General features: G+C 69.0%; 101 protein-coding genes and 1 other RNA gene (2 of these 102 cut by a window edge). 52 read left to right on the top strand and 50 right to left on the bottom strand.

Going from position 1 to position 113,356, the window contains the following annotated elements:
- Both ACFWZ4_RS14100 and ACFWZ4_RS14095 read right to left on the bottom strand, forming a co-directional pair.
- Positions 1–281 carry the beginning of a TonB-dependent receptor gene (locus tag ACFWZ4_RS14100; RefSeq protein WP_439705303.1) on the bottom strand. The gene continues 1,840 nt to the left of window position 1, outside the view, so only the first 281 of its 2,121 coding nucleotides appear in the window; its start codon is at positions 279–281; its stop codon lies off the left edge, out of view.
- Between the two features lie 89 nt (positions 282–370).
- A complete protein-coding gene (locus tag ACFWZ4_RS14095; RefSeq protein WP_439705302.1) occupies positions 371–1,627 on the bottom strand; it encodes a nucleoside permease in 1,257 nt (418 codons plus the stop codon).
- 302 nt (positions 1,628–1,929) lie between these two features.
- On the opposite strand from ACFWZ4_RS14095, the gene rhtC reads away from it, so the two are divergent.
- Positions 1,930–2,553, top strand: a complete 624-nt coding sequence (gene rhtC / locus ACFWZ4_RS14090; protein ID WP_439705301.1) for a threonine export protein RhtC — start codon at positions 1,930–1,932, stop codon at positions 2,551–2,553.
- 67 nt (positions 2,554–2,620) lie between these two features.
- Here the strand turns inward: rhtC and ACFWZ4_RS14085 are convergent, their stop codons facing one another.
- The 4 genes from ACFWZ4_RS14085 to ACFWZ4_RS14070 form a co-directional block, all read right to left on the bottom strand.
- Complete coding sequence (locus tag ACFWZ4_RS14085) at positions 2,621–3,211, bottom strand: uracil-DNA glycosylase family protein (RefSeq protein ID WP_439705300.1); 591 nt, start codon at positions 3,209–3,211, stop codon at positions 2,621–2,623.
- 91 nt (positions 3,212–3,302) lie between these two features.
- A complete protein-coding gene (locus ACFWZ4_RS14080) occupies positions 3,303–4,682 on the bottom strand; it encodes an FAD-binding oxidoreductase (RefSeq protein WP_439705299.1) in 1,380 nt (459 codons plus the stop codon).
- 104 nt (positions 4,683–4,786) lie between these two features.
- Positions 4,787–5,143, bottom strand: coding sequence for a YraN family protein (locus ACFWZ4_RS14075; protein ID WP_439705298.1), 357 nt, complete (start codon positions 5,141–5,143; stop codon positions 4,787–4,789).
- Positions 5,143–7,101, bottom strand: a complete 1,959-nt coding sequence (locus tag ACFWZ4_RS14070; RefSeq protein ID WP_439705297.1) for a penicillin-binding protein activator — start codon at positions 7,099–7,101, stop codon at positions 5,143–5,145. The genes ACFWZ4_RS14075 and ACFWZ4_RS14070 overlap by 1 nt, the downstream gene beginning before the upstream one ends.
- A gap of 86 nt (positions 7,102–7,187) precedes the next feature.
- Between ACFWZ4_RS14070 and rsmI the strand changes: the two genes are divergently transcribed.
- The 17 genes from rsmI to lpxC all read left to right on the top strand — a co-directional run bounded on the left by rsmI (position 7,188) and on the right by lpxC (position 25,577).
- Positions 7,188–8,015 carry a 16S rRNA (cytidine(1402)-2'-O)-methyltransferase gene (gene rsmI, locus ACFWZ4_RS14065; RefSeq protein ID WP_439705296.1) on the top strand — a complete coding sequence of 276 codons (828 nt, stop codon included), beginning with the start codon at positions 7,188–7,190 and terminating at the stop codon, positions 8,013–8,015.
- A gap of 110 nt (positions 8,016–8,125) precedes the next feature.
- Positions 8,126–8,489, top strand: an RNA gene (rnpB, locus tag ACFWZ4_RS14060) — RNase P RNA component class A.
- 382 nt (positions 8,490–8,871) lie between these two features.
- The gene (gene mraZ, locus ACFWZ4_RS14055) at positions 8,872–9,318 is read left to right on the top strand and encodes a division/cell wall cluster transcriptional repressor MraZ (protein WP_439705358.1); all 447 of its coding nucleotides are present in this window, start codon (positions 8,872–8,874) and stop codon (positions 9,316–9,318) included.
- A gap of 49 nt (positions 9,319–9,367) precedes the next feature.
- On the top strand, positions 9,368–10,288 hold the full coding sequence (gene rsmH, locus ACFWZ4_RS14050) for a 16S rRNA (cytosine(1402)-N(4))-methyltransferase RsmH (protein WP_439705295.1): 921 nt from the start codon (positions 9,368–9,370) through the stop codon (positions 10,286–10,288).
- Positions 10,285–10,557 (top strand): cell division protein FtsL, encoded by a 273-nt coding sequence (gene ftsL / locus ACFWZ4_RS14045; RefSeq protein ID WP_439705294.1) that lies wholly within the window; start codon positions 10,285–10,287, stop codon positions 10,555–10,557. Before rsmH ends, ftsL begins: the two co-directional genes overlap by 4 nt.
- Positions 10,554–12,365, top strand: coding sequence for a peptidoglycan D,D-transpeptidase FtsI family protein (locus ACFWZ4_RS14040; protein WP_439705293.1), 1,812 nt, complete (start codon positions 10,554–10,556; stop codon positions 12,363–12,365). The genes ftsL and ACFWZ4_RS14040 overlap by 4 nt, the downstream gene beginning before the upstream one ends.
- The gene (locus ACFWZ4_RS14035) at positions 12,362–13,840 is read left to right on the top strand and encodes a UDP-N-acetylmuramoyl-L-alanyl-D-glutamate--2,6-diaminopimelate ligase (RefSeq protein ID WP_439705292.1); all 1,479 of its coding nucleotides are present in this window, start codon (positions 12,362–12,364) and stop codon (positions 13,838–13,840) included. The genes ACFWZ4_RS14040 and ACFWZ4_RS14035 overlap by 4 nt, the downstream gene beginning before the upstream one ends.
- Positions 13,837–15,207, top strand: coding sequence for a UDP-N-acetylmuramoyl-tripeptide--D-alanyl-D-alanine ligase (locus tag ACFWZ4_RS14030; RefSeq protein WP_439705291.1), 1,371 nt, complete (start codon positions 13,837–13,839; stop codon positions 15,205–15,207). The genes ACFWZ4_RS14035 and ACFWZ4_RS14030 overlap by 4 nt, the downstream gene beginning before the upstream one ends.
- Entirely contained in the window at positions 15,197–16,279 is a 1,083-nt protein-coding gene (gene mraY / locus ACFWZ4_RS14025) for a phospho-N-acetylmuramoyl-pentapeptide-transferase (RefSeq protein WP_439705290.1), read from the top strand. The genes ACFWZ4_RS14030 and mraY overlap by 11 nt, the downstream gene beginning before the upstream one ends.
- Positions 16,280–16,281: 2 nt before the next feature.
- Positions 16,282–17,526, top strand: coding sequence for a putative lipid II flippase FtsW (gene ftsW / locus ACFWZ4_RS14020; RefSeq protein WP_439705289.1), 1,245 nt, complete (start codon positions 16,282–16,284; stop codon positions 17,524–17,526).
- On the top strand, positions 17,523–18,596 hold the full coding sequence (gene murG / locus ACFWZ4_RS14015) for an undecaprenyldiphospho-muramoylpentapeptide beta-N-acetylglucosaminyltransferase (RefSeq protein WP_439705288.1): 1,074 nt from the start codon (positions 17,523–17,525) through the stop codon (positions 18,594–18,596). Before ftsW ends, murG begins: the two co-directional genes overlap by 4 nt.
- Complete coding sequence (murC, locus tag ACFWZ4_RS14010) at positions 18,593–20,032, top strand: UDP-N-acetylmuramate--L-alanine ligase (protein ID WP_439705287.1); 1,440 nt, start codon at positions 18,593–18,595, stop codon at positions 20,030–20,032. Before murG ends, murC begins: the two co-directional genes overlap by 4 nt.
- Entirely contained in the window at positions 20,029–20,988 is a 960-nt protein-coding gene (locus tag ACFWZ4_RS14005) for a D-alanine--D-alanine ligase (RefSeq protein WP_439705286.1), read from the top strand. Before murC ends, ACFWZ4_RS14005 begins: the two co-directional genes overlap by 4 nt.
- Positions 20,985–21,716, top strand: a complete 732-nt coding sequence (locus ACFWZ4_RS14000) for a cell division protein FtsQ/DivIB (protein WP_439705285.1) — start codon at positions 20,985–20,987, stop codon at positions 21,714–21,716. Before ACFWZ4_RS14005 ends, ACFWZ4_RS14000 begins: the two co-directional genes overlap by 4 nt.
- A gap of 10 nt (positions 21,717–21,726) precedes the next feature.
- Positions 21,727–22,959 carry a cell division protein FtsA gene (ftsA, locus tag ACFWZ4_RS13995; protein WP_231323555.1) on the top strand — a complete coding sequence of 411 codons (1,233 nt, stop codon included), beginning with the start codon at positions 21,727–21,729 and terminating at the stop codon, positions 22,957–22,959.
- Positions 22,960–23,071: 112 nt separating this feature from the next.
- On the top strand, positions 23,072–24,253 hold the full coding sequence (ftsZ, locus tag ACFWZ4_RS13990) for a cell division protein FtsZ (RefSeq protein WP_231323557.1): 1,182 nt from the start codon (positions 23,072–23,074) through the stop codon (positions 24,251–24,253).
- Positions 24,254–24,662: 409 nt separating this feature from the next.
- Entirely contained in the window at positions 24,663–25,577 is a 915-nt protein-coding gene (lpxC, locus tag ACFWZ4_RS13985) for a UDP-3-O-acyl-N-acetylglucosamine deacetylase (protein ID WP_439705284.1), read from the top strand.
- 218 nt (positions 25,578–25,795) lie between these two features.
- Here the strand turns inward: lpxC and ACFWZ4_RS13980 are convergent, their stop codons facing one another.
- Positions 25,796–26,275: a DciA family protein gene (locus ACFWZ4_RS13980; RefSeq protein WP_439705283.1), complete on the bottom strand. Its 480-nt coding sequence runs from the start codon at positions 26,273–26,275 to the stop codon at positions 25,796–25,798.
- A 27-nt stretch (positions 26,276–26,302) separates the two neighbouring features.
- Here ACFWZ4_RS13980 and ACFWZ4_RS13975 point away from each other — a divergent pair, with 27 nt between their 5' ends.
- Both ACFWZ4_RS13975 and secA read left to right on the top strand, forming a co-directional pair.
- A complete protein-coding gene (locus ACFWZ4_RS13975) occupies positions 26,303–27,232 on the top strand; it encodes a peptidoglycan DD-metalloendopeptidase family protein (RefSeq protein ID WP_439705282.1) in 930 nt (309 codons plus the stop codon).
- Between the two features lie 224 nt (positions 27,233–27,456).
- On the top strand, positions 27,457–30,174 hold the full coding sequence (gene secA / locus ACFWZ4_RS13970) for a preprotein translocase subunit SecA (protein WP_439705281.1): 2,718 nt from the start codon (positions 27,457–27,459) through the stop codon (positions 30,172–30,174).
- 151 nt (positions 30,175–30,325) lie between these two features.
- Here the strand turns inward: secA and ACFWZ4_RS13965 are convergent, their stop codons facing one another.
- From ACFWZ4_RS13965 to ACFWZ4_RS13925, 9 genes are all read right to left on the bottom strand, one after another.
- Positions 30,326–31,177 (bottom strand): symmetrical bis(5'-nucleosyl)-tetraphosphatase, encoded by an 852-nt coding sequence (locus ACFWZ4_RS13965; protein ID WP_439705280.1) that lies wholly within the window; start codon positions 31,175–31,177, stop codon positions 30,326–30,328.
- Between the two features lie 58 nt (positions 31,178–31,235).
- On the bottom strand, positions 31,236–31,619 hold the full coding sequence (gene apaG, locus ACFWZ4_RS13960) for a Co2+/Mg2+ efflux protein ApaG (RefSeq protein ID WP_439705279.1): 384 nt from the start codon (positions 31,617–31,619) through the stop codon (positions 31,236–31,238).
- Between the two features lie 48 nt (positions 31,620–31,667).
- On the bottom strand, positions 31,668–32,450 hold the full coding sequence (gene rsmA, locus ACFWZ4_RS13955) for a 16S rRNA (adenine(1518)-N(6)/adenine(1519)-N(6))-dimethyltransferase RsmA (protein WP_439705278.1): 783 nt from the start codon (positions 32,448–32,450) through the stop codon (positions 31,668–31,670).
- The gene (pdxA, locus tag ACFWZ4_RS13950) at positions 32,447–33,457 is read right to left on the bottom strand and encodes a 4-hydroxythreonine-4-phosphate dehydrogenase PdxA (RefSeq protein WP_439705277.1); all 1,011 of its coding nucleotides are present in this window, start codon (positions 33,455–33,457) and stop codon (positions 32,447–32,449) included. The genes rsmA and pdxA overlap by 4 nt, the downstream gene beginning before the upstream one ends.
- Before the next feature lie 8 nt (positions 33,458–33,465).
- Positions 33,466–34,824, bottom strand: a complete 1,359-nt coding sequence (locus ACFWZ4_RS13945; protein ID WP_439705276.1) for a peptidylprolyl isomerase — start codon at positions 34,822–34,824, stop codon at positions 33,466–33,468.
- Positions 34,825–34,941: 117 nt separating this feature from the next.
- Complete coding sequence (locus tag ACFWZ4_RS13940; RefSeq protein ID WP_439705275.1) at positions 34,942–37,365, bottom strand: LPS-assembly protein LptD; 2,424 nt, start codon at positions 37,363–37,365, stop codon at positions 34,942–34,944.
- A gap of 154 nt (positions 37,366–37,519) precedes the next feature.
- On the bottom strand, positions 37,520–38,437 hold the full coding sequence (locus ACFWZ4_RS13935; RefSeq protein WP_439705357.1) for a histone deacetylase family protein: 918 nt from the start codon (positions 38,435–38,437) through the stop codon (positions 37,520–37,522).
- A gap of 12 nt (positions 38,438–38,449) precedes the next feature.
- Complete coding sequence (locus tag ACFWZ4_RS13930; protein WP_439705274.1) at positions 38,450–39,010, bottom strand: cob(I)yrinic acid a,c-diamide adenosyltransferase; 561 nt, start codon at positions 39,008–39,010, stop codon at positions 38,450–38,452.
- Entirely contained in the window at positions 39,010–39,609 is a 600-nt protein-coding gene (locus ACFWZ4_RS13925; RefSeq protein WP_439705273.1) for a hypothetical protein, read from the bottom strand. The genes ACFWZ4_RS13930 and ACFWZ4_RS13925 overlap by 1 nt, the downstream gene beginning before the upstream one ends.
- A 108-nt stretch (positions 39,610–39,717) precedes the next feature.
- On the opposite strand from ACFWZ4_RS13925, the gene ubiH reads away from it, so the two are divergent.
- The 3 genes from ubiH to ACFWZ4_RS13910 all read left to right on the top strand — a co-directional run bounded on the left by ubiH (position 39,718) and on the right by ACFWZ4_RS13910 (position 43,032).
- Complete coding sequence (ubiH, locus tag ACFWZ4_RS13920; RefSeq protein WP_439705272.1) at positions 39,718–40,938, top strand: 2-octaprenyl-6-methoxyphenyl hydroxylase; 1,221 nt, start codon at positions 39,718–39,720, stop codon at positions 40,936–40,938.
- Complete coding sequence (locus tag ACFWZ4_RS13915) at positions 40,935–42,182, top strand: FAD-dependent oxidoreductase (protein ID WP_439705271.1); 1,248 nt, start codon at positions 40,935–40,937, stop codon at positions 42,180–42,182. The genes ubiH and ACFWZ4_RS13915 overlap by 4 nt, the downstream gene beginning before the upstream one ends.
- Before the next feature lie 67 nt (positions 42,183–42,249).
- Complete coding sequence (locus tag ACFWZ4_RS13910; protein ID WP_439705270.1) at positions 42,250–43,032, top strand: dienelactone hydrolase family protein; 783 nt, start codon at positions 42,250–42,252, stop codon at positions 43,030–43,032.
- Positions 43,033–43,094: 62 nt separating this feature from the next.
- Here the strand turns inward: ACFWZ4_RS13910 and ACFWZ4_RS13905 are convergent, their stop codons facing one another.
- Positions 43,095–46,127: a diguanylate cyclase gene (locus ACFWZ4_RS13905; protein WP_439705269.1), complete on the bottom strand. Its 3,033-nt coding sequence runs from the start codon at positions 46,125–46,127 to the stop codon at positions 43,095–43,097.
- Positions 46,128–46,218: 91 nt separating this feature from the next.
- On the bottom strand, positions 46,219–47,220 hold the full coding sequence (locus ACFWZ4_RS13900; RefSeq protein WP_439705268.1) for a polyprenyl synthetase family protein: 1,002 nt from the start codon (positions 47,218–47,220) through the stop codon (positions 46,219–46,221).
- Between the two features lie 133 nt (positions 47,221–47,353).
- On the opposite strand from ACFWZ4_RS13900, the gene ACFWZ4_RS13895 reads away from it, so the two are divergent.
- From ACFWZ4_RS13895 to ssb, 3 genes are all read left to right on the top strand, one after another.
- Complete coding sequence (locus tag ACFWZ4_RS13895; protein WP_439705356.1) at positions 47,354–48,553, top strand: MFS transporter; 1,200 nt, start codon at positions 47,354–47,356, stop codon at positions 48,551–48,553.
- Positions 48,554–48,617: 64 nt separating this feature from the next.
- Complete coding sequence (locus ACFWZ4_RS13890) at positions 48,618–49,595, top strand: DedA family protein/thiosulfate sulfurtransferase GlpE (protein ID WP_439705267.1); 978 nt, start codon at positions 48,618–48,620, stop codon at positions 49,593–49,595.
- Positions 49,596–49,831: 236 nt separating this feature from the next.
- The gene (gene ssb, locus ACFWZ4_RS13885) at positions 49,832–50,365 is read left to right on the top strand and encodes a single-stranded DNA-binding protein (RefSeq protein WP_439705266.1); all 534 of its coding nucleotides are present in this window, start codon (positions 49,832–49,834) and stop codon (positions 50,363–50,365) included.
- A 63-nt stretch (positions 50,366–50,428) separates the two neighbouring features.
- On the opposite strand, the gene ptsP is transcribed toward ssb, so the two are convergent.
- From ptsP to ACFWZ4_RS13825, 12 genes are all read right to left on the bottom strand, one after another.
- Positions 50,429–52,159 (bottom strand): phosphoenolpyruvate--protein phosphotransferase, encoded by a 1,731-nt coding sequence (gene ptsP / locus ACFWZ4_RS13880; RefSeq protein WP_439705265.1) that lies wholly within the window; start codon positions 52,157–52,159, stop codon positions 50,429–50,431.
- On the bottom strand, positions 52,156–52,425 hold the full coding sequence (locus ACFWZ4_RS13875) for an HPr family phosphocarrier protein (RefSeq protein WP_231323594.1): 270 nt from the start codon (positions 52,423–52,425) through the stop codon (positions 52,156–52,158). The genes ptsP and ACFWZ4_RS13875 overlap by 4 nt, the downstream gene beginning before the upstream one ends.
- The gene (locus ACFWZ4_RS13870; protein WP_231323596.1) at positions 52,418–52,810 is read right to left on the bottom strand and encodes a PTS sugar transporter subunit IIA; all 393 of its coding nucleotides are present in this window, start codon (positions 52,808–52,810) and stop codon (positions 52,418–52,420) included. The genes ACFWZ4_RS13875 and ACFWZ4_RS13870 overlap by 8 nt, the downstream gene beginning before the upstream one ends.
- Before the next feature lie 166 nt (positions 52,811–52,976).
- Positions 52,977–53,885, bottom strand: coding sequence for an RNase adapter RapZ (gene rapZ / locus ACFWZ4_RS13865; RefSeq protein WP_439705264.1), 909 nt, complete (start codon positions 53,883–53,885; stop codon positions 52,977–52,979).
- A 5-nt stretch (positions 53,886–53,890) separates the two neighbouring features.
- Positions 53,891–54,874, bottom strand: coding sequence for an HPr(Ser) kinase/phosphatase (gene hprK, locus ACFWZ4_RS13860; protein WP_439705263.1), 984 nt, complete (start codon positions 54,872–54,874; stop codon positions 53,891–53,893).
- Positions 54,875–55,048: 174 nt separating this feature from the next.
- A complete protein-coding gene (hpf, locus tag ACFWZ4_RS13855; RefSeq protein ID WP_231323600.1) occupies positions 55,049–55,372 on the bottom strand; it encodes a ribosome hibernation-promoting factor, HPF/YfiA family in 324 nt (107 codons plus the stop codon).
- Positions 55,373–55,503: 131 nt separating this feature from the next.
- Positions 55,504–56,943, bottom strand: a complete 1,440-nt coding sequence (locus ACFWZ4_RS13850) for an RNA polymerase factor sigma-54 (RefSeq protein WP_439705262.1) — start codon at positions 56,941–56,943, stop codon at positions 55,504–55,506.
- A gap of 100 nt (positions 56,944–57,043) precedes the next feature.
- A complete protein-coding gene (lptB, locus tag ACFWZ4_RS13845; RefSeq protein ID WP_439705261.1) occupies positions 57,044–57,763 on the bottom strand; it encodes an LPS export ABC transporter ATP-binding protein in 720 nt (239 codons plus the stop codon).
- A gap of 3 nt (positions 57,764–57,766) precedes the next feature.
- The gene (gene lptA, locus ACFWZ4_RS13840) at positions 57,767–58,360 is read right to left on the bottom strand and encodes a lipopolysaccharide transport periplasmic protein LptA (protein ID WP_439705260.1); all 594 of its coding nucleotides are present in this window, start codon (positions 58,358–58,360) and stop codon (positions 57,767–57,769) included.
- Positions 58,326–58,928, bottom strand: a complete 603-nt coding sequence (lptC, locus tag ACFWZ4_RS13835; protein WP_439666862.1) for an LPS export ABC transporter periplasmic protein LptC — start codon at positions 58,926–58,928, stop codon at positions 58,326–58,328. The genes lptA and lptC overlap by 35 nt, the downstream gene beginning before the upstream one ends.
- Entirely contained in the window at positions 58,919–59,461 is a 543-nt protein-coding gene (locus tag ACFWZ4_RS13830) for a KdsC family phosphatase (protein ID WP_439705259.1), read from the bottom strand. Before ACFWZ4_RS13830 ends, lptC begins: the two co-directional genes overlap by 10 nt.
- Positions 59,462–59,564: 103 nt before the next feature.
- Positions 59,565–60,506, bottom strand: a complete 942-nt coding sequence (locus ACFWZ4_RS13825; RefSeq protein ID WP_439705355.1) for a KpsF/GutQ family sugar-phosphate isomerase — start codon at positions 60,504–60,506, stop codon at positions 59,565–59,567.
- Between the two features lie 222 nt (positions 60,507–60,728).
- On the opposite strand from ACFWZ4_RS13825, the gene ACFWZ4_RS13820 reads away from it, so the two are divergent.
- The gene (locus tag ACFWZ4_RS13820; protein WP_231323610.1) at positions 60,729–60,968 is read left to right on the top strand and encodes a BolA family protein; all 240 of its coding nucleotides are present in this window, start codon (positions 60,729–60,731) and stop codon (positions 60,966–60,968) included.
- 41 nt (positions 60,969–61,009) lie between these two features.
- On the top strand, positions 61,010–62,269 hold the full coding sequence (murA, locus tag ACFWZ4_RS13815) for a UDP-N-acetylglucosamine 1-carboxyvinyltransferase (protein ID WP_439705258.1): 1,260 nt from the start codon (positions 61,010–61,012) through the stop codon (positions 62,267–62,269).
- A 102-nt stretch (positions 62,270–62,371) separates the two neighbouring features.
- On the opposite strand, the gene ACFWZ4_RS13810 is transcribed toward murA, so the two are convergent.
- The 3 genes from ACFWZ4_RS13810 to purM form a co-directional block, all read right to left on the bottom strand.
- A complete protein-coding gene (locus tag ACFWZ4_RS13810) occupies positions 62,372–63,073 on the bottom strand; it encodes a DUF3108 domain-containing protein (protein WP_439705257.1) in 702 nt (233 codons plus the stop codon).
- Between the two features lie 37 nt (positions 63,074–63,110).
- Positions 63,111–63,776, bottom strand: coding sequence for a phosphoribosylglycinamide formyltransferase (gene purN, locus ACFWZ4_RS13805; protein WP_439705256.1), 666 nt, complete (start codon positions 63,774–63,776; stop codon positions 63,111–63,113).
- Positions 63,777–63,883: 107 nt separating this feature from the next.
- Positions 63,884–64,912, bottom strand: a complete 1,029-nt coding sequence (gene purM / locus ACFWZ4_RS13800) for a phosphoribosylformylglycinamidine cyclo-ligase (RefSeq protein WP_439705255.1) — start codon at positions 64,910–64,912, stop codon at positions 63,884–63,886.
- 194 nt (positions 64,913–65,106) lie between these two features.
- Here purM and ACFWZ4_RS13795 point away from each other — a divergent pair, with 194 nt between their 5' ends.
- From ACFWZ4_RS13795 to ACFWZ4_RS13780, 4 genes are all read left to right on the top strand, one after another.
- Positions 65,107–66,096 (top strand): DUF2066 domain-containing protein, encoded by a 990-nt coding sequence (locus ACFWZ4_RS13795; protein WP_439705254.1) that lies wholly within the window; start codon positions 65,107–65,109, stop codon positions 66,094–66,096.
- A gap of 122 nt (positions 66,097–66,218) precedes the next feature.
- The gene (locus ACFWZ4_RS13790; RefSeq protein ID WP_439705253.1) at positions 66,219–67,397 is read left to right on the top strand and encodes an AI-2E family transporter; all 1,179 of its coding nucleotides are present in this window, start codon (positions 66,219–66,221) and stop codon (positions 67,395–67,397) included.
- Positions 67,394–68,089, top strand: coding sequence for a DnaA regulatory inactivator Hda (gene hda / locus ACFWZ4_RS13785; protein ID WP_439705252.1), 696 nt, complete (start codon positions 67,394–67,396; stop codon positions 68,087–68,089). The genes ACFWZ4_RS13790 and hda overlap by 4 nt, the downstream gene beginning before the upstream one ends.
- Before the next feature lie 121 nt (positions 68,090–68,210).
- Positions 68,211–70,427, top strand: a complete 2,217-nt coding sequence (locus tag ACFWZ4_RS13780; RefSeq protein ID WP_439705251.1) for a reprolysin-like metallopeptidase — start codon at positions 68,211–68,213, stop codon at positions 70,425–70,427.
- 483 nt (positions 70,428–70,910) lie between these two features.
- Here ACFWZ4_RS13780 and ACFWZ4_RS13775 read toward each other — a convergent pair whose 3' ends face one another.
- Entirely contained in the window at positions 70,911–71,102 is a 192-nt protein-coding gene (locus ACFWZ4_RS13775) for a hypothetical protein (RefSeq protein ID WP_439705250.1), read from the bottom strand.
- A gap of 434 nt (positions 71,103–71,536) precedes the next feature.
- Entirely contained in the window at positions 71,537–72,340 is an 804-nt protein-coding gene (locus ACFWZ4_RS13770) for an inositol monophosphatase family protein (protein WP_439705249.1), read from the bottom strand.
- A gap of 109 nt (positions 72,341–72,449) precedes the next feature.
- On the opposite strand from ACFWZ4_RS13770, the gene ACFWZ4_RS13765 reads away from it, so the two are divergent.
- The gene (locus ACFWZ4_RS13765; protein WP_439705248.1) at positions 72,450–73,208 is read left to right on the top strand and encodes an RNA methyltransferase; all 759 of its coding nucleotides are present in this window, start codon (positions 72,450–72,452) and stop codon (positions 73,206–73,208) included.
- A gap of 29 nt (positions 73,209–73,237) precedes the next feature.
- Here ACFWZ4_RS13765 and ACFWZ4_RS13760 read toward each other — a convergent pair whose 3' ends face one another.
- Both ACFWZ4_RS13760 and oxyR read right to left on the bottom strand, forming a co-directional pair.
- Positions 73,238–73,837, bottom strand: a complete 600-nt coding sequence (locus tag ACFWZ4_RS13760; RefSeq protein ID WP_439705247.1) for a hypothetical protein — start codon at positions 73,835–73,837, stop codon at positions 73,238–73,240.
- A 22-nt stretch (positions 73,838–73,859) separates the two neighbouring features.
- Entirely contained in the window at positions 73,860–74,807 is a 948-nt protein-coding gene (gene oxyR, locus ACFWZ4_RS13755; RefSeq protein WP_439705246.1) for a DNA-binding transcriptional regulator OxyR, read from the bottom strand.
- A gap of 158 nt (positions 74,808–74,965) precedes the next feature.
- Here oxyR and ACFWZ4_RS13750 point away from each other — a divergent pair, with 158 nt between their 5' ends.
- The 5 genes from ACFWZ4_RS13750 (at position 74,966) to prmC (ending at position 84,145) form a co-directional block, all read left to right on the top strand.
- Positions 74,966–75,505 (top strand): peroxiredoxin, encoded by a 540-nt coding sequence (locus tag ACFWZ4_RS13750; protein WP_439705245.1) that lies wholly within the window; start codon positions 74,966–74,968, stop codon positions 75,503–75,505.
- A gap of 130 nt (positions 75,506–75,635) precedes the next feature.
- Positions 75,636–76,175, top strand: coding sequence for a carboxymuconolactone decarboxylase family protein (locus ACFWZ4_RS13745; protein WP_439705244.1), 540 nt, complete (start codon positions 75,636–75,638; stop codon positions 76,173–76,175).
- Positions 76,176–76,356: 181 nt separating this feature from the next.
- Entirely contained in the window at positions 76,357–79,038 is a 2,682-nt protein-coding gene (locus ACFWZ4_RS13740; protein WP_439705243.1) for a M1 family metallopeptidase, read from the top strand.
- A 267-nt stretch (positions 79,039–79,305) separates the two neighbouring features.
- Entirely contained in the window at positions 79,306–83,322 is a 4,017-nt protein-coding gene (locus ACFWZ4_RS13735) for a hypothetical protein (protein ID WP_439705242.1), read from the top strand.
- On the top strand, positions 83,315–84,145 hold the full coding sequence (gene prmC, locus ACFWZ4_RS13730) for a peptide chain release factor N(5)-glutamine methyltransferase (protein WP_439705241.1): 831 nt from the start codon (positions 83,315–83,317) through the stop codon (positions 84,143–84,145). Before ACFWZ4_RS13735 ends, prmC begins: the two co-directional genes overlap by 8 nt.
- 80 nt (positions 84,146–84,225) lie before the next feature.
- Here the strand turns inward: prmC and dxs are convergent, their stop codons facing one another.
- On the bottom strand, positions 84,226–86,115 hold the full coding sequence (gene dxs, locus ACFWZ4_RS13725) for a 1-deoxy-D-xylulose-5-phosphate synthase (protein WP_439705240.1): 1,890 nt from the start codon (positions 86,113–86,115) through the stop codon (positions 84,226–84,228).
- Positions 86,116–86,242: 127 nt separating this feature from the next.
- On the opposite strand from dxs, the gene ACFWZ4_RS13720 reads away from it, so the two are divergent.
- Positions 86,243–86,770 carry a low affinity iron permease family protein gene (locus ACFWZ4_RS13720; protein WP_439705239.1) on the top strand — a complete coding sequence of 176 codons (528 nt, stop codon included), beginning with the start codon at positions 86,243–86,245 and terminating at the stop codon, positions 86,768–86,770.
- Here ACFWZ4_RS13720 and ACFWZ4_RS13715 read toward each other — a convergent pair.
- A complete protein-coding gene (locus ACFWZ4_RS13715; RefSeq protein WP_231323649.1) occupies positions 86,767–87,363 on the bottom strand; it encodes an HNH endonuclease in 597 nt (198 codons plus the stop codon). The genes ACFWZ4_RS13720 and ACFWZ4_RS13715 overlap by 4 nt on opposite strands.
- A 252-nt stretch (positions 87,364–87,615) precedes the next feature.
- Here ACFWZ4_RS13715 and ACFWZ4_RS13710 point away from each other — a divergent pair, with 252 nt between their 5' ends.
- The 5 genes from ACFWZ4_RS13710 (at position 87,616) to ACFWZ4_RS13690 (ending at position 94,292) form a co-directional block, all read left to right on the top strand.
- Positions 87,616–88,359: a SapC family protein gene (locus tag ACFWZ4_RS13710; protein WP_439705238.1), complete on the top strand. Its 744-nt coding sequence runs from the start codon at positions 87,616–87,618 to the stop codon at positions 88,357–88,359.
- A gap of 75 nt (positions 88,360–88,434) precedes the next feature.
- Positions 88,435–89,847 (top strand): TolC family protein, encoded by a 1,413-nt coding sequence (locus tag ACFWZ4_RS13705; protein ID WP_439705237.1) that lies wholly within the window; start codon positions 88,435–88,437, stop codon positions 89,845–89,847.
- Positions 89,844–90,752 (top strand): hypothetical protein, encoded by a 909-nt coding sequence (locus ACFWZ4_RS13700; protein ID WP_439705236.1) that lies wholly within the window; start codon positions 89,844–89,846, stop codon positions 90,750–90,752. Before ACFWZ4_RS13705 ends, ACFWZ4_RS13700 begins: the two co-directional genes overlap by 4 nt.
- Before the next feature lie 4 nt (positions 90,753–90,756).
- On the top strand, positions 90,757–93,843 hold the full coding sequence (locus tag ACFWZ4_RS13695; RefSeq protein ID WP_439705235.1) for an efflux RND transporter permease subunit: 3,087 nt from the start codon (positions 90,757–90,759) through the stop codon (positions 93,841–93,843).
- 101 nt (positions 93,844–93,944) lie between these two features.
- The gene (locus ACFWZ4_RS13690) at positions 93,945–94,292 is read left to right on the top strand and encodes a GFA family protein (RefSeq protein ID WP_439705234.1); all 348 of its coding nucleotides are present in this window, start codon (positions 93,945–93,947) and stop codon (positions 94,290–94,292) included.
- On the opposite strand, the gene ACFWZ4_RS13685 is transcribed toward ACFWZ4_RS13690, so the two are convergent.
- Positions 94,289–94,540 carry a hypothetical protein gene (locus ACFWZ4_RS13685; RefSeq protein WP_439705233.1) on the bottom strand — a complete coding sequence of 84 codons (252 nt, stop codon included), beginning with the start codon at positions 94,538–94,540 and terminating at the stop codon, positions 94,289–94,291. The genes ACFWZ4_RS13690 and ACFWZ4_RS13685 overlap by 4 nt on opposite strands.
- Before the next feature lie 70 nt (positions 94,541–94,610).
- Entirely contained in the window at positions 94,611–95,084 is a 474-nt protein-coding gene (locus ACFWZ4_RS13680) for a GNAT family N-acetyltransferase (RefSeq protein WP_439705232.1), read from the bottom strand.
- 129 nt (positions 95,085–95,213) lie between these two features.
- On the opposite strand from ACFWZ4_RS13680, the gene ACFWZ4_RS13675 reads away from it, so the two are divergent.
- Positions 95,214–95,723: a RidA family protein gene (locus ACFWZ4_RS13675; protein ID WP_439705231.1), complete on the top strand. Its 510-nt coding sequence runs from the start codon at positions 95,214–95,216 to the stop codon at positions 95,721–95,723.
- Positions 95,724–95,787: 64 nt separating this feature from the next.
- On the top strand, positions 95,788–96,393 hold the full coding sequence (locus tag ACFWZ4_RS13670) for an HAD family hydrolase (RefSeq protein WP_439705230.1): 606 nt from the start codon (positions 95,788–95,790) through the stop codon (positions 96,391–96,393).
- 74 nt (positions 96,394–96,467) lie between these two features.
- Here the strand turns inward: ACFWZ4_RS13670 and ACFWZ4_RS13665 are convergent, their stop codons facing one another.
- From ACFWZ4_RS13665 to ACFWZ4_RS13650, 4 genes are all read right to left on the bottom strand, one after another.
- Positions 96,468–98,423, bottom strand: a complete 1,956-nt coding sequence (locus ACFWZ4_RS13665) for a CocE/NonD family hydrolase (RefSeq protein ID WP_439705229.1) — start codon at positions 98,421–98,423, stop codon at positions 96,468–96,470.
- A 252-nt stretch (positions 98,424–98,675) separates the two neighbouring features.
- Positions 98,676–100,061: an alpha,alpha-trehalose-phosphate synthase (UDP-forming) gene (gene otsA / locus ACFWZ4_RS13660; protein WP_439705228.1), complete on the bottom strand. Its 1,386-nt coding sequence runs from the start codon at positions 100,059–100,061 to the stop codon at positions 98,676–98,678.
- Positions 100,062–100,130: 69 nt separating this feature from the next.
- Entirely contained in the window at positions 100,131–100,961 is an 831-nt protein-coding gene (gene otsB / locus ACFWZ4_RS13655; RefSeq protein ID WP_439705227.1) for a trehalose-phosphatase, read from the bottom strand.
- A 92-nt stretch (positions 100,962–101,053) separates the two neighbouring features.
- The gene (locus ACFWZ4_RS13650) at positions 101,054–102,376 is read right to left on the bottom strand and encodes a hemolysin family protein (RefSeq protein WP_439705226.1); all 1,323 of its coding nucleotides are present in this window, start codon (positions 102,374–102,376) and stop codon (positions 101,054–101,056) included.
- A gap of 165 nt (positions 102,377–102,541) precedes the next feature.
- Between ACFWZ4_RS13650 and ACFWZ4_RS13645 the strand changes: the two genes are divergently transcribed.
- A complete protein-coding gene (locus ACFWZ4_RS13645) occupies positions 102,542–103,171 on the top strand; it encodes a DUF47 domain-containing protein (RefSeq protein ID WP_439705225.1) in 630 nt (209 codons plus the stop codon).
- Positions 103,172–103,181: 10 nt separating this feature from the next.
- A complete protein-coding gene (locus tag ACFWZ4_RS13640) occupies positions 103,182–104,303 on the top strand; it encodes an inorganic phosphate transporter (RefSeq protein WP_439705224.1) in 1,122 nt (373 codons plus the stop codon).
- Between the two features lie 93 nt (positions 104,304–104,396).
- Here ACFWZ4_RS13640 and ACFWZ4_RS13635 read toward each other — a convergent pair whose 3' ends face one another.
- Positions 104,397–104,801, bottom strand: a complete 405-nt coding sequence (locus tag ACFWZ4_RS13635; protein ID WP_231323679.1) for a hypothetical protein — start codon at positions 104,799–104,801, stop codon at positions 104,397–104,399.
- Between the two features lie 64 nt (positions 104,802–104,865).
- Between ACFWZ4_RS13635 and ACFWZ4_RS13630 the strand changes: the two genes are divergently transcribed.
- The 4 genes from ACFWZ4_RS13630 to ACFWZ4_RS13615 all read left to right on the top strand — a co-directional run bounded on the left by ACFWZ4_RS13630 (position 104,866) and on the right by ACFWZ4_RS13615 (position 109,787).
- Positions 104,866–105,204 carry an MGMT family protein gene (locus tag ACFWZ4_RS13630; protein ID WP_439705223.1) on the top strand — a complete coding sequence of 113 codons (339 nt, stop codon included), beginning with the start codon at positions 104,866–104,868 and terminating at the stop codon, positions 105,202–105,204.
- Positions 105,205–105,321: 117 nt separating this feature from the next.
- Positions 105,322–107,145, top strand: coding sequence for a DNA helicase RecQ (gene recQ, locus ACFWZ4_RS13625; RefSeq protein WP_439705222.1), 1,824 nt, complete (start codon positions 105,322–105,324; stop codon positions 107,143–107,145).
- A gap of 402 nt (positions 107,146–107,547) precedes the next feature.
- The gene (locus ACFWZ4_RS13620) at positions 107,548–108,072 is read left to right on the top strand and encodes an FHA domain-containing protein (RefSeq protein WP_439705221.1); all 525 of its coding nucleotides are present in this window, start codon (positions 107,548–107,550) and stop codon (positions 108,070–108,072) included.
- Complete coding sequence (locus tag ACFWZ4_RS13615) at positions 108,057–109,787, top strand: protein kinase domain-containing protein (RefSeq protein ID WP_439705220.1); 1,731 nt, start codon at positions 108,057–108,059, stop codon at positions 109,785–109,787. Before ACFWZ4_RS13620 ends, ACFWZ4_RS13615 begins: the two co-directional genes overlap by 16 nt.
- Positions 109,788–109,842: 55 nt before the next feature.
- Here ACFWZ4_RS13615 and ACFWZ4_RS13610 read toward each other — a convergent pair whose 3' ends face one another.
- From ACFWZ4_RS13610 to ACFWZ4_RS13595, 4 genes are all read right to left on the bottom strand, one after another.
- The gene (locus tag ACFWZ4_RS13610) at positions 109,843–110,775 is read right to left on the bottom strand and encodes a LysM peptidoglycan-binding domain-containing protein (RefSeq protein WP_439705219.1); all 933 of its coding nucleotides are present in this window, start codon (positions 110,773–110,775) and stop codon (positions 109,843–109,845) included.
- 8 nt (positions 110,776–110,783) lie between these two features.
- On the bottom strand, positions 110,784–111,632 hold the full coding sequence (locus tag ACFWZ4_RS13605) for a PP2C family protein-serine/threonine phosphatase (protein ID WP_439705218.1): 849 nt from the start codon (positions 111,630–111,632) through the stop codon (positions 110,784–110,786).
- A 128-nt stretch (positions 111,633–111,760) separates the two neighbouring features.
- Complete coding sequence (locus ACFWZ4_RS13600; protein WP_439705217.1) at positions 111,761–112,183, bottom strand: DNA polymerase III subunit chi; 423 nt, start codon at positions 112,181–112,183, stop codon at positions 111,761–111,763.
- A gap of 56 nt (positions 112,184–112,239) precedes the next feature.
- Positions 112,240–113,356: the 3' portion of a leucyl aminopeptidase gene (locus ACFWZ4_RS13595; RefSeq protein ID WP_439705216.1), read on the bottom strand. 377 nt of this gene lie beyond the right edge of the window; 1,117 of the gene's 1,494 nt are visible here — the last part of the coding sequence; its start codon lies off the right edge, out of view; it ends in the stop codon at positions 112,240–112,242.

The raw sequence follows: 113,356 nt of genomic DNA, 5'->3' as shown, positions 1-113,356 counted from the left end.
CCGCGCACCGAGAGCTTCTGCGTCGAAGGCGCGAAGGAGGGCACCAGCGCACCGATGGCGTCGCCCAGGTCCGGCGTGATGGCCAGCTGGTTGGCGAGGTCCTGGCGGTCGATCACAGTGATCGTCATCGGCAGCGCGCCCTGGCTGCGCGGCAGGCGCAGGGTGCTCTCGGAAACCTCGACCCGCTCCAGGTTGGTCGCCTGCTGCGCGTCCGCGGCGTGCAACGGGGCCGCGATGGCCAGGGTCAGGGCGAGCGCGAGCGGGCGTACGGACGAGGGCATGACAGCCTCCTGCAGGGAAGGCTGCGCATGCTAATGAAAATGATTCTCAACAACAAGCAGGAAACTGCGTGCCGCGGTCAGATCCCCGCCTAGTGCCCCAGGTTCGCTCGCGCCGCGTTCTCCGGGATGTGCTTGTGCCGGAACAGGATCACGAACAGCACCGCCACCACCAGCGCGTAGCCGGCGAAGCTCAGCCAGATGCCCTGCCACTGCAGCGAATGGTCCGGCCCGGTGAAGAAATGCTCGATCACCAACCCGCTGATCGAACTGCCCAGTACCGCGCCCACGCCGTTGGTCATCAGCATGAACAGGCCCTGCGCGCTGGCGCGGATCTTCGGGTCGGCCTGCCCTTCGACGAAGAGCGAGCCGGAGATGTTGAAGAAGTCGAATGCCATGCCGTAGACGATGTTCGACATGATGATCATCCACAGCAGTTCCGCCGGGTTGCCGTAGGCGAACAGGCCGAAGCGCAGCACCCAGGCGACCATGCTGATCAGCATCACCTTCTTGATGCCGAAACGCTTGAGGAAGAACGGAATAGCCAGGATGAACAGGGTTTCGGACATCTGCGAGATCGACAGCACGATGTTCGGGTAGCGCACCGTGATCAGACCCTTGTAGGCGTCGACCTTGCCGAAGTCGTGCAGGAAGGTGTCACCGTAGGCATTGGTCAGTTGCAGCGCGGCGCCCAACGCCATCGCGAACAGGAAGAACACCGCCATCTTGTAGTTCTTGAACAGCGCGAACGAACGCAGGCCCAGCACGTCGATCATCGAGGTGTGGCGGGTGTCGCGCGGCGGGCAGGCGGGCAGCGAAAACGAGTACAGACCCAACAGCACGGCAGCGATGGCCGCGATGCGAAACTGGTCGGGCGAGGTTTCGATGTGCAGCAGGCTGATCGCCCACATCGCCACGATGAAGCCGACCGTGCCCCACACGCGGATCGGTGGATACACCTTGACGATGTCCACGCCCTCGGTCTTGAGCGCGTTGTAGGCCACCGTGATCGAGAGCGCGATGGTGGGCATGTAGAAACACATGTTGACCAGCATCACCCAGAACAACGTGCTCGGGTTGTCGATCGACGGCACGATGAACAGCATCAGCGCGCCGCCAAGGTGCAACACGCCGTACAGGCGCTCGGCGTTGATCCACTTGTCGGCGATGATGCCGGTGATCGCCGGCATGAACAGCGAGGCGATGCCCATGGTGGAGAAGATCGCGCCAAACTCGGCGCCGCCCCAGTGGCGGGTCTGGAACCAGTAGGCGCCGATGGTGGTGAGCCAGGAGCCCCACACGAAGAACTGCAGGAAGTTCATCACGATCAGACGCAGCTTGATGTTCATGGCGCAAAGTCCCGCATGTGCTTTTCCCCTGCAAAAGCCGCGGGACGAAGACCCTGGCTGCAAAGTTGGGCAGGTTAGAGAAAGGGATGCGGGCGGGCAAGGCGCGGCGCAGCGCGTGCGCTCACCTGCGTGCGGACAAACCCATCCCCCACCCTTCCCTCGAATGGGGCAAAAGATTGTCCAAGGCGAAGGCGAAAGGATCGGCTCGCTTCCTCCAAGAGGACGGCTTGGTGGGTGGGTGTGCCGCAAGCAAACCGCGACCCCCACTAGACTCACCGCATCCCTGCGCCGAACGAAACGCCATGCACCTGTTCCTTACCATCGCCCTCGTTCATCTGGTCGCGCTGCTCAGTCCTGGCCCCGATTTCTTCTTCGTCTCGCAGACCGCGGTCAGCCGCTCGCGCAAACAGGCGCTGTTCGGCGTGCTAGGCATCACCCTGGGGATCACGCTGTGGTCGGCGCTGGCACTGCTGGGCCTGCAGTTGCTGTTGCACAGGCTGGCATGGCTGCAACAGGCGATCGCCATTGCTGGCGGGTTGTACCTGGCGTGGATGGGGTTGCGCATGCTGCGCGGTGCGTTTACGCATGCGTCGGTGACGCACGGTGGTGCGATCGCCACGCCCGGCAGCGAATTGGCCACGCTACGCGCAGGATTGCTGACCAATCTGGCCAATCCCAAGGTGGTGGTCTATTTCGGGAGCGTGTTTTCGGCCTTCCTGGGCGAGGGCGTGGACGCGGCAACGCGCTGGGGCTTGTGGGCGCTCATCGTGGCCGAGACGTTCGCCTGGTTCACTCTGGTGGCCGCGTTCTTCGCGCTGCCGGCCATGCGCCGCGGCTACCTCCGGCTGGCGCGCTGGATCGATGGCTTTGCCGGTGCGGTGTTTGTTGCGTTTGGCCTGCACCTCATCCTCGCCCGCCGCGGTTGATCCGTAGGGCGGCGTAGGGTGGGCTTCAGCGCGTCGCTCCGGTCCGGACTGATGGGCGGAAGCGGACCTACGGACGCAACGCGTGCGCCACGCGTTCGCGCAACACCGGCAGCAGCTCCTCCGCGAACCACGGATTGTGCCGGGTCCAGGGCTGGTTGCGCGGGCTCGGGTGCGGCAACGGCAGCACGCCGCGCGCCAGGTGCGTGCGCCAGTCGCGCACGGTCTCGGTGAGATTGGCGCCCGCCTGCGTGCCGAGCAGCCCGACCTGCGCGTAGCGGCCGATCGCCAGGGTCAGGTCGACGTTCTTGAGCAGCGGCATCAGCCGCGGATGCCAGGCCGGTGCGCATTCGCGCCGCGGCGGCAGGTCGGCGCCGCGCGCGCTGCCCGGGAAGCAGAAACCCATGGGCACGATCGCCACGCGGCGGGCGTCGTAGAAAGTTGTCTTGTCGATATCCAGCCAGTCACGCAGGCGCTCGCCGCTCACGTCGTTGAATGGCACGCCGCTCAAGTGCACCTTGCGCCCCGGGGCCTGGCTCACGATCAGTAGCCGCGCGGTGGCCGAGGCCTGCAGCACGGGACGCACGCCATGGGCGAGATCGGCGGCGCAGAGCTGGCATGCGCGGATTTCGGCGAGCACGCGATCGAGCTTGGAAGGCATCGCGAAATGGTGGCACACCGCGCGCATCTTTTAGGAGCCTGCTTGTGGGCGAGCTCGTGGCCGGCACCGGAGCGTCGCCCAATCTAGGCTCCTACGAAGTGCCGGCGGGCAGCAGTTTTCCGGGGTTGAGGATGTCGTCCGGATCGAATGCGCGCTTGACCTCGCGCATCAGATGAAGGGTTTCAGCCTCCAGCGCCAGCGGCATGAACTCGCGCTTGATCCGGCCGATGCCGTGTTCGCCCGAAAGCGTGCCTTCGAGTTCGATCACCAGCGCGAAGATCCCGGCGAGGCAGGCGTGTGCGCGTTCGCGCTCGGCGGCATTGCGCGGCAGCAGGTTCACATGCAGGTTGCCATTGCCGGCGTGGCCGAAGCTGACGACCAGCACGTCGTGCCTTGCGGCCAGACACTGGATGCCCAGCACCAGCTCCGGCAGGCGGCTGACCGGCACCACCACGTCCTCGTTGATCTTGTCCGGCGCGATCGTGCGTTGTGCGGGCGAGAGGGCTTTGCGCGCTGCCCACAGTTGCCGTGCCTCTTCGGCGGTGGCAGCCGCACGCAGGGACAGCAGACCCTCGCCGCCTGCGGCAGCGGAAATGGCAGCAACGGCGGAGTCGAGCGTATCCGGCTCGCCATCGACCTCGATCATCAGCAGCGCGCCGGCCAGCGGGATGTGGTCGCCGGCATGCGCATGGGCGAGCTTCAGCGCCGTTTCGTCGATGAATTCCAGCGCGCAAGGCGTGACCGGCTGGCCCATGATGCGCGCCACGGCCTGCGCGGCGGCGCCGACGTCGCGATAGGTGGCGCGCAGCGTGCGGATCGCCGAGGGCCGGGGCGTGAGCTTGAGCGTGGCTTCGGTGATCAGCGCCAGCGTGCCCTCCGAGCCGATCAGGAGACGCGTGAGGTCGTAGCCGGTGGAACCCTTGCTGGTGTATGTGCCGCAGCGGAATCCTTCGCCCGTGCCGGCGACCGCGCGCAGGCCCAGCGTGTTCTCGCGCGGCGTGCCGTACTTGACCGCGCGCGGTCCGGCGGCATTGCAGGCGAGGTTGCCGCCGATGCTGCACCATGGCGACGAACTCGGGTCCGGCGGCCAGAACAAGCCGTGCGGCGCCAGTGCGCGTTGCAGGTCGCCGTTGATCACGCCCGGTTCAACCACCGCCAGCCGGTTGGCCGGGTCGATGCGCAGGATGCGGTTCATGCGCTCGAAGCTGGCCACCACGCCGCCCTCGACCGGCACCGTTGCGCCCGTGGTGTTGCTGCCGCGCCCGCGCGCGGTGAGCGGGATGCGTTGGTCGCGGCAGGCGCGCACCAGCGCCTCGACCTGCGCGTGCGCGGTGGGAAATACCACGGCGTCGGGATGCGCATTGAGGCGCGAGTTGTCGTAGGCGTAGGCCAGGCGCTCGGCGGGACCGGTGTGCAAGGCGTCACCGAAGATCGAATGGAGCGTTTGAAGCATCGTGTCGGTCAGCGGCATGGAGCATGGCTCCCATGTGGCATTTCGGAAGGAGCGGGCGGTGTGGCCGGTCGACAGTAACGCAAGCGGCGCGGGCGTTCCTGGCTTCCCGCCTCGCCAACCAGTCACTCCGCTTCGAAGGCACCCTTCAGCCAATGCATTGTTGCGTCGGCCGCCGGGCCGTCGTAACTGACCACGTCGAAGCGGCACGGGCGGTTGGCGTGCTGGCCGTGCGCCGCCAGCCACAGCTGCGCGGTGCGGATCAGCTTCTCCTGCTTGGACCGCGTGACCGACGCCGCGGCATCGCCGTGGCCGGCCCGCACGCGGTAGCGCACTTCGACGAACACCACGGTGTCGCCATCGCGCATCACTAGGTCCAGCTCGCCGTGACGCGTGTTGTAGTTGCGCGCCAGCGCCTTGAGTCCGGCACGCTCCAGCTCGCGGCAGGCGCGCTGTTCGAAGGCGTCGCCTGCGGCGCGCATCAGTGATCGGCGGGCGGCAGGATGGTCGAGGCGGCGGGCGGCACACCGGTGGACGTCGCCGGTATCGGGGTGCGGGTGCCTTCGTCCACCGGCGGGGCGGCCGAGGGCACGTCGTCCATCTGCAGGCTGCCGGTCAGCGGACGGGCGATCCCGTCCTGGAAGCGCGCCCAGACCAGCACGCGGCGGATGCGTCCGAACTGGTCGGCGGCGAGCTGGCCGCTGGCGCCAGGCAGGTAGCTGCCCGGGTGGTCGCGCAGCCAGTCCAGATAGGGCACCAGGTTCCATGCGTCCATGCCGAAGGCGAACAACCGCGCCGAGGTGCCGCGCGCAGCGGGCAATAGGGAGGCGATCGCATCATGGCTGGGCATGCCCGGCTGGGCGTCGAACAGCCACGGTGCATCGGAGAACTCCACGCCATCGAGGTCGCGATTGGCGGCGGCGTCATCGACGCCGGCATAGATGTGCGACGTGGCGAATACCGGCAGGCCGACGTGCGCGACGTGCAACTGCGGCAGCAGCAGGCGCGCCTGCTCCGGTCGCATGCTGGCGAAGATGCCGGTGTCGCCCGTCGGCACCGGTGCCGGAAGGGTTTCCACACTCCCGGGGGCGGCCGGCGTCGAGGCGACCTCCGCCGGTTCGGTTCCGGCCAGCGGAGTGGCCGTGGTGGGCATGTTCAGGCCGGCGATGGCGTTGGCGTAGTTCACCTTGCCCGGCGGCAGCGTGGCCATCCCGGCGACGCGGCCGCCGCGGGCTTCCAATTCGGCCTTGAACGCGCCGGCGGCACGCTGGGCGAAGTCGTCGTCGGATACGACCACGTAGGCGTTGTGGATGCCACGCTCGACCATGTGGTCGGCGGCCAGCGCGCCTTCGCTCTCCGGCAGCAGGCCGAACTCGGTGGCGCCGGCGGCGGGCAGGCTTCTGTCGTCCGGATGGTTGAGCGCGAGCACGGGAACCGGCAGCTGCGGCTGTCCGAACACGGCGGCCACTTCGATGCGGGTCAGTGGGCCGACGATCAGTTGAGCGCCATCGCTGGCAGCCTGCTGGTAAGCCTTGATGGCGCCGTCGGCGGTGCCGCCGCTGTCGTACACGCGCACGTTCGCGCGCGGCGCCTTGGTACGCGCGGCATCGGCGTAGCCGGCGAAGAAGCCCTGGCGAATGGCGCCGCTGGCCCCGGCGAAGTTTCCGCCCAGCGGCAGCAGCAAAGCCACGTTCGCCGGCATGCGGTAGCCCTCGCGCACGTTGGCGTCCGCGCCGGGGAGCATGGTGCCGACCGGCTGGTCCAGATCGGGCTGCGGCTGCGCCACCGGCACGCCGAGCTGGGTCAACGCCTCGTTGATCCAGGGCAGCATGCGGTCGCCGGCCTGCATCGCGGCGCCACGGCGCTTGAGCGGCTCCACGCCCAGGCGGCCAAGCAGGTCAAGGATCTCCTTGCGGTTCTGCGTGTGGTCGAGGCCTTCGAGTTGCGGATCCATCTGCACGCGCGTGCGCGCCGCGCCCCACAGGTCGCCGGCGGCTTCCATCGCCCGCGCGCGCAGTTCGAGCAGGCGCAGTTCGAGCGTCGGCGGGACGGGCGTGGGCTGGGTGGTCAGCTGCAGCGCGGTGTGCGCGTCGTGGTGGGCCAGCGCCAGCTCCGCGCGGAGCAAGTCGTAGCGGGCGGCGTCCTCGCCCTCAAGGCGCGGGCGACGCACCGCGTCGAGCAGCGGGGCGGCCTGCTCGAGCGTGCCTTCCTCGCGATACACCTCGGCCGCCAGGATGTTGTAGTGGTCGGTGTCGCCGGTCTGGCGTCCCAGGTCGAGGTAGACCTGGATGGCCTGGTCGAATTGCCCCTGGCTGGCGAGCTGTTCGGCGTGCTGCGCGGCGGCAAGTTCCTGAGGCGAGCGGGTCACCTTGGTCGGTACGCAGGCGCTTGATGCCAAGGCGATCAGCAGGCCGAGGCCGGCGGCGCGGAGCAGTCGCATGGAGTGTCCCTTGGTCGTGATCGACATGGTGAGCGATCATAGCCGATCGTGCCGCAAGCCCTTTGCGCACCGCCCTTGGAGTTCCCATGCCTACTGTCCAGCCCGGCAGCCTTTCGGTGGTCGCCACGCCGATCGGCAATCGCGACGACATCTCGGCGCGCGCCATCGCCACGCTGCGCGCCACCGACGTGATTGCCGCGGAGGACACCCGCCACAGCCGTCCGTTGCTGCTTCATCACAATGTCGACGTGCCGCTGGTGGCGCTGCACGAGCACAACGAACGCGAGGTCGTCGATGGACTGGTGCGGCGGATGCTGGAAGGCCAATCGGTGGCGCTGATCTCCGACGCTGGCACGCCGCTGGTGAGCGATCCGGGCTTCCGCCTGGTACGCGCGGCGCGCGCGGCGGGCATCCGCTGCGTGCCGGTGCCGGGTGCCTGTGCGGCGGTCGCGGCACTGTCGGTGGCAGGGCTCCCGAGCGACCGCTTCGTGTTCGAAGGTTTCCTGCCGCCGAAGGCGGCGGCACGGCGCAGCCGCCTGCAGGAGCTGGCCGGCGAGCCCCGCACGCTGATCTTCTATGAGTCGTCCCATCGCGTCGCCGAAAGCCTGGCTGACATGCGCGAGGTGTTCGGTGGCGCGCGAGAGGCGGTGCTGGCACGCGAGCTTACCAAGCTGTTCGAGACGGTGATCGGCGAACCGCTCGACGAACTGGCCCCTCGCGTGGCGGATGACCCGGATCAGCAGCGCGGCGAGTGCGTCATCCTGGTGGCCGGTCGCGGGGAAGAAGTGGACGCGCGGCTGGCTGAAGGCCAGCGCGTATTCGCGCTGCTGCGCGAGGAGTTGCCTCCGGCCAAGGCGGCCAAGCTCGCCGCGGCTATCACCGGCGCCTCGCGCAAGGCGCTCTATCAGATGTAGGGCGGGCTCAAGCGACCATCGGCGCATCGGAAACGGTGGGCTGAAGCCCACCCTGCCGTGTCCGCCTTTCCAATCGCCAATCCCGTCCCCGGCCCATTACAATGGCCCGCGGAGTCGGCCGGACAGTCGCGTCGCATCACAAGTGCGTCGAGGAAAGTCCGGGCTCCACAGGGCAGGGTGCCAGGTAACGCCTGGGCAGCGCGAGCTGACGGCCAGTGCAACAGAGAGCAGACCGCCGATGGCCCGCAAGGGCACAGGTAAGGGTGAAAGGGTGCGGTAAGAGCGCACCGCGTGCGGGGACAACGTCGCACGGCACGGTAAACCCCACCCGGAGCAAGACCGAATAGGGGAACGATAACGCGGCCCGCGTTGTTCCCGGGTAGGTCGCTGGAGCCAGGCGGTGACGCCTGGCCGAGAGGAATGACTGTCGCGTCGCAAGACGTACAGAACCCGGCTTACAGGCCGGCTCCGCCTCTTGCGGCGGCGCGCTTTGGGCGCGCCGCCAGGGAAGGGCCAGGGTGGCGCGGAAGATTGCGCCACCCTGGCCCTTTTTTTTTCGTGCGACCCCATCGGGGCGCGGACGCGCACGATGTGCTCCTGCAAGGTGCTTGAGCTGAACGGGCAGTTCATCTGCGGTCTCCACCAAGGCAAAACGCCCGTGACCTGCCTCACATCCGGTTTGGAAATTTCCCCAGCTTTCAAGCACCTTGCCAACCTTTCTCTGAAACGGCTGGAAATACCTCCACACTTCCGCCTTTCTCCTTGATTCGCAAGCAAAATTCCCTTGACGTCTCAAAAGGCGAGACGTATCGTGGGACCCTGTGTGAAATCGTGGGAATCAGTGGAGTCCGCACGGGTGTTCCAGGGCGAAACCGCCATCACCGTTGACGACAAGGGCCGGCTGGCCATCCCGACCGCGTATCGGGAGCTGGTCGCGGGCGCCTGCGCCAATCGGTTGGTGGTCACCTACAGCCCGTTCGAGATGGGCTGCCTGTGGCTGTTTCCCTACGCCGAGTGGGAAAAGGTGCGCGACCAGGTCAACGCGCTGCCGATGGTCAAGGCGCCGCATCGCAACCTGCAGATGAAGCTGGTGGGTGCGGCGACCGTGGTCGAGCCGGACGGCGCCTCGCGCGTCCTGCTACCGGCCAGCCAGCGCGCCGCCGCCGGCATCGAGAAGAAGGCAGTGCTGCTGGGCATGGGCAACAAGTTCGAGCTGTGGAGCGAACAGGCCCACCTGGCCAAGATCCGCCAGACCCTCGGCGAAGGCGACATCACTGACGACATGGCGGACCTGCGCCTGTAAGGCGCGCAGGTTTTCGGTGCGGGACGAATACGGGACGGGAGGGTGCGGCGTGGCCGAGTTGCGGCACATCCCGGTGATGCTGGGCGAAGCGGTGGAGGGCCTAGCCGTGCAGGCAGGCGGGCGGTATCTGGATGGCACCTTCGGTCGCGGCGGTCACGCACGCGCGGTCCTGTCGCGCCTGGGGCCCGCCGGCCGGCTGCTGTTGATGGACCGGGATCCGACCGCCATCGCGGCCGCGCGCGAGGCGTTCGCGGGCGATCCGCGCGTGGCGATCCGCCACGGCAACTTCGCCGAGCTCGCCGAGTGGGACGAGACCGCCGCCGGCCTCGATGGCGTGTTGCTCGACCTCGGCGTCTCCTCGCCGCAGCTGGACGAGGCCGCGCGCGGCTTCAGCTTCATGGCCGATGCGCCGCTGGACATGCGCATGGACACCACCCAGGGCGAGAGCGCAGCGGAGTTCCTTGCCCGCGCCGACGAGCACGAGATCGCCGACGTCCTGTGGACCTTCGGCGAGGAGCGCTTCAGCCGCAAGATCGCCCGCGCCATCGTGGCGCGCCGGGCCGAGGCGCCGATCGCGCGCACCGGCGAGCTGGCGGCGCTGATCGAGCGCACCATCGGTCGCCGCGAGCCGGGCAAGCACCCGGCCACGCGCAGTTTCCAGGCCCTGCGCATCCGCGTGAACGGCGAGCTCGATGCCGTGCAGCGCGGCCTTGATGCGGCGCTGGAGCGGCTCAAGGTCGGTGGACGGCTTTCGGTGATCAGCTTCCACTCGCTGGAGGACCGCGCGGTCAAGCAATTCATCCGCGACCATTCCGGCCGCGTGCAGGGCAGCCGGCGCGGTCCGCCGGTAGCCGCCAAGCCCGCGCGCCTGGCCGCGGTGGGCAAGGCACGCTTCCCGTCCGACGAGGAGCTGGCGGTCAACCCGCGCGCCCGCTCGGCGGTGCTGCGCGTGGCGGAGAAACTCGCATGAGGGCGCTCGGCGGCGTCACGCTGGTGATCCTGCTGCTGGCCGTGCTGGCCAGCGCGATCGGTGTGGTGTGGACGCGCCATGAGAGCCGCGTGCTGTTCGTCGACCTTACCCGCCTGCAGAACCAGCGCGACGAACTCAACGTCGAATACGGTCGGCTCGAACTGGAGCAGGCGACCTGGGCCGAGCCGCGGCGCATCGACGACGAAGCGCGCAGCAAGCTCGGCATGGTGACGCCCAGGCCGCAGGACATCCAGCTGGTGCGCCGATGAGCCTGCGCCGCCCGCTCCCGCAACCTTCCGCCGGCCGCCGCCGTGGCGCGGGCCCAAGCGCGCGCAAGCGCATGCTGCTGGTGGTCGGCGTACTGTCGTTGGCCTCGTTGGGGCTGGTCGCACGCGCGTTCGACCTGCAGGTGATGCGCAAACAGTTCTACCAGGACCAGGGCGACGCGCGCTTCCTGCGCGAAGTGAAGATCCCGGTGTCGCGCGGCACCATCTTCGATCGCAACGGCGAGCCGCTGGCAGTGTCCACGCCGGTGATGTCCATCTGGGCCAACCCGCCGCAGGTGCTCGAGAACGCCGACCGCATCCCCGACCTGGCCGCAGCGCTCGGCGTGGACGCAGGCGAGCTCAAGGAGCGCCTGGCACAGCGCGCCGACCGCGAGTTCGTCTATCTGCGCCGGCAGATGCCGCCGGAAGCAGCCGAAGCCGTGCTCGACCTGGACATCCCGGGCATCAATGCGCAGCGCGAGTACCGCCGCTACTACCCGTCGGGCGAAGTAACCGCGCACGTGCTCGGCTTCACCAACATCGACGACCATGGCCAGGAAGGGCTTGAGCTTGCCTTCGACGACTGGCTTTCCGGCAAGCCGGGCGCCAAGCGGGTGATCCGCGACCGCATGGGGCACGTGGTCGAGGACGTCGAGCAGGTGCGCGAGCCCAAGCCGGGCAAGAGCCTCACGCTCAGCATCGACCGGCGCATCCAGTTCCTGGCCTACAACGAGCTGAAGAACGCGCTGACCGAATTCGATGCGTCCTCCGGGTCCATGGTGATTCTGGACGTGCCGACCGGCGAAGTGCTGGCGATGGTCAACCTGCCGACCTACAACCCCAACTCGCTGTCCGGCAGCAAGTTCTCCGACCGGCGCAACCGCGCCGTCACCGACCTGATCGAGCCCGGCTCGACGATCAAGCCGGTGCTCATGGCCGCGGCGCTCTCCAGCGGCAAGTACACGCCGACCAGCCCGCTGATCGACACCACCGGCGGCCACTGGTACTTCCAGGGCCATGACATCCACGACACGCACAACTACGGCTTGCTCACGCCCACCGGCGTGATCACCAAGTCGAGCAACGTCGGCGCGGCGCGCATTGCCATGACGCTCGACACCGCACTCATGTACAACACGTACCGCGCGTTCGGCTTCGGCAACAGCACCAGCAGCGGCTTTCCTGGCGAGTCCTCGGGCCTGCTTCGCATCGGTCGCGACTGGCGTCCGCTGGAACAGGCGATCATGGGCTACGGCTACGGCCTGAACGTGACGCCGCTGCAGCTGGCCAACGCGTACGCCACGCTGGGCGACCACGGCGTCATGCATTCGCCCAGCTTCATCAAGGATGCCGACAACGACGCCAAGGCGATCGTGTCGCAGCAGGTCGCCGACGAGATCGTGCGGATGATGGAGACGGTGACCGCCCCGGGCGGCACCGCCACCACCGCGCGTATTGCCAACTACATCGTGGCGGGCAAGACCGGCACGGCGCACAAGGCCGCCGCCGGCGGTTACTCGCGCAACAACTACACCGCCGCTTTCGCCGGCCTGGTGCCGGCGAGCAACCCGCGGCTGGTGGGCGTGGTGATCATCGACGACCCGCAAAAGCGCAGCTACTACGGCGGCATGGTTTCCGCCCCCGTGTTCGCGCGCGTCATGGAAGGGGCGCTGCGCCTGCTCGACGTGCCACCGGACAACATCGGGCGCTGGTATGGCGGCGGACCCCTGATGAGCCCGACCGGGCTGGCCGGCAGCAAGCCGCCGGTCGATCCACCGATCGACGACGCACCCGTCGAGGATGAGCCGTGACCACGCGCCCACTCCTCGACCTGCTCGATGGTTTCGCCGACGCCGGTGCGCTCGGCGATCTTCGTCTCTGTGGCCTGAGCCTGGACTCGCGCCAGGTGCGTCCCGGTGAAGCCTTCATCGCATTGAACGGGACCCGCACGCATGGCATCGCCTTCGCCGCCGAGGCAGTGGCGCGCGGCGCGGCGCTGGTGCTCGCCGAGGCGCCGACGGTGGCAGGCTTCACGCCGGGCGTTCCGGTGCTATGGATCGAGCACCTGCATGCGCGCCTGGGCGAGATCGCCGCGCGCTTCTACGACCACCCCTCGCGCGCGCTGCGCATCGTCGGCGTCACCGGCACCAACGGCAAGACCTCGACGGTGCAGATGATCACCCAGGCGCTGTCGCGGCTGGGTCATACGGCCGCCAGCATCGGCACGCTCGGCGCCGGGCTTTTCGGCGCGCTCGACGACGGCGAGCGCACCACGCCCGATGCGATCAGCGTGCAGCGTCTGTTGGCGCGTTTTCGCGACCAGGGCGCGACGCACGTGGCGATGGAGGTCTCCTCGCATGCCCTGGAGCAAGGCCGGGTGGGCGCGGTGGATTTCGAGGTCGCCGCTTTCACCAACCTGACCCGCGATCATCTCGACTACCACGGCACGATGGAGGCTTACGGCGCCGCCAAGGCCAGGCTGTTCGCCTGGCCAGGCCTGAAGGCGGCCGCGATCAACGTGGACGACGCGTTCGGCCACACCCTGGCCGATCGCCTGCCGGCCGGCGTGCGCGTGCTGCGCACCAGCATCGTGGGAGGCGCCGACGTCGGTGCCCGGGCCATCGCGACCTCCGCCGAGGGCCTCGCCTTCGAACTCGTTACGCCTTGGGGCGCGCATGCGATCCGCAGCCCGCTGCTCGGCCGCTTCAACGTGGCCAACCTGCTCGCCGTGGTGGCCTGCCTGGGCGCGCTGGGCGAGCCGTTCGCGCGCGTGGTCGAGGCGGTCCAGACGCTCGTGCCGGTCAACGGCCGCATGAATCGCCTCGGCGGCGATGGCCGGCGCCCGCTGGTGGTGGTCGATTACGCGCACACGCCCGACGCGCTGGAGCAGGCGCTCACCGCGCTGCGCGCGCATTGCGCCGGGCGGCTGATCTGCGTGTTCGGCTGCGGCGGCGAGCGCGATGCGGGCAAGCGTCCGCAGATGGGCGAGATCGCCGAGCGCCTGGCCGACGTGGCGATCGTCACCGACGACAACCCGCGTGGCGAGGACGGCGACGCCATCGTGGCGCAGATCCGCGCCGGCATGCAGCGTCCCGCAGCGATCGAGCGCGACCGTGCCGCCGCGATCGGCACGGCCATCGCCCGGGCCGGCGCGGACGACGTCGTGCTGATCGCCGGCAAGGGCCACGAAACCTACCAGGAAGGTGCCGCCGGCAAGCGTCCGTTCGACGACCTCGCTGTCGCCCGCGCCGCCCTTGCGCAACCGGCCAGGGAGAACCACGCATGATGCGCCTCTCCGAGATCGCGGTATGGACCCACGGGCGCCTGCTCGGCGCCGACCTGCAGGTGGATGGAGTGGCGATCGATACCCGCCGGTTGAAGGCGGGTGAGCTGTTCGTGGCGATCAAGGGCGAGCGCGTCGACGGCCACGACTTCGTGCGCGAGGCCGCCCTGCACGGTGCTGCCGCGGCGCTGGTCACGCGCCGCATGGACGTCGACCTGCCGCAGGTGCTGGTCAACGACACCCAGGCCGCGCTCGGCGACCTGGCCAGCGCGGTGCGCGCGCAGCGCGATGTGCGCGTGGTCGGCATCACCGGTTCCAACGGCAAGACGACGGTCAAGACGCTGACCGCCTCGATTCTCTCGCGCCACGGCCGCACCCACGTCAACGCGGGCAACTACAACAACGAGCTGGGCCTGCCGCTGACCTTGCTGGCGATGCCCGCCGACACCGAATACGCGGTGCTTGAGATGGGCGCCGGCAAGCCGGGCGACATTGCCTACCTTGCCGCCATCGCGCGGCCCGATATCGGCCTCGTCAACACCATCGCGCCGGCGCACCTTGAGCGGATGGGCAGTCTGGAAGGCGTGGCCGAAACCAAGGGCGCGCTGTACCAGGCGCTGCCGGCCGACGGCGTGGCGATCATCAATGCCGACGATGCTTTCGCCGGCTTCTTCGAAGGCCTGGCCGGTTCGCGCGCGACGCTGCATTTCGGCCTGGACGGTCACGTCGACGTGGGCGCCACCATCCTGGAGCAGCGCGTGGACGGCTCGCGCTTCATCCTGCGCACGCCCGAGGGCGAGGCCGAGGTGGCGCTGCCGCTGGCCGGACGGCACAACATCGCCAATGCGCTGGCCGCGGCCTCGATCGCGCTGGCGCTGGACGTGCCGCTGGCGACCATCGTCGCCGGCCTTCTGCACGTGCCTGGCGTCGCCGGGCGGCTGCGCAGCGAGACGATGCCGGGCGGCTGGACGCTGATCGACGACAGTTACAACGCCAACCCCGGTTCCGTGGGCGCTGCGATCGACACGCTGGCGCTGGCTGCCGGCGAACGCTGGCTGGTGCTCGGCGACATGGCCGAGCTCGGCGCCGACGCGCGCGCGCTGCACGAAGGCATCGGCGCGCGCGCCAAGGCGGCTGGCATCGACCGGCTGTTCGCGGTCGGGCCGCTGAGCGCCGGCGCGGCCAGGGCTTTCGGTGGCGGCAGCGAACACCACGCCGACAAGGCCGCGCTGGCCGCTTCGCTGGCGCGCCAGCTGCACGCGGGCGTGACCTGCCTGGTCAAGGGCTCGCGCTCGGCCGGCATGGAGCAGGTCGTGTCCTCACTCAAAGAACAAACCCACGCCTCCGGAGGCCCCGCCGATGCTGCTTGAGCTGGCCGACTGGATGGCACGGCATTTCACCGCCCTGCACCTTTTCCAGTACATCACCTTCCGCACGATCATGGCCGCGCTCACCGCGCTGGCGATGTCGCTGCTGCTGGGTCCGGGCCTGATCATGCGGCTGGCGGCGCTCAAGGCCGGACAGGTCGTGCGAAGCGATGGACCGCAGACGCACCTGGTCAAGGCCGGTACGCCGACGATGGGCGGGGTGATGATCCTGCTGGCGATCGCCATCGCCACGCTGCTCTGGGCCGACCTGCACAACCGCTATGTGTGGATCGTGCTGGCGGTGCTGATCGCCTTCGGCGTGATCGGGTTCTACGACGACTACAAGAAGCTGGTGCTCAGGGACAGTCGCGGGCTGGCCTCGCGCTGGAAGTACTTCTGGCAGTCGGTGTTCGGACTGGCGGCGGCGCTGTTCCTCTACAAGACCGCCCAGCTGCCGGCCGAGACCGCGCTGTACGTGCCGCTGTTCAAGCAGGTGGCATTGCCGCTGGGCGTGCTGTTCGTGGTGGTCGCCTACTTCATGGTGGTCGGCTTCTCCAACGCGGTGAACCTCACCGACGGGCTGGACGGCCTGGCGATCATGCCCTCGGTGCTGGTCTCCGGCGCGCTGGGCGTATTTGCCTACCTGGCCGGCAACAAGGTGTTCTCCGAGTACCTGGGCATCCCCTCGATTCCCGGGGCAGGCGAGCTGTCGATCTTCTGCGGTGCACTCGCCGGCGCGGGGTTGGGCTTCCTGTGGTTCAACACGTACCCGGCGCAGGTGTTCATGGGCGACGTCGGCGCGCTCGCCATCGGCGCGGCGCTGGCCTGCGTGGCCGTGATCGTGCGCCAGGAAATCGTGCTGATCGTGATGGGTGGCGTGTTCGTGCTGGAGACCGTCTCCGTGATGCTGCAGGTGGCGAGCTTCAAGTTGACCGGCAAGCGCATCTTCCGCATGGCGCCGATCCACCACCACTTCGAGCTCAAGGGCTGGCCCGAGCCGCGGGTGATCGTGCGTTTCTGGATCATCAGCGTCGTGCTCGTGCTGGTCGGCCTCGCCACGTTGAAGGTGCGTTGACGATGTTCGGCTTCGGATCCAGTCAGGCGATCAAGCGGCACGGGCCGCGCGGCAGCTTCGACCTGCCGCTGCTGGTCGCGCTCGTCGGGCTGGCCAGCATGGGCGTGGTGATGGTCACCTCCAGTTCCATCGCGGTGGCCGACAGCCAGCATATCGGTGCGTTCTATTACCTGAAGAAGCACCTGTTCTACCTGGCGATGGGATTGCTGCTTGCCGGCATCGCCATGCGCACCGAACTGAAACAGGTGGAAAAGTACGCATTTCCCTTGTTGCTGGTCGGTGGCGTCATGCTGCTGGCGGTCTTCGTGCCGCACCTGGGCATGCGCATCAACGGTGCGCGGCGCTGGCTCAACTTCATCGTGCTCAGCTTCCAGCCGGTCGAGGCGGTGAAGCTGATCCTGGTCGTCTACGTGGCGAGCTTCCTGGTGCGCCACCGAGAAAGCGTCGAGACGAAGTTCTGGGGCCTGCTGCGGCCGATCATCGTGGCGGGCGTCATCGTGCTTCTGCTGCTGGCGCAGCCGGACTTCGGCTCGGCCACGCTGGTGATCGCGGTCACCATCGGCATGGTCTGGCTGGGCGGCGCGCGGCCGCTGTACCTGTTCCTGATGGGCCTGCCGCTGATGCCGGCGCTGGTCGTCGCGGCGACCAGCGAGAGCTACCGCATGAAGCGGCTGACCTCCTTCATGGACCCATGGAAGGATCCGTTCAACGACGGCTTCCAGCTGACCCAGTCGCTCATGGCGATCGGTCGCGGCGAGTGGACCGGCGTGGGACTGGGTTCGAGCGTGCTCAAGCTGTCGTACCTGCCCGAAGCGCACACCGACTTCATTCTGGCGGTGATCGGCGAGGAACTGGGCCTGGCCGGCATCGTGCTGGTGATCGGGCTGTTTGCAACCGTGGTCGGCCGCGGCCTGTACCTCGGCCTGAAGGGCGTGGAAGTGGGCCAGCGCTTCGCCGGCTACGTGGCCTTCGGCATCTCGCTGATGCTGGGCCTTCAGGCGATGGTGTCGATCGGCGTGAACCTCGGCGCGTTGCCGACCAAGGGCCTGACCCTGCCGCTGATCAGCTCGGGCGGCTCGTCCGTGTTGATGACCTGCGCCATGGCCGGCGTACTGTTGCGTGCCACCTTCGAGATCAACCGCGCGCTGGACGCGCGCCAGACGGCCACGCGGATGCCCGCGGCGGCCGTAGCTGACGCGAACGCGGCAGTGGCGCCGCCGCGCGAGCGCGAGGCGGTGGCCGCATGAGCGCGAACCGTCCCGTGCTGATCATGGCCGGAGGTACCGGCGGCCACATTTTCCCGGGCCTGGCCGTGGCCGACGTGCTGCGCGCGCAGGGCATCCCGGTGGCCTGGCTGGGCGCGGCCGGCGGGATGGAGACGCGCGTGGTGCCGGCGCACGGCATCGAACTGCACACCGTCGCGGTCGGCGGGCTGCGCGGCAAGGGATTCAGGACGCGCCTGCTGGCACCCCTGATGCTGGCCCGCGCACTGCTCGCCTCGCTGCGCGTGTTGCGCCGGGTACGCCCGCGCAGCGTGTTGTCGATGGGTGGATACGTCGCCGGCCCTGGTGGCATCGCCGCGCGGATCACCGGCACGCCGCTGCTGGTGCATGAGCAGAACCGCGTCGCCGGCTACACCAACCGCAAGCTCGCCGGTTTCGCGAAGCGGGTGATGGCCGGTTTCGTCGACGCGCTCCCGAACGGCGAATGGGTGGGCAACCCGGTGCGCGCCAACATCGCGGCACTGCCGCCGCCGGCCGATCGGCTCGCCACGCGCAGCGGACGATCGCAGTTGCTGGTGCTGGGGGGCAGCCTTGGCGCGCGCGCGCTCAACCTCGCGTTGCCGCAGGCGCTGGCGCTGATCCCTGCCGACCAGCGCCCGGCCGTGCGCCACCAGTGCGGCAGCCGCGGTGTCGACGAAGCCCGCGCGGCCTACGCGCAGGCGGGCGTCGAGGCCGACGTGGTGCCTTTCATCGAGGACATGGCCGCCGCTTACGGCTGGGCCGACCTCGCCGTGTGCCGTGCCGGCGCGCTGACGATCGCCGAGCTCACTGCCGCGGGCCTGGGCGCCGTGCTGGTGCCTTTCCCCCACGCGGTCGATGACCACCAGACAGGCAACGCGCAGGCGCTGGTGGAAGCGGGCGCCGCCGAACTGATCCAGGAACGTGATTTGGACGTACAGCAACTGGCGCAGCGTCTCGCCGCGCTGCTCGCCGATCGCCGCCAGCTGATGGCGATGGCCGAGGCCGCGCGCACCCAGGCCAAGCCCGATGCCGCCGCGACGATCGCGCGCGCCTGCCTGGAGGTGGCCGCATGACGCCGCGTCGCCTGTTGGCACACGAAGACCTGATGACCACGTTCCGCCGCGTGCATTTCATCGGCATCGGCGGCGTGGGCATGAGCGGCATCGCCGAGGTGCTGCACAACCTGGGTTACGCCGTGTCCGGCTCGGACAAGGCCAACTCGCCCACGGCGCAGCGGCTGGCCGCGCTCGGCATCGATGTGCGCATCGGCCACGAGGCCGCGCACGTGGGCGATGCCGACGTGGTGGTGACCTCGAGCGCCATCCGCCAGGACAACCCGGAACTGGTCGCCGCGCGTGCCGCGCGCATCCCGGTGATCCCGCGCGCGGAGATGTTGGGCGAGCTGATGCGCTTCCGCCGCGGCGTCGCCATCGCCGGCACGCACGGCAAGACCACCACGACCAGCCTGGTCGCGAGCGTGCTGGCCGAGGCCAACTACGACCCAACCTTCGTGATCGGCGGCCAGCTCAACGCCGCGGGCGCCAACGCGCGGCTGGGCACGGGCCAATACCTGGTCGCCGAAGCCGATGAATCCGACGGCTCGTTCCTGCTGCTCTCGCCGGTGATCGCCGCCGTCACCAACATCGACGCCGATCACCTGGAGAACTACGGCGGCGATTTCGCGCAGGTGAAGAAGGCCTTTGCGGATTTCCTGCACCGCCTGCCGTTCTACGGCCTGGCCGTGCTCTGCGTGGACGACGAGGAAGTGGCGAAACTGGCAAAGGACACCACGCGCCGCGTGATGACCTACGGCATCCGCGCGACCGACGCCGACGTGCGCGCCATCAACGTGCGCCAGAGCGGCTTCCAGATGCTGTTCGACCTGCAGCTGCCCGGCCGCGCCGCGCCGCTGCCGGTCACGCTCAACCTGCCGGGCCAGCACAACGTGCTCAACGCGCTGGCCGCCGCCACGATCGGCTGGCAGCTCGGCGTCGAAGCCGAGGCCATCGCCCGCGCGCTGGAGAACTTCCAGGGCGTCGGCCGGCGTTTCCACCGCCGCGGCGAGCTCGCTCTGGAACAGGGCAGCGTGCTGCTGGTGGACGATTACGGCCACCATCCGCGCGAGCTGGCCGCCGTGTTCGCGGCCGCCCGCGGCGGCTGGCCGGACCGGCGTCTGGTGGTGGGCTTCCAGCCGCACCGCTACAGCCGCACGCGCGACCTGCTGGACGACTTCGCCAATGTGCTGGCCGAGGCCGACGTGCTGGTGCTGACCGAGGTCTACCCGGCCGGTGAGGCGCCGATCGCCGGCGCCGACGGGCGTGCCCTGGCCCGCGCGGTGCGCGCGCGCGGCAAGGTCGACCCGGTGCTCGTCGAGCACCCGCGCGATTTCAAGGACACCCTGCCGACGCTGCTGCGCGACGGCGACCTCCTGCTACTGCTCGGTGCCGGCGACATCGGCGCGGCGGCGGTGGAGCTCGCGCAGGCTGGCCACCTGAGGACTACGAAGTGAACGCTACGACCAGCAGGATCACCGACCCCGCCCAGTTCGGCCGGGTGGCCGTGGTGATGGGCGGCAGCTCCGCCGAGCGCGAGGTCTCGCTCGATTCCGGCCGCAACGTGCTGGCGGCGCTCAAGAGCCGTGGCGTCGACGCGCATGCGATCGACGGCATCCCGGCCCTGCTAGACGCGTTGCGCGCCGGTCACTTCGCGCGCGTGTTCAACATCCTGCATGGCCAGCACGGTGGAGGCGAGGATGGCGTCCTTCAGGGAGCGCTCGAATCGCTCAACGTGCCCTACACCGGCTCGGGCGTGCTCGGCTCGGCGTTGTCGATGGACAAGGTTCGCTCCAAGCGCGTGTGGCAATCGCTCGGCCTGCCGACGCCGACCTTCGTGGCGCTGCCGCGCGGTGCCGGTGCCGATGCCGTGCATGCGGCGGCGAAACGGGTCGGTTTCCCACTGATCGTCAAGCCGGCTTGCGAGGGCTCCAGCGTGGGCGTCACCCGCGTGTTCGAGGAAAACCAGCTCGACAGCGCCGTGCAACTGGCCGCCCGCTACCCGGGTGACCTGCTGATGGAAACCCTGATCGAGGGTGACGAGATGACCGTCGCCATCCTCGGCCGCCAGGTGATGCCCTCGATCCATATCGTGCCCAAGGGCGCGTTCTACGACTACAACGCCAAGTACGTCGCCGAAGACACCCAGTATCTCTGCCCAGGCCTCGAGGGCGCGGCCGAGGATGAATTGCGCGCGCTGGCGCTCGAGGCCTTCGACGCGCTTGGCTGCCATGGCTGGGGCCGCGTGGACGTGATGCGCGACCGCCAGGGCCGCAACTTCCTGCTCGAAGTGAACACCGCGCCGGGCATGACCTCGCACTCGCTGGTGCCCAAGGCCGCCAAGGCCGCCGGCATCGACTACGAAGACGTATGCTGGCGCGTGCTGGAAACCAGCTTCCGGGAGGCTCTGTGAGGGGAGCCATCCGCCTCGTTGCCTGGTGCCTGGCCATCGCCCTTGTGGCGCTGCCGGTCGTCGGCGTGCTGCGCGGCTGGTTCGCCGCCGACCGATGGCCGGTGACGCAGCTGACCGTGCAGGCCGAGTTCAAGCACGTGACCACCGAGGAGATTCGCTCCGCCGTGCTGCCCCGCCTGGGACATGGCTTCTTTGCGCTGGACCTTGATTCGGTGCAGCAGGCCGTGGCCGCGCTGCCCTGGGTGGAATCGGTCGAGGCGCGCAAGCGCTGGCCGGACACGCTGATCCTGCGCATCTACGAGCGGCAGCCGTTCGCGCGCTGGAACGGCACGCGTCTGATCAGCCGCCAGGGCGTGCTGTTCGACGGCGGCAAGGACGCGGCAGCTGCGCCGCTGCCCGACCTGCGCGGTCCGGACGCGCAGATGCCCGAAGTGGTGGCGTTCTACGCCGATGCGCTCAAGGCCGTCGCGCGCACGCCGCTGAAGGTGTCCGGCGTGGCGCTGTCCGAACGCGGCAGCTGGAGCCTGACCACCGAAGCGGGTGCGCAGATCGTGCTGGGCGACCGTGCCCAGGCCGGCAAGCGCCTGCGCCGCTTCCTCGACGTCTACCCGCAGGTGATGGCAGGCCACCCCGCCGCCTTTGCCTACGCCGACCTTCGCTACACCAACGGATTCGCCGTGCGCTGGCCCGATGCCGCCGCACCTGCCGCGGGGGCGCCCCGCACATGAGCCTGACCCTATGAAGACTCGCAACGACAAGCAGCTGGTCGTCGGCCTGGACATCGGCACCAACAAGGTGACCGCGATCGTGGGTGAGTACGAGCCGGGCGAACCGATCGAGGTGATCGGCATCGGCTCGCACGTCTCGCGCGGCATGAAGCGCGGCTCGGTCGTGGATATCGAATCGACCGTGCACTCGATCCAGCGCGCGGTGGAAGAGGCCGAGCTGATGGCCGGCTGCGACATCCGCTCGGTGTTCGCCTCGATCTCCGGCAGTCACCTGGAGACCAAGAACTCGCACGGCACCGCCGCGATCCGCGACCGCGAAGTCACCCCCGGCGACCTGGAGCAGGTGCTGGAGGCGGCGAGCGCGGTGGCGATCCCGGCCGATCGCAAGGTTCTATATAAGGAGTCGCAGGAATACCGCATCGACGGCCAGGACGGCATCCGTTCGCCGGTCGGCATGAGCGGCGTGCGCCTGGAAGCCTCCGTCCACCTGGTCACCGGCGCGGCCGCGGCGGTGCAGAACATCAGCAAGTGCATTCAGCGCTGTGGGCTGTCCGTGGACGAGCTGGTGCCCTCGGCGGTAGCCAGCGCCAAGTCCGTGCTCACCGACGACGAGCGCGAACTGGGCGTGTGCCTGGTCGACATCGGCGCCGGTACGACGGACATCGCCATCTATACGCAGGGCTCGATCCGCTACACGAAGTCGCTGCCAGTGGGCGGCGACCAGGTCACCAACGACATCGCCTACGGCGTGCACACGCCGACCGCGCATGCCGAGGAGATCAAGATCAAGTACGCCTGCGCGCTGGCGCAGCTGGCGCACGCCGAGGAAACCATCCAGGTGCCCAGCGTCGGCGACCGCCCGCCCCGTCGTCTCGCCCGCCAGTCGCTCGCGCAGAGCGTGCAGGCGCGCTACGAGGAAATCTTCGAGATGGTGCAGGACGAGCTGCGCCGCTCCGGTTACGACAGCCTGGTCGCCGCCGGCGTGGTGCTGACTGGCGGTGCCTCCCGCATGGAGGGCGCGCTGGAGCTGGCCGAGGAGATCTTCCACAAGATGGTGCGCATCGGCGTGCCGCAGCACGTCACCGGCCTCGGCGACGTAGTCGCCAACCCGCTGCATTCGACCGGCGTGGGCCTGTTGCTGCATGGGGCGCGAGCGGGCGGCGTCCGGATCAGCCACCCCGTCGGGGGCAGCGTCGGCGGGCTGGTGGACAAGGTGCGCGGCTGGATTACCAAGAACTTTTAAGTGATGGCGCGGAGCGCCATCGCGGGCGAATGGAGGTTCGCCCACCACCGCAGGCCGGCAGGACGTCGGACCCGCGGTTACAACGACAACGAAGCTCTACGGAGGACGGGAAATGTTTGAATTGATCGAAAAACTTGCACCCAACGCGGTCATCAAGGTCATCGGCGTGGGCGGCGGCGGCGGCAACGCCGTGGCACACATGCTTAGCGCCAACATCGAAGGCGTCGAGTTCGTCGTCGCCAACACCGACGCGCAGGCGATGAAGAACTGCGGCTCGCGCACCCACCTGCAGCTCGGGGCCAATGTCACCAAGGGCCTGGGCGCAGGCGCCAATCCGGAAGTCGGCCGCCAGGCCGCGCTGGAGGATCGCGAGCGCATCGAGGAGATGCTCGACGGCGCGGACATGGTGTTCATCACCGCCGGCATGGGCGGCGGCACCGGCACCGGTGCGGCCCCGGTGGTGGCGCAGCTGGCCAAGGAAAAGGGCATCCTCACCGTGGCGGTGGTTACCAAGCCGTTCCCGTTCGAGGGGCGTCGCCGCATGCAGGTGGCGATGAAGGGCATCGAGGACCTGTCCCAGCACGTCGACTCGCTGATCACCGTACCGAACGAGAAATTGCTGTCGGTGCTAGGTCGCGAAGTCACGCTGCTCAATGCCTTCAAGGCCGCCAACGACGTGCTGCAGGGCGCCGTGCAGGGCATCGCCGACCTGATCACCGCCCCTGGCCTGATCAACGTCGACTTTGCCGACGTCCGCACCGTGATGTCCGAGATGGGCATGGCGATGATGGGCTCGGGCACCGCCCGCGGCGACGACCGCGCGCAGGCTGCGGCCGAGGCGGCGATCAACAACCCGCTGCTGGAAGACGTCAACCTCAATGGCGCCTGCGGCATCCTGGTCAACGTCACCGCCGGTCCGAACCTGACCATGCGCGAGTTCGACGAGATCGGCCGGGTCATCCACGACTTCGCCAGCGAAGACGCCACCGTGGTGATCGGCACCTCGCTCGACCCGGAGATGCAGGACGACGTGCGCGTGACCGTGGTGGCCACCGGCCTCAACCGCGCGACCGCCACTCGCCAGGCTCCGCGTGCCGTGGCCACCCAGCAGGTGGAGATGCGCCAGCGTCCGCGTCCGGTGGTGCTGCGCACCGGCACCGGCAACGAGGTGGTCGACTACGCCGCCCCGGAGGCGGTCGTGTCGCATACCCGCGCCGAGCCGCCGGCCAAGGGCGCCGACCCGAGCTTCGATTATCTGGACATCCCCGCGTTCTTGCGCCGTCAGGCCGACTAAACGGCACTCACCGGAGGTCTTGCGAAAATTGAACGAAACACCAGATCGATTGGTCAGTGCATGACGTGGCCCGACAGGCGTCTACCGCCTGTGTGGTTTTCGTGACCGTCCGTCAGGTGATCTTCGGGTGAAGGCAGCGCACCGAGGACCGGTGCGCGCACCGGCCGGCAAGGGAGCCGCCGGCCTGTCCGCCCTCCTGCGCCGGATACCCGTCCTCCCGGCGCAGGGGGCGTGTCGCGATAACTGGTTGAGGCGACGGGGAATTGCCGGGCTTCGTGACCGGCGTCACGTATGAAGGAAAGCTAAAGAGGCGACCAGACTGTACGGTACGGTTTGCTATTGCCACAGGTTAAGACTGTGTTAGCATCCGACCCCTGATTGGCTGCTGCCCACACTGGTACCTATAAAAATGATCAAGCAGCGTACGCTCAAGAACATCATCCGTGCGACCGGCGTCGGCCTGCACACCGGCGACAAGGTCTACATGACCTTGCGCCCCGCCGCGCCGAACACGGGAATCGTGTTCCGCCGTACGGACCTCAATCCGCCGGTCGACATCCATGCGCGCCCGGATTGCGTGGGCGACACCCGGCTATCCACCACCCTGGTCAAGGGCGACGTACGCGTCTCCACCGTCGAGCATCTGCTTTCGGCGATGGCCGGCCTGGGGATCGACAACGCCATCGTGGAGCTGTCCGCGCCGGAAGTGCCGATCATGGACGGCAGCGCCGGCCCCTTCGTGTTCCTGCTGCAGTCTGCCGGCATCGAAGAGCAGGGCGTCGCCAAGCGTTTCATCCGCATCAAGAAGCCGATCAAGGTGCAGGAAGGCGACAAGTGGGCCAGCTTCGAGCCGTTCGAAGGCTTCAAGGTGGGCTTCTCGATCGAGTTCAACCACCCGATCATCTCCAAGCGCACCTCGCGCGCCGAGATCGATTTCTCCACGACCTCCTTCGTCAAGGAAGTAAGCCGCGCGCGTACCTTCGGCTTCATGCGCGACATCGAGATGCTGCGCGAGCACAACCTGGCGCTCGGCGGGTCGATGGACAACGCCGTGGTGCTGGATGACTACCGCGTATTGAACGAGGACGGCCTCCGCTACGAGGACGAATTCGTCAAGCACAAGATCCTGGACGCCATCGGCGACCTGTATCTGCTCGGCCACAGCCTGATCGGCGCGTATCACGCGCACAAGTCGGGCCACGAGCTCAACAACAAGCTGCTGCGCACCCTGATCGCCGACCCCTCCGCCTGGGAAGAGGTGGTCTACAAGGACGATCCGGCCGTTTCGCCGATCTCCTACGCGCATCCGGCGCAGGCGATCTGACTCTGCCGATGTCTGCCACGAAGGCCGCCCGCAAGAGGCGGCCTTCGTCGTTTCTGTGACGCAGGCCGCCCGCAATACACGCCCGGATTCACGCTGCGGCGACATGCCGGGGTGTACCTGCCCTCCCACCGTGCTATAAACCTTCTGCCGCCCTCGGGGTGGCAGGGGAAAATCGGTGCCCGCCGGGCACCACGCGAAGGCACGGCGCCCCGCGCCAGTCAGTCCTTGGCGACCGGGAATCCAGCAGTTTCGGCGATGGACGCCAGCTCGAGGAACAGTCCCTTCAGTTCAGGGTCTGTGATTGACGCTGCGGCGGCTTTGAGATGGATGGCTGCGGCAGGCGAAAGCGGTTTTGACCGATCCGGTTCCGTTGCGGCCGGTCGGGGGGGAGCCACTTTCACGGTGACCGAACTGGCGCTCGTGCCGATGGCACGTGCGGTAGCGAGTATCTGCGCCTGCATCAGGCGCAGGCGAGCTGCCCAGGCCGGTGAGGACGCCAGGAAGACGAGGCGGCCGTTGCGCAGGTGGGCGAATCGCACCTGTTCGCGCAATGGCGTCGGCAACGTCTGGCGCAGGGCACGATCCAACGCATCCAGCTCACCGGCCTTCTTGGCCAGCGAGGCGAACGAACCGCATTCGGCCAATGGTTTGGGGCCACGGTCGAGGCGGCGGGAGGCGGGAGAATCGGCGCGCTGCATGGCCGTCATCTGAAGTGAAAAAAAGCAATGCAGATCATACTCGTATCCCGCTCCCGGAAAGTGCCCAAGACCCTCGACCTGAGCCAGCGGCGGTTGCGCTGGCGGCTGGCAGGGCTGGCGATAGCGGCTGTGGTCGGGTGTGGCGTACTGGGCGCCGCGGTGGCGCTGACCGTATCGAGCCCGCGCGATCGCGCGCTGGCCGAGATCCAGCAGCTCAAGCAACAGATTCGCGATCAGGACACGCAACTGGCGGGCGTGCGCAAGGACTCCCAGCGCGAACTCGACGCCCTGGCGATCAAGCTCGGCCAGCTCGAAGCGCAGTCCACCCGTCTCAACGCATTGGGCGAACGGCTGACCGAGGTCGGCAAGCTCGATCCGGACGAATTCAACTTCGACCAGCAGCCCGCGATGGGCGGCCTGGAAGACACCGCCGGCAGCGCTTACGCCCTGCCGCCGACACTGGACAAGGGCATCGACCAGCTCGCGGGCCAGTTCGACGTCCAGCAGGCGCAGTTGTCCGCGCTGCAGAGCCTGCTTCTGGACGCCAAGATCGATTCCAACCTCAAGCCCACCGGCATGCCGGCCTCGGGTTACATCTCCTCCTATTTCGGCGTGCGCCCGGATCCGTTCGACGGCCACAGCGCGCGCCACACAGGTCTGGACATCGCCGTGCCGTTCGGTTCGCCGGTCCATGCCGTGGCCGAAGGCATGGTCACCTTTACCGGCATGCGCAGCGGGTACGGCAATGTAGTCGAGATCGACCACGGCAATGGCTACATGACCCGCTATGCCCACAACAGCAAACTGCTGGTGCATCCGGGCCAGCGCGTGCATGTCGGCGAGGTGGTCTCGCAGGCGGGTTCCACCGGTCGTTCGACTGGCCCGCACGTGCATTTCGAGGTTTGGTACAAGGGCCGCGTGGTCAACCCGCTGGCCTACGTGAAGAGTCACCGCTGAGCCGGTAGCCGGCTTTCAGGATCCCGCTTGGGGCGGCGCTTCTGGCGCTGCCGGAGTGCATTTGCCGCAAGCTACTGCTGGCGGTCCCCGCGCGGGCACGACGCTCCGCCCTCTTGAATCCCCCGCCCTCCGCCGCCATCCCGGCCAGTTGGAGCGGCTGTAGTAACATGCCTCCTTTCGCCCGTGGCCGCCGCGGGCCTTCAGCCTTCACTGACGGAAGATCGATGTTCAATCGCGCCCTGACCAGCCTTTTCGGTAGCCGCAACGAGCGGGTGCTGCGCCAGCTTTCCAAGACCGTCGCGCGGATCAACGCGCTGGAATCGGATTTCGAGAAGCTGGACGACGCGGCCCTGCGCGGCAAGACCGACGAGTTCAAGGAGCGCGTGGCCAAGGGCGAAACGCTCGACAGGCTGCTGCCGGAGGCCTTCGCCGTGGTGCGCGAAGGCGCCAAGCGCGTGCTCGGCATGCGCCACTACGACGTGCAGATGATCGGCGGCATGGTGCTGCACCAGGGCAAGATCGCCGAAATGCGCACCGGCGAGGGCAAGACGCTGGTGGGCACGCTGCCGGTTTACCTCAACGCCCTCGAAGGCAAGGGCGTGCACGTGGTCACCGTTAACGATTACCTTGCCCGCCGCGACTCGGCGCAGATGGGCAAGCTCTACAACTTCCTGGGCCTGAGCGTGGGCGTGGTTTATCCGGGCATGGACCACGGCGACAAGCATGCCGCCTACGCCGCCGACATCACCTACGGCACCAACAACGAATTCGGCTTCGACTATCTGCGCGACAACATGGCGTTGTCGAAGGAGCAGCGATACCAGCGTGGCCTCAACTACGCGATCGTCGACGAGGTCGACTCGATCCTGATTGACGAGGCGCGCACGCCGCTGATCATCTCCGGCCCGGCCGAGGACTCCCCGCAGCTCTATCTCGCGGTCAACCGCATCGTGCCGCAGATGAAGCGCCAGCCGACCGAGGATGGCGCTGGCGACTACTGGGTCGACGAGAAGCAGAAGCAGGTGCACCTGTCCGAAGAAGGCATGGCGCACGCCGAGGAACTGCTGCGCAAGGTCGGCGTGATCGATCCGGAAAGCGGCCTGTATGACGCCCGCAACCTGGCCGTGGTGCATCATCTCAACGCCGCGCTGCGCGCCAACGCGATCTACCAGCGTGACGTCGACTACATCGTGCGCGACGGCGAAGTCATCATCGTCGACGAGTTCACCGGCCGCACCCTGGCTGGCCGGCGCTGGTCCGACGGCCTGCACCAGGCGGTCGAGGCGAAGGAAGGCGTGCCGATCCAGCGCGAGAACCAGACGCTGGCGACGGTAACCTTCCAGAACCTGTTCCGCATGTACAAGAAGCTGGCCGGCATGACCGGTACGGCCGATACCGAGGCGTACGAGTTCCAGACCATCTACGGTCTGGAGGTGGTGGTCATTCCCACCCACAAGCCGATGATTCGCAAGGACAACCTGGACATCGTGTTCCTCAGCCAGCAGGCCAAGTACCGCGCGGTGGTCGAGGACATCAAGGACTGCCACAAGCGTGGCCAGCCGGTGCTGGTGGGAACGACCTCGATCGAGGTGTCGGAACTGCTGTCCGACATGCTGACCAAGGCCAAGGTTCCGCACGAGGTGCTCAACGCCAAGCAGCACGAGCGCGAGGCGCACATCGTGGCGCAGGCGGGCGCGCCCGGGTCGGTGACCATCGCCACCAACATGGCCGGCCGCGGCACCGACATCGTGCTCGGCGGCAGCCTGGAAGCGGCGCTCGCGGCACTGCCGGAGGATGCCTCCGAGGTCGACCGCCAGCGCGTCAAGAGCGAATGGAAGAAGCGCCATGAGCAGGTGCTTGCCGCCGGCGGGTTGCACATCGTCGGCACCGAGCGGCACGAGTCCCGCCGCATCGACAACCAGCTGCGTGGCCGCTCCGGCCGCCAGGGCGATCCGGGCTCCTCGCGCTTCTACCTGGCGCTGGAGGACAACCTGCTGCGCATCTTCGGCGGCGAAGGCCTGGTGCGCTGGATGAAGCGCTTCGGCATGAAGGAGGACGATCCGCTCGAGGAGCGCATGATCAGCCGCCAGATCGAGAAGGCGCAGCGCAAGGTCGAGCAGCACAACTTCGACATCCGCAAGCACCTGCTCGAGTTCGACGACGTCGCCAACGACCAGCGCAAGGTGATCTACCGCCAGCGCGACGAGCTGCTGGAGGGCGAGGACGTCTCGGCCACCATCGCCGACATCCGCGAGGACGTGGTCGAGTCGATCGTCAACGCCCACGTGCCGCCGGACAGCATCGACGAGCAGTGGGACATCGCCGGCCTCGAGCGGGCGCTGGACAGCGAGTTCGGCATCGCCACGGGCCTGAAGGTCTGGGTCGAGCAGCAGCACGAGCTGGAAGCCGCGCAGATCCGCGATCACGTGCGCGAGGCGATGGACCAGGCCTTCAAGGCCAAGGAGGCGCAGATCGGAGCCGAGACCATGCGCCAGCTCGAGAAGCACATCATGCTGAGCGTGGTCGACAATGCCTGGAAGGAGCACCTGGCGAGCATGGACTACCTGCGCCAGGGCATCTACCTGCGCGGTTACGCTCAGCAGGATCCGAAGCAGGCATTCAAGCGCGAGTCGTTCGAACTGTTCGCCGAGATGCTCAACCGGATCAAGACCGAAGTCGTGCAGATGCTCGCGCGCGTGCGCATCCGCAGCGAGGAAGAAGTCATCGCGATGGAAGCCGAGCAGCAGCGCATGGCGGCGCGCCTGCAGCAGCAGATGCTTGCCAGCGGCGGTGGTGCCCCGGTCAATGCGCTGGGCAACGATGCTCCGCCCTCGGCCGCCGCGGGTACCGTGCAGCACGACGGCCCGAAGATCGGCCGCAATGATCCGTGCCCCTGCGGTTCGGGCAAGAAGTACAAGCACTGCCACGGCCAGCTCGCCTGACTGTCCAGTGCTTCCTCTCCCCTACGGGGAGAGAGAACCGAGACGGCTCGATGAGCCACTACGGCGGCTTTGACGACGGGTGGGTGAGTTCGCTGCAAGAACGGCTCCTCACCCGGTCCTCTCCCCGGAGGGGAAGGGCGCAGGCAGAAGATCAGTCCCCGCCGCCCGACGGCCGCTTGCGATGCGGCTCCGCATTGACCGTGATGTACTGCGGTTCGTCCTCGTCTATCCGCAGTGCGGTCAGCTGGCCGCCCCAGACGCAGCCGGTGTCGATCGCGTAGACGCCCAGCCCCGCGAAGCGCCCGAGCGCGGACCAGTGCCCGCAGACCATTTTGGCTTCGCGCCGGCGCATGCCCGGCACCGCGAACCACGGGTACAGCCCGGGCTTCTGTGAACCCGGTACGCCCTTGGCCTCGAAGTCGATCCGCCCGTTGACGTCGCAGTAGCGCATGCGCGTCATGGTGTTGATCGTGGCGCGGAAACGATCGACGCCCTGCAGCCGGCTCGACCAGGCGGCCGGGCGGTTGCCGAACAGGTTGCGCAGCAAACGCGGGTGGCGCGGGCTGGAAAGCTCGCGCTCCACTTCCTGCGCCGCGCGCAACGCCTGGCGCAGCGTCCACGACGGAGCCAGCCCGGCGTGCACCATGCCCCAGCCCAGTCCTTCGTCGTAGTGCATCAATTTCTGGTTGCGCAGCCACTCGAACAGTACCGGCGCATCGTCGGCGAACAACACCTCCCGCAGTTCCGGGTTGACCCGCGACTGTGCGTCGGGCTTGCGCTGGGCAATCGCCAGCAGGCTGAGATCGTGGTTGCCTAGCGTGACCACCACGTTCTCGCGCAGGGTGTGCAGCATCTGCAGCACCTGCAGCGACTCGCCGCCCCGATTGACCAGGTCGCCGCAGAACCACAACTGGTCATCGGCGGGGTCGAACCGCAACTTGTCCAGCAGGCGCGAGAGCTCCGGGTAACAGCCTTGCACGTCGCCGATTGCATATGTCGCCATCAGAACTCGTCCATCGGGAACCGATCCATGGCAGGCGAACCCTCGGGTGTGCGTTCCATCAGTGCAGGGTGCGCGGTATGGACAGCGTGAACGGCGGGATGGGCGTCTCGAAGTGCGTGCCATCGTCGGCGAGCATCTGGTAGCTGCCGCGCATCGTGCCCACGGCGGTGTCGAGCACCGCGCCTGAACTGTACTGGTAGCGGTCGCCCGGACGCATCCACGGCTGGTCGCCAACCACGCCCTCGCCGCGCACTTCTTCCACCTTGCCGTTGGCGTCGGTAATCACCCAGTGGCGGGTGAGCAGGCGCGCGGGCACGTCGCCGGCGTTGTGCAGCGTCACGGTATAGGCGAAGACGTAGCGGTTGTCGTGCGGCTTGGACTGGTCGGGGACGAAACGGGTTTCGACCTGCACGTCGATCGTGTAGGAAGCTTTGGGATTCATGCGCCGATTGTACGGCCTGCGCGCAAGCCTGCGCGTGTAGAAGGCGCGTCAGGCGGGAAGCTTCGCCAGGCGCACGAACTCGCCAGGGGCGAGAGTTTCGGCGCGTGCCTTCGGATCGACTCCCGCGCCGGCGATGGCGTCGCTGTCGAGCAGGTTCTTCAGCCCATTGGCCAGGGTCTTTCGCCGCTGCGCGAAGGCCGCCTTGACGATCGCATGCACGCGCTCGGGGTCGGCGTCGTGGCGCTCGTGCGCGGCCAGCGGCACCAGCCGCACGACCGCCGAGTCCACCTTCGGCGGCGGGCGGAACGCGCCCGGCGGCACGTTGAACAAGGGCTCGACGCGGCAGGCCAGTTGCAGCATCACCGACAGACGGCCATAGACCTTGCTGCCGGGCGCCGCCGCCATGCGGTCGACCACTTCCTTCTGCAGCATGAAGTGCATGTCCTGGATCGCGGCCGCGTGGTCCACGCAGTGGAACAGGATCGGACTGGAAATGTAGTAGGGCAGGTTGCCGGCCAGGCGCACCTGCGGCACGCCCAGGCGTTGCGCCAGCGCAGTGAAGTCCACCTTGAGCACGTCGGCATGGACGATCTCCAGCATGCCCACGCTGCTTGCGCGCGCCTGCAGGCCGGGAATCAGGTCGGTATCCAGCTCGATCGCGACGAGCCGGCCCGCGGCGGCCAGCAGCGGCAGCGTGAGGGCACCTTCGCCCGGGCCGATCTCGACGACGCGGTCGTCCGCCTTCGGTGCGATAGCGCCGACGATGCGCTCGACGTAGCGCTTTTCGTGCAGGAAGTGCTGGCCGAAGCTTTTCTTGGGACGGGCGTTCATCGGGAGTTCTCGCTTGCCGCTGGTACCCGGGAGCGGCTGGCCAACTCCGCCGCCATCCGCGCGGCGGCGATCAGGCTGGACGGATCCGCTTGGCCGGTGCCAGCCAGGTCCAGCGCGGTGCCGTGATCGACGGAGGTGCGGATGAAGGGAAGGCCGAGGGTGATGTTGACGGTGCGATCGAAGGCTTCGCTCTTGAGTACCGGCAGCGCCTGGTCGTGGTACATCGCCAGCACGGCGTCGTAGCGTCCGCGCTGCGCCGGCACGAAGGCGGTGTCCGCCGGCAGCGGACCGAGCAGTTGCATGCCCTGCGCACGCAGGCGCGCCAGCGCGGGCTCGATCACTTCGATTTCCTCGCGCCCGAGATGACCGCCTTCGCCGGCGTGCGGGTTGAGGCCAAGTACGGCGATGCGCGGGGCGGGGATGCCGAACCGGATCTTGAGTTCGTCATGCACGATGTGCAGCGTGCGCTCCAGCGCATCGCCGGTAATCGCCGCGGGCACCGCGTGCAGCGGCAGATGCGTGGTGGCCAGCGCCACGCGCAATTCCGGACTGGCCAGCATCATCACCACCTCCGCGCCGGCACGGTGGGCGAAGAACTCGGTATGCCCGGTGAAGGGGATGCCGGCGTCGTTGATCGACGCCTTCTGCAACGGCGCCGTGACCACGGCCGCATAGGTGCCGGTCAGGCAGCCGTCCGTCGCCTCCGCCAGCGTGGTCAGGACATGGCGCGCATTGCGTGGATCGGGCTTGCCGGGGCGCTCCTCCACCACCAGCGGCACGTGTTGGACGAGCAGGCTGCCCGGCACGTGCGCATGCGGTTGGCCGTCGTCTTCGTGCAGTTCCAGCGGTACGCCGCAACGTCCTGCAGCGCGGCGCAACAGGTCACGGTCGGTAATGGCGACGAGTCCGGCCGCAAACGGCATCGATGCGAGCCGGACAAGCAGCTCGGGACCGACGCCGGCCGGTTCCCCGGCGGTCAGCGCCAGTCGGGGCAGGCCGGCGTTCAAGGCACGACTCAGCCCTTGTCCCGCGCGTCGGGGTCCTTGAGCTCCGGCACCAGGATGTTGACGTAGGCATCCGAGCGCAGCTGGCGCAGGAAGTCTTCATAGGCCTGCTCGGCCTTGCGGTTGCCGATCGCCTGGCGCGCCTGGTTGCGCTCGCTCTCCTCGGTCACGTCGCTCTTGCGCGTGCCTTCAAGCTGCAGGATGTGCCAGCCCGCCTCGCTCTGGAACGGTTGGGATACCTCGCCATCCTTGAGCTGGGAGAGCTGCTGGGCGATCGTGCCGCCCCACTGGTCGCGCTGGAACCAGCCCATGTCACCGCCGGCGTTGGCGGTGGTGGGGTCCTTGGAGTTCTCCTTCGCCAGCTTGGCGAAGTCCTCGTGCTTGTTGACGATGCGGTTGTACAGGTCCTGCGCCTTCTGCTGCGCCTGCTCGGGCGTCACCAGCTCGCTCGGGCGGATCAGGATCTGGCGGGCGTGGTACTCGGTGACCACCTGGCGGCTGGGTGCGCGCTGATCGACCAGCTTGAGGATGTGGAAGCCGGTGGGTCCGCGCAGCGCCGCGCTGACCTGGCCGGGCTTCATGCCCGAAATGGTGTCGGCGAAGGCCGGCGGGATCTCGTCCATCTTGCGCCAGCCGAGGTCGCCGCCTTCAAGCGCATCCTGCGCGTCGGAGTAGCGGATCGCCGCGGCATTGAAGTCCATGCCGCCCTTGATCGCATCCAGTGCTGCCTGCGCCTTGGCCTGCGCCGCGGCAATGTCGTCCGCGCTACCACCGGCCGGAATCGAGACCTGGATGTGCGCCAGATGCACCTCGCCCGCTTTGTAAGTGGGGCTGTTGAGCAGGTTGTTGATTTCGCTGTCGGTGATGTTGACCGAATCGCGCACCACGCTCTCGTGCAGGCGCTGGACCATGAGCTGATCGCCCAACTGGTTGCGGAAGGCTGCAAAACCCTGGCCGCTCTGCTCGACCGCCTGCTGCAACTGCTCCGGCGTCAGGTGGTTCTGCTGGGCGACCGCGGCCACCGCCTGGTCGATGTCCGAATCCGAGACGCGGATGCCCTGGTCGCCGGCCTTGGCCACCTGCAGTTTCATCAGCACCAGTCGGTCGAGCACCTGGCGCTTGAGCACGTTTTCCGGAGGAAGTTGGCCGGGGTTGCTGGCGTACTGCTGCTTGACCGAACGCATGGCCTCATCCAGCTCGCTCTGCAGGATCACGCTGTCGTCGACCACCGCGATGATGCGGTCGAGCGGCTGCGTGCCCGAGGCCGTGGCGTCGCCCTGGCCCTGGGCCTGGGGCAGCAACTGGGCGTGGACGGGCAAAACGGTGGCCGCGGCGAGCGCGAGGAGGAGCAGCGCGGTGGGTTGCTTCATCGGTCGGAACCTTCGATCGCCTGCGCGGCGATGGTTGAGGAGGCGGTGCCAGGGGGCCGGTCGTGCCGGTCGACAACCGTGGATCGCAACGGCAGCGGAAAGTTCGCGGCCAGGCCGTTACTGATAGCCAAGAATACCACGCCGCAGTACGTCTTCCGTCTGGCCATTGAAGGCGCCCAGGCCCTTGAAGACCAGTTCGAACATGAGCGCGTTGTTGCTGTTGCCGCGATCGGTGATCGGGCCGCGGGTGACCACGTAGTGGCGTCCGACCACCCGTACGGCGACGCAGCAGCTGTCGTATTCCACGCCGGCCAGGGCCTCGACCGTGCGCTTGTCGCGCACCGAGTAGACCCAGCGACCGAGCAGGCGCCAGCGTTCGGAGATCGGGTAGATGGCCGAGGCGTCGTACTGCTCCACCAGGTTGCGGCGGAAGCGGTAGGAGAAGTTGAAGATGCCGTCGGCACCGACGCGCCGTTGCAGCTCCAGCGTGCCCAGGTCGGTCTGGCGTGAGTTCGGGCTCCACTGGTAGGCGCTGTTGAGGCGCCAGCGATCGTTCAACTGCACACCCAGCTGGGCCACGTAGTCCGAACGCGTCCAGTCGGTCGGTGCGGCGGTGGTGACCGCGCCGTTGGGCAACTGCACGCGCTGCGGGGCGAAGTACTGGATCTGGCCGATGCTGGCCGACAACCGCTCGACGCCATCGTCGTCCAGCAACCGGGTGGTCAGCGCCGCGGTGAGGTTGTTGGCGTTCATCTGGCGGTCCGCGCCGGAGAACTGGTTGGGCGAGAACAGTTGCCAGTAGTCGAACGACATCCGCCGCGAGTCGAACACCGGCAGGTCGTCCTGGTTGCGGTAGGGCACGTACAGGTAATACAGACGCGGTTCCAGCGTCTGCGTATACGACGTTCCGAACAGCGAGGTCGGGCGTTCGAAGATCAGGCCGGTATCGAGGCTCGCGATCGGCAGCGCGCGGCTGGGCGCGCGGTCGTCGAAGGGCGACACCTGGGTGGCGGTCAGCGGGCCGCGGTAACCATAGTTCGCGTAATTGCCGTCCAGCTGGTAGGCGGTGTAGCGGTAGGCCAGCTTCGGCCGCACGAACCACGCGGCGCCACGGAAATCGGCAGCCAGATACGGATAGAGATCGAGGCGGTCGCCCTCGATGCGTTCATCCTTGCGGAAGGCAGTGGCCTGGGCGTCCGCGCCGAACTCGAGCCAGCGGTTGATCGGGATGTCCAGGCCCAGGTTCGCGCTCGGCCAGCGCTTGTACTGCACCACGGTGTCAGGCAGGTAGGGATCCACGTTCTGGTAGCTGCTGGCGCCGAAGGAGGCATTCCACCAGTCGCCATTGCCGCGGACGTAACCGCTGGAAGTGAGCGTGCCGACCGAAGTCGTGTACAGGTCGTTGCCGAAGTCGCGCAGGTAGCTGCGGTCGGATGCGCGATTGATCGAGGTGCTGAAGTACCACGGCCCGCCCAGGCGCGTGACGTCGGAGTACTTCAGCCACCAGCGGTCGGTGCCCTTGGTCGGCTCGTCCTCGGACGTGTTGTCGCCGCGGTCGTCGGGAAGGTACTGGAAGTTGAATTGGCCGCGGGTGCCAGGGACCAGGTAGCGGAACTCGCCGGCCAGCATCGCGCCGCGCTGGGTATAGATGCGCGGCTCGATCGTGGCGTCGTAGTTGGGCGCCAGGTTCAGGTAATAGGGGATGGCGAACATCGTCCCCGACCGGTTCGAACTGCCGAAGGTCGGGTACAGGAAGCCGCTCTTGCGCCGGTTGTCGACCGGGAAGGTGAAGTAGGGCAGGTACAGGAACGGCACGTCGGCGAAGCGCATGGTCGCGCCGTGCGCCTTGCCCACGCCGGTGGACTTGTCGATTTCCAGGCTTTTTGCGCGCACTTCCCAAAGATGATGGCCGACATCGCAGGTCGAATAGCTCACCAGGTTGTAGCGGCTGCGCTGGGCGTCGAGCAGTTCACCGCGCGCGGCGGTGCCATTGCCGCGCGACTGCAGTAGCTGGTAGCGCACGTTCTCGGCCACGCCGCGGTTGGCCTGGGTGTTGCCGCGAAGTCGGTCGGCGCTGAGCAGCTCGCCGGCCTCCTGGTAGCGCACGTTGCCCCGCGCGTCGTAGTCGGTGGTGGTGTCGTTGTAGTCGATCCGGTCGCCACGCAGCAGCTGGTCGGCGCGCTCGATGCGCACGTTGCCCGAAAGCCGGTAGACCGCCCGGTTGGAGCTGTCCACGTGGGCGGCGTCGACGACCGTGTCGGAGGTCTCGCGAAGCGCGGCGTTGCGCGGCAGCGTCGGATCGTAGAACTCCAGCAGTGCGTTGGGTCGGCACAGCGCGAAGCTTTCCGGGCGCGCCGGACAGTGGAACGCACCCAGCGGGCAGCTCGATACCCCGGCGGCGCTGGCTGGCGCGGCGGGTGCCGCGGCCTCGGGCGCCGCGGTCTGGGCCTCGACCGGGCCGCCGAACAGGGCGAAGGCTGCGGCGATCGCCAGCAGGCGGCGTGGGGGCAAGGCGAGCGGGATCGTGTGGCTCAGCGTCACGGTGGCTGTCGGCGTTCGTCAGGACGCGTAAAACTAGCAGAAAGGGTGCATGGCCGGCAGGAGCGCCCCGCGTCCGATGCCCCGCATGGCGGCTCCAGTCCACCGCTTTCCGCGAGGAGGATGGCTGGAAGGCCCAGCCAACAGGGCGCTGCGCTCAGCCCATCAGGGCGGCGACGTGAGCGGTGGCGCTGGTGGCCAGGGCGTCGAGGTCGTAGCCGCCTTCGAGAGTGGAAACGACGCGGCCGCCGGCGTGCAGACGGGCGATGTCCACCAGTTGCGCGGTCAGCCATGCGTAGTCATTGGCGTCCAGCTGCAACTGCGCGAGCGGGTCGGCGCGGTGGGCGTCGAAGCCGGCCGAGACCAGCAGCAGTTGCGGGCGGAAGGCATTCAGCCGTGGCAGCAGCCGTTCCTTCCAGGTTTGCCTGAAAGCCCGCGAGCCGGTCTGCGGCGGCAGGGGGACATTGATCAGGTTGCCAACGCCGGTCTCATCCGCCCCGCCGGTACCCGGGTAGAGCGGCGACTGGTGGCTGGACACGAACAGCACGCGCGAGTCGCGCGCGAAGATGTCCTGCGTGCCGTTGCCGTGGTGCACGTCGAAGTCGGCGATCGCCACGCGCTCCAGGCCATGTTCCGCCAGCGCGTGCGCGGCGCCGACCGCGACGTTGTTGAACAGGCAGAACCCCATCGCCTGGTTGGCCGTGGCGTGATGGCCGGGCGGACGCACGGCGCAGAATGCGCCGCCGGCATGTTCGTCGAGCACGGCATCGACCGCGGCAACCACGGCGCCGGCAGCGCGCAGTGCCGCTTCGGCCGAGGCGGGCGACATCAGGGTGTCTTCGTCCAGACGCACGACACCCGCTGACGGAGCGCTGGCGAGAATGCGCTCCACGTACGCCGGATCGTGCACGCGCGCTAGCGCAGCGATGCTGGCGCGGGGCGCCTCGATGCGGTCCAGCGCGGCGAATCGGTCGCGGTCAAGCGCCGCCAGTACGGCGTGCAGACGCGCAGGGGATTCGGGATGGCCGAGGCCGGGGTCGTGCTGCAGGCAGGCCGGATGGGTATAGAGCCGCAGCATCGGAGAATGTCAGCCGCGCGGGCGGCGCTCGTGCTGCCAGATCACCTCGCCGTGGCCGCCGGCACGCGCCAGCACCCGGCAGATCACGAACAGCAGGTCCGACAGCCGGTTGAGATAGCGCTGTGCCTGCGGCCGCACCACTTCCTCGCGCGCCAGCGAGATCACCTCGCGTTCGGCGCGGCGGCACACCGTGCGCGCCAGGTGGCAACTGGCCGCCGCCATGCCGCCGCCGGGCAGGATGAATTCCTTCAGTGGCGGCAGCGGTTCGTTGAAGCCGTCCAGTACCGATTCCAGCCGCGCGATGTCGGCGTCCTGGACCATCGCCATGCCGGGGATGCACAGCTCGCCGCCCAGGTCGAACAGTTCGTGCTGGACCTGGGTCAGCGCCTCGCGCACGTCGGCCGGGACGTCCGCGCAGGCGAGCACCATGCCGATCGTGCTGTTGAGTTCGTCCACCGTGCCGTACGCGGCCACGCGCGCCGAGTCCTTCGGTACGCGCGAACCATCGCCCAGGCCGGTGCTGCCATCGTCGCCCGTGCGCGTGTAGATCTTCGACAGGCGGTTGCCCATCAGCGCGCCTGGCCTTCGTGGGCGACAGCGCGGGTCAGCTGGGCCGCCAGCACGTGCACCGCCGCACCCAGCCCGACGTACAGAGCGGTCACCTGCAGGAACGGCACATACCAGTCACCCATGTTCTGGAACCAGGCAGCCATGCTGCGCGGCGCCGGCACGCTTTCGCTCAGCCAGTAGAAGCTGCCGTTGGAAACCACGAAACAGACCGCCTCGCTGACCAGCAGCGCGGCGACGGCCAGCCCCGCGGTCGAAAGCTTCAGGCCGGCCTGGCGGCGGGCCAGCCAGCTGCCGCCCAGCCACAACGCGCCATAGGCGGCGACCAGGAACCAGTAAGCCGGCGAGACGCAGTAGTGGCTCCAGAAGTTAAGGCCCTGGCCGCTGATCACCAGGTAGTCGACCAGCACGGCCTCGGCCATCAGCAGCGGGAAGGCCCAGCGCCCCGCGCCGCGCAGCCAGAAGCCGGCCAGGAAGAACACGCCCCAGGACGCGTCCGGGAACGCCTCGAAATGATGGGTGTGCACGGCGCCGCGGGTAATGGCCATCACCAGGGCAAGTGCCAGGAAGATGCCGAGGCGCTGGTTTCGCGTCATAGCCATGAGGTGCTCCGTTAGCAGGCGGCGAGAAGGGGAAGTGCAGACGGCTAGTTTAGCCGAAGCCCGTCCGGCTCATGCGACGCCCGCGTGTTCGGCCGTATCATCCGCCGCATGACCGCTCCTCTTTCCCCACGCGGGCCCGTGCTGATCGTCGGCGGCGGCCTGGTCGGCGCCAGCCTGGCGATCGCGCTGGACGTGGCCGGCATCGACACGATGCTGGTTGAGGCTGCCGCGCCCCGCACCGATGCGCAGCCCAGCTACGACGAGCGCAACCTTGCGCTGGCCCGCGCCACCGTCAACGGGCTGGAGGCGATCGGCGTGTGGGCGCATGCGCGCGAGGGCGCCACGGCGATCGAGCACATCCACGTCAGCCGCGCCGGCGAATTCGGCAGCGTGCGGCTGCAGGCGCGCGATGCCGGCGTGGACGCGCTGGGCTGGACCTTGCCGGCGCGCGAACTGGGCGCCGCCTTGCTGCGCCGACTGGACGAATGCACCCGCCTGCAGCGGCTGGCGCCCGCGACACTGGAGGCGCTCGAGCCGCTCGCCGAAGGCTGGCGCGCGCAGGTGCGTACCGCTGAAGGCGTGCGCCAGATCGACACGCCGCTGCTGGTCGGCGCCGATGGCACCGGCTCCTTCGTGCGCGGGCGACTGGGCATCAGCGCTGAAACCTACGACTACGGCCAGACGCTGTTCGTCTGCACCGTCACCCCCGAACGCGAACACGGTCATCGCGCCTACGAGCGCTTCAGCGACGAGGGGCCGGTCGCCCTGCTGCCGCTGGCCGGCCGTCGTTGCGGCCTGGTGCTGACGGTGCCCGGCTCGCAGGCCGGGGCGATGGCGGCGATGGACGATGCGCAATACCTCGCGCTGGCCCAGCGCCGCTTCGGCTGGCGGCTGGGACGACTGGCCCGGCCCGGCAAGCGCTTTCCGTACGCGATCCAGCGCGTGGCGGCCAGCCGCCTTATCGCGCCGCGCGCGGTGCTGGTCGGCAACGCCGCGCAGACGGTGCACCCGATCGGCGCGCAGGGCTTCAACCTGGGCCTGCGCGACGCGCTGACGCTGGCCGAACTGGTCGCCGCCGCGGCCGACCCGGGCGACGAGCGCCTGCTCGCCACCTACTCGGCCCGGCGCGCGCCCGACCGCGAAGGCACCATGGCGATGAGCCATGGCCTGGTGCAACTGGCCTGCCTGCCGCAGCCCTGGCTCGCTCCGCTGCGGTCGCTGGCGCTGCTCGCCTGCGACCGCGTGCCGCCTCTGAAGGACGCGGTGCTCCGCCGCGGCATGGGCTTCCGCGGCCAGCCGCCGCAGGCGGTGCTGGAGCGCGCGCCATGAGCGCGCCCCGTTCCGAATCGCGCCGCCGCGCGCCGCTGCTCGACGTGGCGGTAGTGGGCGGCGGCATGGTCGGCGCCGCCGCGGCGCTGGCGCTGGCGCGTGCGGGTTTCGCCACCGCGTTGCTGGAAGCCCGTCCGCCGGCGCCCTGGCGCGCGGAGGACGAGGTCGACCTTCGCGTCGTCGGTTTGGCATCGTCGTCGATCGGACTGCTTGACGATCTGGACGTATGGACGTCCATACGTGACCGCCGCGCAGCATCCTACGCGCGGATGCACGTATGGGATGCGCGAACCGGCGCCGCGGTCGACTTCGACGCCACCGCCGAGGGTCGCGCGTGGCTGGGCTGGATCGCCGAGAACGGCCTGGTGCAATGGACGCTGTGGCAGGCGCTCGAAGCGGCAGGCGTGCAGCGGCTGTGCCCCGCGGAAGTGACCGGCTTCCAGGCGCACGCCGACCGCATCACGCTCGATGTCCGAAGGAGCAATCTTGCGGGCGATGCCCCTGCGCCCGGACAGGAGGACGCGGAGACGTTGTCCGCACGTCTGCTCGTCGCGGCAGACGGTGCTGGCTCACCACTGCGCCGGCTGGCCGGGCTGGATACGCATGGCCATGACTACGGCCAGCGCGGCGTGGTCGCGCACGTCACCACCGAGCGCTCGCACCAGCACACCGCGTGGCAGCGTTTCCTGCCCGGCGGACCATTGGCGCTGCTGCCGCTGGCCGACGGGCGCAGTTCGATCGTGTGGTCGTTGCCCGAGGCCGAGGCGAAACGCGTGCTGGCGCTCGATGACACGGCCTTCTGCGCCGAGCTCGGCGTCGCCAGCGATTTCCGCCTCGGCCCGGTGCTCGCGAGCACCCGTCGCGCCGCTTTCCCGCTCAGGCTGCAGCTGGCCGATCGCTACCAGGCCGAGCGCCTGGTGCTACTGGGCGATGCGGCGCACGCGGTGCACCCGCTGGCCGGGCAGGGCGTGAACCTGGGCTTGCGCGACGTCGCCGAGCTGCGCGACACGCTGGTGGCCGCCCGCGAGGAAGGCCGCGACATCGCCGCGCCGCACGTGCTGCGCCGCTACGCGCGCCGCCGGCGCAGCGCCGACACGCTGGATGCGTGGAGCTTCGATGCACTCGGTCGCATCTATGCCTGGCAGGCGCCGCCGCTGGTGGCGGCGCGGTCGCTGGGCGTGCGCCTGGTCGACCGGTTGGCGCCGCTCAAGCGCCGCCTCGCCGCGCACGCCGCGGGCCGCTGATCCCACGCCGCGGCCGGACGCCGCAGTACCCGGCGCGGAGCGCCACCCACCCACCGGAGTCGTCGCCATGCGTCGCATCCTGTTCGCCCTGCTCTCGCTCCCTTTGGCCTTCGCCGCTTCGGCGAAGATGGTGCACCGGTCGGTCGAGTGGACCGATGGAGGCACCCGTTTCCATAGCGTGCTGGTCTACGACGACGCCGGCGCAGGCAAGCGGCCCGGCCTGGTGATGGTGCCCAACTGGTACGGCGTGAACAACGAAGCGATCAAGAAAGCCGAGATGATCGCCGGCAAGCAGTACGTGATCCTGTTGACCGACATGTACGGGCAGAACGTGCGCCCGACCAACAACGACCAGGCCAAGGCCGCGGTGCAGCCGCTCTACGCCGACCGGGCGCTGATGCGCCATCGCGTGAACACGGCGCTGGCGCAACTGAAGGCGCAGGCCGGCGCGGCGCCGCTGGATACCGGCAGGCTCGCCGCGATCGGGTTCTGCTTCGGCGGTTCGGCGGTGCTGGACCTGGCCCGCAGCGGCGCCGACGTGGCCGCGGTGGTGTCCTTCCATGGAGCCCTGGCGGCCGGCAAGCCAGCATCACCCGATCACTTCAAGGCGCGCGTGCTGGCGCTCAACGGAGCCGACGACAAGGGCACCATGCCCGACGCCGACGCGTTCATGGACGAGATGCGCGCCAGCGATGCGGATTGGCAGTTCGTGGTGCTCGGCAACGCGGTGCATTGCTTCACCGAGACCGGCGAGGACTCGCCAGGCTGCAAGTACGACGCGCGTGCCGCGGCGCGCAGCTACCGCATGATGCACGACTGGTTGGACGCGGCTTTCGCCGGTCGGCCGTAGTTGGGTCGACCGATCCACCCCGCAGGGCGGGCCGAAGCCCACCCTGCGATGTTCCGCTCGACTTACGAGGCCGCGACCCGGTTGCGGCCGTCGCGCTTGGCGCGGTAAAGCCGGGCATCGGCCCGCGCGATCAACTCGTGCGTGCGTTCCCCGGGCTTGAGCTGGGCGGCGCCGAAGCTGGCGGTCAGCCGCAGGCGATGCTCGCCATGGTCGACTTCCATGGTTTCGATCGCCGATCGGATCGCCTCGGCGCGCAGCGCGGCCGTGGCGAGGTCGACACCCTGCATCACCACCATCAGTTCCTCGCCGCCATAGCGTCCGAGCCGGTCGTCCTGGCGGCACAGGGAAGCCACCTGCTGTGCTGCACTGCGGAGCACCGCGTCGCCGGCCTGGTGGCCGTGGGTGTCGTTGAGCGCCTTGAACGCGTCCAGGTCGAGCATCAGGATCGACAACGGCGCACCGGTGCGCTGCGCGGCGTCGTGCGCGAGTTCGAGCTGATGCATCAGCTCGCGCCGGTTGAGTAGCCCGGTCAACTCGTCGACGCTGGCCAACCGGTTCAACCGCTCGTTGGCCTCCTGCAGTTCGCGCGTGCGCTCGCGCACCAGTTGTGTCAGGCGGTCGGCGCGGGCGAGCAGGTAACGCGTGCGCAGGCGCACCAGCAGGTAGACCAGGACAGCGGCCAGCAGTGCCAGCCCCGTGCGTACCCAGGCCCGCTCGTACCAGCGTCCACGGACCTCCACGGGAATTACGCTCCGCACCGTGCGCGCATGCAGGCCGGGGATGTCCGCCCGGAGCCACAGGCGGTAGTTGCCGCCGGGCAAATTGGTGAAGGCCGCGGTCGGTGGCACACCCGGATCGAGCTCGGTCCACTGCCGGTCGAAGCCCTCCAGCCGGTAGCGGTAGCGCACGTCATCGGTGGCGGTGTAGTCGAGCAGGGAGAAGCCCAGCCGCAGCGCGTGCACGTCGGCCAGCGATAGCGGCCGTCGCGCGGTTGGCAGCGCGGCATAGGACAGCGGCGTGCCGTCGCGCGTCGCCATGGTCACTGCCAGTGGGGCATCCGGCTGGCGCGGGCGCGCTTGCGGCGCGGGCTCGATCACGGTGAGGCCGGTGAGCCCGCCGAACAGCAGTTCGCCGGAAGGGCCCAGCGCCGCGGTGCGATGGTTGTAGAAGCGCGCGCCGAGTCCGTCGCGCTCGCCCAGCGAGCGGATGCGGCCGGACGTCGGCTCGTATACCGCCAGCCCGTTGGCGGTGGCGATCCACAGCTGGCCCAGGCGGTCGGCCAGCACGCTGGCGACGTTGTCGCTGCCCAGGCCGTCGTGTCCGCGCAGCACGCTGAAGCGGTAGCCGTGCAGGCCGGGCGGTGCCGCCGGCGTGGAGGCCAGCCCGCCATAGGTGCCGACCCAGATGCGCCCGCCGAGCTCGACCACGGAGCCGGCGTAGTTCTGCGGCAGGCTGCCCGGATCGCTGTCTTCGTGCATGAGGTTGTCGAAGCCACGCGCACCCGGGCGAAGGATGCTGATGCCGCCGCTGGTGGCAATCCACACGCTGCCGTCGGACAGTTCGGCGATGTTGCGCACCTGGTCGTCGACCAGGCTGCGCGGATCGTTCGGATCGTGCTGGTAATGCGTGACACGACCGCCGCGATCGATGCGATAAAAGCCGTCGTAAGTCCCGACCAGCAGTTCTTCGCGCCAGGCGCGCAGCGCCAGGATCGGCCGCGCGTCGAGGCCGTCGACCGACCAGGGGCGGATCGCCAGCGATACCGGGTCGATCGTGACCAGCCCGCGCGCGCCGGCCACGATACGCCCGTCGGGCAGCGCGTCGATCGCGCGCACGTCCTGGTCCTGCTGCGCACCGCCGAGCGTCAGCAGCCGGATCCGGCCGCTGGCCGGGTCGACGCGGGCGAGGCGGCCGCGGTTGAAGCCCAGCCAGATCGTGCCGCGGCGGTCGGTGTAAACGCTGCGCACGTTCTCGTCGAAGGTGACATCGTGGCGGCCGGACAACGCCAGGGCGTCCAGCGTGTGCACGATCGTCGGGCGCGTGTCGCAGCGCGAAGCGTCGATCTCGGTGGCGGCCCACAGCCCGCTGGAGCGGTCCAGGAACAACGCACGCACGATGTTGCCACCGAGCGTGGCGGCGCGGGCGTTGTCGTGCCGCAGGGTTTCGAGCGTGTGGAGCCCGGGGTCGTATATCGCGACGCCCACGCCGTCGGTGGCGATCCACAGCCGGCCGTCCGGGCCCGCCAGCAGGTCGCGGACGGTGCGGTGCTGGATCGCCGGCGCGTCGCCGTCCAGCCCGGGCGGGACACGCGCATGGCCCTGGTGGTCGATCACCGCCACGCCGCGCGTGCCGCTGCCGACCCAGAGATTGCCGGACGCGTCCTCGCGCAGGGCCCAGACGTCCTCATCAAGCACGGGTCCGGCGGCTGCATCGTCGCCGTGAAAGCGGACGAACCGCGCGGCGCCGGCGCGGCGCAGGTAAAGGCCTTCGCCACTGCCGACCCACAGGTTGCCGTGCCGGTCCTCGCGCACCGCGAAAACCGCAAGGTTTGCGGGTAGGCCGGCGTCGGCCGGCGGGCGCTCGATCGTGCGCAGGCCGGCACGCAGGTGGCTGAGCCCGTTCTGCCCGCCGACCCAGAAACCGCCTGCACCGTCGGGTGCCAGGGCAAGGATGTGCGGGCCTGTGCCGTGGTCGGGCGAGGCATCGTAGGTCGAGAACCGGTTGTCGCGCGGATCGAAGCGGGCCAGCCCACCGGCCGACGTGCCGACGATCAGGCTGCCGTCGGAAGTCGCCTGCAGCGCGCGGATGTAGTTGTCCGGCAGGCCGTCGGACTGGCGGAACATCTGCACGCGGTAGCCGTCATAGCGCACCAGCCCGCCGAAGGTGCCGATCCACATCAGTCCGTCGCGATCCTGCGCGAAGGCGGTGGTGGTGGCGTGCGGCAGGCCGGCGCGCACGGTCAGGTGCTCGAAGGCCAGGTGGTCCCAGCGCGACCAGTCGACCGCCGGCGTGGCGACAACGGGCGTCGACGGCAGCAGCAACGCCAGCCCCAGCAGTACGAGGGCCAGCCAACAGGTGGATGGGAAGGCGCGCATCCGGCCCGTCATCGGCCGATGTGAGGGCAGCTTGACCGAAGGCGTCGGGCGCGGTCCGGCGAAACGGTCGGCCGCGCGCGGAGCATGCGCCTCAGGCGCTGCGCTCGACCGCGTAGGCGGCCAGCGCGTCGAGCGCCTCCCGATAGGGCGAGGCGGGCAGGACGGCAAGCGCGGCGCGGGCCGCGTCCGCGTGCGCCACGGCGCGCTCATGCGTGCGCTCCAGCGCGCCGCTGCGGCGGATGGTCGCCAGCACGCGATCCAGCGACGTGAGGTCGCCATGCTCGATCGCCAGGCGCATCGCCTGCGTCTCGTCCGCCGTGGCCTGCTGCAGCGCGTAGATCACCGGCAGGGTCGGCTTGCCCTCGGCCAGGTCGTCGCCGATGTTCTTGCCCAGGGTGTCGGCATCGCTGGTGTAGTCGAGCAGGTCGTCGGCGATCTGGAAGGCATAGCCCAGCTCCATGCCGTAACGGCGCAGCGCGGCCACCTGGATATCGGGCAAGCCACCAAGCAAACCGCCCAGCTCGGTGGCAGCGGCGAACAGTACCGCCGTCTTGCGCTCGATCACCGCCAGGTAGGCGGCCTCGTCCACGTCGGCGTTGCCGATGTTGAGCAGCTGCAGCACCTCGCCTTCGGCGATGGTGTTGGTGGTGTCGGCCAGGATGCGCATCACGCGCATGTCGTCCAGCTCGACCATCAGCTGGAACGAGCGCGAGTACAGGAAGTCGCCGACCAGCACGCTGGCGGCGTTGCCCCACAGCGCGTTGGCGGTCTTGCGGCCGCGGCGCAGGTCGGATTCGTCGACCACGTCGTCGTGCAGCAGGGTCGAGGTGTGGATGAACTCGATCACCGCGGCCAGCTTGATGTGCTGCGCACCCGTGTAACCGGCGGCGCCGGCGGCCAGCACGTGCAGCATCGGGCGCAGGCGCTTGCCGCCGCCGGCGATGATGTGGTCGGCGATCTGGTTGATCAGCACCACGTCGGAGGCCAGCCGCGCGCGGATCAGCGCATCCACGCGCTGCATGTCGGCGGCGGCCAGCTCGCGCACGGCGGCGAAGTCGGCGGTTCGGCTGGCGTCGGCGGGCATCGGTTGCATGGGTGTCCGGGTGGCAAGACGGGCGATTATAGGGCCAGCGCTGATGAGTGCGGCGGCGCGACATGGCGCCGCAATCGGGCTTGGGAGCGGCTCCCTATAATGGACGGATGACTTCCCGTCCGTGCCCCTTCCGGTGAGCAAGCTCTCGCCCCTCGAGCGCCGCAGTGCGCTGACCCTGGCCTGCGTCATCAGCCTGCGCCTGTTCGGGCTGTTCCTGATCATGCCGGTGTTCTCGCTGTACGCGAGGCAGATGCCCGACGCCAGCGGCCTGCTGATCGGCCTGGCGCTGGGCGTGTACGGCCTGGGCCAGGTGTTGTTGCAAATCCCGCTGGGACTGTTGTCCGACCGGATCGGCCGCAAGCCGGCGATCACCATCGGGCTGCTGATTTTTGCCGTCGGCGGGCTGGTGGCGGCGATGTCTCACACGCTGATGGGGATCGTGGCAGGCCGCGCGCTGCAGGGCATGGGCGCGGTGGCCGGCGCCGGCACCGCGCTGGCCGCCGACCTCACCCGCGAGGACCAGCGCGGCAAGGTAATGGGCATCATCGGCGTGTCGATCGGCGTGGCTTTCCTGCTGGCGCTGATCCTGGGGCCGCCGCTGGAGGCGGTGGCCGGTTTGCCGGGCCTGTTCGGCGCCACCTCGCTGCTGGCGCTGGTGTCGCTGGTGCTGTTGTGGCTGATCGTGCCCACCCCCGGGCGGGCGAAGGCGCCTGCCGCGGCGAGCCTCGGCGGGGTGCTGGCGATGCTGCGCGACGGCCGGCTGCTGGTGATCAACGGGTCGGTGTTCTTCCTGCACCTGCTGCTGACGGCGAGCTTCGTCGGCCTGCCGCTGCTCCTGGCCGAGCGGCTGCACCTGCCGGTGGAGCGCCACTGGGAGCTCTACCTGCCGGTGATGACGATCGCCGCATTGGTGATGGGCGCGTCGCTGCATCGCATGAAGGAGATTGGCCAGAGCCTGCGCATCGTGCTGGTCTGCGTGGCGGCGATCGGGCTGGCATTGCTGGGCTTCGCACAGTCGGGCGGCCACCTGGCCTGGCTGGGTGTGTCGGCGGCGGCGTTCTTCTCGGCCTTCAACCTGCTGGAGGCCGCGCTTCCCAGCCTGGTATCCCGGCTCGCACCGGCGCACCTGCGTGGCGCTGCGATGGGCGCGTACTCGACCAGCCAGTTCGTCGGCGCCTTTGTCGGCGGTGCCATCGGCGGCATCGCGCTGGGCCGGCTGGGCGTGAGTGGCGTGTTCCTGTGCGCGGCAGCGACCACGCTGTTGTGGCTGCCGCTGGTGGCGTTCGGCGCCCGGCGCATCGCCGCGCGCGCTTTGGCCGAACAGGTGGCCTGACGGGATTGCGTTGCGCGGCTGCCGGCCCCATGTGCGGCGGCATCCACTCCCCGCGAGGCTGCCCGTGGCCCACCAGATCGTCGCGTTGATCGCCGAATACGGCCTGCTGCTGGTCTTCCTCAACGTGCTGGTCGAGCAGGCCGGGCTGCCGCTGCCGGCCGTGCCGACGCTGGTGGTGGCCGGCGCGTTGTCCGCGGGCGGCCAGCTGCCGTTGTGGGGCGTGCTGCTGGTGGCGCTCGCCGGTTGCCTGCTCAGTGATTTCGCCTGGTACGCCGCCGGTCGTCGCTATGGCGCGGGTGTGATGCGCACGCTTTGCCGCATCTCGCTTTCGCCCGATTCCTGCGTCAAGCAGTCGGAGCTGCGCTTCCAGCGCTGGCGCGCGCCGGTGTTGCTTGTGGCCAAGTTCGTGCCGGGATTGTCGACCGTGGCGCCGCCGCTGGTCGGCGCCATGGGCCTCGAACCGCGGTCGTTCCTGCTGTTCGATGCGCTCGGCTCGCTATTGTGGGCCGGGGTGGCGGTGGCATTGGGCTATGTCTTTGCCGACGGGGTGGAGCGTGCGCTGGCGGCGTTCGAGGGCACGGGAACCGCCGCAATCGAGCTGCTGGGCGCTCTGCTGGCGCTCTACATTCTCTACAAATGGTGGCAGCGCCGGCGATTGCTGGTGGCGCTGCGCATGGCCCGGATCGAAGTGGACGAGCTGGCGCAGGCGTTGCGATCGGCGCGCCCACCGCTGGTGTTCGACGTGCGCGCCGCCGGTTCGCGCGAGCTCGACGATCGCGCAATCCCCGGTGCGCTCGATTTCGACCCGCTCACCCTCGACGCGCTGCTGGCTGGCGTGCCGCCCGAACGCGAGCTGGTCCTCTACTGCAATTGCCCCAACGAGTTTTCGGCCGCCCGCGCGGCGCAATTGCTGAAAGCTCAGGGTTACCGCCAAGTCCGTCCGCTGCGCGGCGGACTGGACGCCTGGGCGGCGGCCGGCCATGCGGTCGAACGCCTCCACGTCGCCGCGGCGGCCCCGTCCAGGGCTTCGCCGGCGGTGTGAAGGCACACGCGGTCCATTTGCCCTCACATCCAGTGCCGGGTTCCCCGCAAAGGCGGGAAAGGAGCCGACAGGCGGATGGGGGTGCCCTTTCCGCGCCAGCCGACAAAGGCGCACGCGGCCCCGGCGCGCGGAGGAGGGCGGGTCGGTATGATAGGGATCGACCCGCCGGCCCCGCCGGTGGAATCTCTTGACGAGGCGGGCGCGCGCGCCGGCCGCCAGCAAAGCGAGGAAAACCCATGGCACGCGGCATCAACAAGGTCATCATCGTCGGCAACCTGGGCGCCGATCCGGAGGTGCGTTACACCGGCGGCGGCACCGCGGTGTGCAGCCTCAGCGTGGCCACCTCCGAGCAGTGGACCGACAAGCAGTCCGGCGAGAAGCAGGAACGCACCGAATGGCACCGCGTGAAGCTGTTCGGCAAGCTCGCCGAGATCGCCGGCGAGTACCTGAAGAAAGGCCGCCAGGTCTACATCGAGGGTTCGCTGCGCACCGACAAGTACACCGACAAGAGCGGTGTCGAGAAGTACTCCACCGACATCATCGCCAACGACATGCAGATGCTCGGCGGCATGGGTGGTGAAGGTGGTGGCGGCGGTGGCGGTGGCGGCTTCCGCGAGCGCCCGCAGGGCGGTGGCCAGCGCCAGGGCGCCGGCAACTACGGCGGTGGCCAGTCCCGAGGCGGCAACGATTACGGCAACGCCCCGCGTCAGAACGCGCCCGCGCCGGCCGAAAGCAGCGGCGGCTTCGACGACGACGACATTCCGTTCTGAGCGCTCAATGTCGCGCCCGGAAAGAGGCCCGCAGCGATGCGGGCCTCTTTCGTTGGAAAGCACTCAACCGGCAAGTTGCGCAAGCAGCGCCTCGACATCTTCGTGAGTGTGCGCGCGAAGCAGGCGTGGCGCCTCGCGGCGCATGGCGGCGTGGTCCAGGGTGGCCAGGCGATCGCGTACGTGCAGGATCTGGCTGGGGTGCATGCTGTATTCGCACAGGCCCAGCGCCAGCAGCAGGGCCGTGAAGTTGACGTCGCCGCCGATCTCGCCGCACAGGCTCACCGGCTTGTTCGCGCGGCGACCGGCGGAGATGACGTAGGCGATCAGGCGCAGCAGCGCCGGTTGCAGCGGGTTGTAGATGTTTTCCAGCCCATCGTTGCCGCGGTCGGCGGCGAGCACGTACTGGGCCAGGTCGTTGGTGCCGATCGCGAGGAAGTCCGCGTGCTCCAGCAGTGCGCGCACGTTGAGCGCCGCGGCGGGGACTTCGACCATGGCACCCAACGGCAGTTTTTCGGGCAGGTCGATGTTCTCCCGCTTGAGGTCCTGGCGCGCGAGCTTGAACAGCGTGCGCACGGCGATCAGTTCGTCAGGCTGGGTGATCATCGGCACCAGCACACGCACCGGGCCGTAGCAGGCGGCGCGCAGGATCGCGCGGATCTGCGTGGTGAACACGGCCGGATAGCGCAGCGAAAGGCGCACGCCGCGCACGCCCAGCGCAGGGTTGTCCTCGCCGCGCAACGCCAGGCCGGCGGCGTCAGCCTTGTCGGCGCCCAGGTCGAGCGTGCGGATGGTGACGGGCAGGCCGCCCATGCCCAGCACCAGGTCGCGGTACGCGTTGAACTGCTCGTCCTCGGAGGGCAGGCCCTTGTGCTTGAGGAACAGGAATTCGGTGCGGTAAAGGCCCACGCCGTCGGCGCCGCGGGCGCGCGCCATGGCGATGTCGGTGGCGGTTTCGGCGTTGGCGAACAGCTTCAACGCCACGCCGTCGCGCGTGCGCGTGGGCGCATTCGCGAGCTTGGCCAGGCGTCGCCCTTCGGCCGCCGCTTCGCGCTGCCAGGCGCGGTAGCGGGCCAGGTCCTGTGCAGTCGGGTGGACGATGGTCTCGCCGCGCTCGGCGTCGAGCAGGATCAGGTCGTCATCGTGAATGGTCGCCAGCGCGTCGCGCGTACCCACCAGCATCGGCAAATCAAGGCTGCGCGCCAGGATCGCGCTGTGCGAGTAGACGCTGCCCGAGCTGGCCACCACGCCGAGCAGGCCGTTGCCGACCAGGTGCGCCATGTCGGCCGGCGCGATGGTATCGGCGACCAGGATCTCGCCCACGCGCGCGGCGAGCTTGCGCTCCTCGCGGCTGGTCTGGCGCTGCAGGGCGGAGATCACCCGGTTGATGACCTGGTCGACGTCCTCGCGGCGGCTGCGCAGGTACGGATCGTCCATGGCCTCGAATACCTTGGCCAGGCGGTCGCGCTGCTTCTTGAGCGCCACGCCGGCGCGGTAGTGGCCGACGCGGACCAGGTCGTCGAGGCCGCGCAGCAGTTCCTTGTCGTCGAGCAGGAGGCTGTGGGCGTCGATGAACTCGTTGACCTCGCGCGCCAGCGCGCCGTGCAGGCGGCCGCGCAATTCGTGCAGTTCCTGCCGCGCGGTGTCGAGCGCGCGGTGCAGGTTTTCCAGCTCGCCCTCGACTTCGTCCTCCGCCAGCGGGCGGGTGTCGACCAGGTAGCGGCTCGGCTGCACCAGGCGCGCGCGGCCCAGGGCCATGCCCTTGGATGCGGCGGTGCCGGGCAGCAACTGCCTCATGCGCCCTCGTCGAACTTGCGCTCGAACAGCGCCACGACGCCAGCGAGGGCCTGCGCCTCGTCGGGGCCGTCGGCACGCACGGTGAGCGGGGTGCCCAGGCCGGCCGAAAGCATCATCACGCCCATGATGCTCTGCGCATTGACCTCGCGGCCCTTGCTGACCAGCCACACCGTGGATTTGAAGCCCTGCACCAGCTGCACCAGCTTGGCCGAGGCGCGTGCATGCAGTCCGAGCTTGTTGGAAACGACGAGATCCTGTTCAAGCATGATCGATGAAGATTCCCCCGCGGCCGCCATGGGCTGCCACCTGTGCCAGTTCGTCCAGCGGTTTTTCGGCGTAGTTGAGCACGCGCAGCAGCATCGGTAGGTTGAGCCCGGACACACAACGCAACCGTACGCCCAGCGACGTGAGCGAAAGGCCGATGTTGCAGGGCGTGGCACCGTACAGGTCGGCCAGCACCAGCACGCCGTCGCCCTGGTCGAGCTCGCGTGCGTGGTGCGCGGTGAGTGTGCGCATCACATCCGGATCGGCGTGCGCCGGCACCTCGACCGCGTCGACCTTCAGCGGCAGCTTGGGCATGACGTGGTGCGCGGCGGAGATCAGTGCCCTGCCGACGGCCTCGTGTGTCATCAGGAGGACGCCGACGCTCACGGGCCTGCTCCTGCCGGGTGGCCGACAACCGTTGCATGGACGCCACTCCGCAGGAGTGCACCGGTGCGCGACCGGGATGCGACGGCGCGCCGAAACACCGGCGCAGGGCGCACGGGGTGGCAGCGCACAGGTGCGCTTCTACGGGCGTGCGAGGAGGCGGGCGTGTTCATTCGAGTTCACGGTGAAAGGTAAGGACGCCTTCGCGCTTCGCGCGGTAATGCGCGGCCAGGCGCTCGACCAGGTAGACCGATCGATGTCGCCCGCCGGTGCAGCCGACGGAAATGGTGACGTAGCTGCGGTCGTCCTGCTCGAAGCGCGGCAGCCAGGCGTCGAGCCAGCGCGCGGTGTCGGCAAAGTATTCGCCGACCATCGGATCGGCCTCGAGGAATTCGCGCACCGGCGCGTCCTTGCCCGAGAGTGGGCGCAGCTTGGGCTGCCAATGCGGATTGGGCAGGCAGCGTGCGTCGAAGACGAAATCGGAGTCCAGCGGCAGGCCGCGGCGGAAGGCGAACGACTGGAACATCAGCGTCAGGCCCTCGGTGGCCGCCGCGTAGCCGGTGGCGATCAGCCGGCGCAGCTGGTGGACGTTGAGGTCGCTCGAATCGATCACCTTTTCGGCGATGCCGATCAGCGGACGCAGCAGGCGGCGTTCCTCGGCGATCGCGTCGGCCAGCGACACGCCACGGATGGCCAGCGGATGGCGGCGGCGGGTTTCCGAATAGCGCTTGATCAGCACTTCGTCGCTGCAGTCGATGAAAACCAGGTGGACGTGCACGCCGGCCGCGGCCAGTTCGGAGAGCACCAGCGGCATGTGCTCGAAGTCCTCGCCGCGGTTGCGCACGTCCACGCCCACGGCGATGCGCCGGCGGCGGCCGCCGCCATCGCGGCGCACCGACTGCACCAGTTGCGGCAGCAGCCCGCTGGGCAGGTTGTCGACGCAGTAGAACTCCAGGTCCTCCAGCGCGCGCAGCGCGACCGTCTTGCCGCCGCCGGACATGCCGGTCAGCACCACCAGGTGCACGGCGTTGGGATCGTTAAGGCCGTTCGAGGGCGACGCGGGATCGTTCGTACTCATGGATTTCACCACGGCGGAAGCCGGCGCATCTGGTGCGCCTGGCGGTCGATGAAGGTTTGCGCGGGATCGATGCCCTTGCTCTTGAGCATATGGTGGCGCACCGCCGCTTCCACCAGTACCGCCAGGTTGCGGCCGGGGGCCACCGGGATGGTGATCATCGGCACGGAGACCTCCAGGATCTCGCGGTGGCTGGTGTCGCCGGTCAGGCGCGTTGCCGCGTCGATGTCCTCGCCCTCGCGCAGGGGTTTGAGGTGGACTACCAGGCGCAGGTATTTCGAATGCTTGACCGCGGTGTGACCGAACATCTCGCGCACGTTGAGTACGCCCAGACCGCGCACTTCCAGGAGATCCTGCAACAGCTCCGGGCAGGTGCCGTCGATCACGTCCGGTGCGATCAGGGTGAACTCGGTGGCGTCATCGGCGACCAGACGGTGGCCGCGGCTGATCAGCTCCAACGCGAGCTCGCTCTTGCCCGAGCCGGACTCGCCGGTGATCAGCACGCCGATCGAGAACACTTCCAGGAACACGCCGTGCAGGGTGATCCGGGGCGCCAGCAGGCGCGCCAAGTGGTACTGCATCCAGGTCAGGAGTTCGTGGCCGCGCTTGGAGCTGATCCACAGCGGAGTGTGGGTCTCCTCGGCCACCTCGCGCAGGTCCGACGGAATGGTCTGGTCCTTGGTCACGATCAGTGCCACCGGCTGGTAGGCGGCGATCTTGTGCATCGCTTCCCAACGCTGGCGCGAATCCAGGCTGTCCAGCCAGTTGAGTTCCTCGGTACCGATGATCTGCACCTTGTTGGGGTAGATCACGTTGAGGTAGCCGATCAGCGACGGGCGGCGCGTGGCGGTGGCGCCAGGCTCGAGCACGCGCCCTTCGCCACGCATGCCTGCCACCCAGCGCAGGCCCATGCGCTCGTGGACGCCGTCGAAGAGTTGTCGTGCGGTCAGGCGTTCCAAGGGGTGTCCCTGCCGGGTGGCAATGGGCGCCATTGTGCCAGCTATGCGGGGGAGGGCGGACTGGGCGGGCGTCCCGAGGGCGGCTATCCGCCCCTGTCTCGGGATCTTCCTCCCGCGGTCGCGGCGGGGCTTGGCCCGTGGTGTCGCGCTTCGAGCAAAAAAAGACCCGCCACCGGGGCGGGTCTCCTTTGCCTGGTGCGGGACGGATCAGCCGATCTGGCGCGCTTCCCGGGCTTCCTGCTGATGCTTGTCGGTCACCTTGTCGCGGTGGCGGCGCAGTTGCGCGGCGAGCTTGTCGAACACCATGTCGATGGAGGCATACATGTCGGCGCCGCAGGCCGCCGCATGCAGGGCGGCACCGGTGGTGCTGAGGGTGGCGTCGGCGCAGTGCTGCAGCTTGTCGATCGACAGCACCATGCTCAGGCCCAGGCACCGTTCGTCGAGGCGGGTCAGGCGATCGAGCCGGGATTCGGCATGCGCACGCAGGGCGGGGGTGACTTCGATCTGCTGGCCGGTGAGTTGGAACTGCATGGGGCGCCTCCTCTGGTACAGGCCGCCGTGGGGCGGCGGGTTCGCATGCCGGTGATTGGTGCCGGCATGCCGGTCTTCATTCGGTATGGGATCGTTCGGGCCGGTTCCAAGTGGTGGGTTTCAGGCGCCGGTCAGCCGGCGCGTTGTCGCTCGCTCGAGCTGGGGATGCGAAGGGCCTCGCGGTATTTGGCCACGGTGCGGCGCGCGACCTGGATGCCCTTGCGGTTGAGCTCCTCGGCCAGGGCCTGGTCGGACAACGGCTTGCGTGTGTCCTCGCCGTCGATAAGTTTCTTGATCATCGCCTGGATGGCGGTGGCCGAGGCGCCACCGCCGTCCTCGGTGGAGACGCCGCTGGAGAAAAAGTACTTGAGCTCGAAGGTGCCGCGCGGCGTGTGGATGTACTTGCGCGTGGTCACGCGCGAGATGGTCGACTCGTGCATGCCGACCTCTTCCGCCACTTCGCGCAGCACCAGCGGATGCATCGCTTCCGGGCCGTAGTCCAGGAAGGCGCTCTGCCGGCGCACGATCGCATCGGCGACCTTCAGCAACGTTTCGGCGCGCGATTCGAGGCTCTTGATCAGCCAGCGTGCTTCCTGCAACTGCCCGCGCATCCAGCTGGCGTCCTCGCCACGCGCCTGCGCGATCAGGCTGCAGTAGTGCTGGTTGAGGCCGAGCCGCGGCTGGCAGTCCGGGTTGAGGCTGACCTTCCAGCGGTTGCCTTCCTTGTAGGCGTAGACGTCCGGCGCCACGTACTCGACCGGCGTGGCGTCCAGCGCGGCGCCGGGACGCGGATCCAGGCTGCGGATCAGCAGCGCCGCGGCGGCGACTTCTTCCTCGCTCGCACGCAACTTGCGCGCGAGCTTGGCGATGTCGTTGCGCGCGAGCAGTTCCAGTTCGCCTGCGACGATCTGCAGCGCAAGCCCGCGATGCGGCGTAGCGGCGTCGAACTGCTCCAGCTGCACGCGCAGGCAGTCGCGCAGGTCCAGGCTGGCGATGCCGGTGGGATCGAAACGCTGTAACTGGCGACGTACCGTCTCGACTTCGTCGCTTGTCGCATCGAGATCCGCCGGCAGGGCGGCGAGCACGCCTTCGATGCCTTCGGCGAGGTAGCCGTCTGCGTTGAGCGCGTCGATGATGACGGTGGCGATCAGCCGCTGGCGCGTGTTGAAGGGCGAAAGGTTCAACTGCCACAGCAGGTGTTCCTGCAGGGTCTCGGGCGCGGCGTTCTGCGGTTCGAAATCCTCGTCGCCGCGGCTGCCCGAAGGCGCGCTGCTGCCGAGCGAGAAATCGATCGGCGCCTCGGCCGGGGCGTCGGCTTCGCCCCAGTCCGCGGCGTCGTCCGCGTTGTGGTCGACGGTCGGCGCTTCGACCGGGGCGGCGGAGAAACTTTCTTCCTCGGTTTCGCCCGGCGCCGACTCCTCCTCGAACTCCAGCAGCGGGTTGCCCTCGGCAATCTGCCGCAGTTCCGCCTCCAGCTCCAGCTGCGACAGCTGCAACAGCCGGATCGCCTGCTGCAACTGCGGCGTCAGGGTGAGCTGTTGGTTGAGTCGGAACTGGAGCCCGGGTTTCATGCCAGCCGTTGGGGAGAGACTTGCGGTCATCCTACCCCGGTGGGTGTGACGCGACCATAGCGATGGCAGGCTCCGACGGTCCCTGCGTCACATCACCGCTTCACAGCTTGAATTCGCGTCCCAGGTAGACTTCGCGCACCTTTTCGTCGGCAAGGATGTGCGCCGGCGTGCCGCGCGAGAGCACCTCGCCATCGTTCAGGATGTAGGCGCGATCGCAGATGCCCAGCGTCTCGCGCACGTTGTGGTCGGTGATGAGGACGCCGATGCCGCGTTCCTTCAGGTGCCGCACGATACGCTGGATCTCGCCCACCGAAATCGGGTCGACGCCGGCGAACGGCTCGTCCAGCAACATGTAGCGCGGCTGCGCGGCCAGCGCGCGGGCGATCTCCACGCGGCGGCGCTCGCCACCGGAGAGGCTGATGCCTTTCTGGCCGGCGATATGGGCGATCTTCAGCTCGTCCATCAGCCCTTCGAGCTGTTCGTTGCGCTGGCGGGCGCTGAGGCCCTCGCGCAGCTCCAGCACGGCCATGATGTTGTCGGCCACCGACAACCGGCGGAATACCGAGGCTTCCTGCGGCAGGTAGCCAATGCCCAGCCGTGCGCGCGAGTGCATGGGCAGGCCGGTGATGTCCTGGCGGTCCAGCCGGATGGTGCCGCCGTCGGCTTCGACCAGGCCCACCACCATGTAGAAGCAGGTGGTCTTGCCGGCGCCGTTGGGGCCGAGCAGGCCGACCACTTCGCCCTGGCGGATCGAAAAACCGAAATCGCGCACGACCTGGCGCGAGCGGTAGCGTTTCTGCAGGCCTTCGGCAGCGAGCATCGGTCAGGGCTGCCCGGTGCTGGTGGCGGGCGCGGGTGCACTGGTGGCCGGGGCCGGGGCCGCGGCAGGCGCGGCGGTTCCCGACTTGGGTTGGGGCTTGAAGATCATGTGCACGCGACCGTCGCCGCCGCTGTCGCCGGTCATTTCGCTGGTCTGGGTGTTGTAGGTGAGTCGATCGCCGTGCGCCTCGCCACGGCCCTGCTGGGTGATCGAGGCATGGCCCTGCAGCACGGCGTAGTCCTTGGCCACCTTGTAGTCGATGGTGGCCGCGTCGCCCTGCATCAGGTTGCCGTTGTCGTCCAGCTGCTGGAGGTGTGCGGGGCTGCCGGTCAACACGACGCTGTCGATCTCGGCGTTGGCGTCGAAGTGAACCTTGGCCAGGTCGCCGGTGGCTTTGAGCGAGCCCTGGGTGATCACCACGTTGCCCTTGAGCGTGGTGGTGCTGTTGGGCTTGCGGAAACCGTCGAAGTGCGAGGCCTGCACGTCCATCGGCTGGTCGCGGTCGGTGCGCTTGGCCTGCACCGGTGCCAGCACCGTCAGGCCCAGCAGGACCAACGCCGCGCTAGCGCGCATGCTGGCGGGGCGGGAACGTGGCATGGACGTCATCGAGCAGCTCCAGGTGTTTGTCGTTGAGGTCGGCGCGCATGCCGACGCCGTGGATTCTAGTGCCGCCCTGCACCAGCTGCGCCGGCGCGGCGGTCTCGAGGCGGTTTTGCTTGGGCCAGGCGGTGACTTCGGCGGTGTCGATCGTGGTCCTTGGCGTGTCGTCGAACGCGGCACGCTCCAGATGCACCGGGCCCTGCAGTTTGAGCAGGCTCCCCTCGTTGTTGACCCAGCCGTACAGCGAATGCCCGAGCCAGTCGGGCACGGCCGGCTGATTGGAAGGAAGGCGGAACTCGGGCGCGTTGATATACAGCGACTCGTCGCCCTCGCGCCGCTCCAGCTGGGGTGCCTGGATCAGGAAACTGGGAAGGCCGTCGGTGCCGTACTGGGTCAGCTTGAAGTCGGTCAGCGTATAGCCCGAGCGCGGCGGACCGACGAACTCGTTGACCTTCGGCGGGGGGCCGATCCACCACAACAGCAGTTGGGCCGTGCCGGCCAGCAGCGCGACCACGACGATGGCCGCCGCGAGGCGACGGTCGCGCAGCCACTCCCTCACCGCCAGCGCTCCTTCTCGTTGCCGGCCTTGCCCTGCGCATGCAGGATCAGGTCGCAGACCTCGCGCGCGCCACCCTGGCCACCAGCACGGCTGGTGGTCCACTGCGCCTGCTCGATCACCCATGGGTGGGCATTGGCCACGGCCACGGCGAGTCCGGCGATGCGCATGGCCGGAAGGTCGGGAAGGTCGTCGCCGACGAAAGCGACCTGCTCGGGCGCGAGCTTAAGCGCGTCGAGCAGTTCGAGCAGGCAGACGCGCTTGTCGCCCTGGCCCTGGTAGACGTGGGTAATCCCCAGTTCTTCGGCGCGCAGCGCCACCGGGTGGCTGATCCGCGCACTGATGATCGCCACCTGCACACCGTGCACCTGCAGGCGCTTCAGGCCCAGGCCGTCCTGCACGAAGAACACCTTGGTCTCGCGACCATCCTCGCCGTAGTACAGCCGTCCGTCGGTCAGCGTGCCGTCCACGTCGAATACGGCCAGGCGGATGCCGGCGGCGCGGGCGAGCAGGTCGGCGGGGAGGTTGGCGAGATAGGGCATGGTCGTCAGCGCGGGGAAACGGAAATGAGGGCCGGGCACAGGCAGGGCGGGAATGTGGGGTTGCGGACTGTCGACGGTCCCGGCCCTCGTCTGCGCCCCTGGATCAGACCACGCGGGCGCGGAGCAGGTCGTGGATGTTCAGCGCGCCGACCACGCGCTGCTGCTCGTCCACCACCAGCAATGCGTGGATCTGGTGTTTCTCCATCAGCTGCGCCGCTTCGATGGCGAGCTTGTCGGAGGTGATCGTCTTCGGACCGCGGGTCATCAGCGCCTGGACGCTCGCGCCGCGCAGGTTCACGTCCTCGTCGTCGAGCGCGCGGCGCAGGTCGCCGTCGGTGAACACGCCGAGCAAGCGGCGCTCGGCGTCGACCACCGCGGTCATGCCCAGGTGCTTGCGGGTCATTTCCATCAGCGCCTCGGTGAGGCTGGCATCCGGTGCGATCATCGGGATGCCCTCGCCGGTGTGCATGATGTCGCTGATGTGCAGCAGCAGGCGGCGGCCGAGGCTGCCGGCCGGGTGCGAGCGGGCAAAATCCTCGGCCGTGAAACCGCGCGCCTCGAGCAGCGCGATTGCCAGCGCATCGCCCATCACCAGCGCCGCGGTGGTGCTGGCGGTGGGGGCCAGGCCGAGTGGGCAGGCCTCGCTGGAAATGCTGGCGTCGAGGTGCACGTCCGCCTGGTGCGCCAGCGACGACTTCGGGTTGCCGGTCATGGCGATCAGCGGGATGCCCTGGCGCTTGATGACCGGCAGGATGAACAACAGTTCATCCGTCTCGCCGGAATTCGACAGTGCCAGCACCACGTCGTCGGGCTGGATCATGCCCAGGTCGCCGTGGCTGGCCTCGCCCGGGTGCACGAAGAACGAGGGCGTACCGGTGGAGGCCAGGGTGGCGGCGATCTTGCGCCCGATGTGGCCGGACTTGCCCATGCCGGTGACCACCAGGCGCCCGCGGCAAGCCAGGATCAGCCGGCAGGCCTCCACGAAGCTGGCGTCCACTCGCGGTTCGAGCGCGCGGATCGCGGCCGCTTCCGTGGCGATTACCATGCGCCCGCTGCGGGCGATGGCGTCCGGGTCCAGCTTGGCGACGGGCGGGGCGATGCGTGCGTTCATGGGGTCTCTGCTGGGGTGGCCGGCGGCCTTCGGCATTTCTGTGCCACGGGATTTCCATTACCATGGCATATCCGCATTTTAGCGTCATATGGCCGCGCACTGGATTCATCAAGCCTGGTGAATCCGCGCCCCGCGCGCCGACGATGGACCCCTCCGATGGACCCTGCCCGCATCCAGGCACTGATCGAAACCGGCCTGCCCGGCGCGAATGCGCAGGTGAGCGGTGACGACGGCGTGCATTTCGAAGCCACCGTGGTGGCCAGCCAGTTCGCCGGCAAGCTGCCGCTGGCGCGCCACCGCATGGTCTACGCCACGCTGGGCGAGCTGATGGGCGGCGCGATCCACGCGCTGGCGCTGAAGACGTTGACTCCCGAGGAAGCCGCGGCGCGCCGTTGAGGCTGCGCTTCGCTTCGCTCACTCCAAGCTTAAGGACCCACATGGCCAAGATCCTGATCAGCGGTGGCGAACCGCTCCATGGCGAAGTCGCCATTTCCGGCGCCAAGAACGCCGTGTTGCCGATCCTCGCCGCCTGCCTGCTGGCCGACGGCCCGGTGACGATCTCCAACGTGCCGCACCTGCACGACGTGACCACCTTCATCGAGTTGCTCGGCCGCATGGGCGTCAACCTGGTGCTCGACGACCGCATGAAGATGCACGTCGATCCGCGCACCATCGAAAGCCACGTGGCGCCGTACGACCTGGTGCGCACGATGCGCGCCTCGATCCTGGTGCTCGGCCCGCTGGTGGCACGCTTCGGCGAGGCGGAAGTCTCGCTCCCCGGCGGTTGCGCGATCGGCTCGCGCCCGGTCGACCAGCACATCCGCGGCCTGCGGGCGCTGGGTGCCGAGGTGACCGTGGAAAACGGCTATATCCGTGCCCGCGCCAAACGCCTCAAGGGCGCGCGCATCGCGATGGACATGGTGACCGTCACCGGCACCGAGAACATCCTGATGGCCGCCACGCTGGCCGACGGCACCACGATCATCGAGAACGCCGCGCAGGAACCCGAGGTGGTCGACCTGGCCAACTGCCTGGTGGCGATGGGCGCGCGCATCGAGGGCATCGGCACCGCGACCCTGGTGATCCATGGCGTCGAGCGCCTCGAGGGCGCCGAGTACGAAGTGCTGCCCGACCGCATCGAGACCGGCACGTTCCTTGTCGGCGCGGCGATGACCGGCGGCAAGGTGCGCGCCCGCGGCGCCCGCGCCGGAACGATGGACGCGGTGCTGGCCAAGCTGGAGGAGGCCGGCGCGCATATCTGCACCGGTCCTGACTGGATCGAACTGGACATGGGCGGCCGCCGTCCGAAGGCGGTCAATATCGTCACCGCCCCGTACCCGGCCTTTCCGACCGACATGCAGGCGCAGTTCACCGCGCTCAACTGCGTGGCCGAGGGCGTGGGCGTCATCACCGAGACGGTGTTCGAGAACCGCTTCATGCACGCCCAGGAGCTCAAGCGCCTGGGCGCGGACATTCGGCTCGAAGGCAACACCGCGATCATCCAGGGCGTGGAACACATGAGCGGTGCGCCGATCATGGCCACCGACCTGCGCGCTTCCGCCTGCCTGGTGCTGGCAGGTCTGGTGGCGCATGGCGATACGACGGTCGACCGCGTGTACCACATCGATCGCGGTTACGAGAACATCGAGGAGAAGCTTGGTGTGCTCGGCGCGAGAATCCGCCGTCTGCCGAGCTGACGCTCGCAACCGCCAAAGTGTGCCGCTCGTGCGGCGAACGGGACCCGGGTTTTTGCTCGCTTTTCCCTTGGGGGCTCGAGAATTCGAAACCCGGGAACGCGGCTACCGGAAGCTCACCAGCTCCATCGTCAGGTTGCCGCCGTCCTTCTGCGACAGCTTCACCGGCAATGGGTAGCGATCGGGTGCGTACCAGGCGCTGAAGCCGCGATCGGCGTCGGTACGGTCCACCCGCACGGCGTCGAAGCTGCCGGCCGGCACCGTCACCTTCTCCTTGCCGGTGATCCTGAACCGCTGCGTCTCCACTTCCTGCTTCACCGCCACGGGCAACGCGATCTGCTTCTGCCCGTCGCGCAGAGCCTGGCCGATCGCCAGCGCGGTGGTGTTGCGCTCGACCATCCCCGGCTGCGTCGGATAGGTGATCGCACCCTTGCCTTCATCCACCGTGACCTGGTGCTTGCCCCAGTCCACCGTGACGTGGCGCTGCTTGGACTTGATCGCCGCGTCGAGGCGGTAGTCGTAGCTGAGCGCCTCGGGCACGTCGCCCTTCCAGCGGAAATGCGAAACCTCGTCCAGGTTCGCCCCCAGCAGGGCGGCCAGGCCCGAGGTGCCGCGCAGGTGCTTGCTGTAGGCCCATTGCCCGTTGCCGAGCGGCGTGAGGCTCACGGTGGCATCGCCCATCGGCGAGCCGTCGCGCAGCACGCGGTAGGTGGCGGTGAAGGCCTTGGGCGGGGCGGCGAGGGCGAGTCCGCTGGCGCTGGCCAGCAGCAGGGCGCCGCCGAGGCGCAGGAGATGGCGGAAAGTCATGGGGTCCAGTGTGCCCGCGGCTCGCTGAACATCGGATTCAGGCCAGCGCGAGCCCGCGTTCGGTAAGCCGCAGCGGCGCGTTCAGTGGCGCGCCGTCCAGCCAGGGGCCATCGTCGCGCCAGGCCAGGCGGCCCTCGGCGATCAACCTCACTACCGACGGCAACAGACGATGTTCCAGCGGCAGCAGGCGTTGCGCCAGTCGGTGTTCGTCTTCGTTCGGCTCGATCCTCAACACTGCCTGCGCCACCACCGGGCCGCCATCGAGTTCGGCGGTGACGAAGTGCACGCTGGCTCCGTGCTCCAGGTCGCCGGCTTCCAGCGCGCGCCGGTGCGTGTGCAGGCCGCGGTATCTGGGCAGCAGCGAAGGGTGGATGTTGAGCATGCGGCCGGCCCAGGGGGCGATCGCCTCGCCATCGAGGATGCGCATGAAACCCGCCAGCACGACCAACTCGGCGCCGCTGGCGGCGAGCCGGCCGAAGAGGTCCAGGTCGAATGCGCGGCGGTCCGGATAAGCCTTCGGGTCGAGCACCAGCGTGGGGATGCCCGCGTCTTCGGCCAGCCGCAGGGCGCCGGCGGTGGTCTTGTCGCTCGCCACTAGCACGAACTCGGCGGCCAGCTCACCGCGCTCGCGCGCGGCGAGCAAGGCGGCGAGGTTGCTGCCGCGTCCGGAGGCGAGGACGGCGATACGGAGAGGATGGGGCATGTTTGTCTCTGCCGTTCGCCCTGGGCATCGACCCGCGGGGCCGTATGTGAGCCGCCTTTGGACTTCGGCGCTGCGCGCCTGCGCTCAGGGCAAACGGTTTTTCTGTTTCAGCCGATGTGGACGCGCTCGTCGCCCTGCGCCTTGACGACCTCACCGATCACGCGACTGGCCAGGCCATGCTTCGCCAGCAGCGAGGTCGCGCCATCGACCGCGTCGCGCGGGAGGATCACCGTGAAGCCCACGCCGCAGTTGAACGTGCGCCACATCTCTTCGCGCGCGACCTTGCCTTCGCGCATCAGCCAGTCGAACACCGGCGGCAGCACGATCGCGTTCGCGTCGAGCGCCAGGCCCAGGCCATCGGGCACCACACGGATGATGTTCTCCTTCAGGCCGCCGCCGGTGATGTGCGCCATGCCGTGCACGGGCTGGTTCTTCAGCAGCTCCAGCATCGGCTTGACGTAGATCGTGGTCGGCGCCATCAGCGCGTCGGCGAGCTTCACGCCGCCGAGATCGAGATCGAGCGGGCTGCCGGCGCGCTCGACGATCTTGCGGACCAGCGAATAGCCGTTCGAATGCGGGCCCGAAGACGCCACGCCGAGGATCACGTCGCCGGCGGCGATCGCCTCGCCCGAGAGCAGCTGCGACTTTTCAACCGCGCCGACCGTAAAACCGGCCAGGTCGTATTCGCCCGGCGGATACATGTCCGGCATCTCGGCCGTCTCGCCACCGATCAGTGCGCAGCCGGCAAGCTCGCAACCCCTGGCGATGCCGCCCACGACCGCGACGGTCGTGTCCACGTCCAGCTTGCCGGTGGCGAAGTAGTCCAGGAAGAACAGCGGCTCGGCGCCCTGCACCAGCACGTCGTTGACGCACATGCCGACCAGGTCGATGCCGATGGTGTCGTGGCGGCCCAGCTGCTGCGCAAGCTTGAGCTTGGTGCCCACGCCGTCGGTACCGGACACCAGCACCGGCTCCCTGTAGCGGCCGGCCAGGTCGAACAGGCCGCCGAAACCGCCCAGTCCCCCCATCACTTCCGGGCGGAAGGTGCGCTTGACCAGCGGCTTGATGCGTTCGACCACGGCATTGCCCGCGTCGATATCGACGCCGGCGGCGCGGTAGGTGAGGGCGTCGGACATGGCGGAGGAGGCCTGGAGGAAAGCGCGCAATTCTACCAGCACGCTCCCGCGGGCGCGGTCCGTCCTCCATGCGCGGGTCGCGGGCGGCTGAAAACCCCGCTTCGCGGTCTTGCGCCAGGCCGCGCCGATGGACGCTGCGGGCGGGATTGGGCAGACTCCCGTGTTATCCGAGCTTCCACGGACGAGACTTGCCGATGCGCCTGCCACGCCTGTTTTTCGCCTTCCTCCTGCTGGGTTTGCTCGCGCCGGCGGCGTGGGCGCAGGTGCCGGCACCCGTGCCGGTCTCGCCGTACGCGGTGGTGGTGCCGGTCACCGACACCAGCGAGGCGCAACGTGACGCGGCCTTCGCCACTGCGCTCGCCCAGGTGCTCGAACGCGTCGCCGGCGGCCAGGACCTGCGCAGCAAGCCCGGCTATGACGACGCGCTGAAGGGCGCGCCGGGCCTGGTGCAGCAGTTCCAGTACCAGCGCGCGGGCACTGGCATCGTGCTGCAGGTGAACTTCGATCCGGGCGCCGTGCGCCGGCTGATCACGCAGATCGGCGTGCCGGCCGCGGGCGTGAAGCCGCCCGTGCTGGTGCTGGTGCATGGCAGCGACGGCAGCCTGCTCGGCCAGGATGCGCTGGGCGCGCTGGCGCAGGCCGCCGCGGCCCGCGGCTACCAGTTGGCCTACCCGGACCCGTCGCACGTGCCCGAAGCCTCCGCCGTGGCGAACGCCGACCCGACCGCGCTGGCAATGATCACCCAGCGCTATCACACCGGCCTGATCCTGGTCGGCAATCTGAAGGGCGGCAGCGCGGACTGGACCCTGGTGTCCGGAGGCAATCCGCTGCCCTGGAGCGACCAGGCGGTCAGCGCCGATGCGCTGCTCACTGACGGCGGCAACGGCATGGCCGATCGACTGGGCAAGCAGCTCAACGTGATCGGCGCAGGCATCAGCAGCGGCAAGCTGTGGGTAAGCAAGGTCGACTCGGCGCAGGCCTACGCCAACCTGTTGGCGATGCTGCGCGCCGACCCGTCGGTGCGCGAGGTGAACACGCTCGCCGCCGACAACGACGGCTTCCTGCTCGGCATCAAGGCAAGCACGCCGCCGGCCGCGCTGGCCGCCGGCCTGGCCGCGGGCGGCCGGGTGATCCAGGGCACGCCGCACGCAGGGGCGGACGCCAGCCTGCAGTGGCTGCATTGAAACAATGCCCCTTGTAGGAGCCCGCTTGCGGGCGATGCCCTTTCCGCACAACGAGAAGAGCATCGCCCGCAAGCGGGTTCCCACAGAGGAAACGCCGTGCATCGCTTGAACGAGGCCTCTCCTTGACCCACGACATTTCCCGCCGCTGGCAACTGCTCGCGATCGTGCTGGTGATCGGCTTCCTGATCTGGCTGCTGGCGCCGGTGCTGATGCCCTTCGCGGTCGCCGGCATGCTGGCCTACCTTGGCGACCCGTTGGCCGACCGGCTCGAACGGCTGGGCATGAACCGCACCTGGGCAGTCAGCATCGTGTTCTTCGTGCTGATCCTGCTGCTGGTGGGCGCGCTGCTGCTGCTGGTGCCGCTGATTTCCGACCAGATCGAGAACCTGGTCCACAACCTGCCGCGCTACGTGGACTGGATCCAGAACACCGCGCTGCCGTGGCTGCAGCGCAAGCTCAGCCTCGATCCGGATGCGTTCGATACCAGCCGGCTGATGGCGGCGATCCGTGCGCACATTGGCTCGATCGGCGCGGTGGCGACCACCGTGCTGGGCACCGTCTCGCGCTCCAGCCTGGGCGCGGTGATGTGGCTAACCAATGTGGTGCTGGTTCCCGTGGTGGCGTTTTACCTGCTGCGCGACTGGGATCGGTTGATCGCCTACGTCGACAGCGTGCTGCCGCGTTCGGTGCAGCCGACCGTGGCGCACCTGGCGCGCGAATCGGATGCGGTGCTGGGTGCGTTCGTGCGCGGCCAGTTGCTGGTGATGCTGGGACTGGGCATTTTCTACGGCGGTGCGTTGACCCTGGTCGGCCTGTCGGTCGGCCCGCTGATCGGCATGGTCGCCGGTTTGCTCAGCTTCGTGCCCTACCTGGGCTTCATGGTCGGCTTCGGCGCGGCGATCATCGCCGCGCTGGTGCAGTATGGCGACTGGGCCCACCCGTTGATGGTCTGCGGCGTGTTCATCGTCGGCCAGCTGCTGGAAGGCTACGTGCTCGTACCCAAGCTGGTCGGCGACAAGATCGGCCTGCATCCGGTGGCGGTGATCTTTGCCGTCCTTGCCGGTGGCTACCTGTTCGGCTTCCTCGGCGTGCTGCTGGCGCTGCCGGCCGCCTCGGTGATCATGGTGCTGTTGCGCTACCTGCTCGAGCGCTACCGCATGAGCGAGCTGTACATGGAGGCAGGCCCCGACGATCCGGTGATCGCCGAAGTCGATGTCACGGTGAGCGGACCCGGCGGTACGGACGAGCGCGCGACCGCGGTGCCCGTGCGCCGCGGTCCTGCGGACGACGGCGCGCCATGATCCCGCAACTTCCGCTCGCCTTGCGCTGGCCACGCCGGCAGCGCTTCGAGCACTTCCACGCCGGCGCCAACGCCGCCGCGGTGGCGGCGGTGCAACTGGTGGCAGAGGCGCCGGGCGCGCCCTGGGTATATCTGCACGGCCCGTCCGGCAGCGGGCGCAGCCATCTGTTGGTGGCCGCTTGCCAGGCCGCCAGCGCGGCGGGCCGACGCGTGCAATACCTGCCGCTCTCGGCGATGCACGAACACATCGGTGCGCTGCGCGGAGTGGGCAGCACCGAACTGCTGGCCATCGACGATCTCGGCGTGCTGGCCGGCGAGCGCGCCGCCGAACACGCGTTGTTCGATCTGTACAACCAGGTGCGCGCAGAGGGCGGGGCGATGCTGTTCGCCGCCGATGCGCCACCGGCGCAACTGGGCATCGACCTGCCGGACCTTCGCTCGCGCCTGGGCGCGTGCACACAGTTCGCGCTCAAGGCACTCGACGATGCCGAGCGTCGCGCCGTGCTTCGCGAACAGGCAGCCGCGCGCGGCATCGGTCTGGACGAGGCCGTGCTGGACTGGCTGTTCAACCGCTACGCGCGTGACCTGACTGCGCTGCTGGATCTGCTGGACCGGCTCGACCAGGCCTCGCTCGCCGCCAAGCGGCGCATTACCGTGCCGTTCCTGCGCGAATTCCTGCGCGAGGCAAGCTAAGCAGCCTTCGCTTCCCCTGTCCCCGGCGTACACATTACGCCTACTTCCGCGTGGCGATGATCCGCCCTGCGCGGCCGTGCCTGGCCTAACGAGGCACACACTTTGTAGACAGGAGTTCGCCATGTTCAGGATGCTGATGTTTGGGGCAACGTTGCTGGTATCCGGCGCCATTTCCGCCGCTCCGGTAGAACCGTTCAGCCTGGTCGGGGGAAAGACCAGTTTCGTGTTGGGGAAAGATCGCTACTACCCGGTGCAGGTGGAACGCGCCGCACCCAAGACGGCGGTCAGGGAGGGCGGCATGTGGCTGCCCCAGCCCGACGGGAAGAGGGTCTATGCCCGCACCGTCCGGTTGATCGAGGGACCCAGTGGAATCGAGACCTGGATCGGCAAGGTTTCCGTGCCGGGTGGTGATCGCAGCGTCGTGCTCACCGTCGGGCCGGATGCCACGTTCGGATCGCTGGTCACCGCACAGGGCAAGCCGTTCAGGCTGGTGACCCGCAGCGGCAAGACCTACATGGTGCAGATGGATGCCGCGGCGGCGCGGTTGCGCGCCGGCGGGCCGGTGCTCAACCCGCCGGGCCTGGATTACCGCGCGGCACCGCGTGAGCCGCAGGCCAGCCTCCCGTTATCGGGCACGCAGGCCTCGCAACCGATGACCACGGCGGCGGCGACAGCGTCGAACACGGTCGATGTCCTGCTGGGTTACACGCCCGGCGTGGTCACCCGGCTGGGTTCCGTCTCGGCCGTGCAGACGCGCATGAACTATCTGATCGCGGTCACCAACCAGGCCTATGCCGACAGCAAGGTCAACTATCGCGTCAGGTTGGTCGGGACGATGGCGGTGGATTATTCGGACACGGGCTCGAACGATCGCGTCCTGGATGACATGACCAACACTTCGTCCACCGGACCGCTGGCTGCGCTTCGTGCGCGTCGCGCCACTCTCGGGGCCGACCTGGTCAGCCTGGTCCGTCCCTACTCCGAGTCCGGCCAGGGAGGCTTCTGCGGGTTGGGCTATCTGAACGGTGCCAACGAAACGCCGTTCACGACGCAGTCGGCGCCCTATGGCTACTCAACCATCGGCGATGGCGAGGACCCCGCGACCAATACCTATTGCGTGGATACCACCCTGGCCCACGAGTTGGGGCACAACATGGGGCTGGCCCACAACAAGCTCAACGCACCGGAACCGGGTGCCTACAGCTATGCCTATGGCTGGCGCAAGTCCCTCACCACGGGGAGCTTCTCGACGATCATGGCGTACTCGACCGGTGCACAGGAGCCGGTGCCGTACTTCGCCAATCCGGACATCACCCTGTGCAACGGCAATCGCTGCGGCGACCCGACGACGGCGAACCAGACCCTGGTGTTGAACCAGACCATGCCGGTGACGGCGAACTTCGCCAGCCCGACGGGACGCGCCGCGCTGGACCTCAACGGTGATCACCAGGCCGACATCGTCCTGCAGGACACCGTCGGCGGGTCGTTCACGACCATGCTCGAAACGGCCGACTTCCGTCCGACCACCAACACCCGCAACGCAACGGCGGGCTATCGGATCGCCGGTGTAGGTGACCTCGACGGCAGTGGCAGTACGGACATGATCTGGACCAGCAGCGCCCGCGACCTGTTCTTCTGGATCAACAACGGTGCCGACGCCTACCAGTCCATCCAGGGGCCCAGTTACGACGCTGGCTGGGTGCTGGTGGGCACGGGCGACATGAACGGTGATGGCAAAGCCGACCTGGTGTGGTCCAACAGCACCACCCACCAGCTCATGTACTGGCTGATGAACGGCGCCACCGTGGCCAGTACCCGGACGTTCACCATCACGGCCGGCTACTACATCGCCGCGATCGGCGATTTCAACGGCGACGGTCGGGCGGATCTCGCCTGGACCAGCGCGGCGCGCGACCTGTACATCTGGACGACCGCCAGCAGCGGCGGATTCAGCAGCAAGCGCTCGCTCAGCTACCCGGCCGGATGGCGGATCGTGGGTAGCGGACGCATGGACGGCGACGCGCGTGCCGACCTCGTCTGGATGAACGACGTGGACCACCAGTTCGCCTATTGGCTGATGAACGGCAGCACCCGCACCGGCTACCGGATCATCAACGTCTCGCCCGGCTATTCGATCGCCGCGATCGACCAGTTCTCCACCAAGGGCGATGGCATCCTCTGGACCAGCGCGTCGCGCGACATGTATGTGTGGCTCAACAGCGGCACGGGTGGCTTCGTCTCGAAGGGCATCGCGGCCTACCCGGCATCGGGTGGCGGATACCAGAACACGTATCCGACCGGGTGGAGCATCGTGTCCAACCTGCCGGTGCAGCCGTAACGCCCGCCGGCTGGCTCATGGCCGCTGCCTGACGGCGCGGCCGCAAGGCTCGCTGCCGCGCCGGTCCCCCGGCGCGGCAGCGTCTTGCGCTTACTTCCCGCCCTCCGCCTGCCTGCCTTTCGCGACCAGTTCGCGCACGCGCCGGCCACCCTAGCGGCCGAGTGCCGCTTAGCCCTCGGGGCCAAGTTGCTGCTTGCGGATCTCGCCGCCCCTGCGGGCCACCTTTCTGGCCGGCCTCGCGGACGGTCATGTCGCCCTTGGCGTGCCGGTTGTCGTTGTGCCTTGTCATGTCCGCCGCTCCGGGGCCGGCACGGGACTTTGTCGTGCAGCACCGCGGCTGGCTCCGATCGGGCCGCACGCGGATATGACCCTCATCCCCGCAGCCGTTGGAACGGCCACCTGCCGTCGTCGCGCTGAATGCCGCTGGCGTACTTGCCCTGGGCCTGTGCGGCGGCACCCAGGGGTCCACCTTTCGCGCGTCTCTCAATGCGGACGCTGTTCGCTTTGGCGAGCTTCGACCTCGCGACCGCGGTTGATCAACTCGCGCACGCGCAGGCCACCCTTGCGGCCGGCCTCGCGCACGCTGAGCTTGCCGCGCGTATCGTCGATCGTGCCCTCGGCGGCGTGGTGGGTTTTGTTGCTGGACTGACTGTCTGGGGACTGTTGCCGGCTCATGGGTTTATCTCCGTTGGGATTCGATCGTCGTGGGCGGGACGCTGCTGACCGCTTTCCGCCACACGGGAAGGCACCGCGGGTCCGGCAGGGCCGGAGCTTCCGGCCATAGGCCCGGGCGGCTCGCCCGCAAGGGCCGGCGATGCGTCGAGGGCCCTTCGGACGAGCAGGGGCTTTGCAATGCCGGTGCCAGCACGAGGGGCGCTGCCTATCGGTGCCCTTGCGTTCGTGCTGCCGGAAAAAAACGCGCCGGCTGGAAAGATCTACAGCAGCGCCCGGCTGCTGCCCGGACAGGCAAGGGCGCGGTTGCGCGCCCGCGCGATGTGCGACCGGAAGCTGGCAGGTTGCGCGCCGGGTGCGCTCCCGCGGAGGCGGTGTTCTCGCGCACAAAAAAAAGGGCGCCGCCCGGGCACCCTTTTTTACCGATGATGACCCGTTCAGGCCTTGAGCAGCGCCGGCGTGGCCTGTGCACCGATGGCGTCGGTCATCGCCTTGGCGATGTTGAGGTTGCCGGCGATCAGGTTGCCGCTGGCGGGCATGCCGTCGCGCCCGGCGAAGTCGCCGTAGCGCCCGCCCGCCTCGTGCACCAGAAGCACGCCGGCGGCCATGTCCCAGGGCTTGAGGCCGATCTCGAAATAGCCGTCATAGCGTGCGGCGGCGATATAGGCCAGGTCCAGCGCGGCGGAGCCGGAGCGCCGGATGTCCTCGGCCTGGCCGAGCAGGGCGCGGGTCATGGCCAGTTGCGCATCCAGGTGTTCGCGCTGGCGATAGGGAAAGCCGGTGGCGATCATCGCGCCGCCCAGATTCTCGCGCTTGCCCACGCGGATGCGGCGGTCGTTGAGGTAGGCGCCGTCGCCCTTGCTGGCGGTGAACAACTCGTCGCGCAGCGGATCGAACACCACCCCGTAGACTGGAACGCCCTTCTCGAGCAGCGCGATCGAGACGGAGAAATGCGGGATGCCGCGCAGGTAGTTGTGCGTGCCGTCGAGCGGATCGATCACCCAAGTGTGCTGGCTCTTGCCGGTGGCACCGCTTTCCTCGGCGAGGATGGCGTGATCCGGGTAGGCGCGGCGCAGTTCCTTGACGATCTCGGCTTCGGCCAGGCGATCGACTTCCGAAGCGAAGTCCATGCGCTGCTTCTCGACCACGTGCAGGCCGTCGATGCGGTTCATGTAGCGCAGGATCACGTTGCCTGCGGCGCGCGCGGCACGTGCCGCGATGGTGACGGCGGGTCTTGGCATGGCTTCGGCTTTGGGAAAAGAGCGGAAATGCGGCCGGCGATTCTAGCAGAGCCGGCGTGCCGGTGCCCCGGCGGCTATCCTTGACGACCCTGCCTGACTTTTTGCCGCCATGACCGATCACGCCGATCTCGCCCGCCTGTTCCGCTTCGTGCTGGTGCGCACCTCGCACCCGGGTAACATCGGCAGCGCGGCGCGGGCGATCCGCACGATGGGCTTCACGCGGCTGGAGCTGGTGTCGCCGGCCGAGTTTCCCAGCCGCGAAGCCGACGCGCTGGCGGCCAACGCGGTGCAGGTGCTGGCGGAGGCGGGCGTGCACGAATCGCTGGTCGATGGCCTGGCGGGCGCGACCTTCGCGTTGGGATTGTCGGCGCGGCGGCGCGGCGTGAACCTGCCGGAGCTGACCCCGCGCGAGGGCGCCGCGCAGGCACTCGCGGCCGCGGCCCGCGGCGAACAGGTGGCGCTGGTCTTCGGCAACGAGCGCACGGGTCTGGAGAATGAGGAACTGGCGCGCTGCCACGCGATGGTGCGCATCCCCAGCGTGGAGGACTACAGCTCGCTCAACCTGGCTCAGGCCGTGCAGGTGATGGCTTATGAGCAGCGCCTGGCGATGCTGGGCGCCACGCCGGTGGCCGCGCCGCCGGAACACGACGAGCCGCCGGCCGATGCGGCGCGGATGGAACGCTTCTTCGAACACCTGGGGCAGACCCTGGACGACATCGAGTTCCACAAGGGCCGCGAACCGACCACGATCATGTTGCGCCTGCGTCGGTTGTTCCTGCGTGCGCAACCGGACGAGCGCGAGTTGCGCATCCTGCACGGCGTGATGGCCGATGCGCAGCGCATGGCCACGCTCGCCAAGCGTACGTAGGAGCGCACAGCCGAGCGCCTACAGGGAAATCACGGCGCGACCGGCTCCAACTCCTCCACGTACACCAGCTCGCAGGCGCCGTCGCCGGTGTCCTCGCGGGTGAGCGAACTGCGCCAGTGCCAGCCGTCCGGACGGCTGGCGTCGACCAGGAAGCCTTCCAGGTGCACCAGCTCGCCCGGGCGCACGTGCTTCAACGCGTAGCGCACGCCATCGTCGGCCGGGATGAGGTGCATGTTCGTCGCGGACGTCTCGATCTCGCGGCGCGGGATCGGGAACTGGCGCACGTGCCAGTAGAAGAACCGGCTGGTCTGGCTGATATCGATCCCGGCCAGCACCGCGCTGTCGGACATCCGTCCCCAACCCAGCGCCAGGTCCGTCGGCGCGAGCGAGGCGCCTGCGTCCCAACGGTAATCTTCGCGGGAGAGCACGCGCGCGGTCAGTGCAATGTGGGCGCGCGTGTGCAACGTGGTGTCGCCCTGCCGAAGCACGGCGCCATCATCCAGGTCGACCTGTTCGGGCGCCTGCGCGGCCAGCACCCCAGGCGGCGGGTGCAGCGGACGTTGCTGCCACCAGCCGAGCGCACCCCAGCCCAGCAGCACGGCAAGTGCCAGCCATCCCAGTCGCTGCATCGATATCCCCCTTTGGAAGCGCTCAGGCGCGCTTGCGCCGCGTGGTTCTGACTGGCGCGGCCAGTTCCGGTTTCAGCAGGTCGTCCGGCAGGCCGCGCACCACTTCGGCAAAACGCTCGAGGAAGGGGCCCAGCGAAGAACTCTTGCGCCAGACCAGCGCAATGCGGCGGCTCGGCGCGTGGCCGGCGAACTCCAGCAACTGCACGTTCTCGGTGCGCGCCACCGGCGGCTTGATCGCCAGCGTCGGCAGCAGCGTGATTCCGACATTCGCCGCCACCATCTGCCGCAGTGTTTCCAGGCTGGTGGCGCGGAAGCCCACCTTTTCACCAGCGCCGGCCAGCTGGCACAGCTCCAGCGCCTGGTCGCGCAGGCAGTGGCCGTCCTCCAGCAGCAGCAGGCTCTCGTCCTCCAGGTCCGCAAGCTTCAGGCGCGCCTTGCGATGGGCCAGCGGATGGTCGTTGGGCACCGCAAGCACGAACGGTTCCTCGAACAGGAACTCCGTGTGCAGGCTTTCCTCGTGGATCGGCAGGGCGAGGATGCCCACGTCCAGCGAACCCTCCCGCAACATGCGGATCACCTGTTCGGTCTTTTCCTCGATCAGCAGCAGTTCCAGCCGGGGAAAGCGCTGGCGCACCGCTGGCACCAGGTGAGGCAGCAGGTAGGGGCCCAGCGTGGGGAACACGCCCAGGCGCAGCCTGCCGGCTTCCGGATCGCGCGTGCGCTGGGCGATGGCGCGGATCTCGTCGACCTCGGCCAGCACGCCACGTGCACGGCGGGCGATCTCGCGCCCGGTCTCGGTGAGCAGCACCTTGCGCGGCGTGCGCTCGACCAGCGCGACGCCGAGTTCGTCCTCGAGCTTCTTGATCTGCGTGGAGAGCGTCGGCTGGCTGACGAAGCTCGCCTCCGCCGCGCGCCCGAAATGGCGGTGCTCGGCCAGCGACACGAGGTAGGCGAGGTCGCGCAGGTTCATGGTTCGGTCCGATAGGTCATGCCTATGAGTGTGATGGCAACAATCAATTTGAACAATGCCCAGGCGGTGCGTAACCTTGCCCTCATGACGCGCTTTCCACGGCGCCCATGATGCTCTCACCGATCGCTCTAACCCTCAGTACTTCAAGGAGAAGCCCCATGCTCACCATCGGCGACAAGTTCCCCCAGTTCAGCGTTCCGGCCACCGTCTCGATCGAGAGCCTGGAGAAGGCGTTCAGCACGATCGACAACAACACCTACAAGGGCAAGTGGCTGTGCGTGTTCTTCTACCCGAAGGACTTCACCTTCGTCTGCCCGACCGAGATCAAGGGCTTTTCCGACGTTAACCAGCAGTTCGCCGACCGTGACTGCCAGGTGCTGGCCGCCAGCACCGACTCGGAGTTCGTGCACCTGGCCTGGCGCAAGGACCACAAGGACCTGCGCGACCTCAAGTTCCCGATGCTGGCCGACATCAAGAAGGACCTCAGCAATGCGCTGGGCATCCTGACCGCCGACGGCGTGGCGCAGCGCGCGACGTTCCTGGTCGATCCGGACGGCATCATCCGCTTCGTCTACGTGACCGACGGCTCGGTCGGCCGCAACCCGCAGGAAGTGCTGCGCGTGCTCGACGCGCTGCAGACCGACGAGCTGTGCCCGTGCAACTGGCACCAGGGCGAAGACACCCTCAAGGTCGCCTGATCGCCTCTTGCTTGCAGTAACCGCGCGTCCGGATTCCTCCCCCTCCCCCACGGACGCGCGGACTCCCCAGCCGGCGGCGAAGCGGCGCTTCGCCGCCGGTCTTTTTTTTTGACTTCAAGAAGGTGTCCCCATGAGTCTTGCCGACCTCAAGAGCCAGCTCCCCGACTACGCCAAGGACCTGCGCCTGAACCTCGATTCGGTGCTGAGCGAGGGCGGTGCGCCGGGGCTGACCCAGAAACAGATCATGGTGGTCGCGCTCGCCGCGGCGATCGCCTCGCGCTACAAGCCGCTGACCCAGGCGGTGGCCGAGGAAGCCGCGCAGCACGCGAGCACCGAAGAGCTCAACGGCGCCCGCGTTGCCGCCTCCATCATGGGCATGAACACGATCTACTACCGCTTCGTGCACCTGGTCAGCGAGCCCGAATACGGCACGCTGCGCGCGGGGCTGCGCATGAACGCGATGATGAATCCCGGCGGCACCAAGATCGACTTCGAGCTGGCGTCCCTTGCCGTGGCCGCGGTCAACGGATGCGGCATGTGCGTGGACTCGCACGAGAAGACCTTGCGCAAGCACGGGCTTTCGGCGCAGCCGATCCAGAGCGCGATCCGCATCGCGGCGGTGATCCACGCCGTGGCCGTGGCGCTGGAGCAGGCCGACGTCGCCGGCTGAGCCCACGCGGGAAGTTGCGAAGCCCGGCCAGCGATGGCCGGGCTTTTTTTTGCGCGCGCCTGTGGACCGGAGGCAGGCTTCACGCCGCCTCCAGCCCGCCCATGCCTTTTGGCACTGTGTCACAAGTCATGCCCGGCCTAGCTTCGGAAGCTTGCCTTCACCGTCCCTGGGGAAAACCACCATGCGTCGACTCGTCCAACCGCTCGTGCTCACCGCGCTGGCCGCCTGCTGCGGCGCCGCCTTCGCCGCCACCGCCGACCAGGTGCCGCACGGCAAGCTGCCGCGCTGGGCCGTGCCCGAATCCTATGCGCTCTCCTTCAAGGTCGATCCGCGCCAGCAGGACTTTTCCGGCACCACGCGCATCAAGGTCAAGCTCAAGCAGGCCTCCGACCACGTCTGGTTGCACGGCAACGCACTCAAGGTGTCCAAGGTCAGCGTGACCGACGCCGCCGGCAAGACGCACAGCGCGAAGTACGTCGAGGCCGCGCCGAAGGAAGGCGTCGTCCGCGTCGACTTCGACAACACGCTCAAGCCGCAGGAGCTGACCCTGAGCTTCGAGTACACCGCGCCGCTCAACCAACAGCTGCAGGGCCTCTACAAGGTCAGCCACGAAGGCGTGCCTTACGCGATGACACAGATGGAGCCGATCAGCGCGCGCTACGCCTTCCCCGGCTTCGACGAGCCCGACTTCAAGACCCCGTTCGACATCAGCCTGACCATCCCGAACGACGAGAAGGCGGTCGCCAACACCAAGCAGATCAAGGAAGTCCCCGCCGGAAATGGCTGGAAGACGCTGACCTTCTCCACCACCAAGCCGCTGCCGACCTACCTGGTCGCCTTCGGCGTCGGTCCCTGGGACATCGTCGCCGGCCCGGACATCTCGCCGGACGCCTACCGCGCCACCGCGCTGCAGCTGCGCGGCATCGCCGCCAAGGGCGAGGGCCACCGCATGCAGCACGTGCTTTCCGAGACGCCGAGCATCATCCACACGCTGGAGGACTATTACGGCTTCGGCTATCCGTGGGACAAGCTCGACCTGCTCGCCGCGCCGGATTTCTCCGCCGGCGCGATGGAGAACGCAGGCCTGGTGACTTTCCGCGACTGGCTGCTGCTGCTCGATCCGGATTCCCCGGCGCAATACGTGCGTGGCTCGTTCAACGTCAACGCCCATGAACTGGCCCACCAGTGGACGGGCGACACCGTCACCACCGCCTGGTGGAACGACATCTGGCTCAACGAGGCCTTCGCCACCTGGATGCAGCAGAAGGTGACGATGAAGGTCCATCCGCAGTACCGCGCGGACCTCGACCGCGTGCGCGGCGCCCAGTACGCGATGGACAACGACAGCCTGGTCACCGCGCGCAAGATCCGCCAGCCGATCACCGGCAACGGCGACATCGAGACCGCGTTCGACTCGATCACCTACCAGAAGGGCGCCAGCGTACTCGGCATGTTCGAGGGCTACGTCGGCGAGAAGACTTTCCAGCAAGGCATGCGCCAGTACATCCAGGACCACAAGTTCTCGATCGCCACCGCCGATGATCTGGTCGATTCGATCGCCAAGGCTGCCGACAAGGGCGAGGACTTCAAGCAGGCGTTCAAGAGTTTCCTCAACCAGCCCGGCGTGCCTTACGTGCAGACCCAGCTGATGCAGAAGGGCGGCCAGACCGTACTCAAGTTGAGCCAGAGCCGGTACCTGCCAGTCGGCAGCAAGGGCAGCGCCAGCCACGTGTGGGGCGTGCCGGTGTGCGTTCGCTATGGCACCGCTGACGGCAGCAAGGTCAACTGCGAATTGCTGGAAAAGGCCACCGGCACGATCGCGCTGCCGGGCGCCAGCGCCAACCCCTGGGTGATGCCCAATGCCAATGCCAGTGGCTATTACCGCTTCGGCATGGGCAAGGATGACCTGGCTCGCCTTGGAGATCAGGTGAGCCACCTGACCGACGCGGAGCAGCTGGCCTTTGCCGACGCCGCCGACGCCAGCTTCCACCATGGCGACATCGACGCCGGCGACCTGCTGGCCGCGCTCAAGCCGCTGACTGCCTCGCGCGTGCGCGCGGTGGCGACTGCGCCGATCGCCAGCTTCGAATGGATCAACCGCTACCTGGCCGGCACCGACGCGCAGCGCAACGCCCTCGATGTGTGGGCCAGGTCCGCCTACCTGCCGCGCATGGAACTGCTGGGCTACCACCGCAAGCCCGGCGAGCCGGACGATGATTCCCTGTTGCGCAGCACGCTGGCCGGTTTCCTGGCGCTGGACGTGAAGCTGCCGCAGGTTCGCGCCGAACTGCTCAAGCAGGGCGAGGCGGCGCTCAAGCGCAAGGACGATGGCCGCCTCAGCCTCGATGCGGCCGATCCCGACCTGCTCGACACCGCGCTTGCGGTGGTGGTGCAGGAGCACGGCAGGAGCGCGGTCGATGCGCTGGTCGCGGAACTGCCCAAGACCTCCGATCCCGCCCAGCGCAATGCCATGCTGGCCGGCCTGAGCGCGGTCGAGGATCCGGCATTGGCCGGGCAGGTGCGCGATTTCGCGCTGGACAAGCAGGTCAAGGTCGGCGAGATGGCGGCCCTGCTGCGTGGGAGCCGCGAGACCCGTGCCCAGCGCGATGCCATGTGGAAGTGGGCAGTCGCCAACTACGACCGCATCGTCGAACGCACCGGCAGCTTCGCTGGCGGTCGCTTGCCGGGCCTGATGGGCGGTGGCGGCTGCTCGCAGGAGGAAGCGGACCGCCTGCAGTCTTTCTTCAAGACCCGCGCCAAAGACGTCACCGGCGCCGAGCGTGGCCTCGCGCAGACCACCGAGGACACGCTCCTGTGCACCGCGCTGAAGGCCAAGCAGGATCCGCAGGCGATCCTGCACTAGGGCCCGCGGCCAGCGCTCGAAGCAGACGCCGGGCGGCAACGCCCGGCGTCTTGCTTTTTCAGCCCTCTCCCCTGCGCGGTGAGGGGCCGGGGCTTGCGGGAAGGATGGCTTGTCATCCTTGCAACCAAGCCACGCTCCGATCGCCATCCACGCCAGCGTGTCCCCTCGTTCCAATCCTCTCCCTGGAGAGGAGAGGGAGCCATCCCGCCGCGCCTTTGACGTTCCCCTAAACTGTCCCGCGCCCGCCGGGCGACAGGGAGACCAGGCATGCGTGCTCGATCAGGATGGTTGTTGCTCATGGGTCTGTTGCTGGCCGCGCCAGCGGGCGCACAGCAGGTGCCGCCCCCGCTGCGCGACTGGCAGGACTGGGTGCTGCACGACGTGCCGGCGCACGCCTGCCCGCGGCTGGCGCACGCGCCGGGCGAGGGCGAGGCCTGGCAATGCGCCTGGCCGGGCCGGCTGGCCCTGACGGCCGGCGCGAGCGGGGGGCAGTTCTCCCTCGACGCCCATGCCGATGCACCGGCGTGGATCGCCCTGCCGGGCGATGCGCGCCACTGGCCGGAACAGGTGCGGCTGGACGGCCAGCCGGCCGTGGTGCTGGAGCGCGATGACCAGCCGATGGTGCGCGTATCACCCGGCGACCACCGGCTGCAGGGCCTGTTTCCCTGGTCGGCACGGCCGGCGCGCCTGCAGGTGCCGGAGTCGATCGGCCTGGTCGACCTCACCCTGGACGGCAAGCCGGTCGCACGCCTGCAGCGCGATGGCGACCAGCTGACCCTGGGCGAGGCGGCCGCGGCCCAGCGCGTGGCCGACGCGTTGTCGCTGCGCGTCGATCGCCGCCTGGCCGACGGGCTGCCGGCGACACTGGAAACCCGCCTGAGCTTCGACGTCACCGGCAGCGCCCGCGAACTGGTACTCGGGCCGGCGCTGCCAGCGGGGTTCATCGCCACCGCGCTGGACGGCGAACTGCCCGCGCGCCTGGAGAGCGACGGCCGCTTGCGCGTGCAACTGAAGCCCGGTCGCTGGACGGTCACCCTCGATGCCCGCGCCAGCGCGCCACTCGCGCGCGTCGCGACCACGTTGCCTGCGGCACCCTGGCCGCGGCAGGAGATCTGGAGCTACGCCGACGATCCCGACCTGCGCGGCAGCCATGCCGAAGGCCAGGCCACCGACGCGGCGCAGGCCGGCGTGCCGGACGACTGGCGCGAGCTTCCCGCCTTCGTGATGGACGGCCAGTCCACGCTCACCGTGCAGCCGGGTGAGCGCGGGGCAGGGCGGCACGATCGCCTGCACCTGTCGCGCCGCCTGTGGCTGGACTTCGACGGCAAGGGCCTGGCCGTGGACGATCAGTTGCAAGGCGAACTGCATCGCCAGCGACTGGAAGTCGGCGCGCCCTGGCAATTGCAGCGCGCCGAGCAGGACGGCGAGCCGCTGCTGGTCAGCCGTGGCAAGGACGGCCGCAGCGGCGTGGAGGTTCGCAGCGAGCAGCTCAACCTGGGCGCCGGGTTGCGGGTGCCCGCGAGCGGTGCCTTGCCGGTGACCGGCTGGAACGTCCCGCTGGAGCGCATCGACGCCACGCTGCAACTGCCGCCGGGCTATCGCCTGCTCGGCGCGCCCGGCGCGGACAGTTCGCCCGATTCGTGGGTGGCCCGATGGAGCCTGCTGGATGTGTTCGGCGTCGCGCTGATCGCCCTGCTGGCCGGCCGCCTGCTCGGCTGGCCATGGGCCGTGCTGGCTGCCGGCTTCCTGGCGCTGGCGCAGCACGAGCCGGGCGCGCCCCGCTGGACGCTGGCACTGCTGCTCGCGCTGGCGTTGCTGCTGCGGGCGCTGCCGGAGGGCCGTCTGAGCCGCACCGCAAATATCGCTGCCTTGGCGTCGTTCGCACTCGCCGCGCTGTGGACGCTGGCTTTCGCGGCGACGCAACTGCAGTACGCGCTGCACCCGCAACTCGAGCCACAGAGCCTTCGCGTCAACTTCGGCGAAGGAAAGCTGGACCAGAGCTACAACGTCGCGCCTCCCGGGCTTGCTCCCGCTCCTGCACTTGCGCCCCCCCCACCGCCGGTATCGGAGTCAGCGCAAGCGCTCGGCGCCATAACGGTCAGCGCGGCCAAGCTTTCGTCACTGGATGTGCCGACGGACCGCCGTAGCCTTGTCCAGGCCGGCCCGGGCATGCCGACCTGGCGCCTCGGTGGCAACTACCACCTGGGCTGGTCGGGTCCGGTCACGGCCCAACAAACCATGCGCCTGGTGATCGCGCCCGCCTGGCTTGTCAGCCTGCTGCGCGTGCTGATGGTCGCGCTGCTGGCCGCCTTGCTCGCGCGCGTGTTGCCCGCGCTGCTGGCCCCCTGGCGCGGGCGCTGGCAAGGCGGGCCCGGCATGGCATCGACGGCCCTGCTGGCGCTGGCGCTGCTGCCCTGGCATGCCCACGCCCAGACACTGCCGAGCCAGCCACTGCTCGACCAGCTTCGCCAGCGCCTGGTGGAGGCGCCGGCCTGCTCGCCCTCCTGCGCGAACCTGCCGGAGGCGCGCGTGGTAGTGGCCGGCGACACGCTGGACCTCACCCTGCAAGCTCATGCCGGTGCCACCATGGCGCTGCCGCTGCCGGCCACCACGCTGCCGCTGGTCGCGGTGACGGTCGACGGGCGACCAGCCGTGCTGGCGCGTCGCGACGACGACCAACTCTGGCTGCGGCTGGAACCAGGCGTGCACGATCTGGACTTGCGCTACAGGCTCGATGGCACCGACAGCGCGCGGCTGCGCTTCCCTCTGGCGCCGCAGCGCGTCACGCTGCAGATGGACGGCTGGACAGCCGACGGACTGGATACCGATCATCTGCTCGGCGACAGCCTGGCCTTCGATCGCCAGCGGGTCGCCGCCGGTGGCACGGCCGGCGCACCCGCGCAGGACTTTCCGCCCTACGTGCGGTTGACTCGCCATCTCGTGCTCGGCAACGAGTGGACGGTGCAGAACGAGGTCGAGCGCATTGCGCCGCAGGCCGGCGGCTTCAGCATCGCCCTGCCGCTTCTTCCGGGCGAGCACCCGCTGGATGCCAACGCGCCGGTGCGCGACGGGCATATCCAGCTCGCCTTCAACGCAGGCACGGACAGCGTCGAATGGACCAGCCGCCTGGACCGCGCGGCCCTATTGCAGCTGGCCGCGCCGGCGCTGGCCGAACGCGCCGAAGTGTGGGAAATCGATGCCGCACCGATGTGGCATGTCGATGTCAGTGGCGTGCCGGCGAGCGGCGGCGACGTGCCGCGCTTCCAGCCGCTGCCCGGCGAGCGACTCACGCTGGCACTCAGCCAACCGGTCGCCGTCGCGGGAGGCACCCTGGCGTTCGACCAGGTGGACTCGCGCAGCACGATCGGTGAACGGGCGACCGAGACCACCCTGCAGTTGCAGGCGCGCAGTACCCGTGGCGGCGAACACGCACTGGGCCTGCCGGCCGATGCCGAGCTGCTGCAGGCCAGCCGCGACGGCGAGCGCCTGCCGCTGGCCGTGCGCAACGGCACGCTGTCGCTGCCGCTGCTGCCGGGCACGCATCGGTACGAGCTGCGGCTGCGCGAGTCCGGAGGCGCCGCCTTGTGCACCCGCTCACCAGCGATCGCCCTGCATGCGCCGGCGGCGAATCTCGATACGTTCCTGCAACTTCCGCAGAACCGCTGGGTGCTGTGGACGTGGGGGCCGGGCGCCGGTCCCGCGGTGTTGTACTGGGCGCAGCTGATCGTGTTGCTGGCCGCGGCCTGGCTGCTCTCGCGCTACGCGCCCACGCCCTTGCGCTTCCGCCATTGGCTGCTGCTGGGCCTGGGTTTCTCCGCCTTCGCCTGGAGTGCGTACGCCGTGGTGGTGGCCTGGCTGATCCTGCTCGGACTGCGCGCGCGGGCCATGGTCGCCTCCTGGCGCGCCGGTCCGTTCGATCTGATGCAGGTGGGCCTGGCCCTGCTCACCGCGGTCGCGCTCGGCGTGCTGGTGGCCGCGGTGCCGGGCGGCCTGCTGGGACAGCCGGATATGCACGTCGCCGGCATGGGCTCGAGCGCGCTGCAACTGCACTGGTTCGCCGACCGCACCAACGACGCGCTGCCGCGGGCGGGCGTGTTGAGCCTGCCGTTGTGGACCTACAAGCTGACCATGCTGGCCTGGGCACTGTGGTTGGCCAATGCGCTGATCGGCTGGCTGCGCTGGGGCTTCGACGCCTGGTCGCGCGGCGGCTACTGGCGTCGCGACAAGCCCAGGCCCGTGATGCCACCGCAACTGCCCACCGCGGAGACCCCGCCCGATGCCTGAGGTGCGCCAACTGCTGGCCGAAGCCGCCACGCGCCTGGACGACCGCGCCGAGGCGGCCATCCTGCTTGCGCATGCGCTGGGCAAACCGCGCAGCTGGTTGCTCGCCCACGCCGACGATCAGGCCGACACGGCGGGCGCCGCGGCCTTCGCCGCATTGGTGGAACGCCGCGCCGCCGGTGAACCGGTGGCCTACCTCACCGGCCATCGCGGCTTCTGGACGCTGGATCTGGAAGTGACGCCCGCCACGCTGATCCCGCGACCGGAAACCGAGCTGCTGGTCGAACTGGCGCTGGCAAAGCTGCCGCGGGAGGGCGCGCCGCGTGTCGCCGACCTGGGCACCGGCAGCGGCGCCATCGCCCTTGCGATCGCTCGCGAGTCCCCGCACGCGCGCGTCCTCGCCACCGACGCCAGCGCCGCCGCATTGGCGGTGGCGCGACGCAACGCCGAAGCCAACCGCATCCGCAACGTCGGCTTTGCCGAAGGCGACTGGTTTGCCGCGCTTGGCGACGACCGCTTCGATCTGATCGTGTCCAACCCGCCCTACATCGCGGCCGGCGATCCCCACCTGGAGCGGGGCGACCTGCGTTTCGAGCCAGGCAGCGCGTTGGCCTCGGGAAGCGATGGCCTTGACGACATCCGGCGCATCGTGGCCGGCGCCCGGTCGCACCTGGCGGATGACGGGTGGCTGTTGTTCGAGCACGGTTGGGACCAGGGCGCGGCCGTGCGCGGCCTGCTCGAAGCGGCAGGCTATCGTGAGGTGTTCACGGCGCAGGATCTGGAGAAGCGCGACCGGGTGAGCGGCGGTCGAAGGGAGCGATCCTGACAGCACGGTCCGCGGTCGCGCGCAGGGTGCGCTCCCACGGGTTGGCGCTCATGAAGTAGCGCCCCCGGGCGCGACCGACATCAACCCGCGCTGGCCGCGACGCTCGCCAGTTGCGGGAACCGCGCGCGGATCGCGTTGCGGATGCCCGGCAGGTCCAGCCCGGCCATCGAGAGCACTTCCTCGCGGCTGCCGTGTTCCAGATAGACGTCCGGAAGGCCAAGGTGCAGTACCGGCTTGACGATGCCATGGGCGGCCAGGCACTCGGCCACGCCTGAGCCCGCGCCGCCGGCGATCGCATTGTCCTCGAGCGTGACGAAGGCATCGTGGGTCTTCGCAAGCTCCAGGATCATCGCTTCGTCCAGCGGCTTGACGAAGCGCATGTTGACGAGCGTGGCATCCAGCTCCGCCGCGACTACCGCGGCCGGCGCCAGCATCGCACCGAAGGAGAGGATGGCGAGGTTGCGGCCACGCCGGCGCAGCTCGGCCTTGCCGATCGGCAGCGTGTCCAGCTCCTTGCGCACGGCGGCGCAGGGGCCGGTGCCGCGCGGGTAGCGGATCGCCGCCGGTCCGGCGTAATCGAAACCCGTCGACAGCATCATGCGGCATTCGTTCTCGTCCGAAGGCGCCATGATCACCATGTTCGGCAGGCAGCGTAGGAACGACAGGTCGAAGCTGCCCGAATGCGTGGCGCCGTCGGGACCTACCACGCCGGCGCGGTCGATCGCGAAGGTGACGTCCAGGTTCTGCAGCGCCACGTCGTGGATCGCCTGGTCGTAGGCGCGCTGCAGGAAGGTCGAATAGATCGCCACTACCGGCTTGGCGCCCTCGCAGGCCATGCCGGCGGCCAGCGTTACCGCGTGCTGCTCGGCAATCGCCACGTCGAAGTAGCGTTCGGGATATTCCTTCGAGAAGCGCACCAGGCCGGAGCCTTCGCGCATCGCCGGCGTGATGCCGAGCAGCCGCTCGTCATGGGCGGCCATGTCGCACAGCCAGTCGCCGAAGATGTCGGTATAGGTCGGCTTGGCCGGCGCGTTCTTCTTCACTACGCCGGCGACCGGGTCGAACGGGCCGACCGCGTGGTATTCGATCTGCGCCTGCTCGGCCGGGGCGTAGCCCTTGCCCTTGGTCGTGATCACGTGCAGCAGCTGCGGCCCGGGCAGGTTCTTGACCGTGCGCAGCGCGCGCAGCAGGGCCGGGATGTCGTGGCCGTCGATCGGGCCGGTGTAATGGAAACCCAGTTCCTCGAACAGGGTCGAAGGCAGGAACATGCCCTTGGCGTGCTCTTCCCAGTTCTTGAAGAAGCGACCGAAGAACGACTGTCGCGGGATCGCCTTCTTGGCCCGCTCGCGCACGGCATTGAGTCGACGGCTGGCCATGGCGCGCGCCATCATCTTGGTCATCGCGCCGACGTTCTCGCTGATCGACATGCCGTTGTCGTTGAGCACGACCAGCATGTTGGGCTCGACATCGCCGCCATGGTTGAGCGCCTCGAACGCCATCCCCGCGGTCATCGCGCCATCGCCGATCACCGCCACCACCTTGCGGTCGTCGCCCTTGCGTTGCGCTGCGATCGCCATGCCCAGCGCGGCCGAGATCGAGGTGGACGAGTGGCCGACGCCGAAGGTGTCGTACTCGCTTTCCTCGCGGCGAGGGAACGGCGCCAGGCCATCCTTTTTCTTGATCGTGGTGATCCGGTCGCGCCGGCCGGTCAAGATCTTGTGCGGATAGCACTGGTGGCCCACGTCCCACACCAGGCGGTCGCGCGGGGTGTCGAACACGTGGTGCAGCGCGACGGTGAGCTCGACCACGCCCAGGCCGGCGCCGAAATGGCCGCCGGAGCTGGCAACCGATTCGATCAGGTACTGGCGCAATTCGTCGGCGACGCCGGGCAGTTCGGCATCGGGCACGCGGCGCAGGTCGTCCGGCGCCTCGATGTGGGCCAGGTGTGGATAGCGGGATGGATCGATCATCCGCATATTGTTGGCCCAGCCGCAGGGCGGGGCAAGGGCGGCGACGTGAACGAAACCGGGCGCCGTGCACACCGGGCACACGAAACCGCTCGCAAGCTGGATGCGACCCAAGGCCAGAGATGCCTCCATGTCCAAGCTATCGCAGGCCTTCCGCAGCTTCGCCGAAGCTACCGCCCGTTATTCGGGCAAACCCGCTGCCTTCCTGATCGCCGCCGCGGTCATCGTCGTATGGGCGATCACCGGGCCGATGTTCAGCTTCAACGACACCTGGCAACTGGTGATCAACACGGGTACGACCATCATCACCTTCCTGATGGTGTTCCTGATCCAGAACAGCCAGAACCGCGACAGCGCCGCCCTGCAGATCAAACTGGACGAGCTGATCCGCGCCACGCGGGCCCGCAACAGCCTGCTGGACGTGGACAACCTCGACGAGGAAGCGCTCGAGCGCATTCGGGAGAGCTACCGCAAGCTCGCCCACAACAAGGAAGAGGAGGCACGCCAGGCGAAACGGGCCGGCCACCGCGCCCGCGCCGAGGACGAGTCGGACGAGGCCTGCGAGGAGATCCGGGAGATCGAGCGCGAACTGGCCAAGGCCAGTGCGGATCAGGCGGACGCGGACGAGGATTCGGACGGGAAGGCGAAATCCGCCTAGCCCATCGCCCGTCGCCGGTCGCGCGGCAGGTGGTTGACCAGGAATTCCATCTGGTCGGCCAGGATGTTTCGGTTGGACAGGATCAGGTGTTCCACCCAGCTGGGCCGGTAGGGCACGGCCAGCAGCGGCATGTGGGCCTGCTGCGGGGTGCGGTTGGCCTTCCTCAGGTTGCAGTTGAGGCACGCGCTGACCACGTTCTCCCATTCGTCCTTGCCGCCGTGCGAGACCGGCTCGACGTGGTCGCGGGTCAGTTCGCCGCGGGAGAACTGGTTGCCGCAATACAGGCAAAGGTGGCGATCGCGGGCGAACAGCGCGGTATTGGTCAGCGCTGGCGCCGGGTCGATCGCGTGGTCGCGGCAATGGCCGGTGCTGGCGATGATCGGATGCAGGTCCAGCCTGCTGCGCTCGCCGCGGGCGCGGTTGTGGCCGCCGTGCACGGTCAGGCAGGGGTCGCCCAGCGTCCAGGCCACCGCTTCGCGCACGTAGAGGCACACGGCGTCCTGCCAGCTGATCCAGTCCAGGATCCGGCCGGCGGCGTCCAGCGACAGCACCCGGGTCGCATTGAGGTCCCGGCGTGGCACTTCCATCAGCATGCGGGTTCCTTCAGCCAGTTCATGAGATTCGGCGGAGGTGATGCAGCGATGCGCTCGTGTTTCGAGCATAGCCCAATTTCGCCGCCTCGCGCGCGGTAAGCATTTGACGCGCTTGGCAGATCGCCGTCGCCGCAGGCCATTCGCCCGGGCGCGTGGCCGCTGATATAGTCACGGATTCGCGACCCGACGCCGGGTTTGGGAGGGGGAGCCATCGGTGGCGACCCCGGCACGGCGGGGCAGAGGTAAGAAGACGTGGCTGAAGTACTTTTCTACGAGCGCCCGGTGCCGCTCAACCGCAACCAGCACAAGGACTTGCGCCTGAAGAGCATCCCGGGCGTGAAGTTCGCCGCCGCTGCGCACTCGGTGCCGCTGACGGCCGCGGAGTTCCCGATCGCCGCGCGCGACGTGCCGATCCTGTTCGCCGGCCAGAGCATCGAGGACGCCGGCCCGATGGCGCTGCTGGGCCTGCGCCAGAACGAGAACCTGCTGGTGGACGAGAACGGCAAGTGGGCGCAGGGCGTGTACGTGCCGGCCTTCGTGCGCCGCTACCCGTTCATCCTGGCCGAGAAGCCGGCGGGCGCCGAGGGCGACGACTTCACCGTGTTTCTCGACGAATCCTACGAGGGTTTCGGCAGCGATGAAGGCGAGCGCCTCTTCAAGGAAGACGGCACGGACAGCGAAATGCTGGCCAACGCCGTCGGCTTCCTGGGCGAGTTCCAGCAGCACGTGACGCGCACCCACGCGTTCATGGAACAGCTGCGCAAGCACGACCTGCTCGAGCCGCGCAACATCCGCCTGGAGAAGGACGGCAACGCGATCAACCTCAACGGCCTGTTCGTGGTCAACGAGGAAAAGCTGCGCCAGCTCGACGAGAAGACCGCGCACGAGTTCCTCAAGGAAGGCGTGATGGGCTGGATCTACGCGCACCTGCTGTCGCTGCCCAACATCGATCGCCTGGTGCAGCGCCTGGACCAGCGCGAGCGGGCGAAGGCCTGAAGTCGGACAAGCGCCGGGGCCGCCCTGCCGGACGGCCTTAGAGAGCGCTAAGCACGTTCTGCAAGGATGGCGCCCATGCGCCATCCTTTTTTTTGCCTGGCCGCCGGCGCCGCGGTGGTGACCATGTTGGCAGGCTGTGCCACTTACCGCCCTGCGCCGGTCGACCCGGTCGCGACGCGTGCGCAGTGGCAGGCACGCCGGCTGGATGATCCGGCCCTCGCCGCGCAGTTGCGACCGTGGTTGCCGGCGCGCGATCAGGGGCAATGGCCACCCGCGCGTTACGGTCGCGCCGAACTGGTACTCGCGGCGTTCGCGCTCAATCCGGACGTCGCCGAGGCGCGGGCGCACCTGGCCGAGGCCAGCGCCGCGGTGCAGACGGCGGGCGTGCGCGCCAATCCGACGCTGGGGCTGGCGCTGGAACGCTACACCCAGGCGCAGGCCGGCAGCGCGCCCTGGTTGTGGGGCCTGAGCACGGACTTCCTGCTCGACGGCGGCCTGCGCCGGCGCCTGCGCGTGCAACTGGCCAGCCAGGGCGTGCGCGGCGCGCGGCTGGATTACGCCGGCAAGCTGTGGAGCGTGCGCAGCGCCGTGCGCGATGCATTGGAACAACAATGGATTGCCCGTCGCCAGGAGACCCTGGCCGCCCGCACGGTGGCCGCCGCCACCGCGCTGGAGCTGGCCGCGCGCCAGCGCGTGGCGTTGGGTGAAGACGCCCCGCAGGTCGCCCTGCTGGCCGTGCAGACGTTGGCCCAGGCTCGCAGCGAAGAGGCTGCCGCCACCCAGCGCGCCGCCAGCGCGCGGGCGCAACTGGCGCGTGCGATCGGCGTACCGATCTCCGCGGTGCAGGGGCTCGACCTGCGCTGGGATGATTTCGACCGGCCCGCCGCGCCGCCGACCGCCCGGTTGGACACGCTTGCCGACCACGCCCTGCTGGTGCGCAGCGACCTGGAGCGCGCGCTGGTCGACTACGCCGACCGCGAGACCGAACTGCACCAGCAGGTCCACGCGCAGTACCCGCAGCTCTCGCTCGGGCCGGGCTACACCTACGACCACGGCATCCGCAAGCTCACCTTCAACGCCAGCCTCAGCCTGCCCGTGTTCAACCAGAACCAGGGGCCGATCGCCGAGGCACGCGCGCGGCGTGAAGCGGCGGCGGCCCACGTGCGCGCGGTGCAGGCCGATATCGCCAGTGCCATCGACGCCGCGCGCTCGCGGCTGGCCGCGGCGCTGCCGGCGCTGGCGGCCGCGCGCGCGGGAGAGCAGGCCGCCGTGCGCGCTCGCGACCAGGCCGAACACGCATTCAAGCTCGGCGCCATCGACCGCGCTGCCCTGCTGGACGCACGCCTGGCCGCGCTTGCGACAAACCAGTCGGCGCTCACCGCGCTCGACGCCGCCTGGCAGGCCGAGGCGGCGCTGGAAGACGCCCTGCGCACCCCGCTGGATCCGACCGAGGCCGCGCTCCGGCCCGCCGTGGGAGATCGCCCATGAAACGCCTCGCACCGCTCGCCCTCCTGCTTGTCCTTGTCGGCCACGCCACGGCCACCGAACTGGACGCCGCGTCCCAGGCGCGGCTCGGCCTGCGCCTTGCCACACTTGCCGAAGGCCAGCAGGCGCCGACCACGCGCGCGGTCGCCGACGTGCTCGACCCGGTGCCGCTGGCCAAGGCCATCGACGACCTCGAGGCGGCGCGGGCGGCGGCGCAGGCCTCGCATGCGGAGCTGGCGCGCACGCAGGCGTTGCTCGCCGCCGCGGGCAACGCCTCGCGCAAGGCGCTGGAGGCGGCGCAGGCGCAGGCGACCGCCGACCAGGCGCGACTGCGCGAGGCGCGCGTGGCACTGCGCAGCGCATGGGGCGACGATCTCGCCGACATGGCCTCCGCACACCGCGACCGTCTGCTCGACGCACTCGTGGGAGGCCGCCAGGTGCTGCTCAAGGCCGAGCCGCTGGGCCGTCCCGACGGAACCTTGCAGGTGCGCGCCGCCACGCTGCAGCTGCCGCACGGCGCCGACGTTTCCGCGCAGGTGCTCGGCCGCCTGCCACGCAGCAGTTCGGGACTGGCCGCCGGCTGGCTGCTGCAGGCCGATGCCGGTCCGCTGGTGCCCGGCATGGTGCTGACCGTGAACCTGCACGGCGAGGGCAAGCCGCTGCGCGGCGTGCTGCTGCCGCGCGCGGCGATCGTGCGCTGGAACGGGCTGGACTGGGCCTACGTCGCCACCGGAACCACGCAGTTCGAACGCCGCGCGGTGCACCCGCGGGCGATGACCGCGGCCGGCTGGCTGGTCGGTTCGCCGTTCAAGCCGGGCGAGCGCGTGGTGGTGCAGGGTGCCGAGGCGCTGGTCGCGGTCGACGCCGCGCCGGTAGCGGGCAGCGCCGCCGACGCCTCGGACGACTGACGCCGTGCTCGTCGCCATCGTCCGCAGCGCGTTGCGCGCCGCCGGCTGGGTGGTGCTGCTGGCCGTGCTGGTGTTGGCGCTCGGCGTGCAGCGGCTCATCGACGCCCGCTACGACGTGTTTCCCGATTTCGTGCCGGCACAGGCCACCGTGCAGGTGGAGGCACCGGGCTTCACCGCGCTGCAGGTCGAGCAACGCGTCACCCAGCCGATCGAGAACGCGGTCAACGGAACCACGGCCGTCGACGTGGTGCGTTCGCAGTCGATCCAGGGCCTGGCGGTGATCGACGTGGTGTTCAAGGAAGGCAGCGATCCGTTCCGCGATCGCCAGCTGCTGGCCGAGCGGGTCGGCGAGGCGGCCGCCAACCTGCCGGCCGGTGTCGATGCGCCGTCGTTGAGCCCGATGACGTCCTCGACCATGGACCTGCTCAAGATCGGCCTGGTCAGTGATCGGCTCGATCCGCTGGCCCTGCGCGATCTTGCCGACTGGACCGTCAAGCCGCGCCTGCTCGCCGTGCCCGGCGTGGCCGACGCGATCGTGTTCGGCGGCGGCGTGCGCGAATGGGACGTGCGCGTGCATCCGGACCGCCTGGCCGCCTACGGCCTCACCCTCGAAGACGTGCGCGCGGCTGCCTCCGCCGCCAGCGGCGTGCGCGGCGCCGGCTACATGGACACGCCCGACCAGCGTGTGGTGCTCGAAGCCGATGGCGGCCTCGCCGACCCGGCGCAACTGGGCCGCACCGTACTGACTCGCCATGCCGGGCGCAACGTCACCCTGGCGGACGTGGCCAGCGTCGGCGTCGGCGCCGCGCCGGCGTTCGGCGACGCACGCATCGACGCACGTCCGGGCATCCTCATCGCGATGACCAGCCAGTACGGCAGCAATACGCTCGAAGTCACGCGCGCGGTGGAAAGGGCGCTGGACGATCTCAAGCCCATGCTCGGCGGCCAGGGCGTCACGCTGGTGCCGGCGCTGCATCGCCCGGCGACCTTCGTCGAGGTGGCGCTTGCCAACATGCGCGATGCGCTGGCCTTCGGAGCCGCGCTGGTATTGCTGGTGCTGGTGCTGTTCCTGAAGGACTGGCGCACGGCGCTGATTTCCTTCGTCAGCATCCCGCTGTCGCTGGCGCTGGCCGTGCTCGCGCTGCGCTGGTTCGGCTGGACCATCAACACGATGACGCTGGGCGGCCTGGCGGTGGCGTTGGGCGTGGTGGTGGACGACGCGATCATCGACGTGGAGAACATCGACCGGCGCCTGCGCACGGCGGGCGACGGGATACCGCGCATCGACACGGTCCTGGCCGCCTCGCTGGAAGTGCGCCGGCCGGTGGTGCTGGCCACCGTGGTGGTCGGTCTGGTGTTCGTGCCGATCCTGTTGCTGCCGGGCCTGCAAGGCAGTTTCTTCGCACCGCTGGCCGGTGCATTCCTGCTGGCCACTTTCGCGTCGCTGCTGGTGGCGCTGACGGTGACGCCCGCGCTGTGCCTGTGGCTGCTGCGCCCGGGTCGCCGCCATCGCGAGCCGCGCTGGCTCAAACGCACCAAGCTCGCCCAGCACCGCCTGCTCGAGCGCGCGCTGCCGCATGGTGGCGCGCTGCTGGCGGCCGCGCTGGTCGTCGGCGCGCTGGCGGTGGCGGCATTGCCGTTCTTCGGTGCCTCGCTGCTGCCCGAGTTCCGCGAGGGGCATTTCGTGCTGCAGCTGACCGGACCTTCGGGCGCCTCGCTGGCGGAGATGGACCGCATCGGCGAACGCATCAGCCGCGGCGTGCTGGCGATCCCCGGCGTGGCCAGCGTGTCGCTGCAGATGGGCCGCGCCGAAGCGGTGCAGGACACCTGGCCGCCCAACCGCGGCGAGCTGCACGTGGAGTTGAAGCCGGACCTGGCGGCTGACGCGCAGGTGCGCATCGAGAACGCGCTGCGCAAACTTCTGGACGGCTATCCGGGCCTGAGTTCGGAAGTGGTGACCTTCCTCGGCGACCGCATCAGCGAATCGCTCTCGGGCGAAACGGCACCGGTAACGCTGAGCCTCTACGGCTCCGACCTGGATCGCCTCGACACGCTGGCGGCGAAGGCGCAGTCCATCGTAAGGGCCGTTCCCGGCGCCGGCAGCGTGCGGCTGGCCGAATCGGCCGACGTGCCGACCTTGCGCATCGCGCCCGATCCGGACCGGCTTTCCGCCCGCGGCCTGCGCATGACCGACGTGCTGGATGCCGTGGCCGCCGCTCACCAGGGCGTGGTCGTCGGCGAGGTCTACCGCGGCGTCCAGCCGGTGGCGATCCGGTTGACTCTCGACGACACAGCCGTGCGCGACCCGGAGGCCGTCGGCGCGTTGCTGCTGCCGGCCGCCGACGGCCAGAGCGTGCCGCTGTCGGAGGTCGCCACGGTCGACCTGGTCAAGGGTCGCGCCACCGTGCAGCACGAAGGCGGCCGGCGCCGCCTCGTGCTGGCGGTGACGCCGGCCACGTCCGACGTGGTCGGCTTCGTGGCGCACGCCCGCGCGAAGCTGGACCGGCAACTGAAGCTTCCGGCGGGCTACTACGTCGAGTTCGGCGGCGCCGCCGAGGGCGCGGTAGCCGCGCAACATGCGTTGCTGTTGCACAGCGCGCTCGCGGGCGCCGCGATCATCGCGCTGTTGCTGCTCTCCTTCCCCGACCGGCGCAGCGTGGCACTGATCCTGGCCAACGTGCCGTTCGCGCTGGTCGGCGGCGTGATCGCCGCAGCGCTGGCCGGCGGTGTGCTGTCGATCGGCGCCCTGGTCGGCTTCGTCACCCTGTTCGGCATCGCCGCGCGCAACACCATCCTGCTGATCGCCCACTACGAGCACCTGGTCGCCACCGAAGGCGCGCACTGGAACCGCTACACGGTGCTGCGCGGCGCGCGCGAGCGGCTCACGCCGATCCTGATGACCGCGCTGGTCACCGCGTTGGGCCTGCTGCCGCTGGCGCTGGGCAGCGGCGAGCCGGGGCGCGAGGTGGAGGGGCCGATGGCTATCGTGATCCTGGGCGGCCTGCTCACGTCCACCGTGCTCAACCTGCTCGTCATGCCGGCGCTTGCTGGCCGCTACCTGCGACCTGCCACCCCGTCCAGTCCGGCGTAGGGGCTTCGGCCACCATCGGACGTCCGTGGTGGGCCGAAGCCCCCTGCGGACGCAGGCCTGGCGTGCTCCAATGGGCTTCGGCCACGGACACGGGATCGATCATGCATTACCACGGCAGCTGCCATTGCGGCCGCATCGCCTTCGACGTCGAGGGCGAGCTTGACCAGGTGACCGACTGCAACTGCTCGCACTGCAGCCGCAAGGGCTACCTGCTCTGGTTCGTGCCGCGCGGCCAGCTTGAGCTGGCCACGCCGGAAGCCGACATGGCGGCCTACACTTTCAACAAGCATGCGATCGAGCACCGCTTCTGCCCGCAATGCGGCTGTGCGCCGCTGGCGTTCGGGACCGCGCCGGACGGCCAGCCGATGGCCGCGATCAACGCGCGGTGCCTGGAAGGGCTGGATCTGGCCGCGCTCAAACGCGTGCCGGTGGACGGGCGCAGCTTCTAGCGCGTCCTGCCGCCCGACCCCGCGGGCACGGCGCGATGACGCGCGGTCGCGGCGGCTGGCGGCTTGCGCCCGCCGTCGATCACCGAATGCTGCTCCCGCTCCCGCGCCCGACGAAGCTCGTTCGTGTAATGGAATGCCAGCAGCCGGGTGCGTACCTCCGGCGATGCGTACAGCAACTCGCAGTCTGCCCGCAGCGAGCCGCTGACGAACATGCCGGCGAGGACAAGCAACAGGAGTGGTCGTGACATGGCGCGGCTCCGCGGCGGGAGTGCCCATCCTCCGGCCGCGCCCTGATCGCGGCCATCCGCATCTTGCTCGTTACTGGACCGGCTTGACCATCCGCAGCAGGTCCACGCCGTAGCCGGCGGCTTCGTAGATCGCACGGGCCCGCTCGTTGCCCGGGAAGACCGCCAGGGTGATCAGCGCGCAGCGGTGTTCGCGGGCCCACGCTTCGGCGTGCGCCATCAGCGCCTTGCCGACGCCGCGGCCTTCGTGGGCGGGCGCCACCGCCACGTTGTTGATGTGGCAGTTGGTGCGACCGGTGAAGAAATCCTGAGTCTTCTGCAGTTCGATGAAGCCGACCACGGTGCCGTCGCCGTCCTCGGCGATGAACAGGAAGTCGTTGGCGGTGCCGTCCTCGAGGTGACGCAGCAGGTCCTTGCGGATGCCATCGATGCACGTGTGCCGTTTGCGCCAGGGCGGCAGCGGAAACTCCACGAAACGCGGGACCAACCCGAGGATGAAGTCGTCATCGTCCTCGGCCAGGCGGATCAGGAAATTCGCGTCGCTCATACGGCGGTCGTTCGGTTGGCAACGATGGAAGCGGTTCTACCACCGAGCAGGCGCGGCTGGGAAGTCCCGCCCGCGAATCCGGCCGGGCTTTGCTACGGTGCGAGCCTCCCCTGCCCGGAAGAAATGCCGATGAACGGACGTCTATCCACTCCCCGCGCCTCGCGCAGGCCGGTTGCCCTGCTGGCCTGCATGGGACTGGTCCTCGCCACTGCCGTACAGGCCCAGGACACCCCGCAAGCCATCAACCCGTCCGCGCTGCCGCCAGCGCACGGCTATTCGCACGTCGTGATCGCGCCACCGGGACGGATGGTGTCGATTTCCGGCCAGGTCGCGATGGACCGCAAGGGCAGGGTGGTCGGCGAAGGCGATTTCCGTGCGCAGTGCGTGCAGGTGTTCGAAAACCTGCGCGTCGCGTTGAGGAGTGCGGGACTGGACTTCGAGGACGTGGTGCGCACGGACATGTACGTCACCGACCTTGCGCACCTGGACGTGTTGCGCGATGTGCGGGCGCGTTACTTGCCCACCGACGCGCCGGCCACCAGCACGCTGGTGAAGGTTGACGCACTGTTCCGGCCCGAGCTGATGATCGAGGTGGCCGCCGAGGCGGTCCAGCCTGTGGAACGAAAGCCGCGACGCTGACCCGTATCGCTCAGGCTGGCCGTGCGGCTGTTTAGAATGCGCCGACGCGAAAAAGGATTGATGCGTGGCGAACCTTGCGCTGTTCGACTTCGACGGAACGATCACCACCCGCGAGACCATGGCCACGTTCATGTATCGCGCCGTGCCGGCACGCCGGCAGGCGTGGGGCAGGCTGCTGCTGGCCCCCTGGGTCGCCGGCTACAAGTGTGGCGTGCTCTCCGGTGTGGCGGTGCGCACCGCGGTCGTGCGCGTCGGCTTCGCCGGCGTGGCGCTCGCAAGCGTACAGGCCCATGGCGCGGCGTTTGCCGACGAGGCTCTGCCGCCGCTGCTGCGGCCGGAGGTGATGGCGCGCGTCCGCTGGCATCAGCAGCAGGGCGACACCGTGGCGGTGGTTTCCGGCGGGCTGGACGTCTATCTCGCACCCTGGTGCCGCCTGCACGGCCTGGGGCTGGTCTGCTCCACGCTGGAACATCGCGATGGCCGCCTCACCGGGCGTTATCAGGGCGCGCAGTGCGTGAACGAGGAAAAGGCGCTGCGGGTCCGTGCCCATTACGACCTGGCCAGGTACGGGCGCATCTACGCCTATGGCGACACGCACGAGGACCTCGCGTTGCTGGATCTCGCGCACCACCGCTTTTATCGCGGCCAGGAACAGTTGGCGCATGCCTGACGGATCGGCATGCCTGGCGGACCGCCGTCGCTCCCGCGCGCTTCCTTTCCCCGCGAGGCGGGGGAGGATTCGCGTCAGCGGCTCACGACCGGCAGCGCGATGAAGCTCGCCTTGCCCGGCGCGTGGTACACGCGCTGGGTTGCCTTCACGTAATCGGCCGGCTTCGCCTTGAAGATGTTCGGCACGTAGGTCTGCGGGTTTCGGTCGTACAGCGGGAACCAGCTCGACTGCACCTGCACCATCAGCCGGTGGCCGGGCAGGAAGACGTGGTTGGCGTTGGGCAGGCTGAAGCGGTAGTCCAGCGGCTGGTCGGTGGCCAGCGGCGCCGGCTTGTCGAAGCCGGTGCGGTAGCGGCCGCGGAATATGTCCATCGCCACCGCCAGCTGGTAGCCGCCCATCTGCGGCTGCTCGGCAACCTGGTCGGGATAGACGTCGATCAGCTTGACCACCCAGTCGCTGTCGGTGCCGCTGGTGGAGGCCACCAGATGGACCTCGGGCGCGCCGGCGATGGTCAGCGGCGCGGTCAGCGGCGCGGAGACGTAGGTCAACACGTCGGTGCGGCCGGATGCCTCGCGCTGGTCGTCCACCAGCCACTCTTGCCAGGTCTGGCCATTGTCGTAGCCGACCGGCTGGATCGGGCGAGCACGGAACGGCACCGGATGCGCCGGGTCGGACACGTACTCGTCATAGGCGGCGCCTTGGGCCGGGGCGGCGAAGCCCAGCGCATGGTCCGGCTCCAGATACAGTGCGCGACTCGTCGTGGCGCACCCCTTTGCACACGCCAGCGGCCAGTGGTCCAGGCGCTGCCAGCGGTTGGCGCCGGTCTGGAAGGCGGTGACCGGCGCGATGTCGGCCTTGGGCGCGCCGTCCTTCAGGTATTGCGCCAGGAACGGCCGCAGGATCTGCTCGCGGAAATATTTCGCGGTGTCGCTGCCGAAGCGGATCGCGCCCAGCGCGCTGCCCTCGTCGATCTGCTGCCCGTGGTACCACGGCCCCATCACCAGCTTGACCATGGTGCCGTCGGTGTCCTTGGGCTTGATCGCGCGGTACACCGCCGTTGCGCCGTAGATGTCCTCCTGGTCCCACAGGCCGTGCACCAGCATCACCGGGACCTTCAACGGCTGCTTCGCCAGCAGTTTGTCCACCGCCTGGTCGGACCAGAACGCGTCATAGGCCGGGTGCGCCACGATCTTGTTCCAGAAGCCCAGCTGGCCCATGCCGTACGCCTCGCCCATCGCACCGGCCGAGCCGTAGTGCATGAACAGGTCGTATTCGTCGTGGAAACTGGTCCACCAGCGGACGGAGTTGTCCCGGCTGGCTTCCTGCTCGTAGATGTAGGACATGTTCTGCTGGCGGAAGGCACCGTTGTGGAACCAGTCGTCGCCCATCCAGCCGTCGACCATCGGGTTCATCGGCACCGACACCTTGAGCGCCGGGTGCGGGTCGACCAGCGCCATCAGCGGCTCGAAGCCGTCGTAGGAAATGCCCAGCGTGCCGACCTTTCCGTTGGACTCGGGGACGTTCTTCACCAGCCAGTCGATGGTGTCGAAGGTGTCGGTGGCGTCGTCCACCGGCGTCGGGTTGAGCGTCCCATGGACCGGGCGATTCATCACGAAGTCGCCCTCGGAGCCGTACTTGCCGCGCACGTCCTGCACCACGCGGATGTAACCGTCCTCGACGATCACGTCGGTGGCGTTGTCGTAGCCCTGGAGCATCGGCGCAAGGTGGCCGCTCATGGTGTGGCTGGTCAGCGCATCGGCATCGTAGGGCGTGCGGGTGAGCAGGGTGCCGGCGCGCTTCGCGCCCTTGGGAACCAGGATCACGGTGTGCAGCTTCACGCCGTCGCGCATCGGGATCATCACATCGCGCCGTTCGTAGTCGAAGCCCGCGGTGACGGGCGTGAAATGCGCCGGCGTTTCGCTGGGATAGTTCGGGTATGCCGACTGCGGTGCGTCGGCGGCGGGCAGCGCGGCGCTGGCGGCGAGCAGCAGGGCCAGCAGGATCGGTCGGACGGCGAGGCGTGACTTCATGGCGGGGCTCCCCTGGGGCAACCGGGCTAGCGTAATCGGATCGGGGCAGGGTGTGCGGGCTGGCCGCACTCGGGGCGGGGCGCTTGGACGGTGATTTCCGCAAGGGCGCGCCGGCGCCCGGGGCGTTTGGAGGCTTTTTCGACGCGCGGGCCAATAGCCATTCGCGCTGGGCGGGAACGGGAGCAGGCCGGGCCGGCGAGAATCCGGGCCGAGCAGATGCCAAAGTGCAGCCGGATCGCCATCCCCGCGCGATCAACTCGTCAACGCATGCAGGAAGGCAATCCGCCACGCGGTCAGGTCATGCCGCTGCAACACGTCCATCATCGACCGCCACCGCGCGATCCGCTCGCGCAGGGGCATCGCCAGCGCGCGCTCCAGCGCATCGGCCACCTCGACCGTATCGGCAGGATTGACCAGCAGCGCCTCGGTCAGCTCCTGGGCTGCACCGGCGAAGCGCGACAGCACCAGTACGCCCGGATTCTTCGGATCCTGGCTGGCCACGTATTCCTTGGCGACCAGGTTCATGCCGTCGCGCAAAGGCGTGACCAGGCCCACCCGCGCCACGCGGTAGTAGCCGGCCAGCAGGCTGTGCGGAAAGGACTGGTTGACGTAGCGGATCGGCACCCATTCGGGCGTGGCGAACCTGCCGTTGATGTGGCCGGCCATGCGCTCGAGCTCGCGACGGATCAGCCGGTATTCGGGCACCGCGCCGCGCGAGGGTGGGGCGATCTGCAGCAGGGTGACGTGGCTGTGCAGCGCGGGCGAGCGCTCCAGGACGTGGGCGAGGGCTTCGAAGCGCTGCGCCAGGCCCTTGGAATAGTCCAGCCGGTCGACGCCGATGACCAGGTCGCGCCCGTCCAGGCTCTGCTTGAACTCGCGCACCGCATCCTCGCCCATCGCCTTGCGTGCCACCTCGGCCACCTCGGCGGTGTCGATGCTGATCGGGAACACGCCGGCGCGGAACAGGCGGCCATTGGCCGCGCGCAGCCGTCCTCCCGGACGCATCGCGCCGCCCACCTCGTGCAGGAAATAGTCCTCCAGCGCACGCAGGTCGCGCGCGGTGTGCAGGCCGACGAGGTCATAGCTGGCCAGCGTTTCGAGCAGCTCGCGGTGCTTGGGCAGCGCTATCAGCAGCGCGGCTGCCGGCAGCGGCGTGTGCAGGAAGAAGCCGATGCGGTTGCGCACGCCGCGCTCGCGCAGCATCGCGGCCAGCGGGATCAGGTGGTAGTCGTGCACCCAGATGATGTCGTCCGGTTCGAGCAGCTTGACCAGCTCGTCGGCGAAAATCGCGTTGACCCGCAGATAGCCTTCCAGATGGCTGCGCTGGTAATCGACCAGGTCGGGCCGGTAGTGGAACAGCGGCCACAGCGTGCGATTGGCGAAACCGGCGTAGAAGTCGTCGTGGTCGGCGCGCGAGAGGTCGATGGTGACGTACTCGATCGCGTCGTCGCTGAGCCGGTGCAGCTCCTCGGCGGTATGCGTGGCGAGCTTGCCGCTCCAGCCAAACCACAGTCCGCCACGTTCCTGCAGCGCCGCGCGCATGGCCGAGGCGAGGCCGCCGGTAGCCGTCTGCTTTGGCATGGCGACACGGTTGGAGACCACCACCAGTCGCCCGGGCTTCTTGCCGGTGCGCGTCATCGCGCGCCCCCGGGGTGCGCGCGGGCGGTCCACGGCGGGGCGGTACGGCAGGCGCCGGTCAGGTCCAGCTCAGGGCTGGCGGTCGGGTAATTGTCCTCCGCCGTTGTCGGCATCGATCGGTACTCCCTGTGCAAGGTCTTGTCCGTGGCCGGGCGCGTCCCGCACCCGCTCCAGCCAAGCCTGGACGGCGGCCGGGCTAGGCAGCGTGAACCGGGCATGGCTGGGCTCGCGCTGCCCGATCCGCACGCTGATCCCGCCGGCGCGATTGACCGCATGGAAAGCGTGCTCGTCGGTCAGGTCGTCACCCAGGTACACCGGGGTACGGCCGGCGAACGGCAACTGCTGCATCAGTTCGTCCACGGCGCGGCCCTTGTCCATTCCGGTCGGCTTGAACTCCATCACCAGGTTGCCCGGCTGCAGCTCATAACCTGGCAGATCGGCGGCGACCGCCTCGGCCGCCGCGCGCAAGGCCGGCAGGCGGTCCGGGGCGCGCCGGCAGTGCAGCGCCATGGCGTGCTGCTTGTCTTCCAGTTGCACGCCGTCGAGCCGATCGGCCAATGCCTGCACCGCGGCGCGCATGCGCGCCTGGTCGGCCGGATCGGCGGTGAGCTCGCGATGGCGGCCGTCGTCGTAACGCAGCTCGTAGCCGTGCAGGCCGGCAAGCGCCCAGGCCGGCGTGTCGAACAGTCGGTCCAGATCTTTCACGCCGCGCCCGCTGACCAGGGCCAGCGCGCCGCCGAGCCGGTCGTGCAGCGCCTGCAGGACCGCGCGCAGTCGAGGAGTGACGATCACCGCTGCCGGGTCGTCGGCGAAGTCCAGCAGGCACCCGTCCACGTCGAGGAACAGGGCCCAGCGCTGGTCCGGCCGGGGCAACGGTGGCGCCGGCAGGGACGAGCTCACGCTGGCGGACTTGGACGAAGACATCGGTCCGAGACTAGCAAAGGGGGATGTGAAAGGCCGAACGCGGTCAGTGCCGTGCCAAGTTTGGCCAACTACTGCTCGTCGTCGGCCGCCTCGATGCGCGGGGCGGGCGTCACCAGCAGCTTGTCGATACGCGCACCATCGAGGTCGACCACCTCGAAGCGGATGCCACGCCAGGCGAAGACCTCGCCTACCTGCGGGATGTGTGCCAGCGCGGTCATCACCATGCCGGCGGCGGTGCGGAACTCGTGCTCCTCCTCGCCGGGCAGGCGCTCGACGTGGAGCAGTTCGCGCAGGTCCTCGGTGGAGAGCGACCCGTCGACGAGCCAGCTGCCATCCTCGCGCGCCACGATCGGCGGGTGCTCTTCGCTGCCGCCATGACCGAGCTGGCTGGCGCCGACCACGGCGGCGAGCAGGTCGTTGAGCGTGACCAGCCCATCGATATCGCCGTACTCGTCCACCACGAGCGCCACCGGCGTCTCGGCGTCCCGGAATTCCTCCAGCAGGTCCATCGCGCGAGCCGTGGCCGGGACATATAGCGGCTTGGCCAATTGGCGGAACAGCTCCGGCGTATCGCCGGTCATGCCGCCGATCAGGCTCTTGACCTCCAGCACGCCGACCACATCGCTCTCGTCGCCCTGGTAGACGGGGTAGCGTGAGTAGGGCGTCTCACGCATCACGGCGATGTTCTCCTCGCGCGAGGCGGACCGGTCCAGCCAGGCGATGCGCATGCGCGGGGTCATCACGCTGTCGACCGTGCGGTCGCCCAGGCGCAGCACGCGGTTGACCATGTTGTGCTCGTCCGGGTCCAGTACGCCCTGCTCGGCGCTTTCGGCGACCAGCAAACGGATCTCCTCTTCGGTAACCCTGCCGCTGCCCTGGTCGTTCACCCGCAGCAGCTTGAGCAGTAGCCCGCTGGAGCGGTTGAGCAGCCATACGAACGGGCCGGTGACCCGCGCCAAGAAAAGCATCGGCATGGCGACGAACCCGGAAAGCCGCTCCGGCGCCGACAAGGCCAGCCGCTTGGGCAGCAACTCGCCGATCACGATCTGGATGTAGGAGATCACCACGAAACCGATCACGATGCCCAGGCCGTGGGCATAGGGTGCGAGCCAACTGATCCGGCCTCCCTGCAGCAACTCGGCGAAGCGGTCGCCGAGCCGGTCGCCGGCCACCGCGCCGGTCACCAGCATCACCAGCGTGATGCCCACCTGCACGGTCGAGAGGAAGTGTTCCGGCGCCTCGGCGTGGCGCAGCGCCACCCGGGCGCGCCGGCTGCCCTGGGCCATCTGCTTGAGGCGGCTCTTGCGCGAGGTGACCAGCGCCATTTCCGACAACGCGAAAAAGCCGTTGAACACCGACAGAAGGATGACGAGCGCGATATCGGTCAGCATCGCGGCGGGTGACTTCGGGGTCGCATGGGTGCGCAGTGTACGGGATGCCCGGCAAGCACGCAGTGGGGCGTGCATGGCCAGTGAAGGCCAGCGTCAGCCGTTGCCGCGGTGGCTCCTGTAACATGTCGCCTGTTTGACCCCTCACTCCGGCTTCCAGGCACGCGCATGTTTTCATTGCAGACGATTTTCGGTAAGGGCGACCGGTTCTACGGCCTGCTCGAGCAGAGCGCCGAGGCGGCGCACGGCAGCGCCAAGGCACTGCACCAGATGCTCGCCCACAAGGAGCGCGCGCCGGTGATGGCCGACTTTGCCGGCGCTCGTGCCCGCGAGAAGGCATTGGCCGCGCAGATCAGCGAGGAGCTGGTCAACACCTTCGTCACCGCGCTGGATCGCGAAGACATCGAGGCGCTCAATTCCGCGCTCTACAAGATTCCCAAGACGGTGGAAAAGTTCGCCGAGCGCTATCTGATCGTGGTCGAGCGCGTGGCGGACGTCGATTTCGCCCAGCGCGCCTGCGTGCTGGAAGAGTCGGTCAGCGTGGTCGTCGAGATGATCGGCGAGCTGCGCCACGGCCTGCGCATCGATCCGGTCAAGAAGCTGCAGGACCGCCTGCAGGCGCTGGAGTCCGAGGGTGATCGCATGCTGCTGGCGCCCTACCGCACGCTGTACGTGGAAGGCCACGACGCGATGAAGGCGATGCTCGCCAAGGATCTGTTCGAACTGATCGAGAAGGCGATCGACAAGTGCCGCGACGTCGGCAACATCGTCTATTCGATCGTGCTCAAGCACTCCTGAGGCCGCGCGCATGAGCCTGGGCCTGGTCTTCGCGGTGGTGCTGATCGCACTCGCCTTCACCTACATCAACGGCTTCCACGACACCGCCAACTCGATCGCCACGGTGGTGGCGACCAAGGTACTCAGTCCCGGCCAGGCGGTGCTGCTGGCGGCGGTGACCAACCTCATCGGCGCGCTGTGGGGCACCGCGGTGGCCAAGACCATCGCCGCCGGACTGATCGACACGCACGTGGTCGAGGCCGGGCCGCAACTGTTGATCTGCGCGTTGCTCGCGGCCACGGTGTGGAACCTGATCACCTGGTGGCTGGGCCTTCCTTCCAGTTCCAGCCATGCACTGGTCGGTGCGCTGGTCGGCGCGGCGATCGCCGCGGCGGGCGACAACTTCGGCGCGGTGATCTGGTCGCAGGGTGGCTGGTGGGCCGGCAAGGGCGTGATCCCGAAGGTCGTCGTGCCGATGGTGGTCTCGCCGCTGATGGGCTTCATCATCGGCTTCCTGTTGATGGGGGCGCTGTACGCGCTGTTCGCCTGGCTGGCCAACCGCAAGGGATGGCTGAAGCGGCTGGGTCGTACGCCGTTCGTCAACGCGTTCTTTGGCAAGGCGCAGATCGTCTCGGCCAGCGCGATGGGCCTGGCCCACGGCATGAACGACGCGCAGAAGAGCATGGGCATCATTGCGCTCGCCCTGGCCGGCGGTACCGCCGCGGGCCAGATGGATCACCTGCCGCAGTGGCTGGGTTTCCTGCGCATCGCCGGTTCCGCCGAGGGTGGCTTCAATGTGCCGGCGTGGGTGGCGGTGGTGTGCGCGCTGACCATGGCCGCGGGCACCGCCGGCGGCGGCTGGCGCATCATCAAGACGCTCGGCCACAAGATGGTCAAGCTGCATCCGATCAACGGCTTCGCCGCCGAGGGCAGCTCGGCCGCGGTGATCCTCACCGCCTCGGCGTTCGGTATCCCGGTGTCGACCACGCACAACGTGTCCGCCTCGATCATGGGCGTGGGCGCGGCCAAGCGCTTCAACGCGATCCGCTGGTCGGTGGTCGAGCGCATGGTGTGGGCCTGGATCCTGACCCTGCCGATCACCGCACTGCTGGCCTACGGCTTCGTGCGGCTGGTGCAGCTGTTCGCGCACTGATCCGGGAGTTTTGTAGAAGCTGCGCTTGACGGCGATGCTCCCGGCGGAAGGCACGCCGGCAGCGGTTTCACGAAAAGCCGCGCGCCGTTTGCGTCAGAAGCTGTCGCCACCGCTGGCGATGACCTGCTCCAGCTGGTCGCCCAACTGGCCGAGTTCGCCGATCAGGCGCTCGAGCTCGCCGCCGTCGAGGAACTCGTAGGGACGGTTCTCGCACAGGTGCAGGTAGGGCGATCCGTCCAGATCGGCCACGGCCAGGAAGCCGGTGCGTTGTTCCCAGTTGAAGCGCAGGCAGCGGCGCGGATCGGTGCCCGCCAAGGGGCCGATCGGTGTGGACAGGCGCAGGTAGCGACGGCCACCCTCGTCCTCCAGCTCGGCCAGATAGATGCCCTGGTGGCGCCCGAGCGGCAGGGCCAGATCGAAGCTGATCAGGTACGGATCGTTCTGTCGCAGCGCGTGCTGGCTGCCGACGTGGGAACGCACGGCTTCGAAATGGCGCATGGGCGGACTCCTTGATGCGACGCCGATGGTAACCTCCCGCCGCATCGTGCCCAAGTGACGAGCCATGCAGGAAAGCCACACCCGCGTCTATGCCGCCGTCGCCGCCATCCCGCGTGGCCGCGTCGCCAGCTATGGCGCAATCGCCGCCCGCGCCGGGCTGCCGGGGCGCGCGCGGCTGGTCGGCAAGCTGCTGGGCGAGACACCTGACGGGATGGAACTGCCTTGGCATCGCGTGCTGCGCGCGAGCGGCCACATTGCGTTGCCGCCGGGCAGTCGCGGCTTCCGCGAGCAGTGCCGGTTGCTGCGCGCCGAGGGCATCGACGTGGTCAATGGTCGCGTGCCCCTGTCGCGCTTTGGACTGGATGCGGACCTGGACCGCGTGCTCTGGGGCATGACCTTGTAGGGTCGGCTTCAACCCACCCACGCAACCCGCGACCTACAACCCGCATCCGGCTTTGCCTACCGCTACCGGCGCGCGTCGCGGACGGGCGCGGAACGCTGCTTTGGTAGCATGCACCCGATGTCTTCCCGCGCCCTCGATCTCCTCCACAGCGTCTTCGGTTACGCCAGCTTCCGCGGCCAGCAACAGGCCATCGTGCATGCGGTGGCCGAGGGCGGCGACGCGCTGGTACTCATGCCCACCGGTGGCGGCAAGTCGCTGTGTTACCAGATTCCCGCACTGCTGCGACCGGGTACGGCCATCGTCGTCTCGCCGCTGATCGCGCTGATGCAGGATCAGGTCGATGCCTTGCGCGAAGCGGGCGTGGCCGCGGCCTACCTCAATTCCAGCCTGCCGCCCGAGGACCAGCGCGAGGTCGAACGCCGCCTGCTCGCCGGCGGCCTGAAACTGCTCTACGTGGCGCCCGAGCGCCTGCTCACGCCCCGCTTCCTGGGCCTGCTCGAACAGATCGACGTGGCGCTGTTCGCCATCGACGAGGCGCACTGCGTTTCGCAGTGGGGCCACGACTTCCGTCCGGAGTACCGCGAATTGGCGGTATTGGCCGAGCGCTTTGCCCAGATCCCGCGCATCGCGCTCACCGCCACCGCCGACGCGCGCACCCGCGAGGAAATCGTCGAGCGGCTCGGCCTGGGCCGGGCGCACCGGTTCGTCTCCAGCTTCGACCGGCCGAACATCCGCTACCGCGTGACGCTCAAGCACAATCCGCGCACGCAGCTGATGCAGTTCCTCGATGGCCACCGTGGCGAGGCCGGGATCGTCTATGCGCTGAGCCGGAAGAAGGTCGACGACACCGCCGCCTGGCTGGCCGAGGCCGGTATCGAGGCGTTGCCATACCACGCCGGCCTGGATGCGCGGGTGCGCGCGGCCAACCAGCAGCGCTTCCTGCGCGAGGATGGCGTGGTCATGGTCGCCACGGTTGCCTTCGGCATGGGCATCGACAAGCCGGACGTACGCTTCGTCGCGCACCTGGACCTGCCGCGCTCGATGGAGGGCTACTACCAGGAGACCGGCCGCGGCGGTCGCGACGGCCTGCCGGCCGAGGCCCTGATGCTTTATGGCCTGTCCGACGTGGTGACGATGAGCCAGATGATCGCCCAGTCCGACTCAGCCGACGAACGCAAGCGCATCGAGCGCCAGAAGCTGGAGAGTCTGCTCAGCTTCGCCGAGGCCACCCGCTGCCGGCGCGAGCTTCTGCTGGGCGCGTTCGGCGAGGACTACGAGGGACCCTGCGGCAACTGCGACAACTGCCTCGAGGCGCCCAGGACCTGGGATGCCACCGTCCCCGCGCAGAAGGCGCTGTCGGCGGTCTACCGCAGCGGCCAGCGTTTCGGTGCCGGGCACGTGATCGACATCCTGCGCGGCATCGAGGGCGAGCGCATGCGCCAGTTGGGCCATGAACGCCTGACCACGTTCGGCATCGGCGCCGACATGGACGAGAAAGGCTGGCGCTCGGTGTTCCGTCAGCTACTCGCCGCCGGCCTGCTCGAAGCCGATGCCGAGGGCTACGGCACCCTGCGCCTCACGCCAGCCAGCCGGGCAGTGCTGACCGGCAGCCAATCGGTGCTGCTGCGCGAGGACGCCCGTCCCGTGCGCAGTGCCCGCCGTCGCCGCGACAGCCAGCTGGTGACCGGCGCCAGCCTGGGCATCGAAGCCTACGAACAGGCGACGTGGGATGCCTTGCGTGCGCTGCGCACGCGCCTGGCCAAGCAGCAGGGCGTACCGCCCTACGTGGTCTTCCACGACGCCACGCTCTTGGCCATGCTGCGCGCCATGCCCGCCAACGAGGACGAGCTGGCGGAAGTCAGCGGCGTGGGCGAAGCCAAGCTCAAGCGATACGGCCGCGATTTCCTGGCCGTGATCAACGCGACCGACCAGGTGCCGTAACGGTTGGCTGGCGTCCCTCGCCGCCCGAGGTCGCGGAGCCTCTCGGTCGTGCCGCGGCGAGCCGGGAGGGTGCGCCCGCCGCGGTACCGGAATCGGGCCGTTCGGGATTCACGCGCCATGCACGCTCCGTGTCGATAGTCGCGAGGCCCGCCGGGCTGCGCCAGACGACCCCCGGGGCGCGCTGCATCGGGGCCCGGACCGGACGCAGTTTCGTGGATGGCTGCGGCACCGGAGGGCTGGGGGTCGCCAGTTCCGGCAAAAGGCGGGAGGGGGTATCGGCATCGCCCTGAACTCTGTGAACGCGGTCGCGCTCCGGGGATGTAACGGTGCGGTCCAGGTGTCCCGATGCCTTGATGACAGACGCTTGGTTATAGTGCGCGGATATACCACCGAGGCATATCGATGGACAGCTCTGGCCAGACACCCGTTCTTTCCCGCAGCAAGCGATCGTCCGGACCGCAGGGAACCCGGCTGTTCTCCGCCGAGGAACTGCGCCAGGTCGCCCGCGAGGCCGCGCCCGTCCTGCTCGGCCGCGCCAGCGCCGCCGCCCCGGTGCTGGAGGGTGCCACCGGGGCGCTCCAGGGCAAGCGGATCTCCCTGCGCTCGGGCCGGCAGACGATCGGCCGGCGCGGCGACAACGACATCGTGCTGGACGATCTGAGCGTGTCGGCCTCGCATGCCTGGATCATGAACCAGCAGAACCACTACGTGGTCATGAACACCCTGTCGACCAACGGCACCTTCGTGAACGGCAAGCGCGTCCACGAGGCGACCCTGCGCCACGGCGACCGCGTCCGCTTCGGGCAGATGGAATTCACCTTCCTCACCCGCGAACGCGGTGCCGGGGCGGCGGCCCGGCACGGCTGGCTGGCGCTCGGCGCCGCCGCGCTGGTTGCAATGGGAGTAGCGGCATGGTGGCTGGTCTGACCCCAGTCGCCGAAGAACGTGCCGTCCCGCCGACGGTGGGACGCTACCGCATCGAGGGCGTGCTCGGCGCCGGCGCGATGGCGGTGGTCTACGCCGGCTTCGATCCGGAAATCGAGCGCCAGGTCGCGATCAAGTGCCTGCGCAATGCGGTGGCGGCCGATCCGGCCTATCGCGCGCGCTTCGTCACCGAGGCACGCGCGGTCGGCCATCTGACCCACCCGCATATTGTCACCCTGTTCGACGTGGGCGAGATGGAGGACGGTCGTCCCTATATCGCGATGGAGCGGCTTTCGGGCGACACCCTGGCCAGCCGGGTGGCCCGTGAGGGCTTTCCCGCGTTGCCGGTGATCTTGGGCCTGGTCGAGCAGATCGCGGGGGCGCTCGATTATGCGCACGCGCAAGGTGTGGTCCACCAGGACATCAAGCCGGAGAACATAATGCTCTCCGACGGCTGGCAGCATGCCAAGGTGAGCGACTTCGGCATCGCCGAACGGCGCGACCCGCGCAGTCCCGGCGGACCGCGCCGCGAGGTCGGCGGCACGCCCGCCTACATGGCGCCGGAGCATCTGTCCGGCGAACGTACCGACGCGCGCAGCGACCTGTTCTCGCTGGGGGTGGTGCTGTTCTGGCTGTTGAGCGGCAAGTTGCCGTGGGAGGAAACCGGCGACGTCCGGCGCCTGCAGGCCGAGCGCCAGCGCCTGCCGCAGCCCACGCTGCAGCTGCGCGACGCGTTCACGCCTTCGATCCTGCTGGACATCGTGCAGACGCTGCTCGCGCCAGCGCCGCAGGACCGCTACCAGCGCGGCGCCGAGCTGATCGACGATCTGCGCCTGGCGCTGCGCGAGTACGAGCGCCTGCACGCGAAGCCGATCGCCACGCGGCTGATCTCGCTGCGGCTGCGCTGGGCCGGCATCCTGGCTGCGGTGTTGAGCCTGACGCTGCTGATCGGACTGGCGGCGATCTACACCCGGCAGAACGCCGCGGTCACCGGCCTGGCGCAGGACTATGGACGCTCGCTTGGCCGGATGGTCGCCAGCGAGGCGGCGGAAAACCTGTTGCTGGACGACCGCGCCGCCACGCGCGCGCTGGTGCAGGACATCGCGCGCAACAAGCAGATCTATTACCTGGCCGTGGCCAACCGCTACGGCGAAGTGATCGCCAGCACCCGCGCGGACGAGCAGGACAAGCCGCTGCCGGAGCGCACCAACGAGGAGTTCCTGCCGGGCGCGGCCGACATCGCCAGTTACCGCGTGCGCCTCCCCGACGGCGACGACTCCGGCGAAATGCTGGTGTTCGACGTGCCGGTCAACTACCAGACGGCCAAGGTCGGCCAGCTGCGGCTGGGCATCAGCGACGCACCGCTGCGCGCTGCGCAGAAGACCACGCTCAAAGCCATCGTGGCCGTGCTGCTGGTGACGCTGGCGGCAGTGACCGGTGCCGCCTACTGGTTGTTCCGCCGCCTGCTCGGCTTGCTGGACGTGCTCGGCGAGGCGATGCTGCGGGTCGGCCGCGGTGACTTCGGGCATCGCATCCGGCTGGTGCGCCACGACGAACTTGGCCGCCTGTTCACCGCCTTCAACCTGATGTGCAATGCCCTGCAGGCGCGCGAGCGACGACCCCGCCGGCCCGCCGTCAAACCGACGGTTCCGCTCGAACTACCTACCCGCATCATGCCCACCGAGCAGCGGGTGGAGGACAAGGCGACACGGCATTAGTGGTGAGCTTGCCGGGCGCCGGGGCGGAATCGGCTCCCTGTCACCCGCCGTTTCCTCAGTACTGCTTCAACCGCTGTTTGAGCTCCAGCGCCCGCGCGCGGTATACCGTCGCCGGCTCGAAGTCCGGTTCGATCGCCAGCACGCGGTTCCATAGCGAGATCGCCTGGTCCAGTTGCTGGTCGCGGTACAGCACGATCGCGCGCTGGTGATAGACCGCAACCAGCTGCTCGCGCAGCGCCTTGGCGTCCGCGCCGGAAGGCGGCAATTGCGGATCGACGTCCAGCGCCTGGTCCATCCGTTCCAGCGCCTGGCTGTGCTGGCCCTTGTGCAGCAACGCGAGGCTTTCGTCCTGCAGGTGGCGCGCCCTGGCCGTGCCGGAACCGTCGCCGGAGGGCGGCGCTGCAGCCGTGGCGTCGGGCGCCTGCACCGGACCTTCCGGTCGCGTGCCGGCGGCCAGTCGCGAGGCGGGCACGCGCAGCGTCTGGCCCACGCGCAGCATCGACGGATCGGCCGAATCGTTGTACCGCGCCAGGATCAGGAACCGTCCGCCGTCCCCCAGGAAACGGGCCGCCAGCGTGCTGTAGGAATCGCCTGGACGCACCACATACGGGCGCGAGGCGTGTCCCAGCGCTTCTTCCGGATCGACGGTGAGCTGGCGCAACACCGACTGGGCCGCGCGATCGTCCGGATAGACCTGCAAGTACCGGCGCAGTTGCCGCTCGCCCTCGGCATAGTGGCCCGACTGCAACTGGTCGTTGATGATGGAGGCCAGCGAGGGCGGCGGCGCCTCGTCGGCCGGGGCGCGCACCGGCGCCGAGGCGGGCGCCGGCGTCACCGTCACCGCCGGCTTGTTGTGGCCGCTCATGCGCGCCTTCAGTTGCTGCAACTGGGCGCAGCCGCCCAACCCGATCGCCAGCAGTCCGACCAGCACCAGCGGCCCCAGTCGCTGGCCCTGCGCGACATGGCGCGCGTAATCCGTGTTCTGCACCGATTGCCTCATACCTGTCCGATACCCAAGTCGCCCGCCATGCGGCGGCGGGCAAGGCGCTTCCACAGTCCACGACTGCGGGCGCGCAACCATTGCATCCAGCCTATCCGGGCGAAGATCAAGGACACATTGTCGCCGTCCACGCCGCCGCGCTCCACCGCCCGGGCCAGTGCTTCGTGCAGGGCCTCTCGCTGATTGCGCCGGCGCGCAAGCCGGGCGAGCTCCACGGTCGATAGCCGCTCCCACACGCCGTCGCTGCACAGCGCGAAGGACTGGCCCAAACGCAGCACGGCCAGACCGTGCTCAACCTGGGGCGGATGCGGCCCGCCCAGCCCGCGCAGCAGCATGTGCTGGTCGATGTCCTCGCCCATGGCCTCGGCCTCGAGCTCGCCACGGGCCACCTTCATCTGCGCCACGCTGTGGTCCTGCGTGCGGCCAAGGAGGCGTCCGCGCTGAAAACGGTAAAGCCGGCTGTCGCCCACGTGCGCCCAGCAGGCGCGGCGTCCGCGGATAAGCAGCGTGACGACCGTCGAGTGCGGTTCGGCGCCGATCAGTCCCTCGCCGCGCCGGCGCAACTCGGCGTGGGCGGACTGGCAAAGCGATTCGAGGAACAGCGGGCCGGGCTGTTCGCGCCACAGGCCCTGCTGCCACAACCGGTGGGTGACCTCGATGACGCCCGCGGACGCCAGCTCGCCGGCGCCGTCGCCGCCCATGCCGTCGGCCAGCACCAGCAACCGCGTATCGGTGGCCGGGTCATGCAGGCAGATGCAGGCATCCTGTTGCGTGGCGCGCCCGCCGCGTGCGCGGCCGGCCACGACTGACGGCACCGCCTGCGCTTCCTCGATCCCCTGATCCATCGTCCGGCCCCTGTCCGAAGATGGCCAAGAGCATACCGCCTGGGCCGGCGCAGTGCGGACCACCCGGCTTCGCGCTCCTACGGGCGAAAGGCACCGGTATGCCGGACGCGCGCGCCCGCAAGTGGCGCCTACATGTCGAACTTGGCGAGCTGGAAGCCGCGTTGGTGGTACTCGCGCCAGCGCTCGCGCGAGCCGGTGCGTTCGGCCTCGTCCGCGGCTACCACTTCCAGCACGCGCTCGAAGCGTCCGTTCGGACAGGCGTCGCGCAGGTTGATCAGCAGCGGTCGGTCGTCGGTGCCGATGCCGGGCGGCACGATCAGCACGGCGGTGTGCGCGTCGTCGTCGTCGCCCGCCAGCTGGTGCGGGATGTAGGCGTCGCTGTCGAAGTCCCACAGCAGTTCGTCGACCGCCTCGGCCTGCTCGAAATCGCGGGTGAGGATCAGCGTCGGCTGCTGCGCCGCATAGGCGCGTCGCGCCAGTTCGCACACCAGCAGCAGGGGCTGCTCGCGGAAGCGCGGCTTGTCGATCAAATAGAAGTCGGCGCGGGGCATGATCGACTCGGCAGGATGAGAGAAGTCCGGCGCCGCGCGTGCGGCGCCGGTGGCGGTCAGCCGGCGCGATCGATCAGCCACTGCGCCAGCAGCGGCACCGGGCGGCCAGTGGCCAGGCCCTTGCGGCCCTCGTCCCACGCGGTGCCGGCGATGTCCAGGTGCGCCCAGCGCTGGCCTTCGGTGAAACGCGACAGGAAGCAGGCGGCGGTGATCGCGCCGGCGCTCTTGCCGCCGATGTTGGCCACGTCGGCGAAACCGGATTCCAGCTGCACCTGGTAGTCGTCCCACAGCGGCAGGCGCCAGGCGCGGTCGAGCGTGTGCTCGCCGGCATCCAGCAACTCCGCGGCCAGGTCGTCGTGCTTGCTCATGAGGCCGGTGGCGTGCTTGCCCAGTGCGACGACGCAGGCGCCGGTGAGCGTGGCGGCATCGACGATGGCCTTGGGCTGGTAGGTCTGGGCCGTCCAGGTCAGGGCGTCGCACAGGATCAGGCGACCCTCGGCGTCGGTGTTGAGCACCTCGATGGTCAGCCCCGACAGGCTGGTGAGCACGTCGCTGGGGCGGTAGCTGTCGCCGTCGGGCATGTTCTCGGCCGACGGCACCACGCAGACCAGGTTGAGCTTGAGCCTCATGTTGACCGCGGCGACGAATGCGCCCAGCACGCCGGCCGCGCCGCCCATGTCGAACTTCATTTCTTCCATGCCGGCGCCCGGCTTGAGGCTAAGGCCGCCCGAATCGAAGGTGATGCCCTTGCCGACGAACGCGTAGGGCTTGTCGCCCGCGGCGCCGCCCTTGTACTCCAGCGCGATCAGTCGCGGCTTGTTCGTCGAGCCGCGGCCGACCGCCAGCAACGACCCGAAGCCGAGTTTTTCCATTTCCTCGTGGTCGAGCACGCGGCAGCTGACACCCGCGCTGGCCTCGGCGAACGCCTGCGCGCGCGCGGCGATGTAGGCGGGAGTGCAGATGTTCGGCGGCAGGTTGGCCAGCTCGCGGGCGAAGCGCACGCCTTCTGCAATGGCCACCGCCTGGTCGAGACCCGACTGCGCTTCGTCGCCGGCGGCGAAGGCCACCGACTTCAGCTCCGGCTGCGCGCTCTTCTCGCGCGGCTTGAAGGTGGCGGTGTAGCGATAGGCCGCGTGATCGGCGGCCAGCGCCGCGGTACGCACGCGCCAGGCG

Origin of the sequence: Frateuria sp. GZRe12, assembly GCF_051900535.1 — a bacterium.
In the GTDB taxonomy this organism is placed as follows: domain Bacteria; phylum Pseudomonadota; class Gammaproteobacteria; order Xanthomonadales; family Rhodanobacteraceae; genus Frateuria_A.
This window is presented reverse-complemented; position numbering and strand designations above follow the sequence as displayed.

Bases quoted from the DNA above. Each gene is read 5' to 3' on its own strand.
- ACFWZ4_RS14095 (WP_439705302.1), bottom strand. From the start codon at position 1,627: ATGAACATCAAGCTGCGTCTGATCGTGATGAACTTCCTGCAGTTCTTC.
- rhtC (WP_439705301.1), top strand. From the start codon at position 1,930: ATGCACCTGTTCCTTACCATCGCCCTCGTTCATCTGGTCGCGCTGCTC.
- ACFWZ4_RS14085 (WP_439705300.1), bottom strand. From the start codon at position 3,211: ATGCCTTCCAAGCTCGATCGCGTGCTCGCCGAAATCCGCGCATGCCAG.
- ACFWZ4_RS14080 (WP_439705299.1), bottom strand. From the start codon at position 4,682: ATGCCGCTGACCGACACGATGCTTCAAACGCTCCATTCGATCTTCGGT.
- ACFWZ4_RS14075 (WP_439705298.1), bottom strand. From the start codon at position 5,143: ATGCGCGCCGCAGGCGACGCCTTCGAACAGCGCGCCTGCCGCGAGCTG.
- ACFWZ4_RS14070 (WP_439705297.1), bottom strand. From the start codon at position 7,101: ATGCGACTGCTCCGCGCCGCCGGCCTCGGCCTGCTGATCGCCTTGGCA.
- rsmI (WP_439705296.1), top strand. From the start codon at position 7,188: ATGCCTACTGTCCAGCCCGGCAGCCTTTCGGTGGTCGCCACGCCGATC.
- ftsL (WP_439705294.1), top strand. From the start codon at position 10,285: ATGAGGGCGCTCGGCGGCGTCACGCTGGTGATCCTGCTGCTGGCCGTG.
- ACFWZ4_RS14040 (WP_439705293.1), top strand. From the start codon at position 10,554: ATGAGCCTGCGCCGCCCGCTCCCGCAACCTTCCGCCGGCCGCCGCCGT.
- ACFWZ4_RS14030 (WP_439705291.1), top strand. From the start codon at position 13,837: ATGATGCGCCTCTCCGAGATCGCGGTATGGACCCACGGGCGCCTGCTC.
- mraY (WP_439705290.1), top strand. From the start codon at position 15,197: ATGCTGCTTGAGCTGGCCGACTGGATGGCACGGCATTTCACCGCCCTG.
- ftsW (WP_439705289.1), top strand. From the start codon at position 16,282: ATGTTCGGCTTCGGATCCAGTCAGGCGATCAAGCGGCACGGGCCGCGC.
- murG (WP_439705288.1), top strand. From the start codon at position 17,523: ATGAGCGCGAACCGTCCCGTGCTGATCATGGCCGGAGGTACCGGCGGC.
- murC (WP_439705287.1), top strand. From the start codon at position 18,593: ATGACGCCGCGTCGCCTGTTGGCACACGAAGACCTGATGACCACGTTC.
- ftsA (WP_231323555.1), top strand. From the start codon at position 21,727: ATGAAGACTCGCAACGACAAGCAGCTGGTCGTCGGCCTGGACATCGGC.
- ftsZ (WP_231323557.1), top strand. From the start codon at position 23,072: ATGTTTGAATTGATCGAAAAACTTGCACCCAACGCGGTCATCAAGGTC.
- lpxC (WP_439705284.1), top strand. From the start codon at position 24,663: ATGATCAAGCAGCGTACGCTCAAGAACATCATCCGTGCGACCGGCGTC.
- ACFWZ4_RS13980 (WP_439705283.1), bottom strand. From the start codon at position 26,275: ATGCAGCGCGCCGATTCTCCCGCCTCCCGCCGCCTCGACCGTGGCCCC.
- ACFWZ4_RS13975 (WP_439705282.1), top strand. From the start codon at position 26,303: ATGCAGATCATACTCGTATCCCGCTCCCGGAAAGTGCCCAAGACCCTC.
- secA (WP_439705281.1), top strand. From the start codon at position 27,457: ATGTTCAATCGCGCCCTGACCAGCCTTTTCGGTAGCCGCAACGAGCGG.
- ACFWZ4_RS13965 (WP_439705280.1), bottom strand. From the start codon at position 31,177: ATGGCGACATATGCAATCGGCGACGTGCAAGGCTGTTACCCGGAGCTC.
- apaG (WP_439705279.1), bottom strand. From the start codon at position 31,619: ATGAATCCCAAAGCTTCCTACACGATCGACGTGCAGGTCGAAACCCGT.
- rsmA (WP_439705278.1), bottom strand. From the start codon at position 32,450: ATGAACGCCCGTCCCAAGAAAAGCTTCGGCCAGCACTTCCTGCACGAA.
- ACFWZ4_RS13945 (WP_439705276.1), bottom strand. From the start codon at position 34,824: ATGAAGCAACCCACCGCGCTGCTCCTCCTCGCGCTCGCCGCGGCCACC.
- ACFWZ4_RS13930 (WP_439705274.1), bottom strand. From the start codon at position 39,010: ATGGGCAACCGCCTGTCGAAGATCTACACGCGCACGGGCGACGATGGC.
- ACFWZ4_RS13925 (WP_439705273.1), bottom strand. From the start codon at position 39,609: ATGGCTATGACGCGAAACCAGCGCCTCGGCATCTTCCTGGCACTTGCC.
- ubiH (WP_439705272.1), top strand. From the start codon at position 39,718: ATGACCGCTCCTCTTTCCCCACGCGGGCCCGTGCTGATCGTCGGCGGC.
- ACFWZ4_RS13915 (WP_439705271.1), top strand. From the start codon at position 40,935: ATGAGCGCGCCCCGTTCCGAATCGCGCCGCCGCGCGCCGCTGCTCGAC.
- ACFWZ4_RS13910 (WP_439705270.1), top strand. From the start codon at position 42,250: ATGCGTCGCATCCTGTTCGCCCTGCTCTCGCTCCCTTTGGCCTTCGCC.
- ACFWZ4_RS13905 (WP_439705269.1), bottom strand. From the start codon at position 46,127: ATGCGCGCCTTCCCATCCACCTGTTGGCTGGCCCTCGTACTGCTGGGG.
- ACFWZ4_RS13900 (WP_439705268.1), bottom strand. From the start codon at position 47,220: ATGCAACCGATGCCCGCCGACGCCAGCCGAACCGCCGACTTCGCCGCC.
- ssb (WP_439705266.1), top strand. From the start codon at position 49,832: ATGGCACGCGGCATCAACAAGGTCATCATCGTCGGCAACCTGGGCGCC.
- ptsP (WP_439705265.1), bottom strand. From the start codon at position 52,159: ATGAGGCAGTTGCTGCCCGGCACCGCCGCATCCAAGGGCATGGCCCTG.
- ACFWZ4_RS13875 (WP_231323594.1), bottom strand. From the start codon at position 52,425: ATGCTTGAACAGGATCTCGTCGTTTCCAACAAGCTCGGACTGCATGCA.
- rapZ (WP_439705264.1), bottom strand. From the start codon at position 53,885: ATGAGTACGAACGATCCCGCGTCGCCCTCGAACGGCCTTAACGATCCC.
- hprK (WP_439705263.1), bottom strand. From the start codon at position 54,874: ATGGCGCCCATTGCCACCCGGCAGGGACACCCCTTGGAACGCCTGACC.
- hpf (WP_231323600.1), bottom strand. From the start codon at position 55,372: ATGCAGTTCCAACTCACCGGCCAGCAGATCGAAGTCACCCCCGCCCTG.
- ACFWZ4_RS13850 (WP_439705262.1), bottom strand. From the start codon at position 56,943: ATGAAACCCGGGCTCCAGTTCCGACTCAACCAACAGCTCACCCTGACG.
- lptB (WP_439705261.1), bottom strand. From the start codon at position 57,763: ATGCTCGCTGCCGAAGGCCTGCAGAAACGCTACCGCTCGCGCCAGGTC.
- lptA (WP_439705260.1), bottom strand. From the start codon at position 58,360: ATGCCACGTTCCCGCCCCGCCAGCATGCGCGCTAGCGCGGCGTTGGTC.
- ACFWZ4_RS13830 (WP_439705259.1), bottom strand. From the start codon at position 59,461: ATGCCCTATCTCGCCAACCTCCCCGCCGACCTGCTCGCCCGCGCCGCC.
- ACFWZ4_RS13825 (WP_439705355.1), bottom strand. From the start codon at position 60,506: ATGGTAATCGCCACGGAAGCGGCCGCGATCCGCGCGCTCGAACCGCGA.
- ACFWZ4_RS13820 (WP_231323610.1), top strand. From the start codon at position 60,729: ATGGACCCTGCCCGCATCCAGGCACTGATCGAAACCGGCCTGCCCGGC.
- murA (WP_439705258.1), top strand. From the start codon at position 61,010: ATGGCCAAGATCCTGATCAGCGGTGGCGAACCGCTCCATGGCGAAGTC.
- ACFWZ4_RS13810 (WP_439705257.1), bottom strand. From the start codon at position 63,073: ATGACTTTCCGCCATCTCCTGCGCCTCGGCGGCGCCCTGCTGCTGGCC.
- purN (WP_439705256.1), bottom strand. From the start codon at position 63,776: ATGCCCCATCCTCTCCGTATCGCCGTCCTCGCCTCCGGACGCGGCAGC.
- purM (WP_439705255.1), bottom strand. From the start codon at position 64,912: ATGTCCGACGCCCTCACCTACCGCGCCGCCGGCGTCGATATCGACGCG.
- ACFWZ4_RS13795 (WP_439705254.1), top strand. From the start codon at position 65,107: ATGCGCCTGCCACGCCTGTTTTTCGCCTTCCTCCTGCTGGGTTTGCTC.
- hda (WP_439705252.1), top strand. From the start codon at position 67,394: ATGATCCCGCAACTTCCGCTCGCCTTGCGCTGGCCACGCCGGCAGCGC.
- ACFWZ4_RS13780 (WP_439705251.1), top strand. From the start codon at position 68,211: ATGTTCAGGATGCTGATGTTTGGGGCAACGTTGCTGGTATCCGGCGCC.
- ACFWZ4_RS13775 (WP_439705250.1), bottom strand. From the start codon at position 71,102: ATGAGCCGGCAACAGTCCCCAGACAGTCAGTCCAGCAACAAAACCCAC.
- ACFWZ4_RS13770 (WP_439705249.1), bottom strand. From the start codon at position 72,340: ATGCCAAGACCCGCCGTCACCATCGCGGCACGTGCCGCGCGCGCCGCA.
- ACFWZ4_RS13765 (WP_439705248.1), top strand. From the start codon at position 72,450: ATGACCGATCACGCCGATCTCGCCCGCCTGTTCCGCTTCGTGCTGGTG.
- ACFWZ4_RS13760 (WP_439705247.1), bottom strand. From the start codon at position 73,837: ATGCAGCGACTGGGATGGCTGGCACTTGCCGTGCTGCTGGGCTGGGGT.
- oxyR (WP_439705246.1), bottom strand. From the start codon at position 74,807: ATGAACCTGCGCGACCTCGCCTACCTCGTGTCGCTGGCCGAGCACCGC.
- ACFWZ4_RS13750 (WP_439705245.1), top strand. From the start codon at position 74,966: ATGCTCACCATCGGCGACAAGTTCCCCCAGTTCAGCGTTCCGGCCACC.
- ACFWZ4_RS13745 (WP_439705244.1), top strand. From the start codon at position 75,636: ATGAGTCTTGCCGACCTCAAGAGCCAGCTCCCCGACTACGCCAAGGAC.
- ACFWZ4_RS13740 (WP_439705243.1), top strand. From the start codon at position 76,357: ATGCGTCGACTCGTCCAACCGCTCGTGCTCACCGCGCTGGCCGCCTGC.
- ACFWZ4_RS13735 (WP_439705242.1), top strand. From the start codon at position 79,306: ATGCGTGCTCGATCAGGATGGTTGTTGCTCATGGGTCTGTTGCTGGCC.
- prmC (WP_439705241.1), top strand. From the start codon at position 83,315: ATGCCTGAGGTGCGCCAACTGCTGGCCGAAGCCGCCACGCGCCTGGAC.
- dxs (WP_439705240.1), bottom strand. From the start codon at position 86,115: ATGATCGATCCATCCCGCTATCCACACCTGGCCCACATCGAGGCGCCG.
- ACFWZ4_RS13720 (WP_439705239.1), top strand. From the start codon at position 86,243: ATGTCCAAGCTATCGCAGGCCTTCCGCAGCTTCGCCGAAGCTACCGCC.
- ACFWZ4_RS13715 (WP_231323649.1), bottom strand. From the start codon at position 87,363: ATGCTGATGGAAGTGCCACGCCGGGACCTCAATGCGACCCGGGTGCTG.
- ACFWZ4_RS13705 (WP_439705237.1), top strand. From the start codon at position 88,435: ATGCGCCATCCTTTTTTTTGCCTGGCCGCCGGCGCCGCGGTGGTGACC.
- ACFWZ4_RS13700 (WP_439705236.1), top strand. From the start codon at position 89,844: ATGAAACGCCTCGCACCGCTCGCCCTCCTGCTTGTCCTTGTCGGCCAC.
- ACFWZ4_RS13690 (WP_439705234.1), top strand. From the start codon at position 93,945: ATGCATTACCACGGCAGCTGCCATTGCGGCCGCATCGCCTTCGACGTC.
- ACFWZ4_RS13685 (WP_439705233.1), bottom strand. From the start codon at position 94,540: ATGTCACGACCACTCCTGTTGCTTGTCCTCGCCGGCATGTTCGTCAGC.
- ACFWZ4_RS13680 (WP_439705232.1), bottom strand. From the start codon at position 95,084: ATGAGCGACGCGAATTTCCTGATCCGCCTGGCCGAGGACGATGACGAC.
- ACFWZ4_RS13675 (WP_439705231.1), top strand. From the start codon at position 95,214: ATGAACGGACGTCTATCCACTCCCCGCGCCTCGCGCAGGCCGGTTGCC.
- ACFWZ4_RS13665 (WP_439705229.1), bottom strand. From the start codon at position 98,423: ATGAAGTCACGCCTCGCCGTCCGACCGATCCTGCTGGCCCTGCTGCTC.
- otsA (WP_439705228.1), bottom strand. From the start codon at position 100,061: ATGACGCGCACCGGCAAGAAGCCCGGGCGACTGGTGGTGGTCTCCAAC.
- ACFWZ4_RS13650 (WP_439705226.1), bottom strand. From the start codon at position 102,376: ATGCTGACCGATATCGCGCTCGTCATCCTTCTGTCGGTGTTCAACGGC.
- ACFWZ4_RS13645 (WP_439705225.1), top strand. From the start codon at position 102,542: ATGTTTTCATTGCAGACGATTTTCGGTAAGGGCGACCGGTTCTACGGC.
- ACFWZ4_RS13640 (WP_439705224.1), top strand. From the start codon at position 103,182: ATGAGCCTGGGCCTGGTCTTCGCGGTGGTGCTGATCGCACTCGCCTTC.
- ACFWZ4_RS13635 (WP_231323679.1), bottom strand. From the start codon at position 104,801: ATGCGCCATTTCGAAGCCGTGCGTTCCCACGTCGGCAGCCAGCACGCG.
- ACFWZ4_RS13630 (WP_439705223.1), top strand. From the start codon at position 104,866: ATGCAGGAAAGCCACACCCGCGTCTATGCCGCCGTCGCCGCCATCCCG.
- recQ (WP_439705222.1), top strand. From the start codon at position 105,322: ATGTCTTCCCGCGCCCTCGATCTCCTCCACAGCGTCTTCGGTTACGCC.
- ACFWZ4_RS13620 (WP_439705221.1), top strand. From the start codon at position 107,548: ATGGACAGCTCTGGCCAGACACCCGTTCTTTCCCGCAGCAAGCGATCG.
- ACFWZ4_RS13615 (WP_439705220.1), top strand. From the start codon at position 108,057: ATGGTGGCTGGTCTGACCCCAGTCGCCGAAGAACGTGCCGTCCCGCCG.
- ACFWZ4_RS13605 (WP_439705218.1), bottom strand. From the start codon at position 111,632: ATGGATCAGGGGATCGAGGAAGCGCAGGCGGTGCCGTCAGTCGTGGCC.
- ACFWZ4_RS13600 (WP_439705217.1), bottom strand. From the start codon at position 112,183: ATGCCCCGCGCCGACTTCTATTTGATCGACAAGCCGCGCTTCCGCGAG.